The organism is Cellulomonas sp. NPDC055163 (assembly GCF_053607065.1).
Genome location: NZ_JBSGSU010000003.1, coordinates 54262 through 169604, shown reverse-complemented (window position 1 = coordinate 169604; position 115343 = coordinate 54262). Strand labels below are relative to the sequence as shown.

Sequence of the window (115343 nt, the reverse complement as noted above, 5' to 3'; positions counted from 1 at the left end):
ACCGAGTGGACGGCGTTCCACCGCGACGGCGCGCCCGACCTGTACCCGCACGCGCACCGCGACGAGATCGACGACGTCGTGCTCGGCATCTTCACGGACGTCAACAACGGCGTGTACCGGTGCGGGTTCGCGGGATCCCAGGAGGCCTACGAGCGTGCGTACGACCGCCTGTTCGCACGCCTCGACGTGCTCTCGGAGCGGCTCGCCACGCAGCGCTACCTCGTCGGCGACACGATCACCGAGGCCGACGTGCGCCTGTTCACGACGCTCGCGCGGTTCGACGCCGTCTACCACGGGCACTTCAAGTGCAACCGCTCCAAGCTCACCGAGATGCCGGTCCTGTGGGCGTACGCGCGCGACCTGTTCGGGACGCCGGGGTTCGGCGACACGACCGACTTCCAGCAGATCAAGGAGCATTACCACCGGGTCCACGAGGACGTGAACCCCTCGCGCATCGTCCCGAAGGGCCCGGACCTGCGCGGGTGGCTCGCGCCGCACCACCGCGAGCAGCTCGGCGGGCGCCCGTTCGGCGACGGCACGCCGCCCGGGCCCGTGCGGCCCGGCGAGGAGGTCCCGGCCGCGCACACGGCCGCGGCGATGGCGGGCTGACGCGCACCGACCGTTCTGCTACGTTCGCCCGGAACAAGCCCCCGGGGAGCGCAGGAGCGCTGAGAGTGCGGCCGGACACGCAGGTGTCCCACCCGCAGACCCGTGGAACCTGATCTGGTTCACACCAGCGTAGGGAGCAGGGCAGGTGTCGCCGGGTCCTCCCGTCGCCGCGTCCCGCCGGGCGGCCCCTCGGGCGACCCGTCGGGAGGTGCGCGCGGGCGGAGCCGTCGGTGCGCTCGCCGGGGGTCCGCACCGACGGTGAAGGACCGCCATGAACCCGACGCTCTCCCCTCCCCCGACCGCCCCCGGCGCACCGGCCGTGGCGCCCGTGCCGCACCCGCCCGCGAGCCCCGCGCAGCTCGGTGTCGGCGCGCGCTTCTCGCTGCACCCGATGACGTCGGACTTCGTGGACGTGATCCTCGGCGCGCTCGCCGCCGGCGACGCGAGCCGGCTCGAGGTCACCACCGACGACGTCTCGACGTTCGTGCGCGGCGAGGAGGCGGACGTCCTGACCTACCTGCGCGACGTGATCGCGGCCGCCGCCTCCAGGGGCGTGCACGTCGTCGCGCAGGTCCTGCTCTCGCGCGGATGCCCCGGCGAGGTCGCGTGCGAGCTGCCCGATGACGTCGTGCTCCACCCCGTCGAGCTGCCGGGGCTGGCCCCGACCGGGCTGCGCGCGAGCGCGCACTGGGCGCTCTACCCGCTCGACGACGGCGGTCCCGACCCGCACGGTCGGGAGCGGACGGCGGACCACATGGCCGGGATCTACGCGGCGATCGACCGCGCCCGGGAGCGCGGCACCCTCACCCGGGGCGAGCACTTCGTGACCCGGCTCGACGGCGACCTCGCCGACGTGCTCGCGACGGTGGCCGACGGGTGGCTGCTCGTCGGGCGCGAGGTCCGGCACGTCACGACGCACGCGACGATCTCGCTGCACTCGCCGAGCACGCCGAGCTCGCCGGGCGCGGGCGCGGGCACGACCGGCGCGGCCGACGGGGACGCCCGATGAGCGCCCCGGCCGCCGGTCCCCGGCCCGCGGCGACGGTCCGTCGGCGCGGCCTGACCCTCCACGAGCTCGTGCTCGTCGCGGCGCTCGGCGTCGTGTTCGGCTTCCTGTACTGGGCGCTCGTGCAGGCGTGGGCGTGGCTCCAGCTCGCGATGGGACCGCTCGGCGACCTCGCGCAGCACGTCCTGATCGGCGGCTGGATGGTCGTCGCCCCCCTCGCGCTCTACGTCGTGCGCAAGCCCGGCGTCGGCGTCGTCGCCGAGCTGCTCGCCGCGACGATCGAGGTCGTGTTCCTCGGCTCGCCGATCGGGCCGATGCTGCTGCTCGTCGGGTTCGTGCAGGGCGCGGGTGCCGAGCTCGCGTTCGCGGCGACCCGGTACCGCCGGTACGGGTGGGGTGTCTTCGTCGCGTCGGGCGTGACGGCGGCGCTCGCGAGCCTCGCGCTCGGGACCGTGCGGTTCGGGTGGCTCACGCAGGACTGGTTCGCCTACCGCGTGGGGCTCGAGGTCGTCAGCGGGATCGTGCTCAGCGGGGTCCTGGCGAAGGTCCTCGGGGACGCCCTGCTGCGCACGGGCGTGCTCGACAACCACGCCATCGGCCGCGCGGCCCGTGCTGCCCGCAGCCGGGACGGCGCCGACCCGGCCGCTGCGCCGGCACCCGCCCCGCAGCGGGTCGGCGCGTGATCGAGGTCCGCGGGCTCTCGGTGCGCTTCCCGCGCGCCGAGGGCCCGGTGCTGCGGGGCGTCGACCTCGACGTCGCCGAGGGCGAGCGCGTGCTGCTGCTCGGGCCGTCGGGGTCGGGCAAGAGCACGCTGCTGCGGGTGCTCGCGGGCATCGTGCCGCAGACCGTGGACGCCGACGTGTGGGGCGCGGTGCGCGTCGCGGGGGAACCGGTGGTCGTCGACCCGGTGCCCCCGGGCGGCGCCGAGCCCGGTACGGCTGCCACGGTGACCGACGTCCCCACGCTCGCCCGGCGGGTCGCGACGCTCACCCAGAACCCGGCCGACCAGCTGTGCCTGCCGACGGTCCGTGACGAGGTCGCGTTCGCGCTCGAGAACCGCGCCGTCCCGCCCGAGCTCATCGGCCCGCGCGTGCACGCCGCGCTCGCGGCCGTCGGCGCCGGGCACCTCGCCGGACGGCGCACGGGCGAGCTCTCGGGCGGTGAGGGCCAGCGGGTCGCGCTCGCGGCGGCGCTCGTCGCGGACCCGGACGTGCTGCTGCTCGACGAGCCGACGGCCCTGCTCGACCCCGTCGGCGCGCGCGACGTCGCGGACGCGGTGCGCGCGTCGGGCGCCCGCACCTCGGTGCTCATCGAGCACCGCCTCGACGAGCTCGGGGAGCTCCCCGGCCGGCTCGTGGTGCTCGACGCGCACGGCGGGGTGCGGGCCGACGGGGCGACCGCCGAGGTCGTGCTCGACGAGGCACCGACGCTCGCCGCGGAGGGCGTCTGGCTGCCGCTCGCGGCCGAGCTGCGTGCCGCGGGCGTCGCCTCGCTCGACGCGCTCGCCCCCGGCACCGGGTCCGGCGCGCCCGGTGCCGCGGCCCCCCGGGTCACCGCCGCACCCGTGCTGCGCGCCCACGCGCTCGACGTGCGCCGGGGCTCCCGCCGGGTGCTCGACGGCGTGTCGCTCGACGTGCACAGCGGGCGGGTGACCGCGGTCCTCGGGGTCAACGGCTCCGGCAAGAGCACGCTCCTGCTCGCGCTCGCGGGGCTGCTGCCCGGCGGGCCGGACTCCGGCACGGTGACCGGTGCGCGCGTCGGGATGGTGTTCCAGCAGCCCGAGCACCAGCTGCTGACCCGGACGGTGCGCGACGAGCTCGCCTACGGCCCCCGCCGGGCGCGCCTGCCCGACGTGGAGGAGCGGGTCGAGCGCGCGCTGCGCGACCACGTGCTCGACGGTCTCGCCGACCACGACCCCTTCCGGCTCTCGGGCGGTCAGCAGCGGCGGCTCTCGCTCGCCGCGATGGCGGTGTGCGACCACGAGGTGCTCGTCGCGGACGAGCCGACGTTCGGCCAGGACCGTCGCACGACGCGGGCGACGGCCCGGGCGCTGACCGCGCTCGCCCGCGAGGGCAGGGGCGTCGTGCTCGTGACGCACGACCTGCGGCTCGCGGGCCTGGTCGCCGACGACGTGCTCGTGCTGCACGCCGGCCGGGTCGTCGCGCACGGCCCGACCGCGGCCGTCCTCGCGGACGTCGACGTGCTGGCGCGCGCCGGCCTGCGCCTGCCCCCGCTGCTCGCGGCGTGGCGCACGACCGGCCTGCCGCTGCGGCCCCTGCTCACGGCGCTCGACGACCGGACGGCGGGCGCGACCGCGGCGCCCGCAGCGGGCTCCCCCGCCGCACGTGCGGCCGGCTCCCCCGCGCAGCCGGAGCGGGTCGCGTGAGCGGGCCGGGGTTCGGCCGGCCGCTCGCGCACGACTCCGCGCTGCACCGGCGCAACCCGACGGTCAAGCTCGCGGTCCTGCTCGCGATCTCGACGGTCCTGCTCGCGGTCGTCGACCCCTGGACCCCGCTGGTGCTGTGGCTGCTCGCCCTCGTGGCGGTCGGGTGGGCCGGGCGCATCCCGTGGCGGCTGCTCCTGCGCGCGCAGCTGCTGTTCGGGCCGTTCGCGCTGAGCATCCTCGCGGTGAACTGCGTGACGCGCGAGGGGCCGGTCCTCGGTGCGGTCGGGCCGTTCGAGGTCACCGGCCCGGGGCTCGCGATCGGGCTCTCGCTCATGCTGCGCACGCTGCTCGTCGGGACGCTGTCGGTGGCGTTCGTGCTGACCACCGACGGTGCGCGCCTCATGACCAGCCTGCACCAGCACGTGCGCCTCGGAGCGCGCCCGACGTACGCGGTGCTCGCGGGGTACCGGATGCTCGAGCAGCTCCCCGAGCGGTGGTCGACCATCCGGCTGGCGCAGGCGGCACGCGAGCCCGCGCGCGAGCCGGGGCGTCCAGGCGGCCGCGGGTCGGCGCCGGGCTCGGGTCGTCCCGGACGCGGTGGGCGCGACGGCGGCCGGCGACTGCCCGCGTCGCCCCGGGCGCTGGCCCGCGCGGCGTTCACGCTGCTCGTCGTGACGCTCCGTCAGGCGGAGCGCATGGCGGTCGCGATGGAGACGCGCGGGCTCGGCTCGGGGCCGCGCACGGTGCACGCCCCGGTCGCGCTCGACCGCCGCGACGCGGCGTTCGCGGCGGTGACCGTCGGGGTGTGCGCCGCCGTGATCGTGACGGCCGCCCGGCTGGGCGTGCTCGCGTCGTGGGGCTCGACGCCCGGCTGACGCGGGCGTCCGGGGTCAGCCGGCGGTCGTCACCGAGATCGCGTTGCGCCACGGGTCCTCGAAGCGCAGGGTCGCGCCGTCGTGCCGCGCGGCGACGTCGTGGAACGCGAGCCGCGAGGTGAGCGCCGCGACGTCGTCGGCCGTGGGGACGACGATCGCGACCTCGCCGAGCCCGAGCGACGACGCGCGCGGCCCGGCGCCCGCGCTGTTCCACGTGTTCATCGCGAGGTGGTGGTGGTAGCCGCCCGCGGAGACGAACAGCGCGCCGTGCCAGTCGGCCATGACATCGAAGCCGAGCGCGTCGACGTAGAAGCCGCGCGCCGCGGCGACGTCGCCGACCTGGAGGTGCACGTGCCCGACGGTCGCGCCGCCCGCCGCCGGCTCGGCGGCGTCCGCGAGGTGGTCGCGCAGGAACGCGTGGGGGTCGAGGCGCAGCGAGTCCATCTGCACGCGACCGTCGGGCCCGTAGGACCACAGGGAGCGGCTGCGGTCCCAGTAGAGCTCGACGCCGTTGCCCTCGGGGTCGGTCAGGTAGAACGCGAGCGACACGAGGTGGTCGGCGCTGCCGGTGTACGTGTGCGGGAAGTGCTGCGCGACGGACGCGAGCGTCGCGGCGAGGGTGGCCTGGTCGTCGAACAGCAGCGCGGTGTGGAACAGCCCGGCCGAGCCCCGCTGGGCCCGCGGGAGGTCGGGCGTGTGCCGCAGGATCACGAGCGGGCGCCCCGCGCGGCCGAGGGTCACGACGTCGGGCCGGTCGGTGCCGATCAGGCGGGCGTCCGGGTCCTCGATGACCTCGAGCGCGAGGCCGTCGCGGTAGTAGCGGGTCTGGAGGTCGAGGTCGGCGACGAGCAGCGTCACGGCGTCCATGCCGGTGCCGGCGGCGATCGACTCGGTCGTCGGGGACTGCAGCACGCCGGGTGCGGCCTGCGTGGTGTGCGCGTTCATGGGGGTCCTCCCGCTCGGGTCTCTCCACTTTAGTTGATGCTTCAATAAAAGGCAAGCGCGTGCGCTCGTGGGTCCCCAGGTGCTCCACACTGGTCCGCATGGACGAGCACCGACCGCCGCCCGGGAAGGCCGCAGGCTGGTACACCGACCCCCGCGGCGGCACGCAGCAGCGCTGGTACGACGGCGAGCGGTGGACGGTCGCGACGCGCCCGGACCCCGCACGCACGCCCGAGGACCCCTACGCCGACCTCGAGCGGGCACCCGCCAGCAACTACGCGGCGATCGCCGGCCTGCTGCTCGGCGTGCTCTCGCTCGGCTGGAACCCGTTCCTCGCGGTCGGCCTCGCCGGCTTCCTCGCGAGCCTGCTCGGGCGGCGGCGCGCGAGCGCCTGGGTCACCGAGGGCTACCGGCCGGAGGGCCAGCGCCGCGCGACGTGGGGGCTCGCGCTCTCCGCCGTCGGCACCGTCCTCACGCTGCTGCTCGAGGGCCTCGTCCGCTGACGGGGCGCCGCCGCCGCGCTCAGCGCCCGGCCGGCCCGTCGCCCTGCTCGAAGTGGTTGTGGCCGAGGCCCTGCAGGAACCGCGGCCCCTCGGCGGCGAGCTCCGCCTCGAACTGCGCGGCCCAGCCCGCGTACGGCGCACCCGAGAGCGAGTCGTTCGCGAACCGGCGGTCGTCGGTCACCTCGGTCACGCAGAACGCCGGGATCGTCAGGTCCGTCACCGGACCCCCGCGCTCGCACTCGGCGATGACGAGCGGACGGTTGGCGCCCCCGAACACGTCGACGACCCAGCCGTCCGAGCCGAGCCAGATCGAGTAGCGGCTCTTCACCACGCGCGCGCCACCGAGGCGGATCATCTGGAGGCCGACCGCGACGTCGATCTCCCGCTCCGCCTCGTACCGGGTGCCCTCGTTCATGGGGCTCTTCACCGTCAGCGCGCAGAAGTCGACACGGTCCGCGAGCGCGTCGAGCACCGCGAGGTCGTCGTCCATCGCCTCGACCGGCACGACCGCGTCGCTGGCCTGGACGCGCAGGCGCAGCGCGTACCCCTGCTCCGCGAGGTAGTAGCTCTGCACGATGAACGCGGGCGAGGGCTCCACGAGCAGCTCCGTGGGCAGCTCGCGCACGAAGAACCGGCGCTCGAACTCGAAGTCGCCGTTGCCGCCGTCGCTCACCGTGCGGACCTTCCCACGCTCGTGATCACGGGACTCACCGTAGGCCCTGCGCTCCGGTGGCGGGACCTCGCCGGCCCGCGTACCAAGGAATGCATGAGCGACCAGACGACACCTCAGGACCCCACGGACCAGTACGACTCGGCGGAGCACCCGGCGGAGTCGATCGAGCACCCCGGCCGCACCCAGGACATGCCCGAGAAGCCCGACCACGGTGAGGAGTCGTACCGGGGCAGCGGACGCCTCGAGGGCAAGCGCGCCGTGATCACCGGCGGCGACTCCGGCATCGGGCGCGCGGTGGCCATCGCGTTCGCGCGGGAGGGCGCGGACGTCCTCATCGCGTACCTGCCCGAGGAGGAGGAGGACGCCCAGGAGACCGTGCGCTGGATCGAGCAGGCCGGGCGCACGGCCGTGACGGTCCCCGGCGACATCCGCGACGAGGCGCACTGCCGGACGATCATCGACACCGCCGTGCGCGAGCTCGGCGGGCTCGACATCCTGGTGAACAACGCGGCGTACCAGATGTCGCAGGCGAAGAGCCTCGAGGACATCACCACCGAGCAGCTCGACCGCGTCATGAAGACGAACATCTACGCGATGTTCTGGCTCAGCAAGGCCGCGCTGCCCCACCTGAAGCCGGGGTCGAGCATCATCAACACGTCCTCGATCCAGGCGTACCAGCCCAGCCCCGAGCTGCTCGACTACGCGACGACCAAGGCGGGCATCGTCAACTTCACCAAGGGCCTCGCGCAGTACCTCGCCGACAAGGGGATCCGCGTCAACACCGTCGCACCCGGCCCGATCTGGACGCCGCTCATCCCCGCGACGATGCCCGAGGAGAAGGTCGAGAAGTTCGGCCAGCAGACGCCGATGGGCCGCGCGGGCATGCCCGCGGAGCTCGCGCCGGCGTTCGTGTTCTTCGCGTCGCAGGAGTCGAGCTACGTGACCGGCGAGCGCCTCGGGGTCACGGGCGGCCAGCCGCTCGCGTGAGCCCGGCACGCCGAGCGGCGCGTGCCACCGTCCCCGACCTCACCCGCCCGGGGACGGTGGCACGCGCCGCCGCAGCGCGCTCCCCCGGCCGCCGGGCGTCGGGGGCGTGGGTGCGGTCACGGGGCACTCCGGGGATCGGCTCGGTCGTGGCCCTGCCTGCCGGCTCCTGCCTACCACGACCACGACGGTCCGGACGGCGTTCCCCGCACCGCTCCTGAGAGGGGACTGTGAGGCCGCCTGAGAGCGGGCTGTGGTCCGGGGCACGGGCGCTTGACCGCCGTCGGCGACGGCGGTCCGATCAGGGCATGACGACTCCCGTGCGGTCCTCCGACGTCCTCCGCGCACGCGCCCGCACGCTCGGGTGGTGGGTCGAGCTCGTGGCGGTCGGGCACCTCGTCGTCGGGTCCGTGCTCTTCCGGGACGTCGTCCGCGACGTCGCGCAGGACGGCGGCTGGGGCGCGGTCCCGCTCCGAGGGGACCGCTCGACGGGGTTCTGGTTTCTTCTCGCGTCGCCCGCGTGGTGGGCGCTGGGCCGGGAGCTGCGCGCCGCGGAGGAGCGCGGCGACCGGGCGACGCAGCTGCGCACCGGGCGTGCGGTCGCCGGGATCAGCGCCGTCGGAGCGGTGATGCTGCCGGGGAGCCCGTTCTGGGTGCTGCTCGCCCTCGGCGTCACGGCCACCCGGCGCGCCGCGGTGCCGGGCGGCGGAGGCCGGCTCACCCGCCGCTGAACGCGACCGCGTGCGGCGCGCCGGGTGCCACGAACGCGAGCAGCCGGTGCCCCTCGGCCTCGACGTCGTCCGTCTCGGGCGCCGTCAGCGGCGTCGACCGGTGGACCTCGAGCGCGGCCGTGCCGTCCGCCCGCCGCAGCGCCCACGTCGCGCGGACGAGCCCGTCGACGAGCACGGAGCCGACGAGCCCTCCCGGCCCGCCCAGCAGCGGCTCGTGCGGCGCCGGGTGGACGACGCGGGCACGGTCGGCGTACGAGAGCAGCCCGTTGTCGTACTCCGGCAGGAAGCGCACCGGCGCCGGCACGTCGGCGTCCGGCACGACGCCGTCGGGCACGTCGAGCAGGTCCTGGCCGTCCTCGCCGCGCAGGTGCCGCACGCCGTCCCCGAGCCGGTCGACCACCTCGCGCAGGCGCGTCAGGCCGCACCACGCCTGCACGTCGCGCACGGTGGCCGGCCCGAACGCGCGCAGGTAGCGCAGCACGACGTCGTCCACGGTCGTCGCCCCCACCTCGGCGTCCCGGCCCAGCCACGCCCGGTACGTCGTGAGGGCCGACGCGCCGCTCTGGCCCCAGAGCCCGCGCGGCGTCGGCTGGACGAGCGGCACGTGGTAGCTGAAGGCCCAGGACAGGCTCACCGGGTCGAGTCCCGGCACCTCCTCCGCGAGGAGCCGGGCGAGCTCGGCGCGGGTGCGGGGTCGCTCCTCGACGAGCCGTACCGCGACCTCGAGCTCCCGTGCCAGGTCGTGGCCGCGCAGCCGCTGACCCCACGCGGTCGAGGCGAACGTGCGCTCGAGCACGGGCTGGACGTGCGGACGCAGCGCCACGGCGTCGTCGGCGGTCACGGTGTGGATCGTCGTGCGCATCAGAGGCGCGCGCACGAGCTCCCGCCGGCGCAGCGGTGCGGCGAGGTCCTCGGGGTCGAACCCGTCGAGCCGCGACCAGAGGGCCAGGTACGGGACGGCGGGCACCTGCGCCTGGAGCCCGACGAGGCCGCGCACCACGCCCGTGACGTCCCGGCGCTCGCGGCGCAGCAGCAGCTGCCGGTCGAGCGTCGCACGCCCCAGCGCGCGCGTCGTGACCACCGGACCGGCGGTCCTCGCCGTCGCCGTGCGCGCCATCCGCCCAGTCTGGTGCGAGGCCCGCCGCTGCCGACGTCGCCCGGCCCGACCGGCCCGAAGGGGCGTCGGGCCCGCACACCCGTCCGGACGCCGGTCAGCGCACCGCCACGCCGGCGCGGTCCGGCGCGGCGCACAGGTGCGGGCGCGCGAGCGCGAGGGCCACCGCCGTGAGCACGATCCCCACGAGCACCGGCGCGAGGTGCAGCACGTCCGTGTACCCGATGCGGACGTGGACGACGACGGCCGGCAGGAACCCCGCGGCGGCGGACAGCGCGAGGGTCCACCACACCCACCGCTCCCCCGCGCGCCAGCCCCACGCGCTGAGCAGCAGCACCGCGAGCGCCGCGCCCATGAGCGCACCTCCGAAGCCGGCGCGGTCGTGCGCGACGAACGGCACGAGCCGCTCGCTCGCCGCCCGCAGCTCGTCGGCGTGCACGCCGAGGAACACGAGGTCGCTCGGCACGAAGACGTCGGAGAGCCCGACGGCGGAGATGACGATCCCCCCGGCGAGCATCCCGAGCCCGGTCGCGACCATGAGGAGCTGGCCCACGAGCGAGCGCCGCCGCAGCACCTCGTCGACGTCCGGCGGCGGGGTCCACGCGGGCGCCGCGGGGCGCCCGAGGACCGCGAGCAGGAACATCGGGAACAGCACGACCGTGACGGCGGTGTGCAGCGGCTCGACGAACCCGATCACCAGGAAGTAGAGCAGCGTCGGGAACGAGACGGCGCCCGAGACGGCGAGCGCGGTGCGCGCCCACGCCCACCCCCGGCGCATCCCGCCCCACGCGAGCCCGGCGTAGAGCACGCCGATCGCGACCATCGTGCCGGCCATGGTGATGCGGTCGTGCTGCAGGAACGGCACGAGCCGGCCGTTGAGCTCGTCGAGCTGCGTGCGGTCCATCCCGAGGTAGCCGAGGTCGTACCAGAGCAGGAGCGGACCGAGCGTGATGAGTGCGGCCCCGAGCCCGGCGCCGACCATCCCGACCCCGACGAGGAGGGCCCACAGCCACGCGGGCCACCGGCGGGGGTCGCGACCGGCGGACGCCAGCGACGCGGGCGTCCGGGTCGGAGTCCCCGCCTCGATGACGCGCTGGAACCAGCCGGGACCGGACCGGACGAGCAGCGCCGGGGTCGCGAGCACGGTGCTGCCCCGGTCCGCGAGCGTGTCGAGCGCGGCGTACGGTGCCGGGTCGTCGAGGTGCACGTGGCCGGGCACAGGACCGATGGCGACGCGGTCGGCGAACGGTGCGCAGGCGCGTGCGACGTCGTCGTCGACGGCTCGGACGGCGAGCGTGCACGTGCGGCCCACGGCGGCACGGCGCACCGTCTCGACGTCGCCCGGCCCGACGGGCCCGACCTCGACCACCCCGGCCCCCAGGGCGGGCAGCGCCCGCACCGCGTCGGCCGCGTGCTCGACGCGGACGACGGCGCCGAGCCGTGCGCGCAGGTGCTCGGGCACGGGCGGGTGGTACGACATGAGCCGCACGCCGGTGCGCCCCGCCCCGGTCGAGCACAGCGTCGCGAGCGCGTGCAGCGCGGTGCGGTGCGCCCGGTCGCGGCCCAGGAGGCCCACGAGCACGGGACGCAGCGGGTGGTAGGTCCAGTCCGGCACCGCGCCATCGTCACACGCGAGGGCCGGGCACCGGGAAGGACGTGGCGGTCCCGGGCTTGCCGTGACGCGCTGCCCCGCGCCACGATCACGGCGTGCCCCGCATCGACGACGAGGAGCGCCGTGCGCGGCTCGCCCGGCGCCACGGGGTCGCGCCGGGCTGGCGCCGCGACACCGTCGAGGAGGCCGCCGGGTCGATGGTCGGCCTCCACGCGACCGACCCGAGCGGGCTGTTCCTCGCCGCGTGGGCGCGCGTCGACGGGTTCACCGTCCCGGACCTCGAGCGCGCGCTCTACGGCGACCGGACGCTCGTCAAGCACATGGTCATGCGGCGGACGCTGTTCGCGGTCCCGCGGGAGTCGATGCCGGTCGTCCAGGCGGCGGCGAGCCGGCGGATCGCGGGCGTCGAGCGGCGCCGCCTCGAGCGCGAGGTCGGGAAGGCGGAGCTCGTCGACGACCCCGCGCGGTGGTTCGACGCGGCCGCCGCTGCCGTCGTCCGGCACCTCGGGGCCGGTGAGCCGCTCACGTCGACAGAGCTGCGTGAGCGCATCCCCGAGCTCGACCTGGCGATCCCCTACGGCGAGGGCAGGTCGTGGGCGGGCCGGGCCGGCGTCGGGCCCCGGGTGCTCACGTGCCTGCAGGCGACCGGGACGGTGCTGCGGGCGGGCAACGCCGGGCCCTGGACCGCCTCGCGTCCCACGTGGGCCCTGACGCGGGACTGGCTCGGCGCCGACCTCCCGGAGCTCGCGGAGGACGCCGCGCGGGCGGAGCTCGTCGCGGGGTGGCTCCGCGCGTTCGGCCCCGGGACGGTGCGGGACCTCCGCTGGTGGCTCGGCTCGACCGTCGCCGCGGTCCGCCGGGCGCTCGTCGACGTCGGCGCCGTCGAGGTCGAGCTCGACGGCGGCGGCACGGGCCACGTGCTGCCGGACGACCTCGAGCCGGTCGGGGCCGTCGACCCCTGGGTCGCGCTGCTGCCGGGCCTCGACCCGACGACGATGGGCTGGACCGAGCGCGGCTGGTACCTCGGACCGCACGGGCCGCAGGTCTTCGACAGCGTCGGCAACGCGGGCCCGACGATCTGGGTCGACGGCCGCGTCGTCGGCGGCTGGACCGTCACCCCGACCGGGGACGTCGAGCTCGCGCTGCTGGAGGACGTCGGCCGTGACGCGCGCCGGGCGATCGACGCGGAGGCCGGGCGGCTCACCACCTGGCTCGACGGGACGGCCGTCCGTCCGCGGTTCCCGCCGGCGCTGACCCGGGGTCGCTGAACCCACCACCCGGCGGTGCACGCCGCTCGCACGACCCGCGGCGTGCGTCCGGCCGGCCTCCGTCCCGACGCCCCGAGCCGATGACCAGGCATTCGGGCCCTGCGCCGCGTCGCGAGCGCGTAGCCTCACCGCACGGCGCGGTGGGTCCGGCCGTGCTCCGGCGCGCGCCTCGGCGCGGTGGTGCTCCGCACGACGGGAGGAGCTGGGGTGTCCGACACCACGCTCGCCGCCCTGGGCGGCGACGCCGCACGGCCCGCCCAGTACGGGCACGACGCGCTCGTCGCGTGCGACAACCTCGTCCGGATCTACCAGTCCGGGAGCGTCGAGGTGCAGGCGCTCCAGGGCCTCGACCTGCTGGTGCACGAGGGCGAGATGGTCGCCGTCGTCGGGGCCAGCGGGTCGGGCAAGTCGACGCTGCTCGGCGTCCTGTCCGGGTTGGACGCCCCGACCGCGGGGAGCGTGCGCGTGGGGCGCTGGGACCTCATGGCGATGGGGGCGCGCGACCGTGTCGCGTACCGGCGGCAGATGGTCGGGTTCGTGTGGCAGCAGACGTCCCGCAACCTCCTCCCCTACCTGACCGCGCGGCAGAACGTGGCCCTGCCGATCACCTCGGGCCCACGCCGGAGGCGGCGCGCGCGGGCGGACGAGCTCCTCGGCCTCGTGGGCGTCGGGCACGTCGCGGACCGGCAGCCGCACGAGATGTCCGGCGGTGAGCAGCAGCGGGTCGCGATCGCGACCGCGCTCGCCAACGCACCGCGGCTGGTGCTCGCCGACGAGCCCACGGGCGAGCTCGACACCACCACGACGCAGGAGGTCTTCGAGACGCTGCAGACCGTGAACCGCGAGGCCGGCACGACCGTCGTCGTGGTCACGCACGACCCGGCGGTCAGCTCGCTCGTGGAGCGCACCGTCGCCATCCGCGACGGGCGCACGAGCAGCGAGGTGCTGCGCCGGGAGACCGGCGGCGACGTCGTCCACGAGGAGTACGCCGTCATGGACCGTGCGGGCCGCCTCCAGGTGCCCCGCGAGTACCGCGAGGCCCTCGCGCTCACCAGCCGGGTGCGCCTGGTCCTCGAGGCGGACCACGTGGGCGTGTGGCGCGACGGCGGTGCCGCGTGAGCCGCACCCCGGGCGCACCCGTCCGGGTACGCGGAGTGCACCGCACGTTCGGGACGGGACGGTCCGCGGTGCACGCCCTGCGGGGGGTCGACCTCGACGTCGCACCCGGTGAGCTCGTGGCGCTCGTCGGCCGCTCCGGCTCGGGCAAGACGACGCTGCTCAACCTCGTCGGCGGCCTCGACCGCCCGGACCGGGGCAGCGTGCACGTCGACGGCGTCGACGTGGCCGGGCTCGACGACGACGGGCAGGCGCTCCTGCGCCGGGACCGCGTCGCCTTCGTCTTCCAGACCTTCGGGCTGATGCCGGCGCTCACCGCGGCCGAGAACGTCGGTGTCCCCCTGCGGCTGCACGAGGCGCCCGTCGCCGTGCGCGAGCGCCGCGTCGGGATGCTCCTCGAGCTCGTCGGGCTCACCGCACACGCGCAGCAGCGGCCCGACGAGCTGTCCGGGGGCCAGCAGCAGCGCGTCGCGATCGCACGCGCCCTCGCCTCCTCACCACGGCTCCTCGTCGCGGACGAGCCGACCGGGCAGCTCGACAGCGAGACGGGCCTCGCGGTCATGGCGCTGATCCGCGGCGTGGTCGAGGCCGAGGGGATGACGGCCGTCGTCTCGACGCACGACCCCGTCATGATCGCGCTCGCGGACCGCGCGCTGCACCTCGTCGACGGCCAGGTGGTCGAGGCCGTCACCCGTGGGTGAGCACGTCTGGCGCCGCAGCCGCGCGCAGGTGGCCGTGCTCGCCGCGGTCCTCGTGGTCATGGTCGCCGGGTCGGCCCTCGTGGGGGTGTGCGTGCTGCTGACGACGGCCGCACCGCAGCGCGCCCTGCAGCTCGCCATGGCCGCGGCCCCCGAGCCCGACGTCCAGGTCGGGGTCGCGCTCGGCTTCCCCGAGGAGCCGGACGACCCCGCCGTGGACTCGCTCGTCGCCGCGACGGCACGGGACGCCTCCGAGGCCGTCGCGACCGCGTCGGCGCTGCTGACGGAGCCCTTCGGCGACCTCCCCACGGCGCAGACCGCGTGGCGGTCCAGCGTCATGCGCTACCTGCAGGCCGACGGCGGCGACGTGCGGCTGGGCTACCTCGCCGAGCTCGACGACCCGGACGCGCGGGGGACGGTCGTCTCGGGGCGCTGGCCCGCCGGGCCGGGCGAGGTCGCGCTGCCCGTGTCCGCCGCGGGCGCGCTGGGTCTGGACGTCGGGAGCACGACCGCGCTCGCGGCGGACGCGAGGGGCGCCGGGGCGGGCGCCGGCGTCGGCCTGACGGTGGTGGGGACCTTCACGCCGCGGCCCGGCCCGGCGTGGGAGGAGGACCCGCTGCGCGGGGCGGGCGTCGCCCCGGACCACCGCGGCCACCTCGCGGCCTTCGGGCCGTTCGTCGTCCCGCCCGGTGGCATCACCGCCAGCGGGATCCCCCTGCGCCGCGTCACCCTCGTCGTGGCGCCGGACCTCGCCCGGGCGGACGGCGCCGACCTGACCCGGGCAGGCGCGCTCGTCGACGCGCTCGGCGACGAGCTCGACGGCGCCCTGCACGACCGCGCCCAGAACGTCGTGGTCGACCGCCCGTTCGCCCGCACGCTCGGGGAGGCGCGCGAGCAGACCCGCGTGACGAGCTCCGGGGTGCTCGCGGTGGCGCTCCTGGGGGCTGCGCTCGCCGCCACGACGATCACGCTCGCCGCCCGGCTCGTCGCCGGTCGCCGGGCCTCCGAGGCCGCCCTGCTCGCCGCCCGCGGCACGGGTCGCGGGCGTCTGGTCGCGCAGGCGGCGCTCGAGGCGGCGGGGCTCGCCGTCCTGAGCGTCGTCCCGGCGACGCTGCTCGCGCTCGGGCTCTACCGGACGCTGGCCGACGGCGTCGGCCTCGGTCGGGGCCCCGCACCGGACGGCGCGCCGACCCTGCTGGTCGGGAGCGTGAGCGCGGTCACGCTGCTCCTCGCGGCACTTCTCGTGCTGCCCTGGCTGCGGACGGCGGCGCCGAGCAGCACCCGCGAGGAACGCGGCGGCGTGCTGGCCCGCTCCGGCGCCGACCTCCTGCTGCTCGCCCTCGCGGTCCTCGCGTACCTGCAGCTCCGTGCGCACCGCGTCGCGACCGGCACCGTCGTCGACCCCGTGCTCGTCGCCGCGCCCGTCGTGTGCCTGCTCGCCGGGTCCGCGCTGCTGCTGCGCCCCCTCGCGCTGGTCGCGCGCCGCGTCGACGCGCGCGCCGGGTCGTCCCGCTCGCTGACGCTGCCGCTCGCGGCCTGGGCGGTGGCCCGTCGCCGGCAGGCGGCAGCGGCGGCCTTCCTGCTCGTGCTGGCGACGGCGTCGGCGGTGTTCGCGGCGGGGTCCGCCGCGACGTGGACCCAGTCGCAGCGCGACCAGGCGGCCGCGGCCGTCGGCACCGACCTGTCCGCCCCGGCACCCGCGGGCGCGCTCGGCACCGGCGCAGCCGTCCACGCCGTCACGGGCGGTCGCGTCAGCGCGGTCACGACACGGCCCACGGTGCTCGGGTCGCGCGCCGCCGGCGGCGAGCCGGTGCGGCTGGTCGCGGTCGACACGCGGGACGCCGGCGGCATGCTGCGTGGACGGCTGCCGACCGGCAGCTGGGACGACGCCACGTCCGGACTGGCACCGGCAGGCGAGGTCGGCGGGGCGCGGCTCCCCGGGACGCGCGCGGAGGTCGCCGTGGTCGGCGACGTGGCCGACGGGGCGCCGGTCACCGCCGCGCTCAGCCTCGTCCTGCAGGACGAGGAGGGCGCGCGCGCCGCGGTGCCCGTGGGGACCGTCGCGCTCGACGGCGCCGTCAGCACGTTCACCGCAGCGGTTCCCCGGGGCGCGCGCGTCGTCGCCGTGGACGCCCGGCTCTCCGCCGGCAGCAGCGACCCGGACCGGCAGTCGTCACCCCGTCTCCTCCTCGACGTGACGCTGCGCGGTGCCTCCTCGGAGGCGGGTGGCTCGTGGTCGGTCGCCGCGCCTCCCCGGGAGGACTTCGTCGTGGCGACGCTCGACGCGGTCACGGCGGACGACGTGCCGGGCGGCGTCCGGATCCGGCTCGAAGGCAGCGTCGCGTTCCCCGGTCTGTCCTGGAGCGACGGTGCACTCACCGCCCTCGCGTTCGAGCCGGTCGCCCAGGTGCCGGTCGTGGTGTCCGCGCCGCTCGCCGACCAGCTCGGCCTCGGTGCCGGCGACGAGATCCAGGTGTCGTTGGGCGCGAGCTCCGTGGAGGCGACGGTGCAGCGCGTCACGCCCTACGTCCCGTCGCAGCCGCGCGGGCTCGCCGTCCTCGCGGACGTGGACACGCTGTCCCGCGTCGCCCTCAGCCTCGGTGACCTCGCCCCCCTGACCGACGCCTGGTGGGTCGGCGGTGACCTTCGCGACGGCGCGGCGCAGACGCTCGAGGCCCGCGGGACCGGCCCTGTGACCGCGCTCGCGGCGGTCGCGCACGAGGCCGTCGACGGACCCCTGCGTGCCGCGCAGCGAGCCTCCGCCGCGCTGCTGGTCGTCGCCGCCGTGCTGCTCGCGCTCGCCGGGACGGCGCTGCACGCGACGACCGCGCTCGAGGCGCGCCGGCTGGACGTCGCCCGCCTGAGCGGTCTGGGTGCCCCCCGCCGTTCGGTGCTCGCGTCGTTGCTCGCCGAGCAGGGCTTCCTCGTCGTGGTGCCGGTCCTGCTCGGCGGCGTGCTGGGCGTCCTCGCGTGCTGGGCCCTCGGCCCGCTGCTCGCGGTGTCCGCCGAGGGCCTCGCGCCCGTGCCGGCAGCGGTGCCCCGGTGGCCCTGGTCGACCCAGGCGGCGGCCCTCGGGCTGCTGCTGGTCGGCTGCGCGGCCGTCGTGGTGCCGCTCGCGGACCGCGTGGTGCGCCGCTCGACGGTCGCGCGCCTGCGGGCGGACGCGCGCGCATGAGTGCCGCCTGGCGCCGCGCGCGCGCCGACCTCGCGCCCCTGGTCGCCACGGCCGTCGTCGTCGCGCTCGTCGTCGCCGTGACCGCCGCCGTGCCGCAGCTCCTCGCCGCCCGGGCGGACACGGCGGTGCGGACCGCGGTGGCGCAGGCCGACCCCGCGGCCGACCTGGTCGCCACGAGCCGGTACGGCGCGGGGACGTCGGACGCCACGGCCGGTGCCACGAGCACGACGATCGGCGTCGACGACGCGGCACGAGCGCTCGACGACGCACTGCCGCCCTCGCTCGGTGCGGTCCTCGAGCCACCCGTGGCCTCCGCCGGCAGCTCCGACCTCACGTTGAGCACCCCCGGGCTGCCGACCGGTGGCCTGCTCCGGATGGCGTACGTGTGGGCCGGGGCCGAGCCGGCGGTCCAGTGGCTCGAGGGCGCCGCACCCGGCCGCCCCGGCCCGGACGGCGCCGTGCAGGTCGGGCTCTCCGACGACGTCGCCCGTGCGCTCGACGTCCGCGCCGGCGGCACGTTCACGGCGACCACCGCGGACCGCGCCGCCGTCGCCGTGCTCGTCACCGGGGTGTTCACCGCACAGGACACGCAGGACCCGGCGTGGACTGCGGTGCCGGAGCTGCTGCGGCCCCGCGTGTACGGCCGGCTCGACGCCCGCACCACCGTGCTGGGCGCCCTGCTGTCGGCGGCGTCGCTGCCCGCGGCCCGTGCCGCGCTCGAGCCCGACGGCGTGACCCGCACGTTCCGTCTGGCCGTCGACGCCCGCGCCCTCGACCACGCCGGCTCGCGGGACCTCGAGCGACAGGTCGCCGCCCTCGAGGCCTCGCCGCGCCTGCTCCTCGTCCCGGGCCCCGACGTGCGCGTGACGTCCCGGCTCGACCTCCTCCTCGGGCAGGCCCGCGCACGTGTCGACGCCTCGTGGGCGCAGGCCGTGGTGCTGCTCACCGGGCTGGCGGGCGGCGGTGCGCTGGTGCTGCTCGTGGCGGGCGACCTCCTCGCCCGGCGTCGGTCCTCGGCACTGCGGACCAGCCGTGCCCGCGGCACGTCCCTCGTCGGCATCGCGGGCACGGCCGCTGCCGAGTCCGCGATCGTGGCCAGCACCGGCACCGTCGCGGGGCTGGCGCTGGGCGGGCTCGTGGCCCCGGGCGGCGTGCGCTGGCCGTGGGTGGTCGCCGTCGTCGCCGTCGGGGTCCTCGCGCCGCCCGCGTCGGCGACGCTGACCGCGCACCGCGTCGAGCCGCGACGGGTCCCGACCGACCGGCACCACCGGCGGCTCGCGCAGCGCGTGCGCAGCGTGCGGAGGGTGTCCGTCGAGGCGGCCCTCCTCGTCACCGCCGCCGCCGCCACCGTCGCGCTCGTGCGACGCGGCGCCGGGTCCCTCGCCGGTCCCGCGGACCTCCTGCTCGCCGCCGCACCGTTGCTCGTCTCCGCGGCGGGCGCGCTGCTGCTGTGGCGGGGTGTGCCGCCGCTCGTCGCCGCCGCGCTCGGTGCCGCGCGCACGTCCCGCAAGGCCGGTCCGCTGCTCTCGATGGCCCGCGCGCGTTCCACCGGTGCGGTCCTGCCGTTCGTCGCGCTCGTCGTCCTCACGACGCTCGTCGCGCTCGGCGCCGGACTCTCCGGCACTGCTCGCGCGGGTCAGGAGGATGGCGCGTGGGACGCCGTCGGTGCGGACGTCGTGGTGCGCTTCCAGGCGCCGGGCCGGTCCGCCGAGGAGATCGCCGAGACGCTCGCTGCTGCCGACGGCGTGGACGCGGTCGCCGTCGGGAGGATGCGGGACGGCGTCCAGCTCTTCGGCGTGCCCGGAACCGGCAGCGTGCGCGTGCTCGCCGTGGACCCGCCGACGTACGGCGACCTGCTCGCGCTCACGCCGTTCGGGGTCGCCCCGGAGCTCGGGACGCTCGAGCGCGAGTCCGCCGCCGTACGGGGCGGCACCGGAGCACCGACCCTGCCGGCCCTCGTCGCGCCGGCGCTGCTCACCGCCGAGACGTCCGTCCGGTGGGGCGACGTCACGATCGACCTGCGGCCGGTCGGCGAGGTCCCCGCACTGCCCGCGCAGCCGGCTGACAGCCCTGCACCCGCCCCCACCGTCGTGGTCGACCGCTCCGCGCTGACGGCCGTCGCCGAGGCCCTGCGCGCCGCCGACCCGCGCGCCGAGCCGACGGACGACGACCCCGCGGTCGCCGCCCCGGACACGGTGTGGCTCGTCGGCCCGGGTGCGACGACGGCGGCGCGCAGCGCGGCGGAGACGGTCGAGGCGCAGGTCCTGTCCCGCGAGCAGTGGCTCGCGGACCTGCGGTCGGACCCGCTCACGAGCGGGCTCGTCGCGCTCGTCCTCCTCGTCGCCGCGGTGTGCGCCGCGCTGGCGTCGACCGTCGTCGTCCTCGACGCGGCGGCCTCCGCGCCGGAGCGTGCGCGCGCGCTCGCCACCGCGCGGGTGCTGGGCCTCCGGGGGCGCGCGGCGTGGCGCGTCGCCGCAGGTGAGCTCCTGCCGCGGGCGCTCGTCGGCGCCCTGGGCGGTGCGGTGACCGGAGTGCTGCTCGTCGACGCGCTCGTCGGACCCCTCGGGCTCCGGCTCGTCACGGGCCAGCGCGCCGACCCCGCGGTCGCGACCGCGTGGTGGGCCCTCTCGCCGGTGGCGCTCGTCGCCGCGACGGTCGTCGTCGTCGTCGCCGTCGAGTCCTCCGCGCGGCGTCGCGAGCGGCTCGGTCAGGTCCTGCGGGTGCGCTGAGACCGCCCGCGTGCGTGCTCCGGGCTGCAGCGTGCGGTGGGTCCGGTCCGGCACCGCGCCACCGTGACGCGCGGAGGCTGGGCACCCGGCGCGCGAGACGGCGGCCGTCGCCGGGCGGCCGCCGTCGCCCGGCCGCCGCCGGTACGGTGACGCACGACCCACCGTCGCCCGCCGAGGAGAACCGTCGTGCCTGGTCCCGCCGCCGCCCCGGTCCGCCTCGTGTGGCGGGGAGCGTTCACGAACGACGAGGTCGAGGCGCTGCACGCCGAGGCGTTCGGGCACGACCCGACCGGTGCGGACTGGCACGGCCGCCTGACCCGGCTCAGCCTCGGCTGGGTGCTCGCACGCGACGACGACGGGCTCGTCGGCTTCGTGAACGTCGCGTGGGACGGCGGTGCGCACGCCTTCGTGCTGGACACCGCCGTGGCCGCCCGTGCGCGCCGCGGCGGTCTGGGCGCGCGGCTGGTCGGGACCGCGCGCGAGCACGCCGCGGCCGCGGGCTGCGCGTGGCTGCACGTCGACTTCGAGGACACGCTGGGCGGGTTCTACCTCGACGCCTGCGGCTTCACCCCGACGGCCGCCGGAGTGCTCCGGCTCCGGTGACCCCGCGAGCCGCGCGTCAGGCGGTCGACGGCGGGCGGAGATCCTCTCGCGCGCAAACGGTCACGAGCGTGATCACGCCGCTCTTCCTGCTCACCGTGACCGATCACGACCCGAGCAGCCGGCCGCACGTCGCCGGCGCCCGTGGCCCCGGCGAGGGCGGGTCCGGGGCGGCAGATCGCCCGCCGCCTGTGCCTGGACGCCGGGTGGTACCGCGCCGACCCGGTCACGGTCCTCCAGGCCGAGCTCTGCCCCTGGCCCGACGCGCACCGCGCACACGACGAGGCCCTCGCCCGCCGGCGAGGGCCTCCGGCTGCCCCCCCGTGTCAGCGAGCTGTGCGGGCATCCGCTCCGATGGTAGGCAACACCCGGAGCCGTGTCCTGCCGACCGGCGTCGCACGCCAGGACGCTCCGGCCGGCTCGGGCCGCTCGGGCCGTCGTCTCGCGCCACTACGGCCCGGCACGACCCGGGACCGAGTCGCGCGGCGCGGCGCGGACGACCTCGGGCCGAGCCCGAGCACCGGACCGCGTGCGGCAGCAGGGCACGACGCGCACCCTGGGTGTGGGCGCCGAGCGGCCCCGACGAGGGCGCCCGGTCGGCCCGGGCGCACGCGGTGCACGATCTCACCGAGAGGCGGGTCCGGATGGAGTACACGCGACTGGGAGGCTCGGGGCTGCGGGTCAGCCGTGTCGGGCTCGGCTGCATGAGCTACGGCCGAGCCTCGACCGGGATGCACCGGTGGACGCTCGACGAGGACGCCGCAGCACCGTTCTTCCGGCAGGCTGTCGAGCTCGGCGTGACGTTCTGGGACACCGCGAACGTCTACCAGGGCGGAACGTCCGAGGAGTTCGTGGGACGCGCGATCCGCACGTACTCCCGGCGCGAGGACATCGTGCTGGCGACGAAGGTCCACGGGAGGATGCACGACGGCCCCGGCGGCAGCGGGCTGTCGCGCACGGCGGTCCTCGAGCAGCTCGACGCCTCGTTGCGCCGGCTCGGCACCGACTACGTCGACGTCTACTACCTCCACCGCTTCGACGACGAGGTCCCGGTCGAGGAGACGATGGAGGTCCTGCACGACGTCGTGCGTGCCGGCAAGGTCCGCTACCTCGGGGCGTCGTCGATGTGGGCCTGGCAGCTCGCCAAGCTGCAGCACGCCGCACGTCTGCACGGGTGGACGCCGTTCACGGCGATGGAGGACCAGTACAACGTCCTGCGCCGCGAGGAGGAGCGCGACATGATCCCGCTGTGCCTCGACCAGGGCATCGGGCTGACCCCGTACTCCCCGCTCGCGAAGGGCCGCGCCGCCCGGCCCTGGGGCGAGCAGACCGAGCGGTCCTCGGCGGACACCGTGGCGAAGGCGTTCGACCGGGACGTCGACCGGCCCGTGGTCGACGCCATCGAGCGGGTCGCCGAGGCGCGCGGCGTCGCGATGGCGCAGGTCGCTCTCGCCTGGGTGCTGGCCAAGCCCGCGGTGTCCTGCGCGATCGTCGGCGCGACCAAGCCGCACCACCTGGCCGACGCCGCCGCGGCCGTCGACCTCCGGCTCGACCCGCACGACCTGGCCACCCTCGAGGAGCCGTACACCGCGCAGGACAACTACTGGTGGTGATCCCTCGCACGCGGTGCGGGGGATCACCACGGCGGACGTCGCCGGTGACGCTCGACCTCACCGGCCTGCGCCGCCGGAGCGTCGAACCGTGGAGGGGAGCCCCGTGAGCGAGAGCCTGATCGGCGTTCCGTCAGGTGACGTCCGCTCCCTGCTGTCCCGGATCTCGCGGATCGATCCACGCGAGATACATCGACTGGCCGGCTCCGGCACCGACCTGCTCGATCATGAAGTCGCACAGCAGCTCATGGCCCGAGGCATGCAGGACGGGCAGCATCAGCGGTACCCCGAGCACGTGGGCTCGGCCCGTGCTGAGGTGTCGGCTGAAGCCGGCGATGTGGGCCTCGCGCAGGGAGGGCGGGATGAGCGTGACGATGCGCCGCCCGACGAGGTCCTCGACCTCCCAGCCGAGGGACGCAGCCAGCCCGGCGCTCACGCCCAGGATGCGGTTGCGTGCGTCGGAGGCCACCACACCTCGAGGGCTGGACCGGACGCGTTCCAGGGTGGTCGCCATCTCGGCACTCGACCGCGCAGCTTCTGCGTCGACCTCGAAACGCTTGTCGGCACTGCCTGCCCACGGCCGCGGCGGGACCCCGCGCACCTGGCTCTGCACCTGCTCGCACACCCAGTCCCGCACTGCGACGATCTCCGGTTGGCCGGGGAAGGCAAGGAGCGAACCGTCGCCGGCGAGCTGCTCGCCCGCGTCGAGCACGTCCTGGAGGGCTGCGGAGGCGGCGGCGGCGCGCAGCGGCACCTGAAGGGTGATGTCCACGGGGGCGCGGACCTCTCGCAGCGGGCTGGGGTGCCCCTCGGGGAGCGCGATGCGCCGCCCGGTGCCCCGCGGAGCCTCCTGCGCCTGGACGGACACCAGGTCGAGGAGTGCCGTTCGCGCGACCTCGGCACTGGTGAAGTCGAAGCTGGCCTCCGGGTGGCTCGCGCTGTAGAGGCGGAGCTCGCGCAGGATCGCGTCGTGGTGCTCCTGGGCGGCCATCCAGAGCGTCAGCGGAACTCCGGCCAGCACGACCGGCCCGGTCTGCGGTCGTACGTCCGCCGGCGGCGCGATCGGCGGAGGACTCGGGGTGACCTCCCACTGCTCCTCGTCGAAGGCCGCGAGGAGCTCGTCGAGGGACGTCTCCGCCGCCTCGGCGGTCAGCGTGAACCAGGCGATCTTGCCGTCCTCGAGCGGGATCACGCCGCACCGGTCCGTCATGGCGGCCACCATCCCCATGCCCCGGCCCGTCGTCGCGTGGGCGCCGTAGCTTCGCTGCCGGGGACCTGCGGGGTTGTAGTCGCGCACCTCGACGCGCAGTTCCCGCGGACCCAGCGCCACGGAGACCTCGATCGCCGTCTGAGCGTGCAGAGCGGCGTTGGTGACGAGCTCGCTCACGGCGAGCTCCGCTGCGTCGATCCAGGCGTCGTGCCCGGCGCCGGCGAGGAGCTCCCGCACGAAGCGCCGGGCCGCCGCAGGGGCGTGAAGATCAGGGCCGAGGGACAGACCTCCCCCAGGGTGCAGCCGCAGCAGCCCGTCGTCCGTCACCGCAGCTCCCGCATCGGCGAAGCGTAACCGGCACTTCTCCTCCCACTGAGCGCGCCAGCGGGTGATCGCTCATCGGCACCGCGTCTCGCCGATAGGTGGATCACCGGTGCAAGGAGCGAGAATGCCTCAGCGCGAGAACCCTTCCTCACTGCCGTCTGCCTCGTCGCCGACGATCGCGCAGCCGAACGGGACGGAGTGCATGTGAGTGAGACCGAGGCGTCGCGCGCGGCGAGTCCGACGCACGACGACGCCGAGCGTGACGGCGTCGGACGCGACCACGTCGAACGCGGTTGCGTGGTCGATCACGCTGCCTTGTTCGCGCAGATCCCGACGTCCTACCTCGTGATGTCGCCGGTCGGGCCCGACTACCGGATCCTGGACGCCAACGGGGCGTACCTCACCAACGTCGGCCGGACGCTGGAGGAGATCGTCGGGACCCCCGTGTTCGAGGCGTTCCCGCCGACCGCGGAGACGCTCGACGAGCACGGTGTGCCGTGGATCCGTACGTCGTTCGACCGTGCGGTGGCGACCGGGCGCCCGGACCCGATGCCGCTCCAGAAGTACGACGTCCCCGATCCGGAGACCGGAGGGATGGTGGAGCGGTACTGGTCGCTGATCAGCGTGCCGATCCTGGACGCCGAGGGTCGGGTCGCACTCCTGGTGCAGCGCGCGGAGAACGTGACCGACTTCGTGCAGGAGAGTCGGCGCCACGAGGTCGAGAGGCTGCGTGGCGAGGACTGGGAGCGCCGCGCCATGGAGGTCGAGGCGGACCTGTTCGCGCGCGCCGAGGAGCTCGCGGCCGCGCTGCGCGCGAAGGACGTGGCGAGCCGGCGCCTGGCGAGCCTGGCGGACGTGAGCCTGCGGGTGGGGTCGGCCGACACGGTCGCCGAGCTGATCGACGTGGTGTTCGGGTCCGGGCTTCCCGTGCTGGACGCGAGCGGCGGTTCCATCGCGGTGCGCGCACCAGACCAGGACGTTCTGCACCTCACCGTCACCCCCTCGCTCGGTGGTGACGTGCAGCGCGCGTTCCGGGAGCTGCCGTTGGACGGGCCGATGCCGTCCTCGATCGCGGCACGCGGCAGCCTCGTCCTGATCCCGAACCGGGCCGCGGCTGCTGGGTACCCGGGCCTGCTCGAGGCGATGGCGCTCACCGTCGAGCCCACGCACGCCTGGGCGGTGCTCCCGCTCCAGATCGGCACACGCCTTCTCGGGTCGCTCGCTGTCGCCTTCGCGCGCGAGCGAACCTTCCCCGCCGAGGAGATCGAGCTGCTGCGCGCCTTCGCCGCCCAGTGCGCTCAGGTGCTCGACCGGCTCCAGGTGCGCGACGCCGAGCGACACCGCGCTGCCGAGGTCCAGGGCATCGCCGAGACGCTGCAGCGCGGGCTGCTCACCGCGCCGCCCTCGAGCGAGCACCTCGAGTTTGCGGTCTCGTACCAGCCCGCCCAGCGCGTCGCCCAGGTGGGTGGCGACTGGTACGACGTCTTCCACACCCCCGACGGGACAGCCCACCTCGTCATCGGTGACGTCGCAGGCCACGACCAGGACGCCGCCGCTGCCATGGCCCAGGTCCGCAACATCCTGCGCGGCATCGCACAGACCAGGCACGAGTCGCCGGCCGTCATCCTCGGAGCTCTGGACGACGCGCTGCACCACCTACAGCTCGACGCGATCGCCACGCTCGTCCTCGCTCAGGTCACGAGCTCCACGGACGGCAGCCGGCTCCTGCTCTGGTCCAACGCCGGTCACCCGCCCCCCATCCTGCAGCGCGCCGACGGTCGCGCCGAGCTGCTCGACGCGCCACCTGACCTCCTCATCGGTGCTCGACCCGGAGCCGAGCGGCACGACCACAGCGTCACGCTCATGTCCGGCGACAGCCTCCTGCTCTACACCGACGGGCTCGTCGAGACGCGCGGCGGCGACCTGACCGCTGACCTCGCGCGGCTCGTGCACCGCGTCGGGGAGCACGACCCCGCAGGAGGACCTCAGGAGCTGCTCGAGCACGTCGGTGCTCGCCCGGCCTCGCACGACGACGACATCGCTCTCCTCTGCGCCCGGGCGCGGTGAGTGACGCACCGCCGCAGACGTCACGGGCTCGAACGCCGAGCGAGCCGCGGAAGCCACGCCGGCCGCGGCCCCGGGAGCGTGGGTCGTACAGCGCGTGCGGGGTGACCGCCAGATGGGGAGCGAAGTCGGCCTCCCCCGCATCACCACGCTGTACCTGAGCGACACACGCCTCGAGGTCCGCCTCGCCGACGACGACCCGGAACCACTCGAGCCCTTCACCGCAGACGGACCCCGCCTCTGGACCGTCAGCACCGCCACCTTGACGGACGACATCCCACTCGACGACGACCCCGACCGCCCCGAGCCCTACCCCGCACTGGTCACCCTCGGACACACCGACGACGCCACCGTCATCGCCAACCTCGAAGCCGCCGGCACCCTCGCCGTCAACGGCGACCTCAACGCCGCCCACAACACCCTCCGTGCGATCACCACCGAGCTCGCCACCAGCGACCTCACCGGCCGCGTCGGCATCATCACCGGACCCGAGTTCGCTGCCCTCGCTGCCGCGTCCGACCCCGCGCGCCTGCAGTGCGTCGATACGACAGTGCTCCCTGCCGAGCACGCCGAGCGAGCTCGATCGATCGGCGCGGTACTCGGAGCCAACGGCGTAGACGACACCCTCCAAGCCCGATCCGACCGCACCGCCCTCGACACCTGGCTGCCCGTCGTCTACCTCGACGCCCTCGGGAACGAGGGTTGGCCCCCACCGACGCCTTGGTCCGGCTCGGTCCTACTCACAACCAGTTCGCTCCCTGGCGCCTGGACGCTCACCATGGAGCCCAACGGCTCCGCCACACTCGACCCGCCAGAGATGCAGCTCACGGCCTCTCAACTGACGGCGCAGGATCTGGCACGCATCACCGATCTCCTTGCGATGGCGGATGCAGAGACTGCTCCGGGAGCAGAGCCCAACTCGCCGACGACCAACGACCTCGACCACCGAACCGAGCCCTTCCGCGCCCTGGCAGCGTTCCCGGCCCCGGACACACACGCCTACACGGACGTCGGGAACAGCACAGGGCTCCGCATCAATGTCCTCGGTCCCATCGAGGTACTCGGACTACCCACCGAAGCACGCCTGCTGGGCAAGCGCTCCACTGAGCTCCTCGTGTACCGACCTCCCACCCGTCGACGCCAGCGGCCACTACCGCCTAGGCCCCGAGGCGACATGCGACTGGAACCTCTTCCGGCGTCTCGCCGAGACAGGGCTCTCAAGGGAGACCGGAGGCCACGAGTCGCTACGCGAAGCCATCGCACTCGTGCGTGAACGCCCGCTGCTCGGAATCGCCGGTAGCGAGTACACCTGGGCCGAGCACGAGATTCAGCGGATGGCCGCCGCGATCGTTGACGTCGCGCACGTACTGTCAGCACAGCTCCTCGCCGCCAGAGATTTCCGGGGCGCGATCCTCGCTGCTACCCGGGGACAGCTCGCCGAAGCCTGCTCCGAGACGTTGTACGACGACGCGATCAGCGCCGCGAACGCCCTAGGTGACATCCGAGAAGCCGAGCGCCTCGAAAGCCAAAGGCACGCCACGCTCGAGGAGCTCGACCCCGAGTACGCCTCGTAGCGGCAGTAGCACGATGCGTCGAGTACCCGGACGGTCCATGGGTATCGCCTCGCTCCTCGGAAGCCGTACCCGCGGTCCACCGCATAGAGGTCGGCGCGTGCCATCAGCGCGCGGGTGGAGGCACGACGCGTGGTAACGGGACGTTCGCTACGGTGTGCCCCGCTCACACGAGAGACCGGAGGCCACTGTGGCGACGACGGCAGAGCCCGCGGTGGTGCACCCGACCGCTCCACCGGAGTGGTGGGAGGTGGCCCGTGCCCGCACGGCGGCGTGGTGGGCGGATCGACCGGTGCTGGCCGCGCGGTGGGCGCGGGTCCGCGCGGTCGGCCTGTGGGTGTCGCTCGTCCTGGTGCTGGTCATGCTGCTCGTCGTCGAGTCCGCCCGGGCCTCGGTCCGGGTGTACGTCGGGAGCTTCGTGCTCCTGGTCGTGTGGTTCCTGCTCGCCCGGACCAAGACGCTGTCGTGGGCGACGACGGCGCGGCTGTTCAGCTTGGCGGTGCTGTGGTCCGCCGTCATCGGCTGGTTCACGCTCCAGGTGGCCGCGGCGCTGGACCTGGGGCGGTCCTCGGACGGGTCCGGCGTGGCGCTCGCCGGGTTCCTGGAGGAGACCGGCAAGCTCGTCCCGCTGCTCGCGCTCGCGCTCCTCGCGCCCGGGCGGGTCCGGCGGTTCTCCGCGACGGACTGGTCGCTCGTCGGGTTCGCGTCCGGGATCGCGTTCAACGCCTACGAGGACGCGGTCCGCCAGGTGGCCTCGCGCGGGACGCTGTGGCTGTTCTGGAACCCGCCCGAGCCCTACACGCTCAACCCCTGGACGACCGCGGGGTTCGCGTCCACGGACGGTGTCGCGGTCGCGCACGGGCACCACATCTGGACCGTCACGACGGCCATGAGCATCGGGCTGGGGATCGCGCTGTGGCGCACCGGGCGCCGCCCCGCGCGCGCTGCCGGGGTCGGGCTCCCGGTGCTGTCGTTCGTGCTGACCGTCGCCGAGCACGCGTCGTACAACGCGCACAACGCCCACTCGAGCTGGCCCGCCGAGGACGCGGCCGGGTTCCCCGCCGTCCTGTCGGGGCTGTGGTCGCTCACCGGGCACGGGAGGGCGACGGGTGTGCTGTCCGCCCTGTTGCTCGTCGCGTGCCTGCTCGTGGACGTGCAGCGCCGGCACCGGGCCACCTTGCTGCCACCGCGCGGCGGTGACCGGGTGCGACCCGGCGGGGCGGTCCTCGACACGCCTCCCGAGCAGGGCCTGCTCCGGTGGTGGCACCGGCGCGTCGACACCGGGACCGGGATCGCGCGGCGCCTGGCCTCCCTCGCGACCCCGGTGCTGCGCGCGCTCGCGCAGTGGTGGGCCGACGTCGCCGTCGTCCTCGCCGCTCACGCCCGCGTCGGGACGGAACCGCGCCGGCTCGCGGTCGGGCGCGGACGCGCCGTCGCGGTGCACGTGCGCAACATCCGCGCCGACGCGATGGCGCTGACGACCCCGGGCGTCGAGCCGCGTGCACGACGCGTCTTCCAGCGGGCGACGGCGGTCGTCGGCGGCGCCTGGCTCGCGCTCGCACTGGGGTGGGGCACGACGATGGCCTCGGGGATCGGGCGGTACCTCCTGCTCGACGGGAACGGGAACTACCTCGCCGGCCTGCTGGAGAACGCCGGGCAGTGGTGGAACGGCCTGTCCCCCGTCCAGCAGGTCGCCGTCGGCGCCGGCGTCGCCGCCCTCGTCGCACTGTCCGGCGGGTCGCTCGCACTGGCCATCGGCGTCTCCGGCGTCGCGACGTACGGCCTGTCCCACGCCGAGGGCGCCGCGACGTTCAGCCGCGACCCCGTCCGCGCCACCGCCGACTACCTCGCCACCACGACCCCGCTCGAAGCCGGCATGGACGCCGGTGAGCTCGTGCTGACCTTCCTGCCGGGCAACGTTGCCGGGGCCGCCGCAGGGCGCGGTGCGCGCCTGCTCGGGGAGGAGATCGCCCGCGACCCCGCCGCCTTCTGGGCCGCCCAACGCGCAGCTGGTCACGGCGACGCCGGGATCATCGACCTCGGCGCCTTCTTCCGACGTGAACCTGTCGAAGGCGCACACGGAGAGCTCTGGAACCCGCTCGACGCGAATCAGGAAGCCGCAGCAGCGGCGCGCTACCACGCACTGGAACCGAGCCAGATGCGCGCGTTCGGCGACGAGGCCGACTACCAGCGGCAGGTCCTCGGCGACGACGAGCGCTGGCTGGCTCGCTGGGACGGGAACAGGGGTGCGGTCCTCGACGGCGCGACGCACGCGTACGGCAGCCTCGCGGACGCCAAGCTGGTGCTGTCGAGCGAGCGGTCCTTCTACATCCCCGAGTCGATGGGACCGAAGATGATGGACATCGCCACGGCGAACATGGACCGGCGCATCATCAAGGTTCTCGACGCCATGGAGCGAGCCGGGATCGACAACAGCACCACGCCCTTCGAATTCGTGACCAACAACGCACAGGCTGCGGAGTTCTTCGAAAGCCGCATGCGCGCGCTCGGCCTGCGAGGATTCGTCCGCGTCCAGCCCTGGGAAGGAGCACCGTGAAGGAAGCCTTGATCGCCATACCCGAGCTCGCGCTTGACGTCCCGCAGCTCGTCGCTGCGGCTCAGGAGAGGTGGCCGGGGTCGTCGGTCTCCCAGGACCGGCTAGGAAACGTCTCCGTGGCCTGGTCCCGGAGCGCTACGGAGCACCTCGAACTGGCGTTTCACGCCGACGGTCGCGGGGTCGGCCTCGACGGCGAGGGACCGCAGCTGGCGGCCGAAGCTATCGCCTGGCTGCTGCGAACAGCGGATATCCCGGCCGAGGCCGGCGCCGTCCTTGTGGACTGGGCGCCAGACTTCGTCCCCCTCGATCGCACCAGCACGCCGGAGACGATTCTGGCCGCCAACACGAAGTGGTGACAGCCCTCGCCTGCGTCACTCCATCTTGCTCCGTTGTCAAGGTCGCCCGATGGAAGCAGGGCCGACGCGTGAGGTACACGCCCTTAGTGCGACGGGCAGGACGTGCTTCTCCTGGCGGCGGCTCATCCCGTCCGCACGACCCTTGAGCGCCGCGCGCCGGTCGCGCCGTCGGTGCTTCCGTGCACCGGTCAGCGCGGTGGGCTTCATCTCGGTGAGAGAGCTTCGCGTGTCCTCGGGCGCGTAGACGTCGCGCAGGTAGCCGACCTCCGCGAGACGAAAGCGCAGCTGACGTCCCACCCGGAAGCCGCGCGGGCCGCGGCCCTTCGAGCGCAGGTCGTACAGCGCCTGCGGGGTGACCGCCAGGTGCGCGGCGAGCTCGGCCAGGGTCATCGTCGCGGCTGTGGGCGACGACACGTCGGTGTCCATGCCAGCAGGTGGGTGGTGACCCACCCAACCTGGGCGAGAGCCCGCGAGAGACCGGCCTACGGGCTCGAAGTCCGGGCGATAGGTGTCCATCAAATGTCCAGTGGCCACGTCCGGCTCCTGTGCTCAGGATCCCGACGTGGCCACTGACCAGCACTTCGAGTGGAGCTGAGGGGACTCGAACCCCTGACCCCCTGAATCGGAACGCCGACTTCACGATTCCAAGGGTCTGCGGCTCATCTCGACCCATCTCGTTGTGACCTGCGCGAACGCCGGGATCGGTGTGGTGCGGATGAAGAATGCTAGACACGTCTCGCGGCTTCTAGCGCCCCTTCGCCGACGATAAGTGTCCATTAAGTGTCCAGCCTCCCGTCGCCGCAAGCCAGATCGGACAGCCGCCTCTCCCTCGACGTGGCGCCCCCGGGTTCGTCTCGCTCATCGCCCGGATGACGGGTCGGTGGGCGATAGCCGCGCCGATGACGGGGAACGGTCAGCTGCCGCGGATGCAATGTCGGCCGAAGCTCCTCCACCCCGTCATCCCGCGACGCGAACGCTCTGTCGGATGACGTGATCGGCCGCGCCATCCGTCGCGCTGGCCGTCATCGCGCCCAGGACCACGGGTCCTGTTGCCATCATCGGCGCGGCTACACCTTGTGCGGATCGTCTCCCGTGTCCATACGACGCGAGGAGGCCACCGTGACGACCAACATCGAGCGACTGACGGGCGAGACGGGCGTCCCGACCATCACGCGCGACCGACAAGGGCTGCTCGACGCCCTTGCTGCCGTCGACGCGGAAGGCTGGAACTCCCCCGTCGGCACCGCTCTGCTTCAGTACATCCGGACGCAGCTCGAGCGCCCGTTAGCGATCGACCTCGGCGTCCGCGGCGCCGCAGCGTCGCAGGCGGAGGCGACGGCGTGGGAGGCCGTCTGGGTCGCAATGACGAAGCCCTCGCTGCGCTCGGCCGGCTCGCCGTGGGGCGTGCTCTGGCAGGTGGCTCGCCGCGCCGTGCTCGGGGAAGTCGTCGCTGCGCAGTTCGCGACGAACGAGCGCCGCGCGCGCACGCTGGCCGCCGCAGTGCGGGAGGGAGAGCTCAGCCCACCGATCGCCCTCGAGGTGGTGATGGCCGACGGGCACGAGCCCGCGAGCGTCGACTCCGGACCCGTCGGCGAGGTCGTCTGGCGCGAGCTGCTCGCGTCCGCGGATCGCGCCCTGGTCGACGTGGGGTGGCCGGCCGATCAGGCAGCGAGGATCGTCGACGCCGTGCTGTGCATGCCGACCACACCAGACTCGCGGTGCACCATCGTCGGCTGGCGGCTGCTGGCGGTCGACCTGGGCCTGCCGCCATGGCAGGCCCGCCGCCTCGCACTCGCTCTGCGCGGCACCCCCTCGGCACCGGGAGTCCTGCCGCTGCTGGTGGCCGACGGGGAGTCCGCACTCTGCGACGAGCATGTGCGGACCGCGCTGCTGGCGACGCGGGACCGGTCCCGGACCTCCGACGCCGGACGTGAGCGACGCCGAGCCGCGTAGACGTGCGCCATGCACAGCTGGATTGCCCGTGGAGATATCCACAGATGCGCGTGTGGCGGGCGCATGTTGTCCCTCCCCTGCGCCTACCTGCTGTCATGAGGACTGCGCGAGTGCACCCAAGTGCGCCGAGGACCGGGGTTCCCGGCTCGCCCGGTTGGGTGTGGAATGGGAACCAGCCGGTCAGTGTCGACGGCAAGCAGGTGGGTCACGTGCGGTCCGCAGGGGGCGGTGATCGCCGATGAGTCAGCGGTCCAGAACCGCTCGCGCCTCGCTAGCGCTCGTGTGCCTGCTGACGGTGGCCTCCCTCGGGTCGTGCTCACCCGGAGACGCTGAGGCGGACCCCTCGCCGACGCCGACATCGATCGAGCCATCGAGCCCGACAGCGACCCCCACGCCGACGAAGGACCCGGAGATCGTCGCAGCCGAAGCAGCGATCCTGGACGCCTACCGCGGGTTCTGGGATGCGAAGGTAGCGGCCTTCGCGGATCCCGTCGCCGAGGAAGCCGCCGCACTGTCACAGTTCGCGGTCGACACGGCCCTTGCAGATCTTCGAGCGAACGTCCACTCCCTCAAGGCGAACGGCATCACGGTGACCGGCACTCCCGTGCTGACGCCCCAAGTGTCCGAAGTTCAGCTGGGGGTGGGAGCCACCGCGGTGGTCACCGACTGCGTGGATGTCAGTAACTGGCAACCCGTCTTCGCTGCGACGGGCCAGTCCGCGGCACCGCCGGACCAGCCGACCCGTGTCCTGACCACGGCAACGGCGTACTTCTACGACAGCCGATGGACGATCCGGAACTCGGTTGTCGACCGGGAGACGCCATGTTGAGCCGGCATGCGAGCGTCCTGCTGCTCGGAGTGTCCCTCGCACTCGTCCCGACCTCTGCCAGGGCTGCTCCCTCCGTCGACTCGCCGACGCACACCCGCTCCCTCAACTCGGCCTCCTGCCGGTGAGCGTGACGACCACCGACGGCTTGACCGAGCTCGCCGACCGCCTGCTTCGGGTCCGCCAGCGCGCATGGACGATGGTCATCGCCCCGGAACCGTCCGTGGCCACGCTGCGCGACATGGCCCTCCTCGCGGTCGCCGTGCACGCCCACGCCGCCGCCTTCCACGCCGGCTTCGACGGCCCGTCGCCGGCGCTGCTCACGCACGGTCGAACCTGGCAAGCCATCGGTCGTGGACTGGCCCCGCTCCGCGACCCGGCACCCCGCGACGAAGTCGTGCGCGCCGATCTGACGGAGTCCCTCGGGATCCTCCGTATCGTCGCCCCGCTCAGCAAGCATGGCGACGCGGTGAGCACCGACCCTGGTCTCCGCCGGCTCGGCGCGACGTTCAACGGCGCAGCCCGCGCCATGTGTGAGATGGCCCGCTACAACGCCACCACGCTCGAGCGCCTCGCACGCACCGGGACGATCCAGCTTCCTGCACGCCTTCTCAGCGGCGAGGAGATCACCGACAACCCCGACCTGGTCCACGCCAACCTCGACCGCCAGCTGGCCCCGGTGCCGCCAGCGAACATCGCACGCCTCACTGATCTGTACCTGCGGGCGGCCGGCCCGCCCGTCCCGCCACCGATTCGAGACTCTTGCCCTGCCGTCCGGGCACCGGCCTCGAGCGGCCACACCCCGAGCGGTCACGCTACCCAGGCATAGGTAGCGGCACCCGCGCGAGCCGATCGACGGGCACCCCGGACCTCCCGTGGCGGCGCAGCAGCGCTCATCGATCCGGTGTTCTCCTCGTCCACAATGAGCCGGCGCGTGCTCAGCGTCCACAGCCCTCACGTCACAGGCATGCGCGACCGTCTACCGCGGCGTCACACTGCGATCGTGCGCGGCGCTGCTATGCCGACGCTCCGGCACGAAGGTGGGCGGTGCGATGCCTCAGGTCCGAGCGAGGGCGTCGATCTCCGCGCTCGCGGCCCTCATCGCACTCCTAGGTGGGGCGCCGCTCGTTCGTCCGCACGCGCCGCCTGAGCTCCCGGCGTTCCTCTACCTCGGTGCGATCGAGGTGGCGCTGACCGTGCTCGACGTCCACACCCGCCGGCTGCCGAACGCGATCACGCTCGTCAGCTATCCGGTCTCGGCCGTGCTCCTGACCGTTGCCAGCTGGGTCAAGGGTGACTGGCCCGCCGTTCTTCGCGCCACCACCGCGGCGAGGGTGATGATCCTGCTGTACCTCGTTCTCGCCGTCGTACCCGCGATCGTCGGTGATGCGGCAGGCATGGGCCCCGGCGACGTCAAGCTCGCGGGACTCATCGACCTCTACCCTCGGCTGGCTCGACTGGGCATCGCTGGCTGTGGGCGCGACCGCGACCTTCGTACTCGCCGGCGCGCACTCGCTCATCCTGCTCGCCCGCGGAGCAGGGCGTCGCTCGAAGATCTCCTTCGCCCCCTGGATGTTCGTGGGCGCAGCGGTCGGCGTCGCCGCGGGCACGACCCCGGGGCCGTTCCTCGCGTGGATGCGCGGACCGCCCGAGGCCCCGTCGGCGTCGACGTCGACGTCGACGTCACCGTGGGCCTACCCATCCCCGTACCGCATCCCTCGGCGGCTGGCCAGATCTCCGCCCACAGTCGCGATGACTGTCCTCTGGACGCGCGACGCGCGCGTCCAGGACCGCACATCGTCGTCCGTGTTCGTCCAGGGCGTACTTAGGCTCCCGAGCTGCGCCCTCTGGCCTGCTGTGACCGATGCGTTCATCGAGACGCTGCCGGACTGGGTGCAGAGTTTGAAACTCATCCTTGGCCAGGCCTACGCGCGCCACGTGGCGCGGGCAGGACACGTGATTGAGGACGTGGTCACCCCCACCGGAACCGAGCTCCTCGACCGAGCGCTCACGGACAACCCGCTACTGGAGGCGACGTCCTTTGACGCCGTCGAGGCCGGCGGGCTCCAGTGCCCGCGGACCAGCACGTCGACGTCGACCGTCGCACCGACGGCAGCGAGATCGTGACCGGGTCGCCGTCCAGGGCGACCGCCGAGCCGAGCGCGCGCCGGACCTCGGCCAGGCACCACCGCAGAGCCCCGAGGGGGTCGTCCGCCTCGGCGAAGAGCAGCGAGGCCAGCTGGCTGCGCGTGGGCGGCCTGCGGCCCAGCAGCAGGAACGCCCGGAGCGCCCAACTCTTCCGGCTGCGCACGCGGTGTTCCGGGGCGCCGTCGACGTCGATGCGGGGCCGTCCGAGCAGCTGGACGACGAGCGTCGTCGGCGGGACCCGGCCCGCCTCGTGCGCGTGCGCGCTCACGTCGAGCAGCGTTGCACAGCACGCAGGTCGGCAGCGACGGGCACGATGCCTCATCGCTGCCGACCCGCTGGTGTCAGACCGCCGCTCAACCACATGCGTCCCGCCCCGCTGAGGAAGAACCAGAGCTCACTCACGGTGCGGTGCCGAACGACAGGCGACGCCGCCCCGGGCGGGAAGGTGAAGTGAGCCATGCCGCCACGCGGCGTATCCAGCAGCACTCTCACCTCACTGCCGTCGGGGGCGATCGCGGTCGCTCTCGTCGGCAGGTCCATGGAGTTCTCTTCGGTCATAACCAGACCCCCGGGGATTCGCGTCGCTCGTAGGACCAACCGCCTGGGGGGCCAGCGCACCTTCCCTCGGCAGGCAGAGAGTCCGTCAGCACCGCCCCATGACCGTCGGAAGCTTCCCGACCGTCCGGCTCTCTCAACGGCGCGGCGCTGCAGCTCTGGCAGGCTCGGGCACGACCCGGGCCGACCCCGGCACGGCGCGCAGCGCCACCCGCGCTGCCGGCCCGGACGCGACCACTCGCGTGGTCGCGCCGGTCGCGGTCCTTCCGGTCGTGGTCCTTCCTGTCGGCGCCTGTTGAGACAGCACTGCCGACCGGAGCCACGACTGGAACACCGCACTCGGCTCGACCCCGAGCTCGTGCCGGAGCAGCTCCCGGTAACGCTGGTACGTCCGCCGCGCCTCGACGTAGTTGCCCTCCGCCACGTGTGCCTCCGCGAGCACCCTTTGTGCTGACTCGCGCAGGGGCTCGACGGCGACGGCGCTCATCGCGGCCTCGACCGCCTCGGCACACCGGCCGGCCGCGCGGAGCCGACAGCTGAGGGCCTCCAGCGCGTGCAGCATGCGTTGACGTATCCGCTCGCGCTCGAAGATGACCCACTCGTCGTACCAACCTGGCAGCAGCTCTGTCACGGTCGTCGTCCAGCCGGGTACGTGCAGGTCGACGTCTGTCGCGCTGCCGGAGGTGAGCCGGTCGGCCCAGGAGCAGAACTCGTCGAGGTCTGTCGTCGCGCGATCCCTCAGGAAGATGCTCAGCTTGTCGGACTCGAGCACGTCGATCCCCGCGCACCGCAGCCGCCACATCGTCGAGCGCAGGTTGCCGGAGGCGCGGTCATCGGACCCCTCAGGCCAGAGCGTCCCTGCCGCCTGCCGGCGGTCCACCCTGCCGTGCTGAAGGGCGACGAAGGAGAGCAGCCGCTTGCAGCCCTCTGGGACGACGACACGTCGGCCGTCCTGCACGACGTACGGGTCCCCCAGCACGCACACGACATCCGGCGACGAGTGGACGTCGATCTCGATGACCGTCACGGTCGTGCCCCCTTCGCTCCAGAGCCGCGCTGATTGGAACGTAGAGGGCCAGCGTCACGCGAGCGTCACACCCTCGTGCCGCCGGGCCGCTGTGTCCGAACAGACACCAGAGCCTGCTCGGATACTAGTCGCCCTGCCGGTCGTCGTCGTCGGTCTGCGGCTCGTCCCCGCCGTCCGTCTGGTGGTGCTCGTGACGGTGCGCGTCGCCGCCGCGCGGCCCGAAGCCCGGGTGGCCGCCTCGGGGATGGTGCGGATGCCGCCTGTGGCCGCCACCACAGCCGCAGTCGTCGTCCGATCGCCAGGGCTTGCGCGGTTCTCGTTCGGGCCCGTCGTCCACCGTCGACCTGCAGTCGTCGTCGTGCTCGTCGCTGTCGTCGCACGCCTGCGTCCCGCAGCTGCGCTCGTAGAGCGCGAGCACCTCGGCCTCCGGCGCGCTGACGACCTTCGCGCACCAGGCGTCCGCATTCTTCTGCGCGCACGTCCTGCGCGCGAGAACCCCGACGAGCACCGCGATGGCCTCGACGCCGTCGGTCCAGGTCGTCAGTGCGCGGCACAGGCAGTCCTCGAACTCGGCGTAGCTGCCGAAGCCGTTCCAGATCCACTTCTTCTCGAGGCGCCGACGTACCAGGAGTGCCCGGGCGTAGAGCTCCTTGAGGTCGGGCGTCGTCGGGGTGTCGGACGGCATCGTGGCGTCGGACGCCGGCGCACTGCCGGCCGGCGTGCCGCCGTCGAGCAGCTGTGCGATCGCGGTGAGCTCCGCGCCGACCGCAGCAACGCGCTTCGTCAGCTCGTCCGGCTCGGCCACGAGGGTCTTGAACGCCTTCCTGGTGTCCTCGACGACCCGGACGTACCGGCGTACCCGGCGCACGAGCTTGCGGTGCTCAGCGGGCGGATCGGTGCCGAACTCCACCTCCGGGACCTCGCTGCACCCGCAGGTCGAACCCACGCAGCAGTCGAGCCAGCCCGACACGGTCTCGAACTTGTCGTCGAGGCAGCGCACCGCTCGAGGCTGGTCGATCCGACACTCCAGCCTTTCCACGAGCACGGAAACGTCGTGCATGTACCCCCGGATGCGCGTCGCCGCCTCCCGTTGGTTGTCGCGGTACTTCCGCTTGGCGGCGTCGAAGTCCTTGTGAGCGCTCGCGAGCAGCGGCTGGTGCCCGGCGCGGTACGCGGACTCCTGCGCGAGAGCCTCGTTCCGGCACTGCAGATCCTGGAGCGCGCGGTCGTCGCACTCGTCGCCCGTCGGCTCCGGGCGGCAGTCGTGCAGCTCGAGGAAGTCGTCGAGGAGCTCGGCCGGTACCTCGGGCGGGGCGGGCTGCTCTGCTGTCGCGGACGGCGCTGTGGTGGGTACGGACATGAGAAGGCTCCCTTCGCGGGGTTCCGGCCGGCCGAGTCAACGCGTGGCCCTGTCACCCGCCCGTCGCCCCCGGACGGGTCTGCGACGCGCCGGTGACGGCGCCCGCCGAGGATCGCGGTCATGGCGAGCTACCACGCTCTGGTCGCAGCGGGGGTGAGCATCGTCGCGCTCCTCAACCGCCGGTTCGCGGAACGGGACGGCGGTGCGGGCCTGACCGCTCTGCTGGCCAACACCAAGGAGCTCAAGACGATGGCGGACAACCTTGGACAGCTGATTCAGCAGCCCGCGATCTCCGTGTACCCGTACCGGATCACCGTGGACCGCGAGACGCGCCCCGGCTGGTCCGCGGTCGCGAGCGCCGACGGCCGCCCCCGCATCCCGCTGCGGATGCACTTCTTGGTCGGGGCCTTCGGCGCGACGGTGCAGGACGAGCTGCTGTGGCTGGGCCTGGCCGCCCAGGTGCTGGAGTCCGAGCCGATCCTCACAGGCCCCCTGCTGCAGCCGGTTGCCATGCCCGCAGGCACCGTCGACCCTTGGAACCCCGGCGACGCGGTCCAGGTGATCGCCGACGACCTCGCCGTCGACTCGATGAGCGAGGCGTTCCAGTCGCTGTCGACCGACTACCGCCTGCAGCTTCCCTACCTCGCCCGGGTCATCTGCCTCGAGGGGCCGGCCGTGACGCCCCCGCCGCCGGTGGCGACCGTCGCCGGAGCCGTGGGCGTGATGAGCTGATGTCCCCCGACACGATCCCCACGGCCGTCGGCCCGGCGGACGTCTTCCATCGCCTGGCTCTCGGCGTCCGCGTGCTCGATGGCGTCACGACGTTGGGCGCTCCCTGGCCGCTGCACGTCGGATGGGAGGCGCCGGCCCGGGTCCTCCCGCGGGGCCGCCCCTCGTGGTGGCCGTGCGTCGACCTGCTGCCGTCGGGTGGCGGCCGGTTCCGGCTGAACGCGGGGCGGACCGTGGTGCCGACCACCCTCGTCCTGCGCGTGTACGACCCGAGTCGCCGGTACGTCCCGCGCAGGCTCAGCCTGACCCCGTGGTCGTGGAGCCAGCTCACGCAGCAGGGCCATGACGTCGACGTGCGAGCGCGCACGATCACCCCCTGGCTAGCCCCCGCTGCGGCGTACCCGCTGCCCGTCGGGTCGACGTCGGTCCGGGGGCGTGTGACTCGCGGCGCCGTGGCTCTGCCCTATGCGCGCGTGCGCGCCGTCGCGCCCGGGACGAACGCCGTGCTCGGTCGGGCCCACGCCGACGACCGTGGCGAGTTCACCCTGCTGCTCCGCTCGACGGCGCAGAACCCGGTGATGAGCACAGTCACCGTCGACCTGGTCGTCTACGGACCCGTCGCGGCGCCATCGGCGCCGGACGACCTGCCGCGCCGGACGCGAGGTCCGGACGGACCGCTTTTCGACCCGCCGGTCGAGCCGCTGCAGCGCCCCTCCGACCCGCCGTTGCCGGCCGAGCTCGACACACCCCGGCTGCGAGGCGAGCTGGCGCCACCCGGCTACGTGCTCAGCACGGCGCCGGTCCTGAACCGGCAGCTCGACGTCGGCCGGCAGACCGTGCTCACCGACGTCCCCTTCGCCCCCTGAGTCCGCGCCGACCACACGTCCGAGGAGATCCCGATGCCCGAATACCTCACCCCAGGCGTCTACGTCGAGGAGACGAGCTATCGCTCGAAGACGATCGAGGGGGTCGCGACCTCGACGTTCGGGATGGCCGGCCAGACGCTCGTCGGGCCCGTCCCGTACGTCCTGACGCCGGCCGCGGCCGACCCCTGGCCCGAGCTCGTCATGGTGCCCAGCCCGACCCTCGTCACCAGCTTCACCGAGTTCGAGCGGGCGTTCGGCGGCCTCGGGGACATCGGCGGCGCCGACAGCGGCCAGAAGAACTACCTCGCCTTCGCCGCGCGCGCGTTCTTCGGCAACGGCGGCCGACGGCTCTACGTGTCGCGCGTGTTCCCGTGGACCGGGGGTCAGCAGACGCGCGCCGACTTCGCCGGGCTGCCCCTCGGGGCGCCTGCCGGCGGCGGCATCCCTCTCGCCGCCTTCCGGGCGCGTTGGCCGGGCGTCGCCGGGAACGACATCGCGGTATCGGTGAGCTTCCAGCGCGGCAAGAACGTGCTCGTGAGCCCCAGGGTCGGTCCACCGACCCTGCAGGGCCTCACCACCGGAGCCGCCGTCGAGGAGTTCCCGGACCGGACGAAGCCCCTGCCCCCGCGCGACCCGCAGACGGGCCGAGCCGTGGCTCCGAACCCGGCCAACGTCCGCGTCGTCGTGAAGGACGCCGCCGGCAAGACCAGCCTGCGTGACGGCGCCGGCGCCACGACGCCTCTGGCGGACGACGGGAGAGTCGCGTACCTCCCCCTGACCGTGACCGTGACGGTCCGTTGGGGCGCCCGCAGGTCCGACTCGTACCCGGGACTCGAGCTCGACCCCGCGCACCCCCGCGGGATCGCGAACGTGCTCCAGGCGGAGGACCCGGCCGACGAGATGGCCCTGGTCTGGTTCGACACCGGGGCGAAGCCTGCTGCCTCGCTCCCGGTGGACCAACTCGTGACGGCGCTGAGCGGCCTCGCGACCGAGCAGTTCCTCACCGGCGCGGCCCCGGCAACGGCGCTCGCCCCGTCCGACATCGCCGGCGGACCCGCCGACCCCGACGCCGCGAAGCGAGCGGCCACAGGGCTCGCGGCGCTCCTGGAGATCGAGGACATCGCGATCGTCTCCTCCCCCGACGCGGCGCGCCTCACCACCGACGCCGACCGCGCAACGGCGACGAGTGACCTGATCGCCCACTGCCAGGCGACCAAGGCGTACCGGATCGGCATCGTGGACCCGCCGAAGGACTCCTCGATCTCCGAGGTGCGCTCCTTCCGCGCGCAGTTCGACTCGAGCTACGCCGCCGTGTACTACCCGTGGGTGCGCATCGTCGACCCGACGGTCCGGCCGGATCCCGGGGCGCCGCCCGCCCTGCTCGACCTGCCGCCGTCAGGGTTCGCCGCGGGGATCTACGCCCGCAGCGACATCGCGCGCGGCGTGCACAAGGCCCCCGCGAACGAGGTCGTGCTCGGCATCACGGGCTTCGTGCAGAACGTCACCTTCGACCGCCAGTCGGTCCTGAACCCCGAGGGCATCAACGCGCTGCGGTTCTTCGAGGGTCGCGCGAACCGGGTCTGGGGCGCGCGCACCATGAGCTCGGACCCGGAGTGGAAGTACGTCAACATCCGACGGCTCTTCCTCTTCGTCGAGCACTCGGTCGACCGTGCCACGCAGTGGGCGGTCTTCGAACCCAACAACGAGCGGCTCTGGGCGTCGATCCGTCAGTCGGTCGAGGACTTCCTCTACTCCGTGTGGCGCTCCGGAGCCCTCATGGGCACCAAGCCGGAGGACGCGTACTTCGTGCGCTGCGACCGCACCACGATGACACAGAACGACCTCGACAACGGCCGCATGATCTGCGAGGTCGGCATCGCCCCGGCGGCCCCCGCCGAGTTCGTCATCTTCCGCATCGGGCAGTGGACGGCCGACGCCCACCAGGGCTGAGTGAGGTGAACCCATGGCAACGCGAAACAACCCCTACGGTGCGTTCAACTTCCAGGTGAAGCTCGGCACCGCGGGGGGCGACGACCAGATCGTCGGCGGCTTCTCGGACGTCAGCGGTCTTGGCAACGAGATCAAGTACTCCGAGTACCGCAACGGCAACGACAAGGAGAACCATGTCCGCAAGATCCCCAACATCAACTCGACGGACGACGTCACGCTGAAGCGGGGGGTGATCGGGGACCTCCGCCTGTTCGACTGGCTCAAGGCGCACCGCGACGGCCTGCTGGACCCGCGCACCGTGACCATCACGCTCTTCGACGAGGCGCGCGCGCCCGTCTGCAGCTGGGTGCTCCTGCAGGCGCAGCCCAAGAAGTGGGTGGGGCCCACCCTCGTGGGCAAGGGCGGCGGCGACGTCGCCATGGAGGAACTGCACCTGGTCGCCGAGCGGATCGACTTCCTGACGTCATGAGCCTCACCTCGGGCCTGCGCACCTCCGGTCACCCGGGCGTGTACGTCGCGCCCGCGCCGCCGGACCCCGCCCTGGGGCCGGTGCGGCTGGACGTGACCGGGTTCGCCGGCGTCGCACCGCGCGGGCCGACGGACCTGCCGGTACTGGTGACCCGCTGGTCCGATTACGAGGAGGTGTTCGGCGCGTACGAGCGACCGCCCGGGACGCCGGAGCGGCTGCTGCCGCACGCCGTCGCGTCGTTCTTCCGGCAGGGCGGGCAGCGCGCGTGGGTGCTGCGGGTCGCACCGCACGGAGACGTGCCCATCGGTGCCGCCGAGGCCACCGCCACCTACGCGCTCGGTGCCGACGGCCCCGTCCTCGCCGCGTCCAGCGAGGGCACCTGGGGTGGGCGGTTGAGCGTCCGGCTGCGGTACGACGTCGTCCAGCGGACGCCCGCCGAGCACGAGGGGCCGGCGACGCTGCGCGTGCCCGTGGGCGCCGCCGTGACGGTCGGCACGCTGCTGCGCCTGCACTCACCGACGCCGAGCGCTCGGGGAGGCAGCGATCCGGTGCTGCGCTGGGTGACCGTGCTCGACGAGCACGTCCCCCGCGGCGCCCCCCAACGGCTGACGCTGGACTCCGAGGTAGCGGTCACGGTCGGGACCGCCCTCGTCGCCGACGTCGTCGTGGGTGTGCTCGACGTGGAGGACAGGTCCGCACCGGGCCGGCGCGGCGAGCACCTCACGGGCCTCGGGCTCCGGCCCGAGCACCCGCGCTGGCTGGCGCGCGTGCTGACCGAGGGTCTCGGAGCGGGCGGGGGTCGCTCACCCGGGGTGGCCGGGGCCGGACCTGAGAGCCGGGTCGCCCCGCACCTCCTCGTGCCGCTCGCGGACTGGTCCGCGGTAATGCTGACACCCCGGGACGTGACGCTCCCGCCGGTCGACGCGACAGCCAGGAACGGTGGCGCGGACCGGTCGCACCTGGTCGGTTCCGACGCCTTCTTCGACCCGTCTGCGGGCGATCTCGGCCCGGAGGCTGAGGACGACGACTTCCACGGTGTCGACCGGCTCGCGCGCGTCGGCGAGCTGGGGCTGCTGTGCGTGCCCGACCTGACTTGGCGGTCGGCCCGGGTCCTCCCCCCTCCGGAGCCGTGGACTCCGCCGCGCCCGCGCACGCACTGCAGCGCATGTGACCCGCCCGACCCCGGGCCGAGCTTCGTCGCGCCCGCGAAGCCTCAGCCGGCGCTGGACGCCCGCGTCCGCGACGAGCGGGACCTGATCGCCGTCCGGCAGGGGATGCTCGCGGAGGTCACGCGGCGGCACGCGCGGTTCGTGGCCCTGCTCGACGTGCCCGACGGCCTGTCCGTCTCGCAGATCTCGGCCTGGCGCGCCGGGTTCGACTCGAGCTACCTCGCGGCGTACCACCCCTGGCTGGCCGTCCCGACGGGCACGCGGGGCGTCGCCGTCGCCGTGCCTCCGTCCGCCTTCGCCGCGGGGATCATCGGCGCGCGCGAGCGGCGGCTCGGCCTGCCGTGGGGGCCGGCCAACGAGCTCGCGCGGGGGGCGGTGCTCGCCCTGTCCCCCGTGGACGACGCCGTGCACGACCGCCTGCACGCGCTCGGCATCAACGTGTACCGGGAGGAGCGCGACGGGTTCCGGCTCGCGGCCGGACGCACGCTGTCGTCCGACCCGGACTTCCGGCAGCTGTCCGTGCGCAGGATGATGACGATGATCCGCCTGGCCCTGGAGCGGCAGACGCAGTGGCTAGTGTTCGAACCCCACACCGCCGCGCTGCGGGCGAGCGTGGTCCAGCTCGTCACGGGGTTCCTGCGCGGACTGGCCCGGCAGGGAGCGTTCGCGGGCCGCACCGAGGCGGAGTCGTTCTTCGTCCGTGCGGGCGAGGACGTCAACCCGCCCGCGGAGGCCGCGCGGGGTCGACTCGTCGTGGAGGTCGGTCTCGCGCTCGCCTCGCCGCTCGAGTTCATCATGGTCCGCATCGCGCGCGACCCCGACGGGACCACGGAGGTGAGCGGCGATGTCGGGTGACGTGTACCTGCTGCCGACCTTCGCGTTCCGCGTCACGCTCAGCCGCGTCAGCGGCGGCGACCCCGACCCGGCGGCGCTCGACCACGAGGGCAAGTTCGCCGAGTGCACGGGGCTCCAGCTCGAGGCGGACGTCAAGGAGTACCTCGAGGGCGGACGCAACGACGGCGTCATCCGCCGCGCGGGCCGGGTCAAGCTCGTGCCGCTCGTGCTGAAGCGCGGGATGTTCACGACAGACCCGTCCGGAGGGTCAGGCAAGGCCGTCGGCGCGCTGTGGAGCTGGCTCACGGGGATGGTCGGCGGCGAGCGACCCGTGGCGCGCTACGACGGCCGCGTGGAGATCCTCGACGGCTCGCGGGCCCACACGCTCGCGACCTGGACCTTCGACCGCGGGCTCCCGATCAAGATCGCCGGACCCACCCTCAACGCCAAGACAGGCGAGATCGCGATCGAAGAGCTGCAGATCGCCCACGAGGGCCTGCGGATGGTGCTCCCGACGAGGACGGGGGCGTCCGCATGACGACCACGCTCGTGACCGCCTCCCTGACCCGCCTGCGGGAGAACAAGGCGAGCGGGAAGAACGGCAAGGCGTCGTACGAGGAGCTCACGGCCACCAAGGTCGACGTCCAGTTCAACCCGACGTCGTTGAAGATCTCGCGTACCAACAACGTCGACCGCGGCGGCACCACCACCCGCACGGCGAAGCGGCAGAACCCGTCGGTGCAGGACGCGACGTTGAGCTTCGACCTCGAGTTCGACACAGCCGACACACCCGACAAGGACGTGCGGGACCTGACGTACATGGTGCGCCGGTTCACGGAGCCGACCAAGGAGGACCCCGCCAAGCCGCCCCCCGCCGTGCAGTTCCACTGGGGCACGTTCATGTTCCGGGGCATCGTCACCCAGCTCACCGAGGACCTGGACTACTTCTCGCCGAAGGGCGTGCCGCTGCGGGCCAAGCTGAGCATCACCATCACCGAGCAGAACCCGGACTGGGAGTCCGGCAAGCTCGGCGCCGGGGCGCGCGCGGAGCAGGCGCGTCCCGCCCGGCCGGGCGGCGGCGGCCGGTCCGGCGCCGCTGGCGGCCCGACGACGCCCTCGGCGCCGCCCGGCGCCGGACCGGGCTCCGCCCCGACGCCCAACCCCGTCTCGACGGCCCTGGCCACGGCCGGGGAGAGCGTGCAGCAGGTCCTGGCCCGGGCGAACGAGGACCCGGCGGCGTGGCGTTCCGCGATGGCCGGCCTGACGTCCCCCCTCACACTCCCGGCGGGGACGCAGGTCCAGCTCGCCGCGTCCGCCGGCCTCGACGTCGGTGGCACGGCCGGGCTCGGCGCCGGGTCCGGGTTCACGGCCTCGGCGGGCGTCGGCGACCTCGCGACGGTGCGCGGTGCGCTCGGGCTCCGGGCGACCGCCTCGGCACACGGGGGCGCCGGAGCCGGCGGGGTCGCCGGTGGAGCGAGCGCGGAGGCGGCGGCCGGGTTCGTCCTCGCGGAGGAGGGCGGGCTCGGACGGGCGCTGGCTCGGGTCGAGGCCGAAACGACGTCCGCGGCGAGCGCCTCGGCCCGTGCGTCGTTCGCGGCGCCGGCCGCGTCGGCGTCGTTCAGCGCCTCGGCGTCGGCGCGCGCGTCGACGGCGGGAGCGACGGCCGTCGCACCGACCGTCGACCACCGAGCCCTCACCTACGGGCGAGGCGTCCCGCTACAGGCGCGGGTCTCCGCCGGGGACCGGTGACGCTGCGGAGACGCGGTGCTCCTGAGACTTAGGGCATGGGCGTGCACGTGGGCGAGATCCACACCGAGCTCTCCGGGACCTCGGGGCACCCGGTGCCCGAGACGCGGCAGGGCGACCAGCCGCGCTACCCGGGGGCGGCCGAGGACGCGTGGCGCGCCGCCGCCGTCGACCTGGCGCGGCTGCGCGCGCGGGTGTACGCCGAGGACTTCGAGGACTGACGCGGCCATGGGCGACCAGCTCCTCGCCGCCGCGGGCCCGGTCTTCACGGTGGGCGGCGACGTGGTGCGCCGCCTGTCCCCGAACTGCGTCCGGCTCGTCGTGGACGAGGGCACGGAGGGCCTGAAGACCCTCGAGGCCCACTTCACCGCCACGGGGATCGGCGCGCCGGGCCCGCCAGGAGAACTGCTGCACCTCGACGGCTCCGAGCTGGACTTCGGTTCCGACGTGCAGGTAGCCGTCGGCGGGGAGAGCACGCAGACGCAGGTCTTCGACGGGACCGTCTCGGCGCTCGAGCTCGTGATCGGGGACGGGGAGCCGCCGCGCGTCGTCGTGCTCGCGGAGGACCGGCTGATGCGGCTGCGGCTGACGCGGCGCATGAAGAGCTGGACCCGAGTGTCCGACGCCGATCTCGCGCGCCGCATCGCGGACGAGCACGGCATGGACGCCGACGTGGCGGTGACCGGGCCGACGTATGACGTCGTGCAGCAGGTCAACCAGTCCGACCTGGCGTTCCTGCGGGAGCGCGCGCGGCTCATGCAGGCCGACCTGTGGTGCGTGGGCCGCACGCTGCACCTCTCGGAGCGCTCGTCGCGGAACGGCACGCACGTGACGCTGACCCAGGGGGCCGACCTGCTGAGCTGCCGCCTCTCCGCCGACGTCGCCCACCAGCGCACCGAGGTGCGCGTCAGCGGGTACGACGCACGCAGCCAGGCGGTCATCGACGAGGTGGCGGGCGCGGACACGATCCACGCGGAGGCGGGGTCAGGCCGCACCGGCCCGGAGGTGCTGGAGAAGGCGCTGGAGGCGCGCGCCTCCTACCGGGTGCGGCAGACCCCGCTCACGACGGCGGAGGCGAGCGCGTGGGCACGCGCGGAGATGCTGCGGCGGGCGCGGCGGTTCGTGACCGCCTCGGGGCTCACGCGCGGTACCCCCGAGCTCGGCGTGGGAAGCCTGCTGAAGCTGGAGCTGGTGGGCGCCCCGTTTGACGGCGACGGATACTACGTCACCCGCGCGACCCACACCTTCGACAACGAACGCGGGCTGCGCACGGCCTTCGAGGCGGAGCGGCCCACCCTGAACGGGGGCTCGTGATGGCACTCCCCTCGCCGGTGGACGGTGCCGGGCCGCGCTACTTCGGCGTGTACCCGGCGCTCGTGACCGACCTCGTCGACCCCGACAGCCTCGGACGCGTCCAGGTGAAGTTCCCGTCCCTGGGCACCACGGGCGACCGGGACGTGCGCGCGTGGGCCACGCTGTGCAGCCCGTACGCCGACAAGGACCAGGGGTTGCAGGTGCTGCCGGAGAAGGAGAGCCAGGTCGTGGTCGCCTTCGAGGCGGGCGACCTGCGCCGGCCGTACGTCGTGGGCGCGTCCTGGAACGGCACGCGCGCGCTGCCGCAGACCGCCCAGGCGAGCAACAACATCCGCGTGTTGCGGACGCGTTCCGACAGCCGGCTCGAGTTCGACGACACGAAGGGCTCCCCGAAGGTCACGCTCCGGACGCAGTCCGGCCACAAGGTCGTGCTCGACGCGGGTGCCCAGGAGGTCACCGTGACCCACTCCAACGGCTGCACCATCACCCTCACGTCGTCCGGGTCGATCGACATCAACGCCAACTCGGGGGTCAACGTGACAGCCCCCAAGCTCACCGTGACCGCGGCGACGTCGGTCTTCACCGGCATGGTGCAGTGCAAGGCGCTCATTGCGGACGTCGCCGTGACGTCGCCCCTGTACAGCACGGGCGTGGGGAACCTGTGGTGAACGCCGACGGCTTCGCGCTGCGCTCGCCGTGGTACGCCCGGGAGCGGGAGGGCATCGACCTGCGGTCGGACGCGGCCCTGCCCCCGCGCATCCAGATGTACGACTCCCCGGACTTCGTCGACCGGCTCCTGTTCGACCCCGCAGACTCGCTGAAGCGCGGACGGGACGACCTGTGGACGTACCCCGTCCCGGTCACGCCCGATCTGGCCGACCCGGACCGGCGCGCCCGGCTGGCCACGCACCGGCTCGTCACGACCGGGCTGCGCAAGCTCTACCAGCCGGTGCACGAGCGGTTCTACGTCGTCGTGGTGGAGGTCTTCTGCGACCAGGCCGGACTGCCGCGCGCCGGCAAGCACGACGAGATCTCGGTGTCGTTCCGCATGCGGCGGCTACGAACGCGCGTGGCAGGTGCCCGGCGCCCGCTCCGGCGGGTCGCGACCGCCCTGGTCAAGAGCCTGATGGCCGAGTCGCTGGAGGCCGAGGGTCGCGACCCGGCCAGTGTGACGCTCGGGCCGCTGGACGCCGACGTCCGCGACGTCTGGTGGGCCGACCAGGCCTCGAAGGCGTGGCGGCAGCAGTTCGCGAAGGACCACGCCGAGGAGCTCCAGCTGCTCGAGCTCCGGACCGACCGCCAGCAGTGGATCGTCCCGAAGCGCGGCGTGGCACCGAAGCCGGGCAAGCGAGGACGCTGGCGCACCCTCGGCGACGCGCTTGACGCCGTCGACGACGCGGTCGAGGAAGAGGAGACGTTCCCAATGTGGCGCCTGCCCGTGCGGGGCAAGGACCAGCGGGCGGCGAACGGACTCGACTGCGACGACGACCCGAGCGGACCCTTGAGCCGTTCGCTGTGGTTCGGCGTCGTGCCCACGTTCTCCGACGAGCACTGGTCCGCTCCGCGGGACGGCGGGAAGACCGCCCTCGAGCCCAAGCTCGACCACGCCTCGATCTACGAGGTCGAGTGCGTGGTCACCCAGCCGAACCCGAAGTGCCCGGACCGCTGCCCACCTCAGACGTGGCAGAGCGTCCCGACCGAGCCGTTCCGGCTGGCCGACCCGATGGACCCGGCCGGCACGAAGAACCGGACGGTCACCGTCACGATGCCCGACCTGCGGCGGCTCGCCGCCCAGGCCGGCAAGCCGTCGGCCGGCGGGGTGCGCGTCGTCGCGCCGCCGAGGTCACAGCTGACCACGAACCCGTTCGCCGGCATCCCGAAGCCGGGCTCGGGTCGTGTCGGCGGGGCGGGGAGCGTCTGCTTCTTCGCCGTCGAGCTCTTCTTCATCGTCGCGATGTTCTTGTTCATGATGTTCCTGCCGATCGTGGTGCTCGCGTTCCAGCTCTGGTGGATGCTCGCGCTGCGCTTCTGCATCACGCCACGGGTGAGCGCCCAGATCACGGCGGACTTCCTCGCTCGCGCCGACCTGGTCGCCGCGGCGAGCGCCGGCGGCGCCGCGGGCGCCGCGCTGCGGGCGAACGTGAACCTCGCGTTCGGCCTCGACACGAGCGCGGCGACCGGCGTGCCGGTGACGTCGCCGGACTGGGTGGACCAGCTGAAGGCGGCGCCGGACGTCGCGGCCGCACCGAGGCTGGCCGGCTCGGTCGCCGGCAACGCCGACACGCCCGCACCCGAGCCGCGCCCCGGCGACGAGCCGGCCCACGAGACCAGCCCCGCCGACCCGCTGTGCCGGCCGCGCGTGCGCGTGTGAGCAGGGGCGAGGCCGCCCCGCCATGTGCCGCCGGCGCGAGCGTCCACGTCGCTCACCGCCGACGTCGGTCCGGCGGGTCGCAGCACGGCGGCGTCGATCCTCAGACAGCGTCCGACGGGATGTCGAGCACGTCCAGGACGGCCGCCTGGGTGAGGGCGCCCAGGATGTCGGTGAGGCGCGGCGTGTCGTCGTCCAGCGGCGGTGCGAGGAAGCAACCGACCTCGTGCCCGGCTCGCAGCACCAGCACGCTGAGCCTCTCGGTGCCAGTGTCTCGTTGGACGAAGTAGACCGGCGCCGCCGGCAACGCTTCTGCGATGTCCCAGGCTTGTGTGCCCAGCGGGCCGGAGTCGGCGCGAACCAGCACTCCGCGCCGATTGACTGCCAGCCGCGTCCAGTCCGCACAGCCGAGATACGTCAGCACCTGCCGCACGTCCGACAGCGAGGCGCCCTCCACGACCGCCACGGACGGCGGGACGGTCGGATGGGTGGGTCGCGGCAGCTCGAGCCCGAGCAACGCGGCCAGTGCCCGTGGATCGGCGTCGGTCTCGGAGATCAGCTCTCCGGTGAGCCACGTCGCGACCTGCTCCCGCTCCGGGTCCAGGAGCAGGGAGTACACCGGCCTACCGGGGCTCAGCACCGAGCACCGCCCGGCCAGCGACCGATCGGGTCCCTCGGTGCCGGGTTGGTGGCTGACCACGGCGTTGTACTCTCCGACCGGCATGACGAACCACGGCGACGGCCCGGCGGCGTACGGGACCTCCCACTGCCACAGCTCGCTCACGACGCTGTCCAGCTCCTCGGTCGTCAGTGGCGCGAGGACCACCCAGCAGGGAGTCCGGTCCATCTGTGTCATGGACGTGCCACCCCGAGCGCCTCGCCGATCGTGATGGCGGCCTTCTGCTTGATCCTCGCCTCGGGCAGCGGGACCAGCTCCGTGCTGCCCAGGCCGTTGACCCGCAGCACCCGTCGCAGCCGATCCCGCAGCCGGTCGTCGAGGGCGTCCGTGATACCGAGGTAGGGTCGGCGGCGGGTTGCTGCCTGGGCGTCGCTGAGCTGACCGATCATGTGATCGATCTTCCTCACCGCCTGCTGTTCGGCGTCGGTGAGGCCTCTGCGGTTCAGCCGCTTGATCGCGGCATCCAGCGCCTCTTCCCACGTCTCGGCCGTCCACCCCTTGATCTCGAAGCCATGCCGCCGTCCGGCGACGATGATCTCGAAGTCGATCTCACTGCCACCCATCGTCACCTGGCGGCGGACGGTGCCGGCCAGACGGCCCGCCTCCTCCGCGCCCACCATCTCGGCGCCCGCGCCACGTGCAGAGGTGCGGAAGTCCCTCATCACGTTGCCCGCGTTCGGAGTCTGCGCGGCTCGCCGGTAGAGGTCCCAGTTGGTGCGCTTGTCGCGGCCAAGGAAGTCCAGTGCGTCGTCGGTGATCGAGGTCCGGTTCAACCACACCAGATCCAGCGTCTGTCGGCCGTTCCGGGCCTTCCGACCCAGCACCCCGAGCGCCTCGTCGGAGACCCCGCGCCGGCTGACGAGGGTCTGCACCTCGGTCAGGAACACAGCCGGCGTACGCGACTCGGCGGCCGCCGTCAGCAGGTCGGTCAGGGAGCTCAACGAGTTCGGTCGGGCGTTGACCACGGCCTCGACCGAGCGCAGGAACGCCTCTCGCGCATCTGGCCGCAACTGCGCCGCTCGCTGGGAGATCGCGAACCGCGCCTCGGCCGCGCTCCGGGTCCGGGCCGTTGCCGCCGTACGAGCCTCGACCGCTTCGGCAGTCCGGCCCGCGGCCTGTGCTGCCTCGGCCTCACCGCGGGTGATCAGGCTGCCGAGCCGATCCAGCACCCGGCGGGCGGCCGGCCCGGCGGGCGTCCCGGCGATCTGACCCAGCAGCCGCTCGGCGGCGACCTCGCCCCGGGTGATGCGCAGCATGGCCATGAAGCCGGGCCGCGGGGCCCCCTGCCCGCCGGCGACCGTCAGGCCTTCGTTGGTCGCTGCGGCGAGCGCCTCCGCCTGGCTCGGATAGCGGGCCAGCGCCCGGGTGAACGCCTGCAGCTCGGCGTTGAGCGGCATGACCGCCTGCCGCAGGCGGCCAGGCAGCGCGATCAGCCGTTCCGCCGCGGCAGCGAGCCTGGGCACCAGACCGGACGCGATCAGCCGACCCAGGTCGCGGGAGACCCAGATCACCATCGTGACCTCGTACAGCTGCAAGAAGGCCCGGCCCCCAGGACTCTCCGCCAGCGCAGCCCGATTGTGCTCGATCAGCTCCATGCTGCCGACGAGGGCCGCGTTGACCAGCGCCGCCCGTCCTGCCTCTCCTGCGGCGGCCTCCGCCAGGCCGGCGGCAACCCCACGTGCGCCGGTCCTGGCGGCCATGCCCTCGACGAAGGCCGGGCCGAACGCCCGGGCCAGTCCCGACACGGCCAGCAGGACCTGCCCACCAGACACGGCGGCCGACACCATCCGGCTCAGCATCGCTGGTTCGGGAAACGCCAGAAGGCCCACAGCTTCCAGCACGGACACCACACGGCTCTGCGGGTTCGGACCGAGGGTCGTGACCCGGACCAGCTGAGTCGGCAGGTAGGGCCCCATGGCCGGGCCCACGTCGTCGACCATCGTTCGTCCGATACCGCGAACGAGGTCCTTCGCGAATCCGACCGCACCTGTGCCGCCCTGGCGGAAGATCGCGGGCTGCAGCATCGCCACGGTCCGCTGGATCGGTCCTGCGGCCTCACGTTCGCCTGCCCGCTCCCGGCCGATCCCGACGCCCCCGCCCGTGGGCACCTGGTTCGCGGCGAGCAGCTGCGAGCCCTGTGTGCTCGTGCGTGGGTAGGCGTACCGGTAGAACCCGTCGGAGTCGAAGCCCACTGTGAACTCCGGCAGGTTTTCCAGGCTCTCCCCAGGCACCTGCCCGGCCTCCAGCGCCTTCATCGTAAAGATCCGCCCGACCATGGCGAGGGCACCCGACGACGGAGTATTGAGCAGGCGCGCCATGGTCCCGTTGGTCGAGATCCTGTGCTCGAGCGCCGGGAACTCCCCCACAGGCGTGGTGTAGAGGATGCGGCTGATCAGGCTCAGCTCCGCGAGCTCATTGCTTCCGGCGGCCAGATCGAGCACGGTGATCCGCTGCTCGAACGTCATGATCGACAACACGTCGAAGTCCAGGCCACGCAGAGCGGCCAGGCCGGCGGTCAGCGCTCGCTGCAGGATCTCTGCCCGCTGGGTCCTCTCCGCCTCGCCGCCGACCGCGAAGTCGGGCTGGAACGCACCGCCTGGCATGAAGACCGTGCCGGGGTAGTCCCACCAGAACCGTTCGAGCCGCATCTTGTCCGGGTCGGTCGGCTGGACGTAGTCCGCGTTCCAGAACTCGGGGTAGCTGATGGTGTAGCCGTAGAAGTGGCCGTCGCGTCCCGGGATCATCACACGCCCGCGCTGCGGCGCGACGTTGCGCAACCTGATCTCAGCCGCACTCGCCGAGCGCTCGTCGACGAGCAGCTCGCCGGCCTGGATGGTGCCGAGGTTTCGGTGCTCGCTGGTCCGCAGGAACCTGTCCTCCCCGATCGCGTACCTGAAGCCTCCGATGGCCTGCCGTGCCTCGTTCCATGGTCGAGGCGCGGCGGTGATCGGCCCGGTCGCCGGGGTGTAGCCGGGCGTCTCGCCCGAGGGGACCGAGGGTTGCGTGTTCCGTCGGCTGGACCGGCGGCCGATCAGGGCGTGGATGGCCCACTTCTTCTCGTCCGCCTCGATGATCAGCCACTCCGAGGCAGGACGGATCGTGTCGCTGAACAATCCCCACTCGGTGAGGTGGTGAGTGTCCAGCAGGTCCACGTAGGCGTCGAAGTACGAAGCGCCGGCGCCGTTGGTGAAGTCCCCCCGGGTGGCCCACCACTCCGTCGTGTTGAGCAGCACCATCTCCTCGTCGCCGTCGATCCTGCGCTGCACCAGGATGGCGACGACGGCGTCGACGTCTCGAGGCAACCTTCGGTCGAAGGCAGCACGCACCCGGTTCGCCGTGTCAGGCCGGACGCCCCGGAGGTTGCGCAAGCGAACCCGGCGCGCGTCGACCGGGTCGAAACCGCCGAAGTGTGTCGGATTCCCGTACAGCCGCTGGGCGATCTGCTCCCGGGCGGTGCCGGGCGGTGTGCCCAGGACGGCGGGGTCGCTGGAGTCGATCTCGAGCACCCAGTCGTCGAGTGGCTGCAGGTCGACCTCGCCAAGCTGGGAACCCGGTACTGCATCCGCTGCCCGGTCCGGGTCGTCCGGCTGCCGGGAGATGCGGGCGCCGGCACGCGCTCGCAGGGGTGGTGACGGTGCGCCGCTGACCCATGCGTGCGCTGCGGCCTCGGCCTCCCGCTCGGCCGCATCAGCCGGGTTACTGATCGGCCGTCCGGAGGTCGGCGGGCCGTTGCGGTTCTGGATCACGTGCGCGAGCTCATGGGCCAGCAAGCCACCCCCGTCGGCCTTCCGCGACGATCCAGGCGGGCTGCCCGCGAAGCTGATGTGCGACCCGATCGCAAAAGCCCGGGCGGACATCCGCGCGGCTGCCTGCCGGCTGCCGCTGCCGGTGTCGATCCGCACGGCGCTCAGGTCGGTGCCGAACCAGTGTTCGAAACTCGCCCGCTGTGGTGCCGAGAGTGGCGTCCCAGCCGCCGGCCGAGCCTGTTCGGCAGGGCCTGTCGGTGCCGCGGAGGGCACGGAGTGCCGCCGACCCGCAGACCTCATTCGGTTCTCCTTGATGGACGTGAAGATCACCAGGCTGGAGTGCCGCAGTCACCCGGCCGTCACCTCACGCGTCCCGAGCGCCGCAGCAGCGCGTGCCAGGCGCCATTCGGCCGCAGGCGCCCTTGGTCGGACGTTTCGCGCATCCGTCCGGTGCGTCGGTGTCCGCGGACCATGGAAGTGCCGCGTCACACGCCGCGTCGACCTGCAACGCGCCGGTGACGCCGCTCCCCGCAGGATCACGGCATGAGCATCGACGTCGTCGACCAGTGGACGGGTGTGGGGCTCCGCCTGCCGCAGTCGGCCGACCAGCTCCCCGCCGGCCCCGCCTGGCTCGACGGCATGGACCTGATCCAGCAGTCGGTCACCACGATCCTCGACACCGAGCCGGGCGAGCGCGTGATGCGGCCGGGCTTGGGCTGCGGGCTGCGCCGGTTCCTCATGGCGCCCAACGACGAGTCGACGCGCACGTCGATGGTCGCGAAGATCCGCTCCGCGCTGGAGACGTGGGAGCCGCGCATCCGCCTGGACTCGGTGACGGTCACGTCCGACGAGGATCCGACGCTGCTCTGGGTGGACATCGCCTACGTCCGCCGCGCAGACCTGCGGCCCGACAACCTCGTCTACCCGTTCTACCTGAGGTGAGGGGCGATGGCGCTGATCAGCCCGATCCTCGACGACCGCTCCCAGGCCCAGCTCGCCGAGGAGCTGCGCCGGCGCATCCCCGTCTACGTCCCGGCGTGGACCGACCACAACCCGACCGATCCAGGCATCGCGCTGCTCGAGCTGTTCGCCTACCTGGGCGAGTCGCTGCTGTACCGGTTCAACCAGATCCCGGAGACCACCTACGTCGAGTTCCTGCGGCTCCTGGGGGTGCAGCCGCGCGGAGCGCGGCCCGCGAGCGTGCTCGTCGCAGCGGAGACCGACGAGCCCCAGGGCGTGCAGGTGCTCCGGGGCTCGGAGGCTGCGGCCGGTGACGTCTCGTTCGAGACCGACGACGAGCTGTACGCCTGGCCGCTCGAGGCCGTCGGGGCCGGGAAGACGCCGGTGCCGGATGCCCAGATCGCCCGCGAGCGCCGGCTCGACGCCATCAGCCGGCCCGATGTGCCGAAGGACAGGAAGCCGGTCTTCTACCACACCGCGCTCACGCCCGAGGACCCCACGGCGCCCGACGTCGTGCCCGTCGACGTCAGCGAACAGGTCGACCGCAGACTCTGGGTGGCCCTGCTCGCGCGCGACACGACGGACCTGGCGGCGCTCGGCGGGCGCATCCTCTTCCTCGGCGTCGCCTTCGACGAGCAGCTCGCGCGCAGCCGTCCGCTGGACAAGGTGCTGCCCGACCCGACCGAGAAGTTCCGGTCCAAGGTGCTCACCGAGGACCCGCCGCCCACGGTCTGGGAGCTCTGGACCGGCGTCCCCGCCAGCCCGACCGAAAGCCCCTTCCGCAGCCTCGCCGTCATCGGTGACACCACGCGCGGCATGGTCACTACCGGCGTCGTGAAGCTCGAGCTGCCCTCCCCCTTCCCGGCGAGGCTGCCGGCCGCCGGTGGCCTCGCCGACAGCCCGCCCCCGATCGACGACGAGGAGACGGCAACGAAGGTCGTCGCCTGGCTGCGGGTCGGCCGCCCCGCCACGCCGGACATCGGCGACACGATCGGGAGGGTGCTCTGGGTCGGCACCAACTGCGTGGCCGCCACGCAGTCCCGCACACCCTCCCCCGAGCTGCTCGGCAGCGGGACCGGCGACTCGGACCAGCGATACCCGCTGACGCACTCCCCCGTGCTGGCGGACTCGGTCAAGGTCCAGGTCGAGGAGTCCGGCCGCTGGGTGGACTGGGAGGAGGTCGAGAGCTTCTCGGCCAGCACGGCGGCCGACCGGCACTTCGTCGTCGACCACGACCACGGCGCCGTCGTCTTCGGCACCGCCCGGGTCCCGCAGCTCGGCGAGCGGATCCGCGTGCCGTCCTACCGCTACGGCGGTGGCGCACGCGGCAACGTCCCGGCGAAGGCGGTCACCGCGTTCCCGCAGAACGGCGGCATCAGCAAAGCAAGCAACCCCCTGCCCGCCGCGGGCGGCACCGACCGCGTGAACCTCGCCGCGGCCCTCGACGCAATCCCGGGCGCGGTGCAGCGCAACGACCGCGCCGTCGTCGCGGACGACTACCGGGCGCTGGCGGAGGAGGTGAGCGGCGTCGCGCGCGCGGAGGTGCTCTCGCTGTTCCACCCGGACACGCCGTCCGTCGAGGCCGCGGGCGTCACCAGCGTCGTCGTGCTGCCGGACCGTGACGTGCGGAACCCGGACGCTCCCCAGCCCGACGTCGGGCTGCTGCGCCGCGTCGCGGCCTACCTCGATGTGCGACGCCTGCTCACGGCGGAGCTGTACGTAATCCCACCGGAATACGTCCGGCTGGCCGTGTCCGTCGGCGTGCAGGTCCGCGACGGGTACCCGGTCGACGCCGTGCGGCGGTGGGTGGAGCAGATCCTCCGGCAGTACCTCTCCGCGGTCCCGCCGCAGGGGCCGGACGGTTCTGGCTGGCCCCTCGGCCGCGCGGTGCGGGCCGCCGAGCTCGAGGCGGTCGCGGTCCAGGTCGAGGGCGTCGAGTACGCCCTCGGCACCCGGCTGGCCACGCTCGACCCGGCGCCGACCGAGCGCAACCTCGTCGCCCTCACGAAGTGGCAGGTCCCCGAGATCGCTGCCGTCACCGTCGTGACCGGCCCACCGACCGACCCGACCGTGCCCGCCACCACCCCACCGTCCGACACCGTCCCCGTGCCGCTGCCCGTCGAGGTGTGCTGATGGACGGCGACCGCGGCCTCGCGCAGCTCTCCCACCCCGACCAGTGGGTCCGCTGCGTGCACGACGGCACGGTGCTGCTGTCCGGCGGGGAGGTCGGCCTCGACTGGACGGAGCCTGCGGCGCCCGCGTACGGCCCGCGGTGGGACGGCGACCGCTGCGTGCCCGGGGCGCCGGAGCCCGAACCGGCGTGCCCGGCCGGGGTGACGCAGGACTCCACGGGCCGCACCTGGAGCACGCGCCCGCTCGACGGGGTGCTGCTCGCCGAGGAGGGTGCGGGCCGCGGCGGTCCGCCGGGCGCCGACGGCGCGCGCTACGCCGGCTTGCACCGTCCCACGGGCGTGGCCGTCGACGCCGACGGCCGCCTCTACGTCGCCGAGGCCACCCGCAGCACGGTGGTGCTTGTGACACCCGGCAGCGGCCGGTCGCCCCGCCGGGTGGGCGTGCCCGGCCGCCCCCTCGACCTCGTCGCCTGGGGTCCGCGCGGCGTGCTGGTGCTCCTGGACGGGACCGACGGCGACGGCGGTCCGGCGGTCTGCGTCCTCGTCACCCGTCCCGAGCTGCGGAAGTGCCCGACGAGCGTCGAGACGGCCGCGCTGCACCCGCCCTGCGGACACCCGCACCACCGGCCTGCCCGCATCACCGTGCTGGGCGACCGCCCCGTCGTGCTCTGGACCGGCCCCCCGGGTCGCCGCTGCGCGGGCAGGGCGGCGGTCGCCGGCGTACGCGACGACCCGATCCTCGCCGAGCTCGACGGGACCGAGCTGCTCGCACTGCCGGCCGCGACGGACGTCGAGGGAAACCCCGACGGGCTCCTCGCCATCGGACGCGCGCCGGGGCTCCCCGTCCGCCGCGTGCGCGAGGAGGGCGACGGAAGGAGACGGGCGTTCGTCGAAGACGAGCCGCTCGCGGCCGAGGGCTACGACGGCGGCGCGCTGACCGTGGGCCCGGACGGTCGCGTCGTCTACACGACCACGGAGGGCAGCCGCAGCACGCAGGGCTCGGTCGCCCGCCACCTTCGCGCCGGCTCGGTCACCACGTACCGCCTGGACTCCGGCGCGTACCGCACGCGGTGGGGCCGCGTCTTCGTGGACGCCTGTCTGCCGTCCGGTGCGGGGCTCACGGTGCGGGCCGCCACCAGCGACGACGAGGACGACGACGGGGTCGTGCGCCGGATCGATCCGGCACCGCCCGCCCGTGGCAGCAGGCCCGTCGCGGACCCGGACGACACGCCGCCCCTGCCTCCCGTCGGCGCGTTCGACGACGGCCTGCCGCTGCCCGTCGTGCCGCACGGGATGCAGGGGCCGCGTGCCGCGTCGGACCCCGCCGGTCCGGGTGCCGGTCGGACCGACCCGCCCGGCGACGGCTGGGCGACGTACGAGACCGGCGTCGACGCGCCACCCGGGCGCTACCTGTGGCTCCGCCTGGCGCTCACCGGAACCGCACGCACCTCGCCCCGCGTGCGGGCCGTGCGTGTCGAGCGGCCCGGTCATCCGTTGCTGCGCATGCTGCCGCGTAGCTTCTCGGCCGACGGCGACCAGGCCGCGTTCCTGCAGGGGTACCTGACCGGACCCGAGGGCGTGCTCCACGACCTCGACGTGGCGGCGGCCGACCGGCACCGGCTCGTCGACCCGCGCACCACGCCGTCGGACCTGCTGCCCTGGCTGGCGGGGTTCGCCGGCCTCGTGCTCGACCGGCGCTGGCCGGAGCCCGCCCGCCGCGCGCTCGTCGCCGAGGCCTACCCGCTGTTCGCCCGACGTGGCACCACGGCCGCGCTCGAGCGGATGCTTCGCCTGTACCTCGGTCGCGACGCCCGGGTCGTCGAGAGGTGGCGGCTGCGTGGGCTGGGGGGAGCCGTCCTCGGTCTGGCGCCCCAGGGCGGCCGCCTCGACGCCCCGAGCGTCGACGGCAACAACGTCCGCTACGCAGGCCGCCTCGGGCTCTTCACCCTGGGTGGCGTTTCTCCCCGCTCGGACTCGTACTCCGCGGTGGCGCACCGGTTCACTGTGCTCGTCCCGGGCCGCCTGACGAACGAGCAACGGGAGGTCCTGCGCGAGATCGTCGAGCACCACAAGCCCGCCCACACGCTCGCCGACCTGTGCGAACTCGGGGACGGCTTCCCGGTCGGGCAGGCGCGGATCGGGTACACGGCCTACGTCGGCCCGCCGCGCACGGCCCCCGCGAGCACGCTCGGGGCCACGCGCCTGGACGGCACCGGCACCCTCGGCTCCTCCGTGCCCGGCGCACGCCTGGCACGCACGGCGACCGTCGGCGACGTGAGGCTGGCATGAACGACCTCACGATCGGCGCCCTCACTGCCCGCACAGTCGACTGGCCCCGGCCGGACGACGTCGACCGGCTGCTGTCGGCCGTCGCCGGCGACCGGCTCGAACCCGCCCTCGCAGCCCGCCCGCTGCCCGACGGCGAGTGGTGCCTGCGACGGCTCGACGTCGACGTCCGTCTCGACCCCACCCGGCCCGCGCCGGCGCTCGAGGCCGCGTGGGCACAACAGATTGTCGACGAGCTGTGGCGCACGCTGGCGAGCGGCTCGCCCGACGTCGTCCACTACGCGGGCCTGGAGGCGGCGGCAGACGACCTGCTGGCGAGCCTCGCCGCCGGACGGCGTGACCGTGCGTGGGCGTGGCGGCAGGTCGGGCTGCTCAGTCCGGAAGACCCCGAGCCGACCGGCGAGGCCCGTCGCAAGGTCGCGCTGCGCGTGCTGATGCGCCTGCCCCTCGGTCCGGTCGCGGCGCTCGTGCGGCTCGTCGAGCGCTCCGGAGCCGCGGCGGCCCACCGTCTGCTGGGGACCGAGGGCTGGCAGGCGCTGAGTGGGGCGGTGGCGGTGCCCGGGCTGGCGGGGCGCGCGATGACGGTGGCCGACGAGGCCACTGCCGGTCCGTCGCGCACAGAGGGCCCAGGCCTCGAGCCGGACCCGGCGGCGGACGACCGGCCGCCAGCCGCGGCGGCGGCGCCGTCCCCGCCGGCGACGGCCGCGCGCCACGGCACCACACCGCCCGACGTCGTGCGGCTCGCGGGCGCGATCGCGACGAGGGCCGCGCTCGCCGTAGCGCTGCGTCGCTCCGGCTTGCGCCTCGACGACGAAACGCAGGCCGCGTGGGCCGTCCTCGCGATCGCGGAGGTCGACCCAGTCCGGCTGCGACGTCCGGACGACGAGGTCCGGGCGCTGGTGCGGGCGGTGATCGAGCGGCTGAGGCCCGCCCCGACACTGGGACTCGCGCGTCCCAGCCCGGCGGGGACCGCCGGTCCTCCGCAGGTCGCGGCAACGACGGCGCCCAGGGACGTGGACGCGTCGTCGGACCGCGCCGCTGCTGCGGTGACGGTCTCCGCTCCGGACGCCGTCGCCCGGGCAGGCCGGGCGGACGCCCCCTACCCCGGTGGTGCGGCCGCGCCGTCCGCCGTCGGCGGCCGGTCCACGGCCTGGGGCGGCCTGCTGTTCCTGCTCAACACCGCCGCCCTCGCCGGTCTCCCGGAAGCGCTCGACACGCCTGCGCTGAGCTCGCGCACCACGCCGTGGTGCGTCCGGCAGCTCGCGACCCGCATCGTCCCGGCGCCCGACGACGACGCCGCCGTCGTCGCGCTCGCCGGGCCGCCGACCGTTCGTGAGCCCGGACCCGGCCCCGACGAGATCGAGGCGGGCGAGCTCGACGCCCTCGCGGAGCGGTGGGTCGAGGTCACCGGGGCGCGCCTCCGGGCGGGTGCGGGCACGGCAGCCGGTCGCCGGGCCCAGCCCGACGAGCCCACGCGCGACGCGGCCGACGTCCTGCGGCTCGCGCGCCGGGACGCCACGGTGATGCACGACGCGGGCTGGGTGGAGGTCGTCCTCGACCTCGACGACGTCGACCTCGACGTGCGCCGCTCCGGCCTGGACATCGACCCCGGCTGGGTGTGGTGGCTCGGACACGTCGTGAGGATCCGCTATGAGTGAGACGACGCTGCACCGCACCACGGGCCGGCGGACCGCGGCGGACCTGTCCGCGCGGGCCGGGGCGGTCGCGCTGGCCGTGGCCGCCGTGATCGATGAGCGCTGCTCCCCCGAGTCCGAGGCCCCACGAGCAGCCGCGTTCCTGCGGGAATGGGCGGCGTCGGTCGCCACCGTCCGCGTGCCGTCGTCGCACGACGCACCGACCCCGCTCGACCGGCTGACGGCACGCTTCGGGCTGTCGCTCGACGAGCAGGAGCTCCTCGTCCTCGCCGGCCTCCCGGAGGAGCACGAGGGTCTTGCCGCGACCTTCCGTTCGCTGCACCCGAACGCCGAACCGCGACCCACCGCCGGCCTGGCTGCGCTCCTGCTGGGCGGTTCTCCCCAAGTGCGCGCCGAGCTCTGTGGCGTGCTCGTCGGCGGCCGCGCCGCGCGCCACGGCCTGCTGCGGCTGGAGGGGGCAGGCCCGTTCTTCGAGCGTTCCCTCGTGCTGGCCGACGACTTGTGGCCGACGCTCGCCGGCGCCGACGCGTGGCCCGCCTCGGTGCCGCGCGTCGGCACGGCCGGCCCGCCGCCCGGCCTCGCGGCGTGGCTCGACGCCCCTGGCGTGCGTGCGTGCGTCGACGTGGTCGCACGCGGAGCCCGCGTGCTGCTCGTCGTCGCGCACGACGACGTCGCCGTCGCGCTCGGGCGCGCCGACGCGATCGCCGAGGCCGCGGGCGCATGCCTGGTCGCCGCGGCGGTGGAGCCCGACGACGGAGCGCGCGTGCGTCTCGTGCTCGCGCACGCCGTGGCGCGGGGCGCCGTCCCCGTGCTCATGCTCCCTGCGCGGGACGGCTCAGCCGCAGCTCTCGCCGTCGGCGACCATCCCGGGCCGGTGATCGCCGTCGCGCCGCCCGGGACGGTGCGCCCAGGCCCGGACCGGGCGGTGCTCGCGGTCGACTGCGGACCCGTCCCCCAGGCCTCCGTGCGCGCCGCCTGGCAGGCGGCGGTGCCGGCGCTCAACGGGCGTGCGCGGACGGTCGCAGCCCGGCACCCGCTCGACCCGGCCGTGACGGCGCAGCTCGCGCTCGACCTCGCGGTCCTGGGGCACGACCCCGACCCCGACCGGCTCTCGGACGCCGTCCGCAACCGCACCGGTGTCGAGCTGCCCTCGGCGGCCCGGCTCGTCGCCCCGGCCGTGGGCTGGGACCAGCTCGTGCTGCCCGCGGACGCACTGCTGCAGCTCAGCGGCGCCGTCCAACGCCTGGAGCAGCAGGAGACCGTCCTGGAGGACTGGGGTCTGCGCGAGCGCGCCCAGGCCGTGCGCGGCGCTCGGCTGCTGTTCGTCGGCCCGCCCGGCACGGGCAAGTCGCTCGCGGCGGCCGCCCTGGCCACCGCTGCACACACCGACCTGATGGTCGTCGACGTCTCGCGCCTGGTGTCCAAGTGGCTCGGTGAGACCGAGAAGAACGTCTCGGCCGTCTTCGACGCTGCCGAGCGCACGCGCGCCGTCCTCCTGTTCGACGAGGCGGACGCGCTGTTCGGGACCCGTACCGAGATCTCGGACGCGCACGACCGCTACGCGAACCTCGAGACCGCGCACCTGCTGCAACGCATCGAGCGGTTCGAGGGCCTGGTCGTCCTTACCAGCAACCTGAGGCAGAACATCGACCCGGCGTTCACCCGCCGGCTCGACGTCGTGGTCGAGTTCCCGCTGCCCGACGTCACAGGCCGGGCCGAGCTCTGGCGCCGTTGCCTGCCCACGGGCGCGACGGTCGCCAGTACGACACCGCCCGAGGGCTCCCCGGTGCCCGAGCGGCCCGCCGTGGTCGCTGCGGACGTCGACCTCGTCGCCCTCGCGCGCCTCTACCCGGTGCCGGGCGGATGGATCCGCAACGCCGCCCTTACCGCCGCCTTCTCCGCGTCGGCGGCCGGTGCGCCGATCACCCAGAGCCGCCTCGTCGACGCGGTGCGACGGGAGTACCTGAAGGCCTCGACACCCTTCCCGGGCGAACCACCGAGGAGACGCGATGACCACGCTTGACGACCGCACCGGCACGAGCGTGACCGCTGCGGACAACGCCTCGGGCCACGCCAGGCTGACCGACGTGAGCGCGCTGGACCCGTGGACCTCGTTGCGGCCCGCGACGGGGATGCTGCTCGGCCTCGAGGACTTCCAGGTGCTCGTGGACCACCCGCGCGCCAAGCAGTTGCTGCACGACGCGTGGTGGCACGGCCCGGGCGTGCTGCACGGCCTGCGGGTGCGGTCGCACGGGCTCCTGGAGCTCGAGATCTGCCCCGGCCTCGCCGTCGACGCGGTGGGGCGCGAGCTGCACCTCGACACCGCCGTGTGCTGCTCGATGGAGGCCCTGATCCCCCGAGGCCGGGACCGGACGCTCACGCTGTGGGTGGTGCTGAGGTATGACGCCTGCACGGCACGGAGCGTCACGGTGCTGGCCGACGCGTGCGACGTGACGCGCAGCAGCACCGAGGACACGCGGGTGCTCGAGCGGGCCCGGGTGGAGCTGCTGGCCGTGCGCCCGCAGCCGCGCCCCACCACGTACCGGCGCGTGCGGATGCTGCTCGGCCTCGAGCCCGTCCCGCCCGACCCGGCCCACCCGGTCGGAGCGGACGTCGGCGCCTGGCGCGACCTGGTCACGAAAGCGGCGCCGGCCGACCGCGCCGCCGCGCTCCTGAACGCCTTCCGCTGCCTCGCCGCCGAGGACTGCGCCGACCTGACGGCGCCCGGGCGGGACTGCACGGGCGACCAGCTCCCGACGGACGGCGCGGGCTCGGGCGTCGTGCTGGCGTGCGTCACCTATGCCATCGAGTACGAGGGCGATGCACCGGTGATCCGTGCGGAGCCGGTGATCGACCTCTGCTGCCGGACGGTCGTGCTGCCGACGGGGGTGATCCAGGACCTGGTGTGCGGGCTCGCGCCGGCGCTCCTGGGCACGGACGCGCCCGTCGTCGCGGCGGCGCCGCAGGTCCGCCCCGACAGCCTGGAGTGGGACGAGGCCGCCGAGGCGTTCGCGTTCGAGGTGACGGCAGACGTCGTGCCCGCGTCGCTCAAGCGGGCGGTGCACGTCAGCTCGCTGTCGGAGCACGAGTGGGTGGTCGAGGACCTCGCGGGTCCGCCCCGATACGACCCCGCCCGTCGGCGGGTGCTCGTCCGGCTCGCGGACAGGCCGGTGAACCCGCTGGTGCGCGTGCTCGTGCTCGGCACCGGCCGGACGCCGGTCTACGGTGCGGATCCCCCGGTGCCGCTCGCGGGCGTGGTCGGCGAGGACCCGGGCACGCTCGGACAGGGGCGCGACGCCGTGCTCACGGTCGCCAACCCGCTGCTCGGTGAGCGGGCCGAGGCGCAGACGCCGGACGACGTCCCGACGGGCACGGAAGGGAGCTGATCGACGTGGCCACCATCCCGGAGACGATCCACGCCACGACTTCACATGCGCCGGGCGTCCGCGCCGAGGACGCCGCGACGGTGCTCGAGGCGACGTCGCTCGACGGATTCACGGCGCTCCGGCCGGTCGACGGGCTCTTCTTGCGGGCCGAGCACCTCGCGGTCATGCAGGGCTACACGCGCTCCCTCACCAGGGCGCTCGCGACGGCGACCGGCCCCGGGGTCGTGCACGGGCTGCGGACCTGGCTGGACGGCGGCACCCTCGTCGTCGAGAACGGCCTGGCGATCAGCCCGGACGGCACCCTGCTGCCGCTGGCCGACGGCCCGGTGAAGATCGACCTCGCCCCGCTGACGCACCCGACCGGGGCGGGCGTATGGCGGGTCGAGCTGCACCCCGCAACGGGCACGTCCGGCCCCGCGCCGGTCTACGACTCGATGTGCGGCGACGGCTGCGGCCGAGGATGCGGCTGCTCGGGCGGCAGCGACGGCGCCGGGTCGGCGGGCGGCTCCAGCCGGGACCAGTGGAAGCACGAGGGCGTCGTCGTCCGCGTCGTCGCGCACGACATGCCGGCGGTCGTCAGCGTCCCGGTGAGCCAGAAGCGCAACGTCGTCGCCTCGACGTACTTCGAGAACGAGCGCGTCGGCGTCCCGCCGTGGCTCCTGCCGGCCGGGGCCGGCAAGGAGGTCGCGGCCCTGCTCTCCCAGCAGCACCCGTGGGACGACGGCACCGCGCTGCAGGCGGGGTCCGGGGTGCCGCTCGCGCTCCTGGTGGACCTCGGCGGCCGGAAGGAGGTGGACGAGTGGGCCGCGCGCAGGCTCGTCGACGGGGCGGCGGCGCAGGGGACGTGGCTGGGCCGGCTGGGGATGCGCCCGTGGTCGGTGTTCCTGGCCCAGATCCTCCAGTTCGAGCAGGAGCTGCTCGAGGAGTTCGGGCCCGGCGCGACCGCCCTCGCGGTCAGCACGGCGGAGCAGCTGCACGCCGACCTCACCGACGTGCTGGCGATCCAGCCCAAGGTGGGGTCGCTCGGGCGTCAGGCGATCCTCGGACGCGTCGGGCAGCACCTCGAGGAACTCCTGGCGAGCTCCGAGTTCTCCACGACGCGGAAGGGCCGTCTGGTCGAAATCGCACCGGCCGGCTACCTGCCCTACGTGGCGAGGACGTGGGACGACGATGTGGTCAGGGCGGCTGTCACCGCGCTCCTCGGACAGGCGCTGGACCTGCGCATCCGGCACATGCGCGTCGACCAGGTGGCCGGCGAGATCGTGGCGGCCCAGCACCGGGACCGCATTCCGCTCCTCGACGGGCGGTCGTGGCCGAAGCTCGACATCCTGGTCCCCTCCGAACGGGTCGACCGCCCCCATATCGAGGCGGACCCCTACGGCTGGATCGCATTCGTCCGCCGGGGCCCGGAGCCGGACCCCGTCGTCGAGCCGACGCTGGAGGACGTGGACGTGTACGTGTACCGCCCAAAGGACGAAGACGGGTTCGACCAGGGCGGGCACGGGAAGAACACGGATCTGGTCAAGGCGATCCTCGCCGCCGACCCACCGGAGGGTCGCGTCGGCCGAGTCACGTACCCCACAGGGGCGTGGGCGTATCCCGGAGCGGCCGGGGACGCGCTCGCGACCAGGATCGCGCGGGAGATCCTGCCCGCGGGACTCGGCGAGATCGCGCTCATCGCGGTGGCGCCCGACGACACGACGCTCGGGCTCGCGTCCACGAGGGCGTTCCTGTTCGGCGCGTCCCTCGACGCAGGAACCTCCGGGCTCCCGGTGACGGCCCTCGCAGACCCCACCGCCAAGGGTGCCCGGGCGATCATCGTCCGCGTCACCGTGCCGACGTGAGGAAGGAACGGCTGAGCGCGATGGAATCGCCACCCAGGAAGAAGCCAACCGCAGCACGCGCCGGCCACTGCCTCATGACGGTCGAGGTCGAGTCCGAGCGCCTTCTAATCATGGTGTCACGTCGTTGGTTCCTCAACTACGGCGACTCCCGCCCGATCAGGGTCGACCCGCCCGGGACCGCTGGGTGCGTCGACATCGAGGACGCCCTGAATCGGGTCGAGGAGTTTCTGCTGGACTTCGAGGTGGCACGCGACGGGCGCCCCTCGACTCGACAGGAGTGATCTGCTGGGAGATCGGTCCCGATCCACGGCCTCAAGACTGTGACCGAGTCGGGAGCACCGGGGCCGTTTTGGCCGCACTCGGCAAAGACCTTGCGCGAACTGGTCCGGGGCGGATTTCTACATCGCCCATTTTAGGGCACATCGATTATATTCTGCGCACGATGACGGGCCTCCGAACCCCACGACTGCAGCGGCGAACGGTCCGGCCATGGCGCACACCCCTTCGTCCCAGCGCGACGGCCGGCTCGGGGCGTACCGCCGCCCATGGCGCACGACGCGACGCGCGTGTGGCAGGCAGGACGACCGGACAGCGGCGGCCGGCAGCTCGGCGCGGCGCCCGCCCAGGTCCGTCGCCGTCACTCCACCGTTCACGGGAACCGTCGGACGGCACGGTGACGGAGCCGTGACGCTCGATCCGTACGTTTGAGCGGACACGCGATGACGCTCCTGCTCCATGCTCAACCCGCAGGAAGTGATGGACTCATGGCAGAGATGGCCGCGATGATCGTCGCTGCTCTGGCTCTCCTCGTCTCGGTCCTCCAATGGATCGCTGCGCAACGGTCCGAGAAGGTGAGGCTGCTGCTGGGCGAGAAGGAGAGCGCCGGCTACCAGGCGCTGCAGATCGTGCGCAAACCCGGCGCGAAAGTGCCCGACGACGTCCTATGGGCGCTGATGCTCGTCACCATCTTCGAGTCCTCCGACCGGGCGCGCATCCAGGTGTACCGGGCACTGGATGAGCTCCGGCCCTCGTACGAGCGCACCATGAAGGACTTTCGAGGAGAGCTCGTCAAGTCCGGGACGCGCTACGCCGACGCGGTGGACATCGACAGCCTCCGAGCACGACTACGCCAGCTCGACCGGGCCGTGCCATGGATCGCGGTAGGCGGTCCGCAACTACCTCCCCAGGGCTAGTTCTCAACCTTCTCGCGGGCCTCGGCGGTCTGCACCAGCCACCGCTCGGAACAAGGTTCCGTCGGCGCTCCGGTACGACCGAGACGCATGGCTGACAGCGCCGGTGACGTGTCACCGGCCCGTGGACCATCGCGCGGTCGACGTGGGTGGCCAGAGCGCATGGCGCGGCTCATGCCCGCGTCGGCGGCCGATCTGCTTCGCTGGCGCCAGCGTGAGGTCCCTCCGGGCGACGTCGCCCGCATCGGTCCTCCCGATGTGGAGTCACCGCCAGCCCCGCGGCATAGAAAACCGCGTTTGCCGGTCGCACCCCGGCACGCCGAATGAACTGCACCAGGTGCGTGCGCGAACCGGCCGGACATGCGTGAGACGTTGTGGTCGGTCGGGTCGATGAACGGTAGCCGGCGGCGCCGGCTGCGCCACCTCCTACCGCCCCGAGTCGTTGGTGCGGACGCCCACTGTCCACGCACCGCGGCCACGCGGCTCCGCGTCGGAGCGGACATGACGGCCATGCGCGCAAACCACCAGACGGTGCACGTCGCCGTGCGCCAAGTGTGCGGCGCCTCGGTGACCCACGCGGCACCCATGCCGCGCGGGGCATCACACGGACCACGAGATCCCCCCGGTGCCGGTCGAGATCTCTTCCTCCAGCGGCGACCGACCGTTGGCCGTTGGATGATCAGGGGTAGTCGCTGGACCGCGCACTGGCCAGGGACACCAGCCTCACCAGCACGTCCGCGAGCGACCTGCGGATCTCACCCATGGTCTACTCCGCAGTGATGTACGGAGCCCTCGGTATGACCGCGGATGCGTGCTCCGACCGGACCGCCTGTTTGATGACAAGCTCGCGCGCGGGTGGTGCAGTTGCGCTTTCACGAGCGTTCCGGCGCGGAACCTGAGGGGGCTTTCGTGTCGCCGAGGATCTTGTCGGCTTGCGGTCTCACCAGGAGGAGCAAGACGGCCGCCGCATGACGGGCCCGGCAATCACGACCTGGCAGCCTGTGACCTCGATGCTGATGTGGGTAGCCAGCTACCTGACGGACACCCCGTGTCGCGCGGGGCGCCGGCACGGTTGGCGCGGGCCATCCCCGCACCCACTACCCCAAGACATGAACTTCGCGCCCGGCCTGCGTCGTGACGGCTGAGGGGGAGGTTGCTCGGTACGGCGGGTCTCGCTGATGGCGGCGACCTCCCAGATCACCGACGCGATCGGGTTCTTGGCGGTCACGGTTGCGATGCACTGGAACGGGTCTCGTCGAGGACGCCCGCGGTGGCGGCCAATTCGATCTCGGCGGCCCAGGAGGACACGACCACCGTCCGTTGCACCGGCCCGAGGTAGTACGACTGCGTCACGGAGGCCTCCACGTCGAGCTAGATCGCTGAGCGCCTCGAGCGAGCCGGCCGCACCGACGGCGCTGCGGCACACGACACGCCCGCGGTCGATCGCAACGATCGCGAAGCGCCCCAGCCAGTGCCCGACATTGAACGAGAAAGCGTTGACGGCCTGCATCGACTACTTGACCTTCCCCCGACCACCACCTGCCGCAGTTGCCGGAGCCGGCTGGGCGTCCCACGGGGGCACTGCCGGCGCCCACTCAAGCACGACGCGTGTCCTGCTGACCGAGAGCCTTCCAAACGGGCGCGCGCCCGCTGGCGCATACCCCAACCCATACCCCAACGGCGAGAGATTCAGGCACGTTCGGCGACGTTCGTTGGCGGCCGCAAGACGCGCTTACCTGGATGGGCGCTTGTTGGCGGACCGGCCCGAACGCCGCTCCGGTCCCTGACACGGAAGGGGTCCTGGCGGGTAATCACAACGCGCACACGGGCGCTCTGGCCTCGGGGACACCCTAGCTACTCACGGGCTCACAGGGGCCGAGAAGGCCTCGCCGTCAGCGATGTACTTCGTCATCTCCTCGTCTCCGGGGCGGGCCACGAGCGGAACCTCGGGCGGACACGAGGTCGGCACTCACCCACACCACGGCAGGGACTGCCGCCTCGATGTGCTACGGATGCTGCGTCGGGATGTCCGGGCGAGCAGAGTTGAGCGCGTGGCAGTGCTTTCGCACGACTTCGAACTGCATCTTCATCAGCAGATACGGCGGGAACTGCCCCTGGAGCCGGTCCATGTCGTAGCGGGTTCGCCGGGACATCTCGTCGAGGCTTCGGTAGGCGACTTGGACGTCCTCCGGGAACAGGGCCGCGACTATCTGGTTCGTGCCGCGCCCCCCAACCTGGGCCGCCGGGCCGCCGGAGTGTTTCCGAGGGTGGCGCTCGTCCTTGGCCAGGGTCGGCTCGCCGGAGAGCGCGGAGTGCACCCACTGGTGAGCGGAGTAGAACAGGGCGACGACGGCCCAGTCGACGTACGGGTCGTCCCCAGAGAGGTGTTCGGCCACTTCCAGATGGTGCTTCGCTCTGGCGACGTGGAAGGGCCGGGACGACATCAGACGTCAGCGAAGGAGTCGTCCGTGACCGTCGCGAGAGGGATGACGTCGAAGTCGACGGCGAACTCGTCGGCGTGGTCCCGCTCGAACGCGAGGATGGTGGAGATTGCCTTCATCCGGTTGTCCCAGTTGTACGACTCTAGGCATGCGCCGACCCGGACGATCTGGGGCCCCGGCTCCCACCGGACGCTGATGTACGTCTTGCCGAGGTCGAGTTCGGGCGCTGCGAAGCGGCCCTCCAGCTCGAACTTCAGCGTCTCCGTGGTGATCACGGGTGACCCGCCCTTCTTGGTCATGTTCGTCACGATAGGGCACTCAACCATCGCGCACCCACATTGAGCCCGGGTGGTTTCGGAGCCGTCCGACATCAGGGGAACCATGCGGCCGCAGTGGTCGGCACCAACAGCCAGGGGTCTCTTGCCGAGGCGCCGGCGTGCAGCAGGCGGCGCGCTTCACGGGCGGTCGATCCGGTCGACGCTAGTGTCCGAGCATGGGTGAGCAGGATCCGCCGAAGCGGCCGAGTCGGCGGAGCGAGGATCACTTCGCTCAGCGGCTCGAGGAGGTCTACGGCGCCCGCCGACCTCCTGGTCCCCCGCCTCGGCGAGATCCGAACGCGGCCTCGATCTGGCTGGGCAGAGGCAAGTTGTGGGACGACGTATTCACTCGCACTCTGGCGAACGTGCTGTCCGTCGGCATCCTCGCGGTCGCGGCCGCGGCGGCCGGACTCATCCAGTTCGACCGTCAAGCGTGGGCGATCGTCATCCTCTGCGGCGGTGTGGTGCTAGCTGTCGTCATCGTGAACGTTGCTCCGGTGCGCTACCTGCTACGCCAGTGGTGGCGCCCGGTGATCTTCCTGCTCATAGTCGGGGCGGCGGTCGCCGTCTCGATCAGGGTGTCACCGTTGATCCTCCCGTCCGGGACCGGGGCTGGGTGCGACCCCCTTTTCGCGCTTGACTGTTAGCGCCCCCGGTCACGATGTACAAGCGCTTCGATCACCTCGTGAGGCGCCTCGGGCTCGGCTTGCGACGAAAGGCTTCACGGTCAGGGTGCGGGCTCCTCTTCGTCAAGCCGCGCCATGAAGTCTTCCTCTTCGGCGCCTGCACCCGTCGCGAGGAGCCTCGGATCGGGGTCCGCCGGCCGCAGGGTCAGGTCGAGCACTCGCGCTGGGGCGGCGTCGACCGTCGCGTCGATGGCCACGTAGTGCCCTTCCGTGACAGCTGTGCTCGTGTGGCCGAGGAAGGCCGCTGCCGCATCGAGGCTGACTCCGCGGGCGATGACGGTGGCCCCGGTGCGGCGGTACCAGCGCGGGGTGATGCCCAAGCCGTCCAGACCCGCGTCCGTGACGAACTCCCGGAAGGTGCGACGTAGGTTGTGCAGGGTGATGACGCCGCCGTGGCGGTTGTGGAAGATCGTCGTCTCGCGCTGGTCAGGGCCCATCGTCGCGATGCGCCGGCGCAGGACCTCAGCCGCGAACTCCGGCACGGCGAGGCGGCGACTGGAGGCGTGGGTCTTCGGATGGTCCTGCCGGAAGTCGGCCAACCCCGCCTGACGCACGACGGTGCCGCGCACGTGGATGACCATCCCGGAAGGGGTCTCCGTCACGTCGCACGGACGCAGCGCGAGGACCTCCCCGGGGCGCAGCGAGGTCCCGAGCAGGACCTCGCAGATGTCACGGACCTTCCCGTCAGGCCGCGGTCCTCTGACCCCCGCCCCGGTGCGCCACCCTCTGGCAGCGGCACGCAGGGCCTGCACCTGCTCGAGCGTCAGTGCCTGAACCTGGTGCTTGGGCCGAACCAGTGGCGAGGTGCCCTCGACAGGGTTCCGCCGGATCGCGTCGTGCCGGAGCGCGAGGCCGAACATCTGATTCAGCAGCGTTCGCAGGTGCTTGGCTCGGGAGTACGAGATCGCGGACTGGGTCTTGAGGAACAACTCCACGCGGCCGGTGGTGATCTCCCCGAGCGTGTACGGCTCGAATGCCGGTCGCACGTGCACTCGCAGGTCGTCCTGGTAGTTGGCCTTCGTGCCCTCGGAGATGTCGCGCTGCTCCAAGTCTCCCAGCCACAGCTCGCACAGCTCCGCGAAGCCGCTCCCCGCGCCCAGCACCCCGCCGCTGAGGAAGCCGGGCCGCTCGACCAGGCGCGCCTTCAGGCGCGCCCGCGCCGCCCGGGCGCTGCCAGCCACGGCCGTGACCTTGCGCAGACGACCGTCCACGTCCCGGTACCGGGTCAGCGCGCGATAACGGCCGCCCAGGTCGGTCACCGCGATGTCCCCGAAGGTTCCGATCGCGGTGCGCGGGCGCCCCCGGTTCACGTGCCGGCGCGCCGGCGGTGCCGGGCGCCGTCGGCGGCCTCCAGCCCGGCGATCCACGCTTCGACCTCCGCCGGACGAAAGCGCAACTGACGTCCCACCCGGAAGCCGCGCGGGCCGCGGCCCTTCGAGCGCAGGTCGTACAGCGCCTGCGGGGTGACCGCCAGGTGGGCGGCGAGCTCGGCCAGGGTCATCGTCGCTGCTGTGGGCGACGTCACGTCGGTGTCCATGCCAGCAGGTGGGTGGCGAGCCGCCCAACCGGGGCCAGACACCCCGAGACACGGGCCTGCGGCCTCGAGGCCCGGTCGATAAGTGTCCATCAAATGTCCAGTGGCCACGTCCGGCTCCTGTGCTCAGGATCCCGACGTGGCCACTGACCAGCACTTCGAGTGGAGCTGAGGGGACTCGAACCCCTGACCCCCTGCATGCCATGCAGGTGCGCTACCAGCTGCGCCACAGCCCCGTGAAGCCTCACCCCGTGGAGCGAGTCGTCACCGCCCTTGCGGGCGTCGTGAAGTCTAGGCGAGACCTGCCCCCGAACGCTAATCGGGGTCGCGGGCCTCCTGGTCGGGCCCGGCGTTCCAGTCCGTCGACGCGTCGGTGGGGCCCAGGTTGTAGCCCGTGAGCCGCCACGCGTGGGGCGCGCTCCCCCGGGCCGCACGGAGCTCCGCCCAGTGCGCGTTGCTCACTCCGACGATGCCCCGCCAGTCCGCGGGGAGGTCGAGCAGCCCCGCGACACCGAGCCCGATCGCCGCGCCGTGGGACACCACGACGAGGGTGTCGTTGTCGGTGAGGCCGGCTGCGTGCTCGTTCACGGCCTCGACCATGCGGGCCGCCACGGTCGCGCGCGCCTCGCCGCCCGCACGCGTCGGCTCACCACCGGCCGCCCAGGCGGCGTGCTCCTCGGGCCACCGCTCACCGATCTCGGCCGCCGTCAGGCCCTCCCAGGCACCGAACGACCGCTCGCGCACGCGCGCGTCGACGACCACGTCGAGCCCGGCCTGCTGCGCGAGCGCCTCAGCCGTCGCCCGGGCACGCCCGAGGTCGGAGACCACGATCTTCGTCGGCTTGTGGCGCGCGAGGAGCGCGGCCGCGGCGGTCCGCGCCTGCCACAGGCCCACGTCGTCGAGCGGGATGTCGGACTGGCCCTGGAGCCGGCCCTCGGCGTTGTGCGCCGTCCGTCCGTGCCGCCACAGCAGCAGGCGGCCAGCTCTCACTGCACCGCCCCGTCGCCGTCCCGGATGTCGTCGGGCAGCGGGATGACCGGGCAGTCCTTCCAGAGCCGCTCGAGCGCGTAGTACACGCGGTCGTCGGCGTGCTGCACGTGGACGACGACGTCGCCGAAGTCGATGAGCACCCAGCGCCCCTCGGACTTGCCCTCGCGGCGCAGCGGCTTCGAGCCGAGCTTGTGCAGAGACTCCTCGACGGCGTCGACGATGGAGCCGACCTGCCGCTCGTTGGTGCCCGAGGCGATGAGGAACACGTCGGTCAGGACGAGCTGCTCGCTCACGTCGAGCGCGATGATCTCGTCGGCCTTCAGGTCGGCAGCGGCGCGGGCTGCCGCGACGGCGAGCTCGACGGCGCGTTCGGTTGCCGGCACGGGTCTCCTCAGGTGGTGGTGGTGTGGCCGACGACGGCGCTGGCCGTCGCTGGGGTCGGGGTGGCGCCGGACGCGTCGTCGCTCCCGCGGCTGCCGAGCAGCACGATCAGGAAGCCGAGCACGAACGCGACCAGGGCGAGCACGAGAAGCTGGAGCCAGGTGTACGGGTGCGACGGGCGCTCGTCGTCCTCGTCGTCGTCCTCGTCGAGGTCGTCATCCAGCTCGTCGGCGGGCCGGGTCGCGCGTACGGGGTCCGGACGCCCGCCGTCCGGACGCAGCGGGTCGGGGCGCGCGGGGTCGGACTTCGACAGCGAGCCCCAGCGCGGGCCGGCGGGAGCCTCCTCGGCGGCGGCCCCGGCCGACCGGGAGCCCGCGAGCGGCGGGGCGTCGGCCGGCACCGGCGGGGCGTCGACGGTGGTGGCGTCCACGGGGGCCGCGCCGGCCGCCGCGGCCCACGACGGTCCGCGCTGCGCGGTCGTCGAACCCCACGGTGCCGGGCCGGACGCGGGTGCGCTCGGACTGCTCGTCCGGGTCGGCGCCTGAGGTGCCGGGCCGCCGGCCGGCACGCCCGCGGGGCCGGCCGGGCCGCCCGGGCCGCCCGGGGGCGAGCCCCACACCGGAGGGCGGGTCGGGGCGGCGGCAGGGGCTGCCGGGGCGGGGGCCGCCGAGCGGACCGGTCCGCCGCTGCCGGGGAAACCCGGGCCCGCGGGCGCGCCGGGGTACGACGATGCTGCGGAGGGTCGCTGCGGCGTCGGACGCTCCTGCGGCGACGAACCCCGCGTCGAGGGCGCCGCGCCGGCAGCACCGGCCCAGCCGGTACCCCGCGCGGGACCGGGCTGCGCGGGGCCGGTGGCGGCAGGACCGGACGACGTCGGGCGCGGGGCCGAGCCGGGGCCCGGGTAGGACGGGCGGGCGGGGCCCGGTGCCGGCCCGGAAGGGCGGGACTGCGGCGTCCGGGTCGGTGCGGCGGACGTTCCCGGCGCTCCTCCCCAGGCACCCGGTGCCGCTCCGGGGGCACCCGGGGCACGGGTCGGGGCTGCGCCCGGCTGGGGCGCGCGCGGGCCGGACGGCTCGAGCGACGTGTCGCGGATCGTGCGACGCGAGCGCATCGCGGCCGACTCCGCACCCATGCCGGGCACCTGGTACGGCCCACCGCCCGCGCTGCCGTCGGGCCCGACGGACTGCACGGGCTGGCTGCGCATCGCGCGGCGCGACGGCGGTCCGCCGCTGCCCTGCGCGTCCGGGCCGACATCGGTCGTCCGCTCGGCCTCGCGGCGGCGGCGGCGCTCTCCGGGCTCACTCATCGTTACCTCGATACAGACCGTGCTTGGCGATGTACTGGACGACCCCGTCCGGCACCAGGTACCAGACGGGCGCTCCACCCCGAGCGCGTGCGCGGACGTCGGACGAGGAGATCGCGAGCGCGGGGATCTCCTGCTGGCTGACCCTGTCCGCAGGCAGCCCGTCGGTGGACAGCGTGTGCCCCGGTCGGTTGACGGCCACGAAGTGCGCCATCTCGAACAGCTCGTCGGGCGCCTTCCAGCTGAGGATCTGCTCGATCGCGTCCGCGCCCGTGATGAAGAACAGCTCCGCGTCGGGCCGCGCCTCGTGCAGGTCGCGCAGCGTGTCGACCGTGTACGTCAGACCGGCGCGGTCGACGTCGACCCGGCTCACCGTGAATCGCGGGTTCGACGCCGTCGCGATGACCGTCATGAGGTACCGGTGCTCGGCGTGCGTGACGTCCTGGTCCTGCTTGAACGTCGGCTGACCCGTCGGCACGAAGACGACCTCGTCGAGCGCGAACTCCGCGGCGACCTCGCTCGCGGCGACCAGGTGCCCGTGGTGGATGGGGTCGAACGTGCCGCCCATCACGCCGAGCCGCAGTCGTCGCTGGGTCATCGGTCGGGTTCCTCGCTCTCGTCCTCGCTGGCTGGTCGCGGGCGCGTCGCTGGCGCTCAGTGGCGGGTGCCGACGCTCCGGAACGCGTACGTCACGAGCAGCATCGCGATCAGGCCGCCGAACGCCGAGAGCCCGAAGACCACCGGGGAGACGGCCAGCTCGGTGCCGTGCTCGGCGTATTCCTGGGTGGCCAGCAGAACGGAGTGCACGTCGATCCTCCTGAGAAGGCTGTTCGTCGGAGCGACCAGTGTCGCATGTCCGGGTCGGGCGTCAGGCTCGGACGTGCCCGTCGCCGTGCACGACCCACTTCGTCGTCGTGAGCTCCCCGAGGCCCATCGGACCCCGGGCGTGCAGCTTCTGCGTCGAGATCCCGATCTCGGCGCCGAGGCCGAACTGGCCGCCGTCGGTGAACCGGGTCGAGGCGTTGACCATGATCGCCGCGGAGTCCAGCTCGGCGACGAACCGCTCGGACGCCGCGAGGTCGCGCGTGACGATGGCCTCGGTGTGCCCCGACGTCCACGTCCGGACGTGCTCGAGCGCGGCGTCGAGGTCCGGCACGACCCGCACCGCGAGGTCGAGCGAGAGGTACTCGGCCGCCCAGTCCTCGTCGGTCGCGGGCACGACGTCGACGCCCTCGGGGGCCAGGCCCGCGGTCGCGTCGTCCCCGTGCACGACGACCCCGGCCTGCGCGAGCGCGACGAGCGCGGACGGCAGGAACCCGGGCGCCGCGTCCGCGTGCACGAGCAGCGTCTCGGCGGCGTTGCACACCCCGACGCGCTGGGTCTTCGAGTTGAGCAGGATCGCGAGCGCGGTCGCGGGGTCCGCGCTCGCGTCGACGTACACGTGGCAGTTGCCGACGCCGGTCTCGATGACGGGCACGGTCGACTCGCGCACGACCGTGCGGATGAGGTCGGCTCCCCCGCGCGGGACGAGCACGTCGACGAGGCCGCGCGCGTGCATCAGCGCGACGGCGCCGGGCCGGCCGTGCGCGTCGATGGACTGCACCAGGTCGGCCGGGAGACCGAGGGAGGCGAGCGCGCGCCCGAGCACCTCGACGATCACCGCGTTGCTGCGCGCCGCGGCCGAGCCACCGCGCAGGATCACGGCGTTGCCGCTCTTGAGCGCGAGCCCCGCGGCGTCCACGGTCACGTTGGGGCGCGCCTCGTAGATCATCCCGACGACACCCATCGGCACCCGCACCTGCCGCAGCCGCAGGCCGTTCGGCAGCGTCGAGCCGCGCACGACCTCGCCGACGGGGTCGGGCAGCGCCGCGAGCTCGCGCAGGGCGTCGGCGATCGCCCCGAGTCGCTCGTCGGTCAGCGCGAGCCTGTCGAGCAGCCCGGGGGACGTCCCGTTCGCGCGCCCACGCTCGAGGTCCTCGGCGTTCGCCGCGACGATCTCGGCCGACGCGGCGACGAGCGCGTCCGCGAGCGCGAGCAGGGCCGCGTCCTTGGTGGCCCGCGTCGCGGTCGCGAGCGCGCGCGAGGCGACCTTGGCGCGGCGGGCGACGTCGAGGACGGCCTCCGTGACGTCCGACGCCGGGCCGGCCGGGTCCGCCGCCGGCTGCGGTGCGGCGAGGGGGGCCGTCCCGGGCGCGGCGGCCGACGTCGTCTCGAGCGAGGTGGTCATCCGGCCAGGGTAGCCCGCAGTGCGCCGCTCCACGGAGGCCTCCCGCGGTCCGGACGCCGGCCGGGTGACGGCCGCGGGCGCATCGGGCCAGAGCGCCGGAGCGCGTCCCCGCGTGGACCCGCAGGCGTCAGGCGATCCCGGCGCGAGCGAGCGAGGCGCCGACGCGCGAGGTGTCGACCGGGCTCGCGAAGCACTCGCCGGCGTGCCCGCCGAACGGTGCGACGCGGACCCAGCCGTCGCGCTCGCACAGCGACCGCAGCTCGTGCAGCTCGCCGGGGACGGCCATGACGATCTCGGCGACGCCGGCCGCGCGCGCGAACTCGTCGAGCTCGGCGATCACGCGACGCGCCAGACCGCGGCGGCGCCGCTCGGGCACGACGTACAGCCGGGTCACCTCGTTGCGGCCGTCGTGCTCCTGGAGCGACGCCGTCGCCACGGCGTCGCTGCCGTCGTACACGAGGACGGTGAGCAGGACCGAGGAGGGGTCGGTGCCGTCGGGGCGGGCGCGGCGCTGACCCGGGCCTCCGCCGGCAGCGGGCGAGCGGTGGCGGAGCTCGTCGGCGAGGCGCTCGCGCAGCTCGGCGGCGTGCGGGTGCCCCCACGCGGCGATCCGGGTCCGCAGCTCGTCGCGCAGGACCGACGGCGCCCGGTCGGGGAACGGGGTGTGCACCGGCTCGGCCATCATCGCCGCGCCCGCGCCGGTGCGAGGCCGGAGCGGCAGCGGCCGCCCGTCGACGTCTGCGGGTGCTGCTCGGGCGCGCGCGTGCGATCCGTGCTCATGTGTCCCCCTCGACGACGTGCCCGCGGTGGACGGGCAGGTGCAGCACTGCGTCGGCACCGGCCCGCACCCGGACGTGTCTCGGGCGGCCGGGACGTACGCGACCGCCGCCGAACCTAGGCCGGGGGCTGCACCGGGGTCAACACGACCTCCCGCTGCCGCCCGCATCGCGAGACCGGGCGAGGCAGCCCGGACGTCAGCGTGGCCGCGGCACCGCCGACGCGCGGCGCCGGACGAGCACGAGGTCGTCGCGGTGCACGACGGCCCGGTCGTAGCCCGGGCCGAGCTCGGCGCGCAGGTCCGACGTGGTGCGCCCGAGCAGGCCCGGGACCTCCTGCGACGAGTACGCCGCGAGCCCCCGCGCCACGACGGTGCCGTCCGGGGCCGTCAGGGCGACCGGGTCGCCCGCCTCGAAGTCGCCCTCGACCGCGGTCACCCCGGCCGGAAGGAGCGACGTCCGGCGCTCGACGACCGCCCGCACCGCACCGTCGTCGAGCACGAGCCGCCCGCGCGTGCGGGCCGCGTGCGCGAGCCACAGCAGTCGCGTCGACGCACGGCGTCCCGTGGCGGCGAACCACGTCCCGACGTCCTCCCCCGCGAGCGCCGCACGGACGTTCGCGGCCGACGTGAGCACGACCGGGATGCCGGAGCCCGCGGCGATCGACACCGACTCGAGCTTGGTGACCATGCCGCCCGTGCCGACCGCGCTCCCCCGCGAGCTCACGTCGACCCCGGCGACGTCGTGCTCGCCGCGGACCTCGGGGATCCGCACGGAACCGGGCCGCGACGGCGGGCCGGTGTGCAGCCCGTCCACGTCGGTGAGCAGCACGAGCGCGTGCGCCCGCACGAGGTGCGAGACGAGGGCCGCGAGCCGGTCGTTGTCGCCGAAGCGGATCTCGTCGGTCGCGACCGTGTCGTTCTCGTTGACGATCGGGACGATGCCGAGGTCGAGCAGCCGCTCGAGCGCACGCTGCGCGTTGCGGTAGTGCCCGCGCCGCACGGTGTCGTCCGCGGTGAGCAGCACCTGCCCGACCCGGATGCCCCGGGCCGCGAACGCCTGCGCGTACTGCGCGACGAGCAGGCCCTGACCCACCGACGCCGCAGCCTGCTGGGTCGCGAGGTCGCGCGGGCGTGCCGGCAGCCCGAGCGGGCCGATCCCGGCAGCGATCGCACCCGACGAGACCAGCACGACCTGACCGCCGGCGGCGTGCCGGTCGGCGAGCACCTCGGCGAGCGCGCGCACACGCTCGGGGTCGAGGTGCCCGTCGGGCGTCGTGAGCGACGACGAGCCGACCTTGACGACGACCCGGACGGCGTCGGGCAGCTCGCGTCGGTGCAGGAGGGGGGCGGCAGCGCTCACGGACGCATTGTGCCCGTCCCGGCCGCCGTCAGGACTCGTCGGTCCAGACCCCGGCCTCGCGCTCGGTCCACAGCTCGGCGCGCGCCTCGGCCTTGGCGTCCATGCGCTCCTTGTACTCGACGCGCTTCTCGCCGCGCGTCGGGCGCGAGCGCTCCTCGATGCGCATGTCGGTCCCGCGCGGTCCGGCGAGCAGCTCCGAGCCGGTCAGGAGCGTCGGCTCCCAGTCGAACACGACCGCCTTGGGTCCGTCGCCGATGACGACCTCGGCCCCCGCGGCAGCGCCCGCGGCGAAGAGCTTCTCCTCGACGCCGAGGCGCGCGAGGCGGTCCGCGAGGTAGCCGACGGCCTCGTCGTTCGTGAAGTCCGTCTGCCGCACCCACCGCTCGGGCTTGACGCCGCGGATCTGGAAGTAGTCGTGCGGCCCGTCGGTGCGCTTCGTGACCGTGAACCCGGACTCGTCGACCGCCCGGGGGCGCAGGACGACGCGCGTCGGCTCCGGCTGGGGCGCCTCGCGCCTGGCCTGCTCGACGAGCGCCGCGAGGGCGAACGTCAGCGGGCGGAGGCCCTCGTGGCTCACCGCGGAGATCTCGAACACCTGGAGGCCGCGCGCCTCGAGGTCCGGCTTCACGAGGTCGGCGAGCTCGCGCGCCTCGGGGACGTCGATCTTGTTGAGCACGACCATCCGCAGGCGCTCCATGAGCGGGACGCGCCCGCCCTCGATGCCGATGTCTCCGCCGTACGCCGCGAGCTCGTGCTCGATCACGTCGAGGTCGCTCAGCGGGTCGCGGCCCGGCTCGAGGGTCGCGCAGTCGAGCACGTGCACGAGCACCGCGCAGCGCTCGATGTGCCGCAGGAACTCCAGGCCCAGGCCCTTGCCCTCGCTCGCGCCGGGGATCAGCCCCGGGACGTCCGCGACGGTGTACCGCGACGAGCCCGCCTGCACCACGCCGAGGTTCGGGACGAGCGTCGTGAACGGGTAGTCGGCGATCTTCGGCCGTGCCGCCGACATCGCGGCGACGAGGCTCGACTTGCCGGCGCTCGGGTAACCGATGAGTGCGACGTCGGCGATCGTCTTGAGCTCGAGCACGACGTCCTGCGTGTCGCCCGGCTCCCCGAGCAGCGCGAACCCGGGGGCCTTGCGCTTGGGGGACGCGATGGCGGAGTTGCCGAGCCCGCCGTGGCCGCCCGCCGCGACGACGTACCGGGCGCCCGTCCCGACGAGGTCGGCGAGCACCTCGCCCGTCGGCGACTTCACGACGGTGCCGTCGGGCACCCCCAGCACGAGGTCCTCGCCCGTGAAGCCCTGGCGGTAGTTGCCCATGCCCTGGCCGCCGGACGGCGCGTGCTTGTGGGGCGAGTGGTGGTACTCGAGCAGCGTCGTGACCTGCGGGTCCACCTCGAGGATGATGCTGCCCCCGTGGCCGCCGTTGCCGCCGTCCGGGCCGGCGAGCGGCTTGAACTTCTCGCGGCGGATGGAGACGCAACCGTGCCCACCGTCACCGCCGGTGGCGTGCAGCACGACACGGTCGACGAACGTCGCCATCGGACACCTCTTCCCGGAGCCGGTCGGGCTCCGTGCATGACCACCGCGGAGGATCCCGGTGGGTCGATCCTGACACGACGAAGGGGCGCACCGCCTCGGTGCGCCCCTCCGACGAACGTGCTGTGGTGGCTCAGGCCGCCGTCACGATGTCGATGACCTTGCGGCCACGACGCGTGCCGAACGTCACGGCACCCGGCGCGAGCGCGAACAGGGTGTCGTCACCGCCGCGCCCGACGTTGATGCCGGGGTGGAAGTGCGTGCCGCGCTGGCGGACGATGATCTCGCCGGCCTTGACGACCTGACCGCCGAAGCGCTTGACGCCGAGACGCTGCGCGTTGGAGTCGCGACCGTTGCGCGAGGAGCTCGCGCCCTTCTTGTGTGCCATGACGAACCTGCTTTCGTGCTCAGAGACGGGGAGGAGCCGCAGCCGACGGGGCCGCGCGCACTCAGTTGTCGATGCCCGTGACCTTCAGGCGGGTCAGCTGCTGACGGTGACCCTGGCGCTTGCGGTAGCCGGTCTTGTTCTTGTACTTGAGGATGTCGATCTTCGGGCCCTTCTCGGCCCGCACGACCTCCGCCGTGACCTTCACCTTGGCGAGGTCCTGCGCGTCGGTCGTGACCTTGTCCCCGTCCACGAGCAGCAGCGCCGTGAGCTCCACGGTCGAGCCGGCCTGCGCGGCGAGACGGTCGACGACGACGACGTCGCCGACGGCGACCTTCTCCTGGCGGCCGCCAGCCTTCACGATCGCGTACACCACGTTGCTGCTCATCTCTGCTCGTCGAACTCAGTCACACAAGTCGGGGGCGTGCTCGGTACGGTGGAGCCGCTCACACGGCCGGCGCCCTCGCAGCACGCTGCGGGATGCTCTCGGTACCTGGTGCACGCACAACCGGCGCGTAACAAACGCGCCGACGTTCAAGAGTACGGAACGCATCTGGCACGGTCAAATGCGTGCCCGCCCCGGCGGCCCCGACCGTGGGACGACCGGTCCCCTGGCTGCCCAGCGACCCGCGAACGCACGCGACGCACCGCACGGGCGACGCACCGCACGACCGACGCCCCCCGACGGTCCGCGCGGCGAGGCACGGACCGCCGGGGGGCGCCCGGCGCGGGTCAGCCCTCGGTGGGCTGCTCGGCGTCGTCCTGCGCGGGGGCGTCCTGATCCGCGTCGTCGGCGTCGTCCGGGTCGGCGAGCACGTCGAACGTGCTGGGGTCGACCGGGGTCAGCTCGAGCGTCTCGCCCACCGGCGCCTCGGCGTCGGCGTCCCCGGGTCCGGCGTCGCGGGCGTCGCCGTCCCCGGCAGCGCCCGGCGCAACCTGCTCAGGAACGTCCCCCTCGGCGCCGCGAAACGTGGCACCGTCGGCGGCCTCCGACGACCCGGCGCCCGCGACGTCGGCGGTCCCCCCGGAGGGCTGCGCCGCAGCACCGACCCCGGCGTCTCCCTGGCCATCCGGCTCGGCCTCGACCCGCACGGCTCCCCCGGCGACCGGCGTGCCGGCACCCGGCGCGTCGTCGTGGTCGTGGGCGTGCTCGTGGGCGTGCGCCGCGGCGGCCGCGATCGTCGCCAGCGTCGCCTTGACCGCCTCGCGGGCCTCGGGCAGCACCGGCACGGCGGGCAGGGCCGCGCCCGTGGCGCCGGAGTCCTTGCCCCCGCGCTTGCGGCGCGTGCGCTTCGCGTCGGCCTCGGCGGGCGCGGGCGGCTGCTGCGGCTGGTGCTGGTGCTGCGGGGCACCGGCCTCCGAGCGCGAGGACTTCTCGATCGGGTCGGCGTGCACGATGAACCCGCGGCCGTTGCAGTGCTCGCACGTCTCGCTGAACGCCTCGACGAGCCCCTGGCCGACGCGCTTGCGCGTCATCTGCACGAGCCCGAGCGACGTGACCTCGGCGACCTGGTGCTTGGTGCGGTCGCGCCCGAGGCACTCGACGAGCCGACGCAGCACGAGGTCGCGGTTGAGCTCGAGCACCATGTCGATGAAGTCGATGACGATGATGCCGCCGATGTCACGCAGCCGGAGCTGGCGCACGATCTCCTCGGCCGCCTCGAGGTTGTTGCGCGTCACCGTCTCCTCGAGCGTGCCGCCCGAGCCGGTGAACTTGCCGGTGTTGACGTCGACCACGGTCATGGCCTCGGTGCGGTCGATCACGAGCGAGCCGCCCGACGGGAGCCAGACCTTGCGGTCCATGCCCTTCGCGAGCTGCTCGTCGACGCGGTGCGCCGAGAACACGTCGCCCTGCCCCGTCCACCGCGACACCTTGCTCGCGAGGTCCGGCGCGAGGTCGCCGATGTAGCCGGAGATCGTCGACCACGCCTCGTCGCCCTGCACCACGAGCGAGCTGAAGTCGTCGTTGAAGATGTCGCGCACGACGCGGATCGCGAGGTCCGGCTCGCCCTGCAGCAGCGCGGGCGCCGACGCGGTCTTCGCCTTCTTCGAGATCGACTCCCACTGGCCCTGCAGGCGCGCGATGTCGGCGCGCAGCTCGTCCTCGCTCGCACCCTCGGCGGCGGTGCGCACGATGACGCCGGCCGACTCGGGGACGATCTCGCGGAGGATCTTCTTGAGCCGGTTGCGCTCGACGTCGGGCAGCTTGCGGCTGATGCCGGTCATGCCGCCGCCGGGCACGTACACGAGGTACCGGCCCGCGAGCGTGATCTGCGACGTCAGGCGTGCGCCCTTGTGGCCGATCGGGTCCTTCGTGACCTGCACGAGCACCGAGTCGCCGGACTTGAGCGCCTGCTCGATGCGGCGCGGCTGGCCGCCCTCGAGACCGGCGGCGTCCCAGTTGACCTCGCCGGCGTACAGCACCGCGTTGCGGCCCTTGCCGACGTCGACGAACGCGGCCTCCATGCTGGGCAGCACGTTCTGCACGCGGCCCAGGTAGACGTTGCCGGCCATCGACAGCTGCGCCTGGCGGGACACGTAGTGCTCGACGAGCACGCCGTCCTCGAGCACCGCGATCTGCGTGCGGCCGTCGCGCTCGCGCACGACCATCGTCCGCTCGACCGACTCGCGGCGGGCCAGGAACTCCGACTCGGTGATGACCTGACGGCGGCGGCCCGCGTCCCGGCCCTCGCGGCGGCGCTGGCGCTTGGCCTCGAGGCGCGTGGACCCGCGCAGCGCGGTGACCTCGTCGCTCGGGGCACGCGAGGCCCGGCTGCGGCTCGGCGCGGCGACCTCGGGCTCGGCACCCTCGCCGCGTCCGCTGCGGCTGCGGCGACGACGGCGACGGCGGCTCGACCCGCCCTGCTCGTCGGCGTCGGCGTCGGCGTCGGTCTCGGCGTCAGCCTCGTCACCCTCGTCGCTCTCGGTCTCGGCGTCCGGCTCGGCGTCCGGCTCGGCGGCGCGCGGGGCGTCGTCGTCCTCGGTGACGTCCTCGTCCTCGGCGCTGCGGCCACGACGGCCGCGGCCCCCGCGGCGGCGCCGGCGGCGCGGACCCTGCTCGTCGGAGTCGTCGCCGTCCGCGGGGCGCTGGTCCTCGGCGTCCTCGGTGTCCTCGTCCTGCGCGGTCGCAGGCTCCGCCGCGGCGGGCAGGGCGGGGTCCGCCGCGAGGTCGTCGAGCGCCCCCGCGAGCAGCACGGTGGGCTCCTCGGCCGGCGCGTCGGGCTGGGCCCCACGACGACCCCGGCGGCGCGACGGGCGCGTCGTGGCGGGCTTCTCCTCGACCGGGGCCTCGACCGGGGCCTCCGCCTCGGCGGTGGGCTCCTCGGTGTGCAGCGCGGCGGCGGCCTCCGAGATCGCCTGCGGGCTCCCGGCGGGCGACTGCGCGCGGCGGCGGCGCGGGCGCGCGTCCGGGTCGGGTGCCTGGAAGAGCAGCGCGGTCGTGGCGAGGCGCGGGGAGCCGGTGCGGGGCTCGGCGGGCGGCTTCGCGGCGACCGTGCCGGCGAGCTCGGCGAGGACGTCGAGCGTGGGCGCGGCGGGGGTGCTGGGCGCCGCGGTCGCGGTCCCGACGGTCTCCGGGGAGGCGGCCGGGTCGGTCGCCTCCTCGTCCTCGTCCTCGGCGACGACCGGCTCGACGACGGGTGCGACCTCGACGGGCGCCTCGGCGGCCTTGCGGCTGCGGCGGGGTGCGCGCTTGCGCGGAGCGGCGGCGGGCTGGGCGTCCGCGGCCGGGGTGTCGGCGGCCGGGACCGGCTGGACGGGCGCTTCGGCAGCGGGCGCGGCGGCGGCGGTCGCCGCTGTCGCCTGCGCTGCGGCCACGGGCTCTGCGGCGGCCGGGGCGGCGGTCGCCCGCGTCGAGGCTGCGGGCGTCGGGTCGACAGGCGCCGCCGGCTGCTCCGGGGCCGCGGTGGCACCCGGGTCGGGAAGGACGACGGTGCGGGTCACGCGACGCGAACGCCGCGCCGGTGCGGCGGCGGCCTGGGCGGCCGGCGCGACCGTCGGCTCGGTCACGACCGGGGGCGCGCTCGGGGCCTCGGCGGCGACCGCCGCGCCCTCAGCGACGGAGCCGGCGCTCCCGGCGACGTCCTGCGCGCCCGGCGTCCCGGGGGCGCCCTGCGGCGTGGACGCGTCCGGCGGTGCCGCGACCTTGCGGGTCGCGCGGCGCCGTGCGGGCTTCTTGGCGGGCGCCGTCCCCTCCGCGCCGGCCGCGTCCTCGCGGCCCGTGGCGTCGTTCGGGGCTTCGTTGCTGGGGGTTCCTGCGGTGTCGAAGGTCACGCGGGGTGCTCCTGTGTGCCCGACGGGTGCCGTCCACACACCTCGGCGCCCACGGGCGGTCAGTCGTCGCTCGCGCGGTGCGCTGCGACGGAAGTCGTCGGTCGCGGCTGGCTGCACAGGCGGTCGGCGCCATCGCCCTGCCTGCTCGTCGAGCGGGTCCCGTGTGCGGGGCCCGGCGGAAAGCCGGCGGCGCCTGGCGAGCGCGATGCGCTGGTGCGGCGAGCACGGTCACGGTGTCGGGGCGGTGTGGGCGCCCCGGAACCGCGTCCAGTATCGCACAGGCACCGTCGGAGGCCCTCAGCGACACGGTCCGGGTGTGACGACGTCGTGCCGGCGAGCGGGACCTTGGTCCCACGGCCCCCCGGGGCGCCGACCTAGCGTCGGGAGTGGTCCTGGGCGTCACCGCCGGACCGGTCCGCGCGCCCCACCACGGGTGTACGGACCCGCCGCCGCTCGACCCGACGGAGATCCCGCGTGGAAGCCCTCGACCTCGCCCGCTGGCAGTTCGGTGTCACGACCGTCTACCACTTCATCTTCGTCCCGCTCACGATCGGGCTCTCCCCTCTCGTCGCGCTCATGCAGACGTTCTGGGTCCGCACGGGCGACGAGCGGTGGCTGCGCCTGACGAAGTTCTTCGGGAAGCTGTTCCTGATCAACTTCGCGATCGGCGTCGCGACGGGCATCGTCCAGGAGTTCCAGTTCGGCATGAACTGGAGCGAGTACTCGCGCTTCGTCGGCGACGTGTTCGGCGCGCCGCTCGCGATGGAGGCGCTCGCCGCGTTCTTCGTCGAGTCGACGTTCCTCGGCCTGTGGATCTTCGGGTGGGACAAGCTCCCCAAGAAGCTCCACCTCGCGTGCATCTGGGCCGTCGCGCTCGCGACGAACCTGTCCGCGTTCTTCATCCTCGCGGCGAACTCCTGGATGCAGCACCCCGTCGGTGCGGTGCTCAACACGGCGACCGGCCGTGCCGAGATGGTCGACATCGTCGCGGTCCTGACGAACCCGACCGTGCTCGCCGCGTTCCCGCACACGATCACCGCCGCGCTGCTGACCGCCGGCACCTTCGTCGCCGGGATCGCGGCGTGGTGGATGGTCCGGACCGTGCGCCGCGGCGACGTCGACCTCGCGCGCACCGTCTACCGCCCGGCCGTGGTGCTCGGCACGGTCACGATGCTCGTCGCCGGTGCCGGCCTCGCTGTGACGGGTGACTGGCAGGCCAAGCTCATGTTCGACCAGCAGCCCATGAAGATGGCCGCAGCCGAGGCGCTGTGCGAGAGCACCGACGGCGCCGCGTTCTCGATCCTCGCGATCGGTGACCTCGCCAACGACTGCGACGGCGTGAGCCACCTCATCGAGATCCCCGGGATGACGGCGTTCCTCGCGACGGGTGAGTTCGACGCGCCCCTCCAGGGCGTGCACGAGCTGCAGGCGCAGTACGAGGAGCAGTACGGCGCGGGCGTGGACTACACACCGAACCTCGCCGTCACCTACTGGAGCTTCCGGCTCATGATCGGGACGGCTGCCGGGTCCGCGCTGCTCGCGCTCGCCGCGCTGTGGTTCACGCGCCGCGGCCGGGTCAGCGACAGCCCGTGGCTCGCCCGCATCGCACTGGTGGCGATCCCGACCCCGTTCCTCGCGTCGGCGTTCGGCTGGATCTTCACCGAGATGGGCCGCCAGCCCTGGGTCGTGGTGCCGAACCCGAACCCGAGCGGCGTCGACGGCGTGTGGCTCCTGACCGCGCGCGGCGTCTCGACGGTCGTGAGCCCCGCGATGGTGGTCACGTCGATGGCCGCGTTCACGCTGCTCTACGGCGTGCTCGCCGTGATCTGGTTCAAGCTCATGCACCGCTTCGCGGTCGAGGGCGTCGCGGCGTCCGAGCACGACCCGAGCCCCGAGGCGCGCACCGAGGACCCCGACGACCCGGACTCCGCGGCCGACCGCCCGCTGTCCTTCGCGTACTGAGGCAGGGGAGACGACATGGAGCTCACGACCGTCTGGTTCCTGCTCATCGCCGTCCTGTGGACCGGCTACCTCGTCCTCGAGGGATTCGACTTCGGGGTCGGCATGCTGCTGCCCGTGCTCGGGCGCCGGAGCAACACGGACCGCCGCGTCATGATCAACACGATCGGCCCGGTCTGGGACGGCAACGAGGTGTGGTTGCTCACGGCCGGCGGCGCGACGTTCGCGGCGTTCCCCGAGTGGTACGCGACGATGTTCTCGGGCTTCTACCTGCCGCTCCTGCTGATCCTGCTCGCACTGATCGTGCGGGTCGTGGCCTTCGAGTGGCGCGGCAAGATCGACGACGACCGGTGGCGCGCGCGCGCCGACCTCGCGCTGACCGTCGGCTCGTGGGTGCCCGCCGTGCTGTGGGGCGTCGCGTTCGCGAACCTCGTGCGCGGCGTCGAGCTCGACGCCGACCACCAGTACGTCGGCGGGTTCGTCGCCCTGCTCAACCCGTTCGCGCTCCTCGGCGGGGCCGTCACGGCGCTGCTGTTCCTGACGCACGGTGCGGTGTTCCTGGCGCTGAAGTCGGCCGGCGACGTGCGGGGGCGCGCGGGTGCGCTGGCCGCGCGGCTCGCCCCGGTGACGCTCGCCGTCGCCGCCGTGTGGGCGGTCTGGGCGCAGCTCGCGTACTCCGTCGCGTGGACGTGGGGCGCCGTCGGGCTCGCCGCAGCCGCGCTGCTCGTCCTCGTCCGGGCGACGCGCGAGCGGCGCGAGGGCTGGGCGTTCGTGGCCTCGGCCGTCACGATCGTCGCGGCCGTCGTGCTGATCTTCGGGTCGCTGTTCCCCGACGTGATGCCGGCGTTCGACCCGGCGAACTCGCTGACGGTGACCAACGCGTCGTCGACCGACTACACGCTGACGGTCATGACCTGGGTCGCGGTCGCGCTCACGCCGCTCGTCCTGCTCTACCAGGGCTGGACGTACTGGGTCTTCCGGAAGCGGGTCTCGGCGGAGCAGATCCCCGCGAGCGTGGGCCTGACGTTCGCGCGCCGCGGGTCCGCCGCTGCGGGCGTCGCCGCCGGGGCGGCGTCGGGCACCGGCGACGGCCCGGCGGGCGACGCGGGCCGTCCGACCGCGTCGTGAGACACGGCCCGGCGTGAAGCCGCTCGACCCCCGGCTGCTGCGGCACGCCCGCGCCGCACGCCGCTACATCGCCCTGACCGTCGCGCTCGGGGTCCTCGTCGCCGGGCTGGTCGTGGCGCAGGCTCTCCTGCTCGCCCACGCGCTCGCTGCCGCGGTGCACGACGGCGCGACGCTCCCCAAGATCGCCCCGCAGGTGGCCGGGCTCGCCGGCGTGGTCGCGGTGCGTGCGCTGGTCGCGGGGGTGCAGGAGCGGTTCGCGCACCGGGCGGCGACGCGCGTGATCGGGGACCTGCGCGCGCAGCTCGTCGAGCGCTCCGCGCTGCTCGGTCCGCGCTGGACGGTCGAGGGCGACGGGTCCCGCGTCGTGACGCTCGCGACCCGCGGGATCGACGCGCTCGAGCCGTACTTCGTGCGGTACCTGCCGCAGCTCGTGCTGGCGGCCACGCTGACCCCCGCGACGCTCGTCGTCGTCCTGGGGCTCGACTGGGTCTCGGCGGCGATCGTGGCCGGCACGATCCCGCTCGTGCCGCTCTTCATGGTGCTGGTCGGGCGGCTCACCCAGGGGCGGTCCGAGCGCGGGCTGCGCGTGATGCAGCGGCTCGGCTCGCAGGTCCTCGACCTGCTGGCGGGCCTCGCGACGCTGCGGGCCTTCGGGCGCGAGCTCGGGCCCGTGGCGCGCGTGCGTGAGCTCGGCGACGCGCACCGCCGCGCGACCATGGGCACCCTGCGCGTGGCCTTCCTGTCCGGCATGGTGCTCGAGCTGCTGACCACGCTGTCGGTCGCGCTCGTGGCCGTCGGGATCGGGCTCCGGCTCGTCTACGGCGAGCTCGACCTCGTCACCGGGCTCGCGGTGCTCGTCCTCGCGCCCGAGGTGTACCTGCCGCTCCGCCAGGTCGGCGCCCAGTTCCACGCGTCGACCGACGGCGTCGCGGCCGCCGAGCAGGTGTTCGCGGTGCTCGAGACCCCCCTGCCCCCGCGGGGCGGGCGACCGGCGCCGGACCTGCGGACCGCGTCGCTGCGGCTGCGCGGCGTCGGGGTGCGGGCGCCCGGCCGTGACGTGCTGGCGCCCGCGGGGCTCGACCTCGACGTGCGGCCCGGCACGGTCGTCGCGCTGACGGGTCCGAGCGGCGGCGGGAAGACGACCGCGGTCGAGGTGCTGCTCGGGCTCGTGCGCGCGGACCTCGGCACCGTCGAGCTCGTCGGGCCGGGCGGGACGACGCTCCCGCTCGACGAGATCGACCCGGCGACGTTCTGGGCGCAGGTCGCGTGGCTCCCCCAGCGCCCGCTGCTCGAGCCGGGAACGCTCGGTGCGGTCGTGACCGGGGGCGTCGACGTGGGGCCGGCCGAGCGCGACGCGGCCGCCGCGCTGACCGGGCTCGACGCGGTCGTGGCGTCCGCTCCGCTCGGCTGGGGGACCCCGTGCGGACGCGGGGGCGAGGGGCTGAGCGTCGGTCAGCGCCAGCGCGTGGCCCTCACGCGTGCGCTGCTCGGCACCGCCCCGCTCGTGGTGCTCGACGAGCCGACGGCGCACCTCGACGCCGAGGGCGAGCAGGTCGTGCTCGGGACCGTCACCGCCCTGCGCGACGCGGGGCGCACCGTCGTGCTCGTCGCGCACCGGACGTCGCTGCTCGCGGTGGCCGACGAGGTCGTCGAGGTCCGGCCCGCCGCGTTCGGGACGGCGTCCAGCCCCACGGCCGGGCACGGCGCCGGACCCGAGCGCGCCGAGGTCGTCGCGTGAGCACACCCCCGCGTCCCTGGACCGCCGAGGACCCCCTGCGCCGCGCTCTCGCGCTGCTCGACGTCGACCGTGCGCGCGTCGGGCTCGCCGTCGGCCTCGGCGTGCTGAGCCTCGGCTCGGCCGTGGCGCTCGCCGCGGTCGCGGCATGGCTGATCGCGCGCGCCTCGCAGATGCCGCCGGTGCTCGAGCTGTCCGTCGCGACCGTCGCCGTGCGCGCGTTCGGCATCGGCCGCGGCACGTTCCGCTACGTCGAGCGCGTGACCTCGCACGACGTCGCGCTGCGGGGCATGGCGACGCTGCGCACGACCTTGTACGAGCGGGTCGCGACCGGACGCGTCGGCGCCGCGCTCGCCCTGCGGCGCGGCGACCTGCTCGCCCGGGTGGGGGCGGACGTCGACGCCGTGGGCGACGCGGTCGTGCGCGGGCTGCTCCCCGCCGCGGTCGCCGCGGTGCTCGGCGTGGGCACCGTCGTCGCGATGGCGCTGTTCCTTCCGGCGGCGGGGCTCGCGCTCGCGGCGTGCCTCGTGCTCGCCGGCGTGGTGTCGCCCGCGCTCGCCGCCCGTGCCGCCCGGACCACCGAGGCGCGGGCGGTCGACGCGCGGGCGGCCGTCGCGAGCGTGTCGCTCGGCGTGCTCGACGCGCCGGGGCCCGCGACCGTCGCCGGCCTGCTCCCGCGCGAGCTCGACGCGCTGCGCTCCGCCGACGCGGCCCTCGCCCGGGCCGTCGACGCCGGCGCCCGGCCTGCGGCGCTCTCCGCGGCGCTCGGGCAGCTCGCCGTCGGCCTCGCGGTCGTCGCGGCGCTCGTGCTGGGCGTGCCGGCGGTCACCGCCGGGACGGTCGCCCCGGTCGAGCTCGCGGTCCTGGTCCTCACGCCGCTCGCGGCCTTCGAGGCCACGGCCGTCCTGCCCGCGGCCGCGATCCAGGTGCAGCGCTCGCGCGCGGCGGCGGGCCGCGTGCTCGCGCTGCTCGACGAGGCGGCGGGCCGGACGACGCCGGGCGGGCCCGCGACGCCGGCCGTCCTTGTGCTCGGCGCGCCTGCAGCGCCCGCGGTCCGCGTGCCCGGCGACCCCTCGTGCCCGGCCACCGCTCGTCCCGGCTCGGCCGCCGCCGAGACCGGGGGGCGCACCCGGCCCACCACGCTCGTCGCGCGCGGCCTCGTGTGCGGCTGGCCGGGCCGTGAGCCCGTCGTGCGAGGGCTCGACCTCGAGCTGCGCCCGGGCAGGTCGGTCGCGGTCGTCGGACCGAGCGGCACCGGCAAGACGACGCTCCTGCTGACGCTCGCCGGACTGCTGCCCGCGCGCGGGGGGAGCCTCACGCTCGCCGGGGCCGGCCTCGACGCCCTGCCGCGGTCCGAGGTGACGTCGCACGTCGTGCTCACGACCGAGGACGCGCACCTGTTCGAGACGACGGTCCTCGAGAACCTGCGCGTCGCGCGCGGCGACGTCACGCCCGACGAGGCGCGCGCCGCGCTCGACCGCGCCGGCCTCACCGCGTGGCTCACCGGCCTGCCCCTCGGCCTCGACACCCCGCTCGGCGCGGACGGGCGCAGCGTCTCGGGCGGCGAGCGCCGCCGGCTCCTGCTCGCGCGGGCGCTGCTCTCCCGCGCGCCGCTCCTGCTCGTCGACGAACCCGCCGAGCACCTCGACACCACGACCGCGGACCGCCTGCTGCGCGACCTGCTCACCCGGCGGACCGGCCCGCCCTCCGCAGGACCGCGCTCCCCCGCGGCCCCGCCGCCCCGCGGCGTCGTCGTCGTGACGCACCGCGTCTCCGCGCTCGACGCCGCCGACGAGGTCCTCGTGCTGCGCGACGGGCGCGTCGCGGCACGAGGCACGCACGCGGAGCTCCTCGCCGGCGACGCGGGCTACCGTGAGGCACAGGCGCGCGAGCAGCACGAGCAGCAGGAGGACCGATGACCGACGCGGCGACCCGAGCGGCTCGGCCGGCCCCACCGGCGGACGCGGCGCGGGACAGCGACGTGGTCACCGGCGACGGCCTCACCGACCTGCTGAACGCGGTGCTGTCCGTCGCGAGCGGGCTCGACCTGCGCGGCGTCATGGAGCGTTTCGTCAAGGTCAGCGCCGAGCTCACGAAGGCGCGGTACGGCGCCATCAACGTGCTCGACGCGCGGGGGGCGTCGACGACGTTCGTGCAGACGGGGATGCCGACCTCGATTGCGGAGATGATGAGCAACCCGCCGCACTCGATCGGCGTGCTCGGCCGCATCCCGACGCACGGCGTCCTGCTGCTCGACGACCTCACGCAGCACCCCGCGTTCCGCGGCTTCCCCGTGAACCACCCGCCCATGGGCTCGTTCCTGGGCGCCGCGGTGCGCGTCCGGGAGCAGGTCTACGGCTACCTCTACCTGTCCGAGAAGGACGGTGGCTTCACGCGGGCCGACGCCGACGTGGTCGTCGCGCTCGCCGCCGCCGCGGGCATCGCGGTCGCCAACGCGCAGCTCTACGCCGACGCGGCCCGCCGTGAGCACTGGCTGCGCGCGGGTCAGGACATCACGACGATGCTGCTCTCGGGCGTGGACGAGGAGGAGGCGCTCGAGCACATCGCCGCGACGGCGCGCGAGGTGGCGGGCGCCGACACCGCCGCGCTCGCGCTCCCCGGGGTCGGCGGCGAGCTCGTCATCGAGCTCGCCGACGGGCACGCGGCCGACAGCCTCGTCGGTGCCGTCATGCCGCGTGACGGGCGCTCGTGGTCCGTGATGGACGAGGGCCGCGGCCTGCTCGTCGAGTCGCTCTCGAAGTCCCGCGTCGTGCGGGTCGCGCCGATGCGCGCGTTCGGCCCCGCGCTGTTCGCGCCGCTCCAGACGTCCGGTCGCGGGGTCGGCGTGCTCATCGTCCTGCGCCGCATCGGCAGCGCGCCGTTCGAACCGAGCGACCTCGTCACCGCGGAGTCGTTCGCCGCGCAGGCCGCCCTCGCGTTCGTGCTCGCCGAGGCGCGCCACGCGCAGGACGTCGCGGCGCTGCTCGACGAGCGCGAGCGGATCGCGCGCGACCTGCACGACCTCGCGATCCAGCAGCTCTTCGCGACCGGCATGCAGCTCGAGACGGTCCGCCGCCGGGCCGCCCGCGGCGTCGACCCGAGCGAGCTCATGGGGATCGTCGAGGACGCGCTCGACAACGTCGACGGCTCCGTCCGGCAGATCCGCCAGATCGTCTACGCGCTGCGCGACCCCGACGCGGCGACCGGTCTGGTCGAGCGCCTGCGCCGGGAGGCGTCGCTCGCCCGCACCGGGCTGGGGTTCGCGCCGTCGTTCGTCGTCTCGCTCGACGGCACCGTGGTGCCGGACGGCGACTACATCGAGGCCGACCAGCTCGACGCGCGCATCGGACCCGACCTCACCGACGACGTCGTCGCCGTGGTGCGCGAGGGGCTCGCGAACGCCGCCCGCCACGCGCAGGCCTCGTCCGTGTCGGTGCGCGTCTCGGTGCAGGGTTCGGGGCCCACGGGCCGGGTGCTCGTCGAGGTCGAGGACGACGGCGCCGGCCTCTCGGGCCGCAGCGACCGGCGCTCCGGCACCGGCAACCTGGCCGCCCGGGCGCGCCAGCACGGCGGCACGTTCAGCCTCGGCGCGACGCCCGACGGGCGCGGGGCGCTGCTGTCGTGGGCGGCGCCGCTCGGCTGAGCGGGGTGCCGCGGGCGGCCGCTCGGACGAACAGGGACGGGCCGGTCGGTGACCCGTCTCGGCTCGGCGCCCGCCTCGGCTCAGCGACCCGCCCCGGCTCAGTGACCCGTCTCGGCGCGCCACCCGCTGTGCTTGCGCGCGGCGACCCACGCGGCGACCTGGGTGCGCCGCTGGAGGCCCATCTTCGCGAGCAGCGACGTGATGTGGTTCTTGACCGTCTTCTCCGCGACGCCGAGCCGCTCGGCGATCTCCCGGTTCGACATGCCCTCGCCGATGAGGTCGAGCACCTTCATCTCGCTCGGCGTGAGGTTCTCCGTCGGGTCGTCGTGGCCGGCACGGCGGCGGGTCACGGTCCGCTCGTCGAGCAGCGTGCGGCCCGCCGCGACGGCCCTGATGACCTCGGTGATCTCGGCGCCCCGGACGCTCTTGAGCAGGTACGCGGAGGCACCGGCCCCGAGCGCGGCGGCGAGGGCGTCGTCGTCGTCGAACGAGGTGAGCACCACGGCCTTGACCTCGGGCTGCGTCGCGCGGACCTGGGTCATGAGGTCGATCCCGGTGCCGTCGGGGAGCTGGAGGTCGACGAGCAGGATCTGCGGGCGCACGAGCCCCGCGCGCCGCACGCCGTCGGCGACCGAACCCGCCTCGGCGATCACCGTCATGCCCTCGGCGCGCTCCACGACCTCCGCGATGCCCCGCCGGACCACCTCGTGGTCGTCGACGATCATGACGCTGATCGGGCGGTCGTTCGCGGTGGGCGGTGTGGTGGGGGGCACCGTGGCATCGTACCGAGGAGGAGCCGCCAGGCGGCCCTCGACCCGCACCCACGACGCACCGAAGGACGCCATGACGACCGTGCTGATCCCGACCGGGCTCGACCTGGACCCCACGCTCCCCGACGACGTCGAGGCCGCCTGGTACGACCCGCGCGAGCCCGTGCCCGAGGAGCACGTCGACGCCGAGGTGCTCGTCGTGTGGGCGAGCCCCGCCCACGTCCTCGAGGACGCCGCGCGCCGCCTGCACCGGCTGCGGTGGGTCCAGACGTTCGCCGCCGGGCCCGACGCCGTGCTGGGGGCGGGCTTCGCGGACGACGTCGTCGTCACCTCGGGCCGGGGCCTGCACGACGACCCCGTCGCGGAGCACACGCTCGCCCTGGTCCTCGCAGGCGTCCGCGCGCTGCCCGACCTCGTCCGCGCGCAGGACGAGCACCGGTGGGCGCGCGAGCTCAGCGGCAACCACCCCGGGCGCCCCGCGGACGCGCTGCGCACGCTCTCGGGCGCGCACGTGCTCGTGTGGGGCTTCGGGTCCATCGCAGCGCGGTTCGCCCCGCTCCTGACCGCGCTCGGCGCGCACGTGACCGGCGTCGCGACGACCGCCGGCGAGCGTGCCGGGTACCCAGTGATCGCTGCGTCGGAGGTGGGCCGGGCGCTGCCCGGCACCGACGTGCTGGTCGCGATCCTCCCGGCGACCGAGGCGACGCGGCACGCGATCGGCGCAGACGTCCTCGCGCAGCTCCCCCGGCACGCGTGGGTCGTCAACGTCGGGCGCGGCTCGACGCTCGACGAGGCGGCGCTGCTCGACGCGCTGCGCGGCGACCGGCTCGGCGGCGCGGCGCTCGACGTGTTCGAGACCGAGCCCCTGCCCGCCGACTCGCCCCTGTGGTCCGAGCGCCGCGTGATCGTCAGCCCGCACGCCGCGGGCGGGCGGCCCGTGGACCCGGGCGGGCTGCTCACCGAGAACCTCGCGCTGTTCGTCGCGGGCCGGCCGCTGCGCAACACGGTCACGCGCTGAAGCCGCCGCGACCGCTCAGAACCGGGCGTTGCGGGGCCGCGGCTGGCAGACCGGGCAGGTGAACGCCGAGCGGTTCATGAACTCGTCGCGCCGCACGAGCGCCCCGCAGCGCGGGCACGGCTTGCCACCCTGCCCGTAGACCGCGAGCGACCGGTCGAAGTACCCGGACTGCCCGTTGACGTTGACGTAGAGCGCGTCGAAGCTCGTGCCGCCCTGCGCGAGCGCGGCACGCATGACCTCGGCGGCGCCGTCGAGCGCCCTCTCGACCTCCGCGCGCCGTAGGGTCTCGGTCGGGCGCGCGTAGTGCAGGCGTGCGCGCCACAGCCCCTCGTCGGCGTAGATGTTGCCGATCCCCGACACCAGCGTCTGGTCGAGCAGCGCGCGCTTGAGCCCGGTCCGCCTGGCCCGGAGCCGGCGCACGAGGCCGTCCCGGTCGAGCGCGGGGTCGAGCAGGTCGCGCGCGATGTGCACCGCGGGCTCGGGGAGCAGCGGCAGCTCGGACCCGAGGCCGCCCGGTGCCCCGTCGGGGGTCGGGACGAGGTCCGTGACCGACAGGTGGCCGAACGTCCGCTGGTCCACGAAGTCGAGCGCGCCACCGTCGGACAGGCGCACCCGGACGCGCAGGTGCGGGTGCGGGGCTCCCCCCTCGAGCTCGGCCGCGGAGCGCACGAGGAGCTGCCCGCTCATGCCCAGGTGCGCGAGCAGCGCCGCGTCGGGATGCTCGGTGCCGGGTGCGTCGAGCACGACCCAGAGGAACTTGCCGCGGCGCACCGCGGCCTCGAACCGGCGACCCGCGAGCCGCCCGGCGAGGTCGAGCGGTCCGCCGACGTGGCGGCGGACGCTGTAGTCGCGGTGCACCTCGACGCCGGCGACCGTGCGGCCGAGCACATGGCGGGCCAGCCCGTCGCGGACGGTCTCGACCTCGGGCAGCTCGGGCACGAGCCTCAGGGGGCGGGCGCGGGTGCCGTCGCGGGCGTGCCGGCGACGGACGACCCGTCATCGGCGGAGGCGGGGTCGGCGTCCGCGGGCGTCGGCGCGGCGGCGTGCGACAGCTCCTCGAGCGCGCGGTACGCCGCAGCGGCAGCGTGCTGCTCGGCGAGCTTCTTCGCCGGGCCGGTCCCGCTGCCGCGGCCCACTCCCCCGACGATCGCGTGTGCGGTGAACGTCCGCGCGTGGTCGGGGCCGTCGCCCTGGACGTCGTACGACGGCGCGCCCAGGCCGAGCGCCGCGGAGAGCTCCTGCAGGCTCGTCTTCCAGTCGAGGCCCGCGCCCAGGTCGGCGGCGGCCTCGAGCGTGGGACCGACGAGGCGCAGCACCACACCGCGCGCGGTCTCGAGCCCGTGCGAGAGGTAGACGGCCCCGAACAGCGCCTCGAGCGTGTCGGAGAGGATCGAGTCCTTGTCGTGACCCCCGGTCGCGAGCTCGCCCTTGCCGAGCAGCACGTACGCGCCCAGGTCGAGCTCGCGCGCGACCCCGGCGAGCGCGCGCTGCGAGACGGTCGCCGCGCGCATCTTCGCGAGCTCGCCCTCGGACTGCGACGGGTGCCCGCGGTACAGCTCCTCGGTCACGACGAGCCCGAGGACGGTGTCGCCCAGGAACTCGAGCCTCTCGTTCGTGGGGATGCCGCCGGCCTCGTGCGCGAACGACCGGTGGGTCAGGGACAGCACGAGAAGCTCGGGGTCCAGGAGGACCCCGAGCTTCTCGACGAGCTGGGCGGCTGCGAGGCTCATGCGGGCGTCGGTGACGGGTGCACGCGGATCACGGCCGGCGACGTCGGCGTCAGCCGACCTCGTGCTCGCTACGGATGGCCTCGACGTAGCGGCGGTTGTTGTACGCACCGCAGGACGGGCACGCCGTGTGCGGACGCGTCTGCGCCTTGCACTGCGGGCAGGTGGCGAGCGCGGTGGCAGTGGTCTTCCACTGCGACCGACGCGCACGGGTGTTGCTGCGCGACATCTTGCGCTTCGGAACAGCCACGGCTAGCTCTCTTTCGTGTCGTCTTGCGTGCTCGTCAGGCCACCGAGCGCGGCCCACCGAGGGTCAAGGATCTCATGCGTGTGGTTCGGGTCGTCCGCCAGGCGCGCTCCGCACTCGGAGCACAGTCCTGGGCAGTCGGGCCCGCACAGCGGTTGGAACGGCAGCACAGGGACCACCGTGTCGCGCAGCGCGGGCTCGAGGTCGACCAGGTCGCCCTCGAGCTCACGCACGTCCTCGTCGTCGTCGCCGTCCTCGACCGCGACGGCGGCACGCTCGGGGTAGACGTAGAGCTCCTGGAGGCTGACGTCGACATCCTCGACGACCTCCTCCAGGCAGCGCACGCACTCCCCGACCGCCCGGCCGCGGACGGATCCGGAGACCAGGACCCCCTCCATGACCGCCTCGAGCCGCAGATCCAGCTCGAGGTCGCTCCCGGCGGGGATGCCGATCACGTCGGTACCGAGGTCCTCGGGTGCCGGGACGGTCCGCTGCACGGTCCGCATCGATCCCGGACGTCGGCCGAGCTCGTGGGTGTCGAGCACGAACGGCGAGCGGGGATCGAGGTGTGTCGCGCGCTGCACGGTCCAGGTTCCCGTCATGAGGTGTCTCGGTCGCGCCATGACCGGCAGGACCAACGGACAACAGTACGGTACGGGCGGCGCTCGCCCAAACCGCCGGCGCGTCCACCGGCTCGGTCGGCTCGGTCGGCTCAGTCGTCCTCGGAGCCCGAGAGCCGGCCCGCGAGCTTCGCCCGGCCCGCCTGCACCTGGCTCAGCACCCGGCCCAGGTCGATCTCGAAGTCGGCGAGGCGCCGGTCGCAGTAGTCGTCGGCGTCGCGGCTCAGCATCTCGGCGGTCTGCTCGGCCTCGCGGACGATCTCGGCGGCCCGCTCACGCGCCTGCGCGACGACCTCCTGGGCGTCCACGAGCTGCGCGGCGCGCTCCCGGGCACGGGCGAGCAGCGCGTCGGCGTCCGCCTGCGCCTCGGTGCGTGCCTGGTCGGCGTCGGCGAGCACCTCGTCGGCACGCGTGAGCTGCGAGGGCAGCACGTCGCGCGCCTGCTCGACGAGGTCCAGCAGCTCGGCGCGGTTGACCAGGACCGAGGAGGACATGGGCATCGCGCGCGCGCTCGAGACCGCCGACGCGAGCGCGTCGAGGATGCCCGTGAGCCCCTCGGGCTGCGTCCGGTCCTGCCCGTCCGCGTCACGGTCGTCGTACATGCTCATCGGGTGCTCCCTCCCGGCGCCGGGCGCACGCCCAGCGCCTCCCGTACCGCGTGCGCCACGGCCGGGGGCACGAGGTCCTCGACCGCGCCGCCGAACCGGGCGACGTCCTTCACGAGCGACGACGCGATGTGCGCGAGCGCCGGGTCGCCGGCGACGAACACCGTCTCGACGCCCGACAGGTGCCGGTTCATCAGCGCCATCGGCAGCTCGGCGTCGAAGTCGGCGCCGCCGCGCAGCCCCTTGACCACCGCGACCGCTCCTTGCGCCCGCACGAAGTCGGCGAGCAGCCCGACGACCGGCTCGACGCGCACCCCGGCGAGGTCGGCGACGGCCTCGCGGGCGAGCCGCACGCGGTCCTCGACGCCCAGCAGCGCCGACTTCGAGGAGTTGCTCGCGACGCCGACGACGACCTCGTCGAACATCGAGCGCGCGCGGCGGACGACGTCGAGGTGGCCGAGGGTGATCGGGTCGAACGACCCGGGACAGACGGCTGTGGTCACGCGGCCAACCTACGCGAGGCCCCTGCCGGACGCGCGGAACCCCTGCTCACCCGGGTGCGCCGCGCTCCGTGCCGTGCGCGGTGCCGTCGTCGCCCTCGCCCTGCGCCAGGCCGTAGCCCGTGCCCCGCGCCAGGCCGTCGTCCGCGCCCTGGGCCGTGCCGTCGTCCGTTCCCTGCGCCGTGCCGTCGCCCGCGCCCTGGGCCGTGCCGTCGTCCGTGCCCCGCGGTGCCGGCTCCGCGAACCACACGCGCGTGTCGCCGTACGCGCGGACGTCGAACCGCTCGAGACCCGGCGGCCAGGTCGGCTCGGCACCCCGGGCCGCACGCTCGACGACCACCACGGCGTCCGGGTCGAGCGCGCCGGCCACGCCGAGGAGCACCTGCGCGAGGTCCTCGTCGGACACGTCGTAGGGCGGGTCGACGAGCACGAGGTCCCAGGGCGCGACGGCCGGGCGTCCGGCGAAGCGCTCGGCCCGCTCGGCGACGACCGCGACCCGGTCGGCAAGCCCCAGCGACCGGGCGTTGCGCCGGCACACGTCCGCCGCGACGCGGGCGTGCTCGACGAGCGTCGCGTGCGCCGCTCCCCTGCTCACCGCCTCGATGCCGAGCGCGCCCGAGCCCGCGTACAGGTCGAGGACGCGCGCGCCGTCGAGAGCGCCCAGGTGCGCCAGCCGCGAGAACAGCGCCTCGCGCACGCGCTCGCTCGTCGGGCGGGTGCCCTTGGGCGGGACCTCGAGGCTGCGGCCGCCGACCGTCCCCGCGACGACCCGCGTCACCGCGCACCCCCGGCCGGCGCCGTCGGGGCGTCGCCGGACAGGCCCATCCGCTCGGCGAGCGTCCGGGTGCTCGTCGCCACGGCCACGACCACGAGGCTCAGGACGGTCTGCACCACGACCACCTCCGGGTGGACGTGTCCGAGGAAGATGCTGACCAGCACCGGGACGAGCCCCAGGACGAGCACGTCGGGCCCGCGCGCGAGCACCGCGGTGACCCCCGTCGGGATCGCCCCCATGGGGGTCGAGACGAGCGGGGCCGACCAGTCGGGGGCCGGCCGGTACGCCGCCCGGACCGCCGCGCCCGCCCACACCGGCACCGCGGCGACGCCGAGCGCCAGCCAGCCGGGCACGTCCCCGTGCCACAGCCCGACCACGCCGAACGCGACGAGCGACCACGCGATCATCGCCACCGCGGGGACGACCATCCGCAGGAGCCGCACGTCCCGCGCGCCGAGCGGCAGCAGCCGGTCGAGCACGGGCGCCATCTCCGCGCGCCGCGCGCCTTCCGCCGCCGTGGTGGTCGCCACGAAGCCGCCGACGACGAGAGCGATCGCGAACCCCACCGGGCCGGCGAGCGCGGGTGCCGTGCCCACGAGCACCGGGACCAGGGCGGTCGCCAGCAGCAGGACCAGCCGGCGCGGCGAGCGCAGCACGACGAGCGCGTCCGCGACGACGAGCGCCGAGGACGGACCGCGCACGATCCGCAGGCGGGACGCGCGACGGCGCCGGGGCAGCGACGCGTCGGTCAGCGCCCGGCCGAGCTCGCGCGTGTCCAGCGAGACGACGGCGCCGACCGCCTGGCTCGCGACGGCGCCACCCGCGCGCAGCGAGCGCGACGGGATGCGGTCGAGCCGGAGGTCCACCGCGACGACGAGCGCACCCGCGGCGACGGCGAGCCCGACGAGGACGAGCGGGGTGACCGCGGGCAGCCCGTCGGGGTGCCATCCCGCGACGCCGCTCACGACCGCGAGGAGCACCGCACCGGCGAGCACGAGGTCGCCGGCGACCGAGGTGGCCCGGCGCGAGACGTCGAGGGTCTGCCCGAGCGACGCCCCGAGCACCACGACGGCCGCACCGAGCGCCGCGGCGAGCACGGTCGGCAGGACCCGTCCGGCGGGAGCCGCGAGCACGCCCGCGTCGAGCACGCCCACCGCGACGCCGCTCACGAGCGCGGCGGCGGCGGGGACGCGGGCGACGGCGGGTCGCAGCAGGCCGCGCCGCTCCACCGGGAGCGGGAGCCACCACGTCGCCTCCGGGCCGCCCGCGCTCACCGGCCCGAGCCGCCCGGACAGCGAGAGCACGACGCCGGCGAGCCCGACGACGACCGCGACGACGAGCGCGGGCAGGCTGAGCCCGGGCAGCGACCACACCGTGGTGCCCGAGGCGCTCTCCGCCGCGTCGGGCAGCGCCTCGCGCAGCGTGCCCGTGACCCCCAGCGCGATGCCGATGCCGATCGCGGCGATGATCGCCGCATAGTAGACGTCGCCGAGCAGCTCGCCGATCCCCGCGCCGGCACGCTGGTTGGTGGTCGCGGACGTGAACCTGCGGATCGAGCGACCCCGCGGCAGCTCGCCGACCTCGAAGCGGCCCACGTCGGTCGCGCCGCTCACCGGGGCGCCTGCGCGATGACGTCCGCGGCCTCGTCGGCGCTCAGCACCGGGGACTCCGCCTCGCCCACGAGCACGGCCGCGTCCGCCACCGCGCGCAGCAGCCCCGGGTCGTGCGTCGCGAGCAGCACGGCGCCGCCGGACGCCCGCTCCTCGCGCAGCCGCTGGGCGAGCGCGTCCTGCATCCGGCGGTCGAGCCGCTGCTCCGGCTCGTCGAGCACGAGCAGGGCGCGCGGTCGGACGAAGCCCGCCGCGAGCAGGAGCCGCCGGCGCTGGCCCGACGAGAGCGCCGCGGGCAGCGACGCCGCGTGCGTCGCGAGCCCGAACTCCTCGAGGATCCCGTCCACGACGTCCTGCGCACCCCGCACGCCGTGACCGCGCGCCGTGAGGTAGAGGTGCTCCGCGACGGTCAGCGCCGGGAAGTACGCGTCGTCGTCGAGCACGCTCGACACCCGCGTGCGGTACGCGACGTCGCGCTCGTCGACCTCGCCCCCGAGCACCTCCAGGGTGCCGCCCGCCGGGTCGAGGAGCCCGAGCACCGCGCGCAGGATCGTCGACTTGCCGGACCCGTTGGGCCCGACCAGACCGAGCACGGAGCCGGGCTCGAGCGTGAACGTCACGGGCGCGCACACCGGCTCGCCCCCGTAGCCGACGAGCAGGTCCTGGGCACGGATCACGGGTGCGGTCGACACGCCGACAGACTACGCAGTGCGTCCGGGAGGCCCCGGCCCGCACGAGCCGCTCGTCGCCCTCCCGGCGGCTCACGCCCGGTCGAGGAACTCCTCGCGCTCGCCCGCGAGCTGCCGGTCGATCGCGGCCCGCAGCGCCGGGTGCCCCTCGAGCTCCGGGTCGGCGTCGACCACCTCGCGCGCGTCGGTCCGCGCCTGCTCGATGACCTCGCCGTCGCGCGCGACCCGCAGCAGGCGCAGGGAGCTCGCCGCACCCGACTGCGCGGCGCCGAGCACGTCGCCCTCGCGCCGGAGCTCGAGGTCGACCGCCGCGAGCGCGAAGCCGTCGCCCGTGGACGCGAGCGTCGCGAGCCGCGTCGCCGCCGGGGTGCCCTCGGGCGCGTCGGCGACGAGCAGGCACAGCCCGGGCGCGCTGCCGCGACCGACGCGTCCGCGCAGCTGGTGCAGCTGGGACAGGCCGAACCGGTCGGCGTCGAGCACGATCATGACGGTGGCCTCGGGGACGTCCACGCCGACCTCGATGACCGTCGTCGAGACGAGCACCGGCACGCGGCCGGACGCGAAGTCCGCGAGCGCGCGCTCCTTCTCGTCGGGCGGCATGCGCCCGTGCAGCTCGGCGACGCCGACGCCCGCGAGCGCCGGGAGGGCGCGCAGCTCCTCCGCGACCTGGAGCACGGCCTGCAGCGGCCGCCGGGCGGGGGCCTCGGTCGCCCCGTCGAGGTCGAGCTCGTCGGGGGCCAGCAGGTCGGTGCCGTCACCCTCGTCGCGCCGGGCGCCGCCCTTGCCCTCGTCGGGGTCGATCCGCGGGCACACGACGTACGCCCGCCCGCCGCGCTCGACCTCCTCGCGCACGCGCCGCCACGTCCGCTCGACCCACGCGGCGTTCTCCGCGGGGACGACGTGCGTCGTGATGCCGCTGCGCCCGGCCGGGACCTCGGTGAGCACCGACGTCTCGAGGTCGCCGAACACCGTCATCGCGACGGTCCGCGGGATCGGCGTCGCGGTCATCACGAGGAGGTGCGGGGTCTGCGCGGCCTTGGCCCGGAGCGTGTCGCGCTGCTCGACGCCGAAGCGGTGCTGCTCGTCGACCACCACGAGCCCGAGGTCCGCGAACTGCACGGTCTCCGAGAGCAGCGCGTGCGTGCCGACGACGATGCCGGCCCGCCCGCCCGCGGCGTCGAGCAGGTTCTCCCGGCGCGCCGTCGCGCCCTGGGACCCCGTGAGCAGCGCGACGCGGGTGCTCTGCTCGGCGCCGCCGAGGAAGCCGCCCTCGCCGAGCGGGCCCAGCAGCGCCCGCAGGGTGCGTGCGTGCTGCGCGGCGAGCACCTCGGTCGGGGCGAGCAGGGCCGCCTGCCCGCCGGCGTCGACCACCTGGAGCATCGCGCGCAGCGCGACGACGGTCTTGCCCGAGCCGACCTCGCCCTGCAGGAGCCGCTGCATCGGGTGCGCCGCCGTGAGCTCGCGCTCGAGCTCCTCGCCGACCGCGCGCTGACCCGCGGTGAGCGTGAACGGCAGCTGCGCGTCGAACAGGTCGAGCAGGCCGCCGTCGACCCGGGGCCGGGCGGTGGCGACCGCACCGACCGCGCGGGACCGGCGCCGCGCGAGCTCGGCCTGCAGCACGAACGCCTCCTCGTACCGCAGCCGGTCGCGCCCGCGCTGCCAGTGCTCGTCGGTGTAGGGCTCGTGCACGTCCAGGAGCGCCTGGCGCAGGCCCACGAGCCCGTGCCGGGCGCGCACGTCGGCGGGCAGCGGGTCGGGCAGGTCGTCCTCGGTCAGGGGGTCGAGGACGGTCCGCACGCAGCGCTGGATCCGCCACGTGGGCGCCGCGGCGGACGCGGGGTAGATCGGGATCGGGCGCGACGCCTCGAGGAACGCGCTCGCCTCGTCGTCCGCGTCCACGCCGATGAGCTGGTAGTCGGGGTGCGTGAGCTGGCGCTGGCCTCGGTAGTCCGAGACGACGCCGGTGAACAGCCCGGTCCGCCCGGCGACGAGCCGCGTCTCGTGCAGGCGGAGCGCCCCGCGCCGCTTCGCGAAGAACGTGAGGTGGAGCTGGTGGCTGCCGTCGGTCACGACCGCCTGGAGCATCGCCCCGCCGCGCGAGCGCATCTCGCGGACCGTCGCCTGCCGGACCTCCGCCATGACCGTCACGTGCTCGCCCACGACGAGGTGCGCGAGGTCCGTGAACGCCCCCGGCTCGGAGTACCGGCGCGGGTAGTGCCGCAGCAGGTCGCCGCTCGTGCGCAGCCCGAGCTTCGCGAGCGGCGCAGAGCTGCGCTCGCCCAGCACCCGAGCCAGCGGCTCCTCGAGCCGGGGCACGGGGCGCACCACGGCGTCGTCCGGCACGCTCATCGCCGACCCCCTCGCAGCACCGCGCCGGCCGCGTCCGGCACGCCGTACCCCCGGCGTGCGGTGCGGCTCCCCGGACCCGTGCGCTCCCCTGCCCGCTCGTTCACTCGACCCCCATCCAGTACGACGGCAGCCCGTCCGCCGGTCCCGCACCCAGCACCGTGAGCTCCGGGTGGCGCTCGGCGACGTGCTCCTCGAGCTCGGCCCGCGCCGACGGCGTCACGTCGCAGCCGGTCAGCAGCGTGAGCGTCTCCGGCGCCGAGGGACCGGTGTGGTCCGCGAGCAGCGCGTCGACCGCCGCGAGCGCCGACCCGGGTGCCGGGTCGCGCACCTCGGAGGTGCGCAGCCCCCCCAGGCTCCGCAGGCACGCCGCCAGGCGCGCGTCGGCACCGGCCCCGGGGTCGGACCCCGCGAGCGCGAGGGCCCCGACGGTGACGCGCAGCTCGTCGAGCGCGGGCAGCACCTCGATCCTCAGGCCCGCCGCCGCGAGGGTCGCGGTGCACCGGTGCGCGAGCGCGGCCGTCGCCTCGTCCCCGGGGAGCACGACGACGTGCGACGTGCCCGTGTCCGTGACGGCGCGCACGAGGTGGCGCTCGCTCACGGCCGCCCCGTCGCAGCGCACGAGCGTCACGGCGCCGAGCGACGCGAGCGGGCCCGCGAGGTCGACCGAGCCCGTGCACGCGACGACGCCCAGGCCGGTCGGCAGCCCGGTCACGGCGCGGTCCACGAGCAGCCGCACGACGACCTGGTCCCGCGCGCCGAGCGCGGCTCCGCTCACGGCGGCCCCCGGGTCGTCGGTGTGCACGTGGACGTGCCAGAGGCCCTCACCGCCGACGACCGCGACCGAGTCGCCGAGCGCCTGCATCCGCGCGCTGAGCTCGGGCGCCAGGTCGGGTGCGCGCACGGCCACCGGCTCGGCACCGGGCGCCGCGCCGGCGGGTGCTGCGCCGCCCTCGCCCGACGCCCGCACGAGGAGCATCACCTCGTACGCACCGCCGCCGTCGGCCAGGCCGTGCGTGCCCGGCCCACCGGCGGGGAGTCCGTCACCGGCCGGCGCGTGCGGGTGCGCGCTCCCCGCCGGGAGCCAGCCGAGGTCCGGGGCCGCGTCGCCCTCCCCCGCGACGACCCGGCCGAGCGCGTCGAGCAGCACGAGCAGCGCGCACGCGCCCGCGTCGACCACGTGCGCGGCGCGCAGCACCGGGTGGTCGGCGCTGATCCTCCCGAGCGCGGCGTGCCCCTCGCCGAGGGCGGCCGCCAGCACGTCCGCGAGCGGGGCGCCGCGGTCCGCCGCCGCCGTCGCCGACCGGGCGACGACCGCGGCGAGCGTCAGGACGGTGCCCTCCTGCGGCTCGGCCACCGCGCCGCGCGCCGCGTCGGCGGCCGAGGTGAGCGCCCGGGCGAGGTCACCCGGCCCGGCCGACGCCGGGAGGGACCGGGCCAGGCCGGCGAGGTACTGGCTCACGATGACGCCCGAGTTGCCGCGTGCCGCCAGCAGCGCCCCGTGCGCGAAGCGGCGCGCGACCGCGTCGGCCCCCGGCTCGACCGGCCCGCTCACCGCACCGCCGTCCGCGTCCTCGCCACCGCTCCCGGGTTCCCCGAGGTCCCGCGCGAGCGCCTCGGAGCCGCCGGCGACCGTGAGGTACACGTTGGTCCCGGTGTCGGAGTCCGCCACGGGGAACACGTTGACGGCGTCGACCCGTGCGCGCGCAGCAGCGAGCGCCGTGGTCGCGGCGGCAGCCCACGCGCGCAGCGCCGTCCCGTCGAGCCGCTCCAACCGCCCGTGCTCCGTTCTCGTCGACGTGCGTCCCCCGTGCGACCGCACGCAGGCGACCCGCGTGCGTGCTCCGGCTCGTCCCGCGAGCGCGCAGGGCCGTCGGCGTGGGACGCGTGCCCACACGATGCCCCATCCCGCCGACATTTGGGTCGCGGCTCGGGCATGGGCTAGTCTTTCCAGGTTGCCCGGCAGGTCCGCCGCCGGGCGCAGGTGGTGCAGGTCCGTCCCGCACGGTCCCGCGTCGTCCTCACGGACGGTGCGGAGCGCACCATCCGACCCAGACTTCGCCGCGAGAGCGGCGTGCTCGACCGAACCAGGAGAAGACCGTGGCTGCCACCTGCGACGTCTGCGCCAAGCGCCCGAGCTTCGGGCACAGCGTCTCGCACTCCCACGTGCGCACCAAGCGCCGTTGGAACCCGAACATCCAGCGTGTCCGCGCCGTCGTGGCGGGTGCCCCCAAGCGCCTCAACGTCTGCACGTCGTGCCTCAAGGCCGGCAAGGTGCAGCGCGCGGTCTGACCGCCCCCAGGACGCCTGACGGTCGCTCGGCCGTCACCGAAGGCCCACGAGGTCGACATCTCGTGGGCCTTCGTGCTGCCCCCACGGTGTGGCATCGTGAGGTCATGGTGCAGCAGATCGAGGAAGTCACCGTCCGTGTCGCCGACGCCGCGGACGCGGAGGCCATCGCCCGCGTGCACGTGAGGTCGTGGCAGGAGGCCTACGTCGGGATCCTTCCGGCGGACTACCTCGAGTCGCTCGACCTCGAGGCGCGTGCCCGTCGCTGGGAGGAGGACCTGCGCGAGGGTCCGCGGCAGCACGTCCGCACGTGGCTCGCGCAGGCGGGAGCCGAGGTCGTGGGCTTCCTGACGCTCGGCCCGAGCCGGGACGAGGACGCCGGGCGGCTGGACCTCGAGATCTACGCGATCTACCTCGACCCGCAGCGCTGGGGGCAGGGCGTGGCCCGCGACCTCATGCGCACCGTCGTCGGCGAGGTCGACCGGCATGCCGTGATCACGCTGTGGGTCGCCTCCGCGAACGAGCGCGCCCGGCACTTCTACCGCCGCAACGGCTTCCAGGCCGACGGCACCGAGCGCTACGAGACGGTCGGCGGCATCGAGCTGCTGCAGGTGCGCTACCGGCGTCCCGGCGCCGCCCACTGAGCCGACCACCGTCGGGGCCGCGCAGCGGAGGGCGCGTCGCCGCTGCGCTCACCGCGCGAAGTGGTCCCACCCGGAGGTCCGCACGTCCGGCTCCCGCCCGTCGACGAGCACCCCGGCGGCTCCGGCCCTCCGGGCGAGCACGCGCCCGATGCGGCGGAACGGCGCCGGGAGCGGACTGCCCGGCGGGAACGTCGCGAGCAGCCCGTGGTCCTCGCCGCCGGTGAGCACCCACTCCCGAGCGTTCGCGCCGAGCAGCTCCGCGGCACCGGCGACACGCGCCACGTCGTCCGCGAGCACCCGGGTCGGGTCGTCGAGGTCGAGCACGACGCCGCTGGCGCGCGCGATCCGCCCCGCGTCGCGCAGCAGCCCGTCGGACACGTCGAGCATCGCGCTCGCGCCGGCGTCCGCCGCGGCCGGGCCGGCTGCCAGCGGCGGGTCGGGCCGCAGGTAGGCCCGGACGAGCCCGGCGTCCGCGTCGGCGCGGCCCGCGAGCAGGAGCGCCAGCCCGGCGGCCGAGCGTCCCTGCACCCCGGCGTGCGCGACGACGTCACCTTCCTGCGCGCCCGAGCGCAGCACCGGCGCACGCCCCGCGAGGTCGCCGTGCACCGTGACGGAGACCACGACGGCGGGACCGCCCGACAGGTCCCCGCCGACGACGCCGACGTCGAGCGGCGAGCACGCCGCCCCGAGGCCGCGCGCGAGCCCGGTCACCCAGGACGCCGGCAGGTCGCCCGGTGCGACCAGGGCGACGACGAGCGCGGTCGGCACGGCGCCCATCGCCGCGACGTCCGCGAGGTTCTGCGCGGCCGCCCGGTGCCCGACGTCCTCCCCGCTCGACCAGTCACGGCGGAAGTGCCGGCCCTCGACCAGGACGTCGGTCGACACGACGACCCGGCCATCCGGCGCGCTCACGACGGCGGCGTCGTCACCCGGCGGCACGAGGGTCCGCGAGCCGCGCGGCAGGTGCGGGAAGATCCGGGCGAGCAGCTCGTCCTCGGACAGGTCGGCCACGGTCGGGTCGTCGGGGGCGGTCACGACCAGCACGGTATCCGGCCCGTCCGGTGACCGGCGCACCGGGTCGGAGGGGGTCGGAGGGCGTCGGAGGGGTCCGCGGGGGCGGGTTAGCGTGGGGTCGTGCGCCGCCGTCCCCCGTCCCCGCTCCCCCGTGGCCGTCGTCTCCGCGCGGTGCGGCGCGGCCGCGGGCCTGCGGTCGTCGCGCTCGTCGTGCTCCTCGCCGGCTGCGCACCCACCGTCTCGGTCGCGGAGGCGCCGTACGGCCACGAACCCGCGTGCGCGCGCGTCGTGCTCGCGCTGCCCGACGAGCTCGGGGGGCTGCCCCGCCTCGCGACGTCGAGCCAGGCCAGCACCGCGTGGGGCACCGCGACGGCGCCGGTCGTGCTGCGCTGCGGCGTCGAGCCCCCCGGGCCGACGACCGACCGGTGCGTCACGGTCGAGACACCGGGGGGACCGAGCATCGACTGGCTCGCGGTGCCCGCGGACGACGGCGGCGGCGGCGCGGCCCCCGGTGCCGCGACCGACGGGACGGCCGACGGGACGGCGGACGGCGCGGGAGGGTCGGGCCCGGCGGAGGGTGCGACGGACTGGACCTTCACGACGTACGGCCGCGAGCCGGCGATCGAGGTCGTCGTGCCCGCGGAGGTCGTCTCGAACCGCTCGACGTCCTTCCTCGACCAGCTCGGCCCGGCCGTCGACCTGCTCGCGCCCGAGCGCACGTGCCTCGGGCTGACGGGCTGACCGGTTGGCCGGCCAGCCGGTTGGCCCGGCTGGCCGGTGGACCGGTCGGCCCAACGACCTGCCCGACCCCGGGCGCACGCGTCGTCGACCGCGCACCGGCGGGTACGGTGTGCGCCGTGCAGACGAGCGTGATCGCCCCGGACGACCCCCGTGCAGCCGACGTGCGCCGCCTCCTGGAGCGCCACCTCGCGCTCATGAACGCGCAGAGCCCGCCCGAGGACGTGCACGCGCTCGACGTCGACGGGCTCGTCGACCCGTCCGTGACGTTCGTGAGCCTGCGCTCGGAGGGCACCCTGCTGGGGGTCGCGGCGCTCAAGCAGCTCGACGCGACGCACGCCGAGGTCAAGTCCATGCACACCGCGCAGGAGGCCCGGGGGCGTGGCGTCGCGCGCGCCCTCCTCGACCACCTGCTCGTGCTCGCCCGAGAGCGGGGCCTCGAGCGGGTCAGCCTCGAGACGGGTTCGCAGCCCGGCTTCGCGCCTGCCCGTTCTCTGTACGCCCGCACGGGCTTCGCCGAGTGCGGACCGTTCGCCGACTACCTGCCGAGCCCGCACAGCACGTTCATGACGCGCCGGGTCACCGGGTCCGACGCCGCCGGGCCCGCGACCGCCGCGTCGGCCTCTCCGGAGGGCGCGCACGCGTCCTGACGACGACCACGACGCTCCTGACCAGCCCGCGCGACGCTCCTGGCCAGCCCGCGCGACGCGCCTGACACCGCCCGGCCTGCCGCCTCAGCGCAGCCCGGTCGGCCGCTCGAGCGCGAGCCGCAGGAGCTCGTCGATCAGGTCCGGGTACGTGAGGCCCGTCGCCTCCCACATGCGCGGGTACATCGAGAACGGCGTGAACCCGGGCATGGTGTTGATCTCGTTGACCACGACCTCGCCGTCCGGGGTCACGAACACGTCGACGCGCGCGAGGCCCTCGCAGCTCACGGCCTCGAACGTGCGGACGGCGACGTCCTGGACCCGCTCGACGAGGTCGCCGGGCAGGTCCGCGGGGCAGGTCAGCTGGACCGCGCCCTCGTCGAGGTACTTGGCCTCGAAGTCGTAGAACCCGTTCTTGGCGTCGCTCACGACGATCTCGCCCGGCAGCGACGCCCGGGCACGTGCGCCGTGACGCCCCCCGAGCACCGCGCACTCGATCTCCCGGCCGACGATGCCGGTCTCGACGAGCACCTTGGGGTCGTGCCGCTCGGCCTCCGCGACGGCGGCGGGGAGGTCCGCGAGGTCGTCGACCCGGGAGATCCCGAGGCTCGACCCGGCCCGTGCGGGCTTGACGTACACCGGCAGCCCGAGGGGCTCGATCTGGCGCGTCCACCCCTCGGGGTCCCGCGCGAAGTCGCCGGGTCGGAGCACGACGAACGGCGCGACCGGGAGCCCCTGACCGGCGAGCACCAGCTTCATGACGTGCTTGTCCATGCCGACGGCCGACGCGAGCACCCCGGCGCCGACGTAGCGCACGTCCGCGAGCTCGAGCATGCCCTGCAGCGTGCCGTCCTCACCGAACGGGCCGTGCAGCAGCGGGAGCACGACGTCGACCCGGCCGATGTCCTGCGGCAGCAGCCCGGCCTCGAGCACCCGCACCGCGTCCTCGTCGGCGGCCTGGGGCAGCAGCACGCGCCGCGGCCCGTCCACGACCTCGGGGAGCCGGCCGTCGACGATCGACCAGGTGTCCGGGTCGTCCTCGACGAGGACCCAGCGACCGCCGGGCGTGATGCCGACCGGCAGGACGTCGTAGCGGCTGCGGTCGATCGCCCGGAGCACGCCGCCGGCGGTCGCGCAGCTGATCGCGTGCTCCCCGGAACGGCCACCGAACAGCAGCAGCACGCGCGGGCGCGGCCCGGTCGCAGGAACGTCGAGCGGGGGCGGGGTCGTCTCCATCGCGCCCGACCCTACCGGCCCCCGACCGGCGCCGGACGCCGTCCGTGGTCCGCACCCCGACTACCCTGAGCACGTGCTCGACGACCCCACCGCAGCCCGTCCCACCGTCGCCCCGTCGACCCTCGCGGTCACGGCCGGGCGTCCGCCCCGCATCCCCGGGGCTCCCCTCAACCCGCCGGTCGTGCTCACGTCGACGTTCGTCTCGGCGGGCGTCCCGGGACCGGGCGACCCGCTCTACGGGCGCATCGACACCGCGGCCTGGCACCCGTTCGAGGAGACGCTCGGGCAGCTCGAGGGGTCGACCCACCCGGCGCTCGTCTTCGGCTCCGGCATGGCCGCCATCGCCGCCGCGCTCTCGCTCGTCCCGCCGCGCGGCCGGCTCGTGATGCCGCGGCACGCCTACCAGGTGTCCCTGGGCTACGCGCGCGACCTCGCGGACCGCTCGGGCGTCGAGGTCGTGCTCGTCGACGTCGACCGCACCGAGGAGGTCCTCGCAGCCGTGCGCGGCGACGCCGGCGGGCGCCCGGCGGACCTGCTGTGGATCGAGTCCCCGACCAACCCGATGCTCGAGGTCGCGGACCTCCCGGCGCTGGTCGCGGGCGCGCACGACGCCGGCGCGCTCGTCGCGGTCGACAACACGTTCGCGACGCCGCTCGTCCAGCGGCCCTTCGAGCACGGTGCGGACGTCGTCGTGCACTCGGTCACGAAGTACCTCGCGGGCCACAGCGACGTCGTGCTCGGCGCGGCCCTCGCGGACGACGACGCGCTGCACGCGCGCCTGCACGCCTACCGCACGATGCACGGCAGCATCGCCGGCCCGTTCGAGGTGTGGCTCGCGCTGCGCGGGGTCCGCACGCTCGCGCTGCGGGTCGAGCGCGCCCAGGCCAGCGCCGCGGAGCTCGCCCGACGCCTCGCGGAGCACCCCGCCGTCGCGCTCGTACGCCACCCGAGCCTGCCCGACGACCCGGGTCACGCACGCGCCACCGCCCAGATGGACGGCTACGGCGCGATCCTCGGGGTCGTGCCCCGGGGCGGGGTCGCCGCGGCGGACGCGGTCGTCGACGCGGTGCGGCTGTGGGTGCCCGCGACGAGCCTCGGGGGCGCCGACTCGATGCTCGAGCGCCGTCGCCGGTTCGCGACCGAGTCGCTCACCGTGCCGGAGGACCTCCTGCGGCTCTCGGTCGGCATCGAGGACGTCGAGGACCTGTGGGCCGACCTCGACCAGGCACTCGCCGAGGCGCAGCGCACGCAGGCCTGACTCCGCCGGCAGCGCGCCGGTCGGCGGTCAGACGCCCTCGGCCTTGTGCGGCCGGGCGAGCAGCAGGCTCGCGAGCCGGTCCACGGGCAGCCCCTCGTGCACGACCTGCACGACGGCCGCCGTGATCGGCATCTCGACGCCCACGCTCGTCGCGAGCTCGAGCACCGAGCGCGAGCTCTTGACGCCCTCGGCGGTCCCCCCGGTCGCCTCGATGGCCTGGGCGAGCGTCATGCCCTGCCCGAGGTGCACGCCGAGGGTGTGGTTGCGCGAGTCGGGGGACGCGCACGTCGCCATGAGGTCGCCCATGCCCGCGAGGCCGGGGAACGTGTCGGCGTCGGCCCCGAGCGCGAGGCCCAGGCGCGTGATCTCGACGAGGCCGCGGGTGATGACGGTCGCCATGGTGTTGAACCCGAGCCCGCGGCCCTGCGACATCCCGACCGCGAGCGCGATCACGTTCTTCACCGCTCCGCACAGCTCGACGCCCACGACGTCGTCGTTGGTGTACGGCCGGAAGTACGACGACGCGCACGCCTGCGCCACGAGCCGCGCGGTCGCGTCGCTCGACGACGCCACGACGGTCGCGGTGGGCTGGCGCTGGGCGATCTCGCGCGCGAGGTTGGGCCCGGACACGACCGCGACGCGCTCGTCGGGCAGCCCGAGCGCGTCCGCGACGACCTGGCTCATGCGCCGGTCCGTCGCGAGCTCGACGCCCTTCATCAGCGAGACCGCGACCGCTCCGGCGGGGAACGCGTCGCGGAGCGGCTCGAGCGTCGCGCGGGCGCTCTGCGAGGGGATGGCGATGGCCACGAGGTCGGCGTCCGCGAGGGCCGCACGCGGGTCCGTCGTCGCGGTCACGCCGTCGGGCAGCCGGATCCCCGGGAGGTAGGCCTCGTTGCGGTGCTCGCGCGCGATCTGCTCGCACGTCGCGGCGCTGCGCCCCCAGACGGTGACGTCGCAGCCGGCGTCGGCGAGCACGGCCGCGAACGTCGTGCCCCACGCGCCCGAGCCGAGCACCGTGGCCCGCACCGCGCGCTCCCCCGTCGCCCGCTCCGTCACGGGGTCCCCGGCTCCGCCGAGGCGTCACCACCCTGTGCACCGGGTGGCGCGTCGGGCTGCGGCGCGCCGGCCGCCTTCGCGCGGCGCATGTCGTACCGCACCTCGGGGGCCTTCTCCCCACGGATCCCCTCGAGCAGGACCGTGATGGCCGCCATGATCCGCTCGGTGGCCTCACGGAGCGTCGCGGTGTCCTGCGGGCGCCCGTACAGGTCGTCGAGCACCACGGGCGGCCCGGCGACGACCGTGACCTTCTTGCGCGGGATCGGCTTGAGCACCTTCGCGTACCGCCCGAGCACGTCCTGCGGCCCCCACTGCGCGACGGGGACGACCGGGACCTGCGTGCTGAGCGCGAGGCGCGCGACGCCGGTCTTGCCGCTCATCGGCCACAGCGCGGGCTCGCGCGTGAGCGTCCCCTCGGGGAACACCGCGACGCACTCCCCGTCCCGCAGCGCCTGGACCCCGGCCTCGAGCGAGCGCCCGGCGTCGCTGCTGCCCCGGTACACGGGGATCTGGCCGGTCGCGTGCAGGATCCGGCCGAGCACGGGCACCCGGAACAGCGGGTCCTTCGCGAGGATGCGCGGCGCGAACCCGGCGTCCCACAGGTAGTGCGCGAAGGTCAGCGGGTCGATCTCGGTCATGTGGTTGGACGCCGCGATGAACCCGCCGGACGTCGGCAGGTGCTCGGTCCCGTGCCAGTCGGTCCGGGTCATCGAGCTCATCAGCGGCCGCACGATGCGGGCGACGTTGCGGTAGGCGCGGTTGGACCGCTTCGGTGCTGGCACGCTGACGGATGCTACCCGTCCCGCTCGCACCCGGTGCGTGCCCCGTCCGTGCCAGACGCGTGCCAGACGCGCCGCGAGCCCGCACCGGGCTGGTGCGGGCTCCCGCGTCCGCGTTAGGGAGGGGGGGGGTTCCCCCCCTCTTCGACCCCCCCCCCCAGCCCCCCGACCTTTCCCCCAAGGCTCCCCCC

Annotated in this window: 101 protein-coding genes, 1 tRNA gene and 1 riboswitch (1 of these 103 running past the window's edge); of the genes, 57 read left to right on the top strand and 45 right to left on the bottom strand. The window is 74.6% G+C overall.

Annotated elements, in window-relative coordinates; translation table 11 throughout:
* The 5 genes from ACWFNE_RS07055 to ACWFNE_RS07035 form a co-directional block, all read left to right on the top strand.
* Positions 1-609: the 3' portion of a glutathione S-transferase family protein gene (locus ACWFNE_RS07055; protein WP_452121719.1), read on the top strand. It extends 447 nt beyond the left edge of the window; the window shows 609 of its 1056 coding nt (coding positions 448-1056); its start codon lies beyond the left edge, outside the window; its stop codon occupies positions 607-609.
* A 32-nt stretch (positions 610-641) separates the two neighbouring features.
* Positions 642-764, top strand: a riboswitch (TPP riboswitch).
* A 116-nt stretch (positions 765-880) separates the two neighbouring features.
* Positions 881-1618, top strand: a complete 738-nt coding sequence (locus ACWFNE_RS07050; protein ID WP_452121718.1) for a YkoF family thiamine/hydroxymethylpyrimidine-binding protein — start codon at positions 881-883, stop codon at positions 1616-1618.
* The gene (locus ACWFNE_RS07045) at positions 1615-2298 is read left to right on the top strand and encodes an ECF transporter S component (RefSeq protein WP_452121717.1); all 684 of its coding nucleotides are present in this window, start codon (positions 1615-1617) and stop codon (positions 2296-2298) included. Before ACWFNE_RS07050 ends, ACWFNE_RS07045 begins: the two co-directional genes overlap by 4 nt.
* Positions 2295-4001 carry an ABC transporter ATP-binding protein gene (locus tag ACWFNE_RS07040; protein ID WP_452121716.1) on the top strand — a complete coding sequence of 569 codons (1707 nt, stop codon included), beginning with the start codon at positions 2295-2297 and terminating at the stop codon, positions 3999-4001. Before ACWFNE_RS07045 ends, ACWFNE_RS07040 begins: the two co-directional genes overlap by 4 nt.
* Complete coding sequence (locus ACWFNE_RS07035) at positions 3998-4876, top strand: energy-coupling factor transporter transmembrane component T family protein (RefSeq protein ID WP_452121715.1); 879 nt, start codon at positions 3998-4000, stop codon at positions 4874-4876. The genes ACWFNE_RS07040 and ACWFNE_RS07035 overlap by 4 nt, the downstream gene beginning before the upstream one ends.
* A 15-nt stretch (positions 4877-4891) precedes the next feature.
* Here the strand turns inward: ACWFNE_RS07035 and ACWFNE_RS07030 are convergent, their stop codons facing one another.
* Complete coding sequence (locus ACWFNE_RS07030; protein ID WP_452121714.1) at positions 4892-5821, bottom strand: VOC family protein; 930 nt, start codon at positions 5819-5821, stop codon at positions 4892-4894.
* 98 nt (positions 5822-5919) lie between these two features.
* Between ACWFNE_RS07030 and ACWFNE_RS07025 the strand changes: the two genes are divergently transcribed.
* Positions 5920-6321: a DUF2510 domain-containing protein gene (locus tag ACWFNE_RS07025; protein WP_452121713.1), complete on the top strand. Its 402-nt coding sequence runs from the start codon at positions 5920-5922 to the stop codon at positions 6319-6321.
* A gap of 19 nt (positions 6322-6340) precedes the next feature.
* Here ACWFNE_RS07025 and ACWFNE_RS07020 read toward each other — a convergent pair whose 3' ends face one another.
* The gene (locus ACWFNE_RS07020) at positions 6341-6994 is read right to left on the bottom strand and encodes a hypothetical protein (protein ID WP_452121712.1); all 654 of its coding nucleotides are present in this window, start codon (positions 6992-6994) and stop codon (positions 6341-6343) included.
* Between the two features lie 93 nt (positions 6995-7087).
* Here ACWFNE_RS07020 and ACWFNE_RS07015 point away from each other — a divergent pair, with 93 nt between their 5' ends.
* Together ACWFNE_RS07015 and ACWFNE_RS07010 are read left to right on the top strand one after the other, a co-directional pair.
* On the top strand, positions 7088-7981 hold the full coding sequence (locus tag ACWFNE_RS07015; protein WP_452121711.1) for an SDR family oxidoreductase: 894 nt from the start codon (positions 7088-7090) through the stop codon (positions 7979-7981).
* 305 nt (positions 7982-8286) lie between these two features.
* Positions 8287-8709, top strand: coding sequence for a DUF6463 family protein (locus ACWFNE_RS07010; protein ID WP_452121710.1), 423 nt, complete (start codon positions 8287-8289; stop codon positions 8707-8709).
* Here the strand turns inward: ACWFNE_RS07010 and ACWFNE_RS07005 are convergent.
* Together ACWFNE_RS07005 and ACWFNE_RS07000 are read right to left on the bottom strand one after the other, a co-directional pair.
* On the bottom strand, positions 8696-9826 hold the full coding sequence (locus ACWFNE_RS07005; RefSeq protein ID WP_452121709.1) for a winged helix DNA-binding domain-containing protein: 1131 nt from the start codon (positions 9824-9826) through the stop codon (positions 8696-8698). The genes ACWFNE_RS07010 and ACWFNE_RS07005 overlap by 14 nt on opposite strands.
* A 94-nt stretch (positions 9827-9920) precedes the next feature.
* The gene (locus ACWFNE_RS07000; protein ID WP_452121708.1) at positions 9921-11438 is read right to left on the bottom strand and encodes a hypothetical protein; all 1518 of its coding nucleotides are present in this window, start codon (positions 11436-11438) and stop codon (positions 9921-9923) included.
* Between the two features lie 92 nt (positions 11439-11530).
* On the opposite strand from ACWFNE_RS07000, the gene ACWFNE_RS06995 reads away from it, so the two are divergent.
* The 7 genes from ACWFNE_RS06995 (at position 11531) to ACWFNE_RS06965 (ending at position 22634) form a co-directional block, all read left to right on the top strand.
* The gene (locus ACWFNE_RS06995; RefSeq protein ID WP_452121707.1) at positions 11531-12703 is read left to right on the top strand and encodes a winged helix DNA-binding domain-containing protein; all 1173 of its coding nucleotides are present in this window, start codon (positions 11531-11533) and stop codon (positions 12701-12703) included.
* Between the two features lie 207 nt (positions 12704-12910).
* Complete coding sequence (locus ACWFNE_RS06990; protein WP_452121706.1) at positions 12911-13822, top strand: ABC transporter ATP-binding protein; 912 nt, start codon at positions 12911-12913, stop codon at positions 13820-13822.
* Positions 13819-14520, top strand: a complete 702-nt coding sequence (locus tag ACWFNE_RS06985) for an ABC transporter ATP-binding protein (protein WP_452121705.1) — start codon at positions 13819-13821, stop codon at positions 14518-14520. The genes ACWFNE_RS06990 and ACWFNE_RS06985 overlap by 4 nt, the downstream gene beginning before the upstream one ends.
* Positions 14513-17692, top strand: coding sequence for an FtsX-like permease family protein (locus ACWFNE_RS06980; RefSeq protein WP_452121704.1), 3180 nt, complete (start codon positions 14513-14515; stop codon positions 17690-17692). Before ACWFNE_RS06985 ends, ACWFNE_RS06980 begins: the two co-directional genes overlap by 8 nt.
* Positions 17689-20421, top strand: a complete 2733-nt coding sequence (locus ACWFNE_RS06975; protein WP_452121703.1) for a hypothetical protein — start codon at positions 17689-17691, stop codon at positions 20419-20421. The genes ACWFNE_RS06980 and ACWFNE_RS06975 overlap by 4 nt, the downstream gene beginning before the upstream one ends.
* A gap of 186 nt (positions 20422-20607) precedes the next feature.
* Entirely contained in the window at positions 20608-21024 is a 417-nt protein-coding gene (locus tag ACWFNE_RS06970) for a GNAT family N-acetyltransferase (RefSeq protein ID WP_452121702.1), read from the top strand.
* Between the two features lie 641 nt (positions 21025-21665).
* Entirely contained in the window at positions 21666-22634 is a 969-nt protein-coding gene (locus ACWFNE_RS06965) for an aldo/keto reductase (protein WP_452121701.1), read from the top strand.
* A 130-nt stretch (positions 22635-22764) separates the two neighbouring features.
* Here ACWFNE_RS06965 and ACWFNE_RS06960 read toward each other — a convergent pair whose 3' ends face one another.
* Both ACWFNE_RS06960 and ACWFNE_RS06955 read right to left on the bottom strand, forming a co-directional pair.
* On the bottom strand, positions 22765-24168 hold the full coding sequence (locus tag ACWFNE_RS06960) for an ATP-binding protein (RefSeq protein WP_452121700.1): 1404 nt from the start codon (positions 24166-24168) through the stop codon (positions 22765-22767).
* Between the two features lie 126 nt (positions 24169-24294).
* A complete protein-coding gene (locus ACWFNE_RS06955; RefSeq protein ID WP_452121699.1) occupies positions 24295-24474 on the bottom strand; it encodes a hypothetical protein in 180 nt (59 codons plus the stop codon).
* A gap of 6 nt (positions 24475-24480) precedes the next feature.
* Here ACWFNE_RS06955 and ACWFNE_RS06950 point away from each other — a divergent pair, with 6 nt between their 5' ends.
* From ACWFNE_RS06950 to ACWFNE_RS06930, 5 genes are all read left to right on the top strand, one after another.
* Complete coding sequence (locus ACWFNE_RS06950) at positions 24481-26232, top strand: SpoIIE family protein phosphatase (RefSeq protein ID WP_452121698.1); 1752 nt, start codon at positions 24481-24483, stop codon at positions 26230-26232.
* A gap of 112 nt (positions 26233-26344) precedes the next feature.
* Complete coding sequence (locus ACWFNE_RS06945) at positions 26345-27502, top strand: hypothetical protein (RefSeq protein WP_452121697.1); 1158 nt, start codon at positions 26345-26347, stop codon at positions 27500-27502.
* The gene (locus ACWFNE_RS06940) at positions 27495-27803 is read left to right on the top strand and encodes a hypothetical protein (protein WP_452121696.1); all 309 of its coding nucleotides are present in this window, start codon (positions 27495-27497) and stop codon (positions 27801-27803) included. Before ACWFNE_RS06945 ends, ACWFNE_RS06940 begins: the two co-directional genes overlap by 8 nt.
* Before the next feature lie 187 nt (positions 27804-27990).
* Positions 27991-30357 carry a restriction endonuclease fold toxin-2 domain-containing protein gene (locus ACWFNE_RS06935; protein ID WP_452121695.1) on the top strand — a complete coding sequence of 789 codons (2367 nt, stop codon included), beginning with the start codon at positions 27991-27993 and terminating at the stop codon, positions 30355-30357.
* Positions 30354-30713: a hypothetical protein gene (locus ACWFNE_RS06930; RefSeq protein WP_452121694.1), complete on the top strand. Its 360-nt coding sequence runs from the start codon at positions 30354-30356 to the stop codon at positions 30711-30713. Before ACWFNE_RS06935 ends, ACWFNE_RS06930 begins: the two co-directional genes overlap by 4 nt.
* A gap of 36 nt (positions 30714-30749) precedes the next feature.
* Here ACWFNE_RS06930 and ACWFNE_RS06925 read toward each other — a convergent pair whose 3' ends face one another.
* Positions 30750-31139 (bottom strand): helix-turn-helix transcriptional regulator, encoded by a 390-nt coding sequence (locus ACWFNE_RS06925; RefSeq protein WP_452121693.1) that lies wholly within the window; start codon positions 31137-31139, stop codon positions 30750-30752.
* Positions 31140-31703: 564 nt separating this feature from the next.
* Between ACWFNE_RS06925 and ACWFNE_RS06920 the strand changes: the two genes are divergently transcribed.
* The 5 genes from ACWFNE_RS06920 (at position 31704) to ACWFNE_RS06900 (ending at position 35619) form a co-directional block, all read left to right on the top strand.
* Positions 31704-32666, top strand: coding sequence for a hypothetical protein (locus ACWFNE_RS06920; protein ID WP_452121692.1), 963 nt, complete (start codon positions 31704-31706; stop codon positions 32664-32666).
* Positions 32667-32946: 280 nt separating this feature from the next.
* Positions 32947-33495: a hypothetical protein gene (locus ACWFNE_RS06915; protein WP_452121691.1), complete on the top strand. Its 549-nt coding sequence runs from the start codon at positions 32947-32949 to the stop codon at positions 33493-33495.
* Positions 33496-33616: 121 nt separating this feature from the next.
* On the top strand, positions 33617-34321 hold the full coding sequence (locus ACWFNE_RS06910) for a hypothetical protein (RefSeq protein ID WP_452121690.1): 705 nt from the start codon (positions 33617-33619) through the stop codon (positions 34319-34321).
* A 223-nt stretch (positions 34322-34544) separates the two neighbouring features.
* Positions 34545-35321, top strand: a complete 777-nt coding sequence (locus tag ACWFNE_RS06905) for a prepilin peptidase (RefSeq protein WP_452121689.1) — start codon at positions 34545-34547, stop codon at positions 35319-35321.
* A 28-nt stretch (positions 35322-35349) separates the two neighbouring features.
* Positions 35350-35619 carry a hypothetical protein gene (locus ACWFNE_RS06900; protein ID WP_452121688.1) on the top strand — a complete coding sequence of 90 codons (270 nt, stop codon included), beginning with the start codon at positions 35350-35352 and terminating at the stop codon, positions 35617-35619.
* Between the two features lie 712 nt (positions 35620-36331).
* Here ACWFNE_RS06900 and ACWFNE_RS06895 read toward each other — a convergent pair.
* Both ACWFNE_RS06895 and ACWFNE_RS06890 read right to left on the bottom strand, forming a co-directional pair.
* On the bottom strand, positions 36332-37222 hold the full coding sequence (locus ACWFNE_RS06895; RefSeq protein ID WP_452121687.1) for an AfsR/SARP family transcriptional regulator: 891 nt from the start codon (positions 37220-37222) through the stop codon (positions 36332-36334).
* A 124-nt stretch (positions 37223-37346) separates the two neighbouring features.
* Positions 37347-38582 carry a hypothetical protein gene (locus ACWFNE_RS06890; protein WP_452121686.1) on the bottom strand — a complete coding sequence of 412 codons (1236 nt, stop codon included), beginning with the start codon at positions 38580-38582 and terminating at the stop codon, positions 37347-37349.
* 120 nt (positions 38583-38702) lie between these two features.
* Here ACWFNE_RS06890 and ACWFNE_RS06885 point away from each other — a divergent pair, with 120 nt between their 5' ends.
* From ACWFNE_RS06885 to ACWFNE_RS06835, 11 genes are read left to right on the top strand one after another with little or no spacing between them, the layout of a single operon-like run.
* Positions 38703-39314, top strand: a complete 612-nt coding sequence (locus ACWFNE_RS06885; protein WP_452121685.1) for a Pvc16 family protein — start codon at positions 38703-38705, stop codon at positions 39312-39314.
* Positions 39314-40177 (top strand): hypothetical protein, encoded by an 864-nt coding sequence (locus ACWFNE_RS06880; RefSeq protein ID WP_452121684.1) that lies wholly within the window; start codon positions 39314-39316, stop codon positions 40175-40177. Before ACWFNE_RS06885 ends, ACWFNE_RS06880 begins: the two co-directional genes overlap by 1 nt.
* 33 nt (positions 40178-40210) lie before the next feature.
* A complete protein-coding gene (locus tag ACWFNE_RS06875; protein ID WP_452121683.1) occupies positions 40211-42127 on the top strand; it encodes a phage tail sheath family protein in 1917 nt (638 codons plus the stop codon).
* Positions 42128-42140: 13 nt separating this feature from the next.
* Positions 42141-42596, top strand: coding sequence for a phage tail protein (locus ACWFNE_RS06870; protein ID WP_452121682.1), 456 nt, complete (start codon positions 42141-42143; stop codon positions 42594-42596).
* Entirely contained in the window at positions 42593-44620 is a 2028-nt protein-coding gene (locus tag ACWFNE_RS06865; RefSeq protein ID WP_452121681.1) for a phage tail sheath family protein, read from the top strand. Before ACWFNE_RS06870 ends, ACWFNE_RS06865 begins: the two co-directional genes overlap by 4 nt.
* Positions 44610-45137 (top strand): phage tail protein, encoded by a 528-nt coding sequence (locus tag ACWFNE_RS06860; RefSeq protein ID WP_452121680.1) that lies wholly within the window; start codon positions 44610-44612, stop codon positions 45135-45137. Before ACWFNE_RS06865 ends, ACWFNE_RS06860 begins: the two co-directional genes overlap by 11 nt.
* Positions 45134-46348 carry a CIS tube protein gene (locus tag ACWFNE_RS06855; protein WP_452121679.1) on the top strand — a complete coding sequence of 405 codons (1215 nt, stop codon included), beginning with the start codon at positions 45134-45136 and terminating at the stop codon, positions 46346-46348. The genes ACWFNE_RS06860 and ACWFNE_RS06855 overlap by 4 nt, the downstream gene beginning before the upstream one ends.
* Before the next feature lie 35 nt (positions 46349-46383).
* Positions 46384-46566 carry a hypothetical protein gene (locus tag ACWFNE_RS06850; RefSeq protein WP_452121678.1) on the top strand — a complete coding sequence of 61 codons (183 nt, stop codon included), beginning with the start codon at positions 46384-46386 and terminating at the stop codon, positions 46564-46566.
* 7 nt (positions 46567-46573) lie between these two features.
* Positions 46574-47659 (top strand): phage late control D family protein, encoded by a 1086-nt coding sequence (locus ACWFNE_RS06845; protein ID WP_452121677.1) that lies wholly within the window; start codon positions 46574-46576, stop codon positions 47657-47659.
* Positions 47659-48327: a phage baseplate assembly protein V gene (locus ACWFNE_RS06840; RefSeq protein ID WP_452121676.1), complete on the top strand. Its 669-nt coding sequence runs from the start codon at positions 47659-47661 to the stop codon at positions 48325-48327. The genes ACWFNE_RS06845 and ACWFNE_RS06840 overlap by 1 nt, the downstream gene beginning before the upstream one ends.
* Positions 48324-50030 (top strand): hypothetical protein, encoded by a 1707-nt coding sequence (locus tag ACWFNE_RS06835; RefSeq protein ID WP_452121675.1) that lies wholly within the window; start codon positions 48324-48326, stop codon positions 50028-50030. Before ACWFNE_RS06840 ends, ACWFNE_RS06835 begins: the two co-directional genes overlap by 4 nt.
* Before the next feature lie 100 nt (positions 50031-50130).
* Here ACWFNE_RS06835 and ACWFNE_RS06830 read toward each other — a convergent pair whose 3' ends face one another.
* Positions 50131-50883 (bottom strand): hypothetical protein, encoded by a 753-nt coding sequence (locus ACWFNE_RS06830; RefSeq protein WP_452121674.1) that lies wholly within the window; start codon positions 50881-50883, stop codon positions 50131-50133.
* Complete coding sequence (locus tag ACWFNE_RS06825) at positions 50880-54752, bottom strand: eCIS core domain-containing protein (protein ID WP_452121983.1); 3873 nt, start codon at positions 54750-54752, stop codon at positions 50880-50882. Before ACWFNE_RS06825 ends, ACWFNE_RS06830 begins: the two co-directional genes overlap by 4 nt.
* A 243-nt stretch (positions 54753-54995) precedes the next feature.
* Between ACWFNE_RS06825 and ACWFNE_RS06820 the strand changes: the two genes are divergently transcribed.
* The 9 genes from ACWFNE_RS06820 to ACWFNE_RS06780 all read left to right on the top strand — a co-directional run bounded on the left by ACWFNE_RS06820 (position 54996) and on the right by ACWFNE_RS06780 (position 67908).
* Complete coding sequence (locus ACWFNE_RS06820; RefSeq protein ID WP_452121673.1) at positions 54996-55394, top strand: GPW/gp25 family protein; 399 nt, start codon at positions 54996-54998, stop codon at positions 55392-55394.
* 6 nt (positions 55395-55400) lie between these two features.
* Positions 55401-57545 carry a putative baseplate assembly protein gene (locus ACWFNE_RS06815; RefSeq protein WP_452121672.1) on the top strand — a complete coding sequence of 715 codons (2145 nt, stop codon included), beginning with the start codon at positions 55401-55403 and terminating at the stop codon, positions 57543-57545.
* Complete coding sequence (locus ACWFNE_RS06810) at positions 57545-59833, top strand: phage tail protein I (protein ID WP_452121671.1); 2289 nt, start codon at positions 57545-57547, stop codon at positions 59831-59833. The genes ACWFNE_RS06815 and ACWFNE_RS06810 overlap by 1 nt, the downstream gene beginning before the upstream one ends.
* Positions 59830-61488, top strand: coding sequence for a hypothetical protein (locus ACWFNE_RS06805; protein WP_452121670.1), 1659 nt, complete (start codon positions 59830-59832; stop codon positions 61486-61488). Before ACWFNE_RS06810 ends, ACWFNE_RS06805 begins: the two co-directional genes overlap by 4 nt.
* Positions 61481-63508: an ATP-binding protein gene (locus ACWFNE_RS06800; RefSeq protein ID WP_452121669.1), complete on the top strand. Its 2028-nt coding sequence runs from the start codon at positions 61481-61483 to the stop codon at positions 63506-63508. Before ACWFNE_RS06805 ends, ACWFNE_RS06800 begins: the two co-directional genes overlap by 8 nt.
* A complete protein-coding gene (locus ACWFNE_RS06795) occupies positions 63495-64871 on the top strand; it encodes a hypothetical protein (RefSeq protein WP_452121668.1) in 1377 nt (458 codons plus the stop codon). The genes ACWFNE_RS06800 and ACWFNE_RS06795 overlap by 14 nt, the downstream gene beginning before the upstream one ends.
* Positions 64872-64876: 5 nt before the next feature.
* Entirely contained in the window at positions 64877-66715 is a 1839-nt protein-coding gene (locus ACWFNE_RS06790; protein WP_452121667.1) for a hypothetical protein, read from the top strand.
* On the top strand, positions 66712-66996 hold the full coding sequence (locus ACWFNE_RS06785; protein ID WP_452121666.1) for a hypothetical protein: 285 nt from the start codon (positions 66712-66714) through the stop codon (positions 66994-66996). Before ACWFNE_RS06790 ends, ACWFNE_RS06785 begins: the two co-directional genes overlap by 4 nt.
* A gap of 483 nt (positions 66997-67479) precedes the next feature.
* Positions 67480-67908: a hypothetical protein gene (locus tag ACWFNE_RS06780; protein WP_452121665.1), complete on the top strand. Its 429-nt coding sequence runs from the start codon at positions 67480-67482 to the stop codon at positions 67906-67908.
* A gap of 1221 nt (positions 67909-69129) precedes the next feature.
* Here the strand turns inward: ACWFNE_RS06780 and ACWFNE_RS06775 are convergent.
* The 3 genes from ACWFNE_RS06775 to ACWFNE_RS06765 all read right to left on the bottom strand — a co-directional run bounded on the left by ACWFNE_RS06775 (position 69130) and on the right by ACWFNE_RS06765 (position 70645).
* Positions 69130-69258: a hypothetical protein gene (locus tag ACWFNE_RS06775; protein ID WP_452121664.1), complete on the bottom strand. Its 129-nt coding sequence runs from the start codon at positions 69256-69258 to the stop codon at positions 69130-69132.
* 653 nt (positions 69259-69911) lie between these two features.
* Entirely contained in the window at positions 69912-70301 is a 390-nt protein-coding gene (locus ACWFNE_RS06770) for a hypothetical protein (protein WP_452121663.1), read from the bottom strand.
* Between the two features lie 47 nt (positions 70302-70348).
* Positions 70349-70645 carry a hypothetical protein gene (locus tag ACWFNE_RS06765; RefSeq protein ID WP_452121662.1) on the bottom strand — a complete coding sequence of 99 codons (297 nt, stop codon included), beginning with the start codon at positions 70643-70645 and terminating at the stop codon, positions 70349-70351.
* Positions 70646-70839: 194 nt separating this feature from the next.
* On the opposite strand from ACWFNE_RS06765, the gene ACWFNE_RS06760 reads away from it, so the two are divergent.
* The gene (locus ACWFNE_RS06760; RefSeq protein ID WP_452121661.1) at positions 70840-71310 is read left to right on the top strand and encodes a hypothetical protein; all 471 of its coding nucleotides are present in this window, start codon (positions 70840-70842) and stop codon (positions 71308-71310) included.
* Positions 71311-71390: 80 nt separating this feature from the next.
* Here the strand turns inward: ACWFNE_RS06760 and ACWFNE_RS06755 are convergent, their stop codons facing one another.
* The 15 genes from ACWFNE_RS06755 to ACWFNE_RS06685 all read right to left on the bottom strand — a co-directional run bounded on the left by ACWFNE_RS06755 (position 71391) and on the right by ACWFNE_RS06685 (position 86119).
* Positions 71391-72608 (bottom strand): site-specific integrase, encoded by a 1218-nt coding sequence (locus ACWFNE_RS06755; protein ID WP_452121660.1) that lies wholly within the window; start codon positions 72606-72608, stop codon positions 71391-71393.
* Between the two features lie 47 nt (positions 72609-72655).
* The gene (locus ACWFNE_RS06750; RefSeq protein WP_452121659.1) at positions 72656-72886 is read right to left on the bottom strand and encodes a helix-turn-helix transcriptional regulator; all 231 of its coding nucleotides are present in this window, start codon (positions 72884-72886) and stop codon (positions 72656-72658) included.
* Between the two features lie 160 nt (positions 72887-73046).
* A tRNA-Ala gene (locus tag ACWFNE_RS06745) sits at positions 73047-73119 on the bottom strand.
* Between the two features lie 79 nt (positions 73120-73198).
* Positions 73199-73873, bottom strand: coding sequence for a histidine phosphatase family protein (locus ACWFNE_RS06740; protein WP_452121658.1), 675 nt, complete (start codon positions 73871-73873; stop codon positions 73199-73201).
* Complete coding sequence (gene rsfS, locus ACWFNE_RS06735) at positions 73870-74256, bottom strand: ribosome silencing factor (protein WP_452121657.1); 387 nt, start codon at positions 74254-74256, stop codon at positions 73870-73872. The genes ACWFNE_RS06740 and rsfS overlap by 4 nt, the downstream gene beginning before the upstream one ends.
* Positions 74257-74264: 8 nt before the next feature.
* Positions 74265-74684, bottom strand: a complete 420-nt coding sequence (locus tag ACWFNE_RS06730) for a hypothetical protein (RefSeq protein WP_452121656.1) — start codon at positions 74682-74684, stop codon at positions 74265-74267.
* 868 nt (positions 74685-75552) lie between these two features.
* Complete coding sequence (gene nadD, locus ACWFNE_RS06725) at positions 75553-76155, bottom strand: nicotinate-nucleotide adenylyltransferase (RefSeq protein WP_452121655.1); 603 nt, start codon at positions 76153-76155, stop codon at positions 75553-75555.
* A 56-nt stretch (positions 76156-76211) separates the two neighbouring features.
* Complete coding sequence (locus ACWFNE_RS06720) at positions 76212-76364, bottom strand: hypothetical protein (RefSeq protein ID WP_412871331.1); 153 nt, start codon at positions 76362-76364, stop codon at positions 76212-76214.
* A 61-nt stretch (positions 76365-76425) separates the two neighbouring features.
* Positions 76426-77784 (bottom strand): glutamate-5-semialdehyde dehydrogenase, encoded by a 1359-nt coding sequence (locus ACWFNE_RS06715; RefSeq protein ID WP_452121654.1) that lies wholly within the window; start codon positions 77782-77784, stop codon positions 76426-76428.
* 127 nt (positions 77785-77911) lie between these two features.
* Complete coding sequence (locus ACWFNE_RS06710) at positions 77912-78454, bottom strand: GNAT family N-acetyltransferase (protein WP_452121653.1); 543 nt, start codon at positions 78452-78454, stop codon at positions 77912-77914.
* A 304-nt stretch (positions 78455-78758) separates the two neighbouring features.
* Complete coding sequence (gene proB / locus ACWFNE_RS06705) at positions 78759-79922, bottom strand: glutamate 5-kinase (RefSeq protein ID WP_452121652.1); 1164 nt, start codon at positions 79920-79922, stop codon at positions 78759-78761.
* Between the two features lie 28 nt (positions 79923-79950).
* Positions 79951-81465, bottom strand: a complete 1515-nt coding sequence (obgE, locus tag ACWFNE_RS06700; RefSeq protein WP_452121651.1) for a GTPase ObgE — start codon at positions 81463-81465, stop codon at positions 79951-79953.
* Between the two features lie 130 nt (positions 81466-81595).
* Positions 81596-81850 (bottom strand): 50S ribosomal protein L27, encoded by a 255-nt coding sequence (gene rpmA, locus ACWFNE_RS06695; RefSeq protein ID WP_034635467.1) that lies wholly within the window; start codon positions 81848-81850, stop codon positions 81596-81598.
* Between the two features lie 61 nt (positions 81851-81911).
* A complete protein-coding gene (gene rplU, locus ACWFNE_RS06690) occupies positions 81912-82223 on the bottom strand; it encodes a 50S ribosomal protein L21 (RefSeq protein WP_211254616.1) in 312 nt (103 codons plus the stop codon).
* Between the two features lie 356 nt (positions 82224-82579).
* Positions 82580-86119, bottom strand: a complete 3540-nt coding sequence (locus ACWFNE_RS06685) for an Rne/Rng family ribonuclease (protein ID WP_452121650.1) — start codon at positions 86117-86119, stop codon at positions 82580-82582.
* Between the two features lie 474 nt (positions 86120-86593).
* On the opposite strand from ACWFNE_RS06685, the gene ACWFNE_RS06680 reads away from it, so the two are divergent.
* From ACWFNE_RS06680 to ACWFNE_RS06660, 5 genes are read left to right on the top strand one after another with little or no spacing between them, the layout of a single operon-like run.
* Positions 86594-88081, top strand: a complete 1488-nt coding sequence (locus ACWFNE_RS06680; protein ID WP_452121649.1) for a cytochrome ubiquinol oxidase subunit I — start codon at positions 86594-86596, stop codon at positions 88079-88081.
* A 15-nt stretch (positions 88082-88096) separates the two neighbouring features.
* Positions 88097-89206 (top strand): cytochrome d ubiquinol oxidase subunit II, encoded by a 1110-nt coding sequence (cydB, locus tag ACWFNE_RS06675; RefSeq protein ID WP_452121648.1) that lies wholly within the window; start codon positions 88097-88099, stop codon positions 89204-89206.
* A 13-nt stretch (positions 89207-89219) separates the two neighbouring features.
* Positions 89220-90944: a thiol reductant ABC exporter subunit CydD gene (gene cydD, locus ACWFNE_RS06670; RefSeq protein ID WP_452121647.1), complete on the top strand. Its 1725-nt coding sequence runs from the start codon at positions 89220-89222 to the stop codon at positions 90942-90944.
* On the top strand, positions 90941-92860 hold the full coding sequence (gene cydC, locus ACWFNE_RS06665) for a thiol reductant ABC exporter subunit CydC (RefSeq protein WP_452121646.1): 1920 nt from the start codon (positions 90941-90943) through the stop codon (positions 92858-92860). The genes cydD and cydC overlap by 4 nt, the downstream gene beginning before the upstream one ends.
* Positions 92857-94584 carry a GAF domain-containing sensor histidine kinase gene (locus ACWFNE_RS06660; RefSeq protein WP_452121645.1) on the top strand — a complete coding sequence of 576 codons (1728 nt, stop codon included), beginning with the start codon at positions 92857-92859 and terminating at the stop codon, positions 94582-94584. The genes cydC and ACWFNE_RS06660 overlap by 4 nt, the downstream gene beginning before the upstream one ends.
* A gap of 98 nt (positions 94585-94682) precedes the next feature.
* Here ACWFNE_RS06660 and ACWFNE_RS06655 read toward each other — a convergent pair whose 3' ends face one another.
* The gene (locus ACWFNE_RS06655; RefSeq protein ID WP_452121982.1) at positions 94683-95309 is read right to left on the bottom strand and encodes a response regulator; all 627 of its coding nucleotides are present in this window, start codon (positions 95307-95309) and stop codon (positions 94683-94685) included.
* Between the two features lie 118 nt (positions 95310-95427).
* Between ACWFNE_RS06655 and ACWFNE_RS06650 the strand changes: the two genes are divergently transcribed.
* Complete coding sequence (locus ACWFNE_RS06650; RefSeq protein WP_452121644.1) at positions 95428-96372, top strand: phosphoglycerate dehydrogenase; 945 nt, start codon at positions 95428-95430, stop codon at positions 96370-96372.
* Between the two features lie 15 nt (positions 96373-96387).
* Here ACWFNE_RS06650 and mutM read toward each other — a convergent pair whose 3' ends face one another.
* The 11 genes from mutM to ACWFNE_RS06595 all read right to left on the bottom strand — a co-directional run bounded on the left by mutM (position 96388) and on the right by ACWFNE_RS06595 (position 107265).
* Positions 96388-97311 (bottom strand): bifunctional DNA-formamidopyrimidine glycosylase/DNA-(apurinic or apyrimidinic site) lyase, encoded by a 924-nt coding sequence (gene mutM, locus ACWFNE_RS06645; RefSeq protein ID WP_452121643.1) that lies wholly within the window; start codon positions 97309-97311, stop codon positions 96388-96390.
* A 5-nt stretch (positions 97312-97316) separates the two neighbouring features.
* Complete coding sequence (gene rnc / locus ACWFNE_RS06640; protein ID WP_452121642.1) at positions 97317-98102, bottom strand: ribonuclease III; 786 nt, start codon at positions 98100-98102, stop codon at positions 97317-97319.
* Between the two features lie 49 nt (positions 98103-98151).
* Positions 98152-98349, bottom strand: coding sequence for a 50S ribosomal protein L32 (rpmF, locus tag ACWFNE_RS06635; protein WP_258723776.1), 198 nt, complete (start codon positions 98347-98349; stop codon positions 98152-98154).
* A 2-nt stretch (positions 98350-98351) separates the two neighbouring features.
* Positions 98352-98948: a YceD family protein gene (locus ACWFNE_RS06630; RefSeq protein ID WP_452121641.1), complete on the bottom strand. Its 597-nt coding sequence runs from the start codon at positions 98946-98948 to the stop codon at positions 98352-98354.
* A 110-nt stretch (positions 98949-99058) separates the two neighbouring features.
* Positions 99059-99574 (bottom strand): hypothetical protein, encoded by a 516-nt coding sequence (locus ACWFNE_RS06625; RefSeq protein WP_452121640.1) that lies wholly within the window; start codon positions 99572-99574, stop codon positions 99059-99061.
* Positions 99571-100074 carry a pantetheine-phosphate adenylyltransferase gene (gene coaD, locus ACWFNE_RS06620; protein ID WP_452121639.1) on the bottom strand — a complete coding sequence of 168 codons (504 nt, stop codon included), beginning with the start codon at positions 100072-100074 and terminating at the stop codon, positions 99571-99573. Before coaD ends, ACWFNE_RS06625 begins: the two co-directional genes overlap by 4 nt.
* Positions 100075-100120: 46 nt before the next feature.
* Positions 100121-100849, bottom strand: a complete 729-nt coding sequence (gene rsmD / locus ACWFNE_RS06615) for a 16S rRNA (guanine(966)-N(2))-methyltransferase RsmD (protein WP_452121638.1) — start codon at positions 100847-100849, stop codon at positions 100121-100123.
* Entirely contained in the window at positions 100846-102459 is a 1614-nt protein-coding gene (locus tag ACWFNE_RS06610) for a DUF6297 family protein (RefSeq protein ID WP_452121637.1), read from the bottom strand. The genes rsmD and ACWFNE_RS06610 overlap by 4 nt, the downstream gene beginning before the upstream one ends.
* Positions 102456-103148: an ABC transporter ATP-binding protein gene (locus ACWFNE_RS06605; protein WP_452121636.1), complete on the bottom strand. Its 693-nt coding sequence runs from the start codon at positions 103146-103148 to the stop codon at positions 102456-102458. The genes ACWFNE_RS06610 and ACWFNE_RS06605 overlap by 4 nt, the downstream gene beginning before the upstream one ends.
* A 69-nt stretch (positions 103149-103217) precedes the next feature.
* On the bottom strand, positions 103218-105494 hold the full coding sequence (locus tag ACWFNE_RS06600) for an ATP-dependent DNA helicase RecG (RefSeq protein WP_452121635.1): 2277 nt from the start codon (positions 105492-105494) through the stop codon (positions 103218-103220).
* 100 nt (positions 105495-105594) lie between these two features.
* On the bottom strand, positions 105595-107265 hold the full coding sequence (locus ACWFNE_RS06595; RefSeq protein WP_452121634.1) for a DAK2 domain-containing protein: 1671 nt from the start codon (positions 107263-107265) through the stop codon (positions 105595-105597).
* Between the two features lie 326 nt (positions 107266-107591).
* Between ACWFNE_RS06595 and rpmB the strand changes: the two genes are divergently transcribed.
* Positions 107592-107783, top strand: coding sequence for a 50S ribosomal protein L28 (gene rpmB, locus ACWFNE_RS06590; RefSeq protein WP_034632165.1), 192 nt, complete (start codon positions 107592-107594; stop codon positions 107781-107783).
* A 104-nt stretch (positions 107784-107887) separates the two neighbouring features.
* Positions 107888-108424, top strand: a complete 537-nt coding sequence (locus ACWFNE_RS06585) for an N-acetyltransferase family protein (protein ID WP_452121633.1) — start codon at positions 107888-107890, stop codon at positions 108422-108424.
* Positions 108425-108472: 48 nt separating this feature from the next.
* On the opposite strand, the gene ACWFNE_RS06580 is transcribed toward ACWFNE_RS06585, so the two are convergent.
* Positions 108473-109459: a thiamine-phosphate kinase gene (locus ACWFNE_RS06580; protein WP_452121632.1), complete on the bottom strand. Its 987-nt coding sequence runs from the start codon at positions 109457-109459 to the stop codon at positions 108473-108475.
* A 150-nt stretch (positions 109460-109609) separates the two neighbouring features.
* On the opposite strand from ACWFNE_RS06580, the gene ACWFNE_RS06575 reads away from it, so the two are divergent.
* A complete protein-coding gene (locus ACWFNE_RS06575; protein WP_452121631.1) occupies positions 109610-110179 on the top strand; it encodes a DUF3515 family protein in 570 nt (189 codons plus the stop codon).
* A 116-nt stretch (positions 110180-110295) separates the two neighbouring features.
* The gene (locus tag ACWFNE_RS06570) at positions 110296-110826 is read left to right on the top strand and encodes a GNAT family N-acetyltransferase (protein ID WP_452121630.1); all 531 of its coding nucleotides are present in this window, start codon (positions 110296-110298) and stop codon (positions 110824-110826) included.
* 84 nt (positions 110827-110910) lie between these two features.
* Here the strand turns inward: ACWFNE_RS06570 and ACWFNE_RS06565 are convergent, their stop codons facing one another.
* Entirely contained in the window at positions 110911-112059 is a 1149-nt protein-coding gene (locus ACWFNE_RS06565) for a D-alanine--D-alanine ligase family protein (RefSeq protein ID WP_452121629.1), read from the bottom strand.
* A 73-nt stretch (positions 112060-112132) separates the two neighbouring features.
* Between ACWFNE_RS06565 and ACWFNE_RS06560 the strand changes: the two genes are divergently transcribed.
* The gene (locus ACWFNE_RS06560; RefSeq protein WP_452121628.1) at positions 112133-113317 is read left to right on the top strand and encodes a trans-sulfuration enzyme family protein; all 1185 of its coding nucleotides are present in this window, start codon (positions 112133-112135) and stop codon (positions 113315-113317) included.
* A gap of 27 nt (positions 113318-113344) precedes the next feature.
* On the opposite strand, the gene ACWFNE_RS06555 is transcribed toward ACWFNE_RS06560, so the two are convergent.
* Positions 113345-114373 carry an NAD(P)H-dependent glycerol-3-phosphate dehydrogenase gene (locus tag ACWFNE_RS06555; protein WP_452121627.1) on the bottom strand — a complete coding sequence of 343 codons (1029 nt, stop codon included), beginning with the start codon at positions 114371-114373 and terminating at the stop codon, positions 113345-113347.
* A complete protein-coding gene (locus ACWFNE_RS06550) occupies positions 114370-115155 on the bottom strand; it encodes a lysophospholipid acyltransferase family protein (RefSeq protein ID WP_452121626.1) in 786 nt (261 codons plus the stop codon). The genes ACWFNE_RS06555 and ACWFNE_RS06550 overlap by 4 nt, the downstream gene beginning before the upstream one ends.
* Positions 115156-115343 lie beyond the last annotated feature (188 nt).

What these genes read in the sequence shown, in the direction of transcription:
- ACWFNE_RS07050 (WP_452121718.1), top strand. Translation starts at nt 881, where the DNA reads ATGAACCCGACGCTCTCCCCTCCCCCGACCGCCCCCGGCGCACCGGCC.
- ACWFNE_RS07045 (WP_452121717.1), top strand. Translation starts at nt 1,615, where the DNA reads ATGAGCGCCCCGGCCGCCGGTCCCCGGCCCGCGGCGACGGTCCGTCGG.
- ACWFNE_RS07030 (WP_452121714.1), bottom strand. Translation starts at nt 5,821, where the DNA reads ATGAACGCGCACACCACGCAGGCCGCACCCGGCGTGCTGCAGTCCCCG.
- ACWFNE_RS07025 (WP_452121713.1), top strand. Translation starts at nt 5,920, where the DNA reads ATGGACGAGCACCGACCGCCGCCCGGGAAGGCCGCAGGCTGGTACACC.
- ACWFNE_RS07015 (WP_452121711.1), top strand. Translation starts at nt 7,088, where the DNA reads ATGAGCGACCAGACGACACCTCAGGACCCCACGGACCAGTACGACTCG.
- ACWFNE_RS07010 (WP_452121710.1), top strand. Translation starts at nt 8,287, where the DNA reads ATGACGACTCCCGTGCGGTCCTCCGACGTCCTCCGCGCACGCGCCCGC.
- ACWFNE_RS07005 (WP_452121709.1), bottom strand. Translation starts at nt 9,826, where the DNA reads ATGGCGCGCACGGCGACGGCGAGGACCGCCGGTCCGGTGGTCACGACG.
- ACWFNE_RS06975 (WP_452121703.1), top strand. Translation starts at nt 17,689, where the DNA reads ATGAGTGCCGCCTGGCGCCGCGCGCGCGCCGACCTCGCGCCCCTGGTC.
- ACWFNE_RS06965 (WP_452121701.1), top strand. Translation starts at nt 21,666, where the DNA reads ATGGAGTACACGCGACTGGGAGGCTCGGGGCTGCGGGTCAGCCGTGTC.
- ACWFNE_RS06945 (WP_452121697.1), top strand. Translation starts at nt 26,345, where the DNA reads ATGGGGAGCGAAGTCGGCCTCCCCCGCATCACCACGCTGTACCTGAGC.
- ACWFNE_RS06925 (WP_452121693.1), bottom strand. Translation starts at nt 31,139, where the DNA reads ATGGACACCGACGTGTCGTCGCCCACAGCCGCGACGATGACCCTGGCC.
- ACWFNE_RS06905 (WP_452121689.1), top strand. Translation starts at nt 34,545, where the DNA reads ATGCCTCAGGTCCGAGCGAGGGCGTCGATCTCCGCGCTCGCGGCCCTC.
- ACWFNE_RS06890 (WP_452121686.1), bottom strand. Translation starts at nt 38,582, where the DNA reads ATGTCCGTACCCACCACAGCGCCGTCCGCGACAGCAGAGCAGCCCGCC.
- ACWFNE_RS06885 (WP_452121685.1), top strand. Translation starts at nt 38,703, where the DNA reads ATGGCGAGCTACCACGCTCTGGTCGCAGCGGGGGTGAGCATCGTCGCG.
- ACWFNE_RS06880 (WP_452121684.1), top strand. Translation starts at nt 39,314, where the DNA reads ATGTCCCCCGACACGATCCCCACGGCCGTCGGCCCGGCGGACGTCTTC.
- ACWFNE_RS06875 (WP_452121683.1), top strand. Translation starts at nt 40,211, where the DNA reads ATGCCCGAATACCTCACCCCAGGCGTCTACGTCGAGGAGACGAGCTAT.
- ACWFNE_RS06870 (WP_452121682.1), top strand. Translation starts at nt 42,141, where the DNA reads ATGGCAACGCGAAACAACCCCTACGGTGCGTTCAACTTCCAGGTGAAG.
- ACWFNE_RS06865 (WP_452121681.1), top strand. Translation starts at nt 42,593, where the DNA reads ATGAGCCTCACCTCGGGCCTGCGCACCTCCGGTCACCCGGGCGTGTAC.
- ACWFNE_RS06860 (WP_452121680.1), top strand. Translation starts at nt 44,610, where the DNA reads ATGTCGGGTGACGTGTACCTGCTGCCGACCTTCGCGTTCCGCGTCACG.
- ACWFNE_RS06855 (WP_452121679.1), top strand. Translation starts at nt 45,134, where the DNA reads ATGACGACCACGCTCGTGACCGCCTCCCTGACCCGCCTGCGGGAGAAC.
- ACWFNE_RS06850 (WP_452121678.1), top strand. Translation starts at nt 46,384, where the DNA reads ATGGGCGTGCACGTGGGCGAGATCCACACCGAGCTCTCCGGGACCTCG.
- ACWFNE_RS06845 (WP_452121677.1), top strand. Translation starts at nt 46,574, where the DNA reads ATGGGCGACCAGCTCCTCGCCGCCGCGGGCCCGGTCTTCACGGTGGGC.
- ACWFNE_RS06840 (WP_452121676.1), top strand. Translation starts at nt 47,659, where the DNA reads ATGGCACTCCCCTCGCCGGTGGACGGTGCCGGGCCGCGCTACTTCGGC.
- ACWFNE_RS06830 (WP_452121674.1), bottom strand. Translation starts at nt 50,883, where the DNA reads ATGACACAGATGGACCGGACTCCCTGCTGGGTGGTCCTCGCGCCACTG.
- ACWFNE_RS06825 (WP_452121983.1), bottom strand. Translation starts at nt 54,752, where the DNA reads ATGAGGTCTGCGGGTCGGCGGCACTCCGTGCCCTCCGCGGCACCGACA.
- ACWFNE_RS06820 (WP_452121673.1), top strand. Translation starts at nt 54,996, where the DNA reads ATGAGCATCGACGTCGTCGACCAGTGGACGGGTGTGGGGCTCCGCCTG.
- ACWFNE_RS06815 (WP_452121672.1), top strand. Translation starts at nt 55,401, where the DNA reads ATGGCGCTGATCAGCCCGATCCTCGACGACCGCTCCCAGGCCCAGCTC.
- ACWFNE_RS06810 (WP_452121671.1), top strand. Translation starts at nt 57,545, where the DNA reads ATGGACGGCGACCGCGGCCTCGCGCAGCTCTCCCACCCCGACCAGTGG.
- ACWFNE_RS06805 (WP_452121670.1), top strand. Translation starts at nt 59,830, where the DNA reads ATGAACGACCTCACGATCGGCGCCCTCACTGCCCGCACAGTCGACTGG.
- ACWFNE_RS06800 (WP_452121669.1), top strand. Translation starts at nt 61,481, where the DNA reads ATGAGTGAGACGACGCTGCACCGCACCACGGGCCGGCGGACCGCGGCG.
- ACWFNE_RS06795 (WP_452121668.1), top strand. Translation starts at nt 63,495, where the DNA reads ATGACCACGCTTGACGACCGCACCGGCACGAGCGTGACCGCTGCGGAC.
- ACWFNE_RS06780 (WP_452121665.1), top strand. Translation starts at nt 67,480, where the DNA reads ATGGCAGAGATGGCCGCGATGATCGTCGCTGCTCTGGCTCTCCTCGTC.
- ACWFNE_RS06765 (WP_452121662.1), bottom strand. Translation starts at nt 70,645, where the DNA reads ATGACCAAGAAGGGCGGGTCACCCGTGATCACCACGGAGACGCTGAAG.
- ACWFNE_RS06760 (WP_452121661.1), top strand. Translation starts at nt 70,840, where the DNA reads ATGGGTGAGCAGGATCCGCCGAAGCGGCCGAGTCGGCGGAGCGAGGAT.
- ACWFNE_RS06750 (WP_452121659.1), bottom strand. Translation starts at nt 72,886, where the DNA reads ATGGACACCGACGTGACGTCGCCCACAGCAGCGACGATGACCCTGGCC.
- nadD (WP_452121655.1), bottom strand. Translation starts at nt 76,155, where the DNA reads ATGACCCAGCGACGACTGCGGCTCGGCGTGATGGGCGGCACGTTCGAC.
- ACWFNE_RS06715 (WP_452121654.1), bottom strand. Translation starts at nt 77,784, where the DNA reads ATGACCACCTCGCTCGAGACGACGTCGGCCGCCGCGCCCGGGACGGCC.
- obgE (WP_452121651.1), bottom strand. Translation starts at nt 81,465, where the DNA reads ATGGCGACGTTCGTCGACCGTGTCGTGCTGCACGCCACCGGCGGTGAC.
- rpmA (WP_034635467.1), bottom strand. Translation starts at nt 81,850, where the DNA reads ATGGCACACAAGAAGGGCGCGAGCTCCTCGCGCAACGGTCGCGACTCC.
- cydB (WP_452121648.1), top strand. Translation starts at nt 88,097, where the DNA reads ATGGAGCTCACGACCGTCTGGTTCCTGCTCATCGCCGTCCTGTGGACC.
- ACWFNE_RS06660 (WP_452121645.1), top strand. Translation starts at nt 92,857, where the DNA reads ATGACCGACGCGGCGACCCGAGCGGCTCGGCCGGCCCCACCGGCGGAC.
- ACWFNE_RS06655 (WP_452121982.1), bottom strand. Translation starts at nt 95,309, where the DNA reads ATGATCGTCGACGACCACGAGGTGGTCCGGCGGGGCATCGCGGAGGTC.
- ACWFNE_RS06650 (WP_452121644.1), top strand. Translation starts at nt 95,428, where the DNA reads ATGACGACCGTGCTGATCCCGACCGGGCTCGACCTGGACCCCACGCTC.
- rnc (WP_452121642.1), bottom strand. Translation starts at nt 98,102, where the DNA reads ATGAGCCTCGCAGCCGCCCAGCTCGTCGAGAAGCTCGGGGTCCTCCTG.
- ACWFNE_RS06630 (WP_452121641.1), bottom strand. Translation starts at nt 98,948, where the DNA reads ATGACGGGAACCTGGACCGTGCAGCGCGCGACACACCTCGATCCCCGC.
- ACWFNE_RS06625 (WP_452121640.1), bottom strand. Translation starts at nt 99,574, where the DNA reads ATGAGCATGTACGACGACCGTGACGCGGACGGGCAGGACCGGACGCAG.
- ACWFNE_RS06600 (WP_452121635.1), bottom strand. Translation starts at nt 105,494, where the DNA reads ATGAGCGTGCCGGACGACGCCGTGGTGCGCCCCGTGCCCCGGCTCGAG.
- ACWFNE_RS06585 (WP_452121633.1), top strand. Translation starts at nt 107,888, where the DNA reads ATGGTGCAGCAGATCGAGGAAGTCACCGTCCGTGTCGCCGACGCCGCG.
- ACWFNE_RS06565 (WP_452121629.1), bottom strand. Translation starts at nt 112,059, where the DNA reads ATGGAGACGACCCCGCCCCCGCTCGACGTTCCTGCGACCGGGCCGCGC.